At 62.0% G+C, this 115,343-nt stretch carries 90 protein-coding genes, 5 tRNA genes, 1 CRISPR repeat array and 1 riboswitch (1 of these 97 only partly in view); of the genes, 42 read left to right on the top strand and 53 right to left on the bottom strand.

Annotated features, from left to right (window positions below):
* Positions 1 to 468 carry the 3' portion of a hypothetical protein gene (locus QWU44_RS10970; RefSeq protein ID WP_370915709.1) on the top strand. Its footprint begins 54 nt before the window's first position, so only the last 468 of its 522 coding nucleotides appear in the window; its start codon lies off the left edge, out of view; it ends in the stop codon at positions 466 to 468.
* Positions 469 to 579: 111 nt separating this feature from the next.
* Here QWU44_RS10970 and QWU44_RS10965 read toward each other — a convergent pair whose 3' ends face one another.
* The 3 genes from QWU44_RS10965 to QWU44_RS10955 form a co-directional block, all read right to left on the bottom strand.
* Positions 580 to 1,911: an MFS transporter gene (locus QWU44_RS10965; RefSeq protein WP_198736959.1), complete on the bottom strand. Its 1,332-nt coding sequence runs from the start codon at positions 1,909 to 1,911 to the stop codon at positions 580 to 582.
* Positions 1,912 to 1,956: 45 nt separating this feature from the next.
* Entirely contained in the window at positions 1,957 to 3,270 is a 1,314-nt protein-coding gene (locus QWU44_RS10960; RefSeq protein ID WP_370915708.1) for an AMP-binding protein, read from the bottom strand.
* A 396-nt stretch (positions 3,271 to 3,666) separates the two neighbouring features.
* Entirely contained in the window at positions 3,667 to 4,284 is a 618-nt protein-coding gene (locus QWU44_RS10955) for a TetR/AcrR family transcriptional regulator (protein WP_370915707.1), read from the bottom strand.
* A gap of 387 nt (positions 4,285 to 4,671) precedes the next feature.
* Here QWU44_RS10955 and paaA point away from each other — a divergent pair, with 387 nt between their 5' ends.
* Genes paaA through QWU44_RS10910 form a run of 9 tightly spaced genes read left to right on the top strand, consistent with a single transcriptional unit; the run spans position 4,672 to position 12,241 of the window.
* Positions 4,672 to 5,631 (top strand): 1,2-phenylacetyl-CoA epoxidase subunit PaaA, encoded by a 960-nt coding sequence (gene paaA, locus QWU44_RS10950; protein WP_370915738.1) that lies wholly within the window; start codon positions 4,672 to 4,674, stop codon positions 5,629 to 5,631.
* Between the two features lie 60 nt (positions 5,632 to 5,691).
* Complete coding sequence (gene paaB, locus QWU44_RS10945) at positions 5,692 to 5,982, top strand: 1,2-phenylacetyl-CoA epoxidase subunit PaaB (RefSeq protein ID WP_198736955.1); 291 nt, start codon at positions 5,692 to 5,694, stop codon at positions 5,980 to 5,982.
* On the top strand, positions 5,979 to 6,806 hold the full coding sequence (paaC, locus tag QWU44_RS10940; RefSeq protein WP_370915706.1) for a 1,2-phenylacetyl-CoA epoxidase subunit PaaC: 828 nt from the start codon (positions 5,979 to 5,981) through the stop codon (positions 6,804 to 6,806). The genes paaB and paaC overlap by 4 nt, the downstream gene beginning before the upstream one ends.
* 5 nt (positions 6,807 to 6,811) lie before the next feature.
* Positions 6,812 to 7,345, top strand: a complete 534-nt coding sequence (paaD, locus tag QWU44_RS10935) for a 1,2-phenylacetyl-CoA epoxidase subunit PaaD (RefSeq protein ID WP_198736954.1) — start codon at positions 6,812 to 6,814, stop codon at positions 7,343 to 7,345.
* A gap of 1 nt (position 7,346) precedes the next feature.
* Complete coding sequence (paaE, locus tag QWU44_RS10930) at positions 7,347 to 8,525, top strand: 1,2-phenylacetyl-CoA epoxidase subunit PaaE (RefSeq protein WP_198736953.1); 1,179 nt, start codon at positions 7,347 to 7,349, stop codon at positions 8,523 to 8,525.
* Between the two features lie 19 nt (positions 8,526 to 8,544).
* Positions 8,545 to 9,327, top strand: coding sequence for an enoyl-CoA hydratase/isomerase family protein (locus QWU44_RS10925; protein ID WP_370915705.1), 783 nt, complete (start codon positions 8,545 to 8,547; stop codon positions 9,325 to 9,327).
* Between the two features lie 47 nt (positions 9,328 to 9,374).
* Complete coding sequence (locus tag QWU44_RS10920) at positions 9,375 to 10,601, top strand: acetyl-CoA C-acyltransferase (protein ID WP_370915704.1); 1,227 nt, start codon at positions 9,375 to 9,377, stop codon at positions 10,599 to 10,601.
* The gene (locus tag QWU44_RS10915; protein ID WP_370915703.1) at positions 10,598 to 11,356 is read left to right on the top strand and encodes an enoyl-CoA hydratase/isomerase family protein; all 759 of its coding nucleotides are present in this window, start codon (positions 10,598 to 10,600) and stop codon (positions 11,354 to 11,356) included. The genes QWU44_RS10920 and QWU44_RS10915 overlap by 4 nt, the downstream gene beginning before the upstream one ends.
* A gap of 24 nt (positions 11,357 to 11,380) precedes the next feature.
* Entirely contained in the window at positions 11,381 to 12,241 is an 861-nt protein-coding gene (locus QWU44_RS10910) for a 3-hydroxyacyl-CoA dehydrogenase family protein (protein WP_370915702.1), read from the top strand.
* Here the strand turns inward: QWU44_RS10910 and QWU44_RS10905 are convergent.
* Positions 12,238 to 12,591 (bottom strand): PaaI family thioesterase, encoded by a 354-nt coding sequence (locus QWU44_RS10905; RefSeq protein ID WP_370915737.1) that lies wholly within the window; start codon positions 12,589 to 12,591, stop codon positions 12,238 to 12,240. The two genes, QWU44_RS10910 and QWU44_RS10905, sit on opposite strands and share 4 nt — an antisense overlap.
* Before the next feature lie 202 nt (positions 12,592 to 12,793).
* Here QWU44_RS10905 and paaZ point away from each other — a divergent pair, with 202 nt between their 5' ends.
* The 5 genes from paaZ (at position 12,794) to QWU44_RS10880 (ending at position 20,549) form a co-directional block, all read left to right on the top strand.
* Positions 12,794 to 14,866 (top strand): phenylacetic acid degradation bifunctional protein PaaZ, encoded by a 2,073-nt coding sequence (gene paaZ / locus QWU44_RS10900; RefSeq protein ID WP_370915701.1) that lies wholly within the window; start codon positions 12,794 to 12,796, stop codon positions 14,864 to 14,866.
* A 240-nt stretch (positions 14,867 to 15,106) separates the two neighbouring features.
* Positions 15,107 to 15,222, top strand: a riboswitch (SAM riboswitch).
* Positions 15,223 to 15,239: 17 nt separating this feature from the next.
* Positions 15,240 to 15,641 carry a hypothetical protein gene (locus QWU44_RS10895; RefSeq protein ID WP_370915700.1) on the top strand — a complete coding sequence of 134 codons (402 nt, stop codon included), beginning with the start codon at positions 15,240 to 15,242 and terminating at the stop codon, positions 15,639 to 15,641.
* A 530-nt stretch (positions 15,642 to 16,171) separates the two neighbouring features.
* Positions 16,172 to 17,851 (top strand): alpha-keto acid decarboxylase family protein, encoded by a 1,680-nt coding sequence (locus QWU44_RS10890; protein WP_370915699.1) that lies wholly within the window; start codon positions 16,172 to 16,174, stop codon positions 17,849 to 17,851.
* A gap of 242 nt (positions 17,852 to 18,093) precedes the next feature.
* Positions 18,094 to 18,507, top strand: coding sequence for a hypothetical protein (locus QWU44_RS10885; RefSeq protein WP_370915698.1), 414 nt, complete (start codon positions 18,094 to 18,096; stop codon positions 18,505 to 18,507).
* Between the two features lie 143 nt (positions 18,508 to 18,650).
* Complete coding sequence (locus QWU44_RS10880; protein WP_370915697.1) at positions 18,651 to 20,549, top strand: protein-arginine deiminase family protein; 1,899 nt, start codon at positions 18,651 to 18,653, stop codon at positions 20,547 to 20,549.
* A gap of 233 nt (positions 20,550 to 20,782) precedes the next feature.
* Here QWU44_RS10880 and QWU44_RS10875 read toward each other — a convergent pair whose 3' ends face one another.
* The 5 genes from QWU44_RS10875 to lepA form a co-directional block, all read right to left on the bottom strand.
* On the bottom strand, positions 20,783 to 21,436 hold the full coding sequence (locus QWU44_RS10875; RefSeq protein WP_370915696.1) for a hypothetical protein: 654 nt from the start codon (positions 21,434 to 21,436) through the stop codon (positions 20,783 to 20,785).
* Positions 21,437 to 21,660: 224 nt separating this feature from the next.
* Positions 21,661 to 22,632, bottom strand: a complete 972-nt coding sequence (locus QWU44_RS10870; RefSeq protein ID WP_370915695.1) for a diacylglycerol kinase — start codon at positions 22,630 to 22,632, stop codon at positions 21,661 to 21,663.
* 583 nt (positions 22,633 to 23,215) lie between these two features.
* Positions 23,216 to 23,875: a hypothetical protein gene (locus QWU44_RS10865; RefSeq protein ID WP_198736940.1), complete on the bottom strand. Its 660-nt coding sequence runs from the start codon at positions 23,873 to 23,875 to the stop codon at positions 23,216 to 23,218.
* 84 nt (positions 23,876 to 23,959) lie between these two features.
* Positions 23,960 to 24,925 (bottom strand): GIY-YIG nuclease family protein, encoded by a 966-nt coding sequence (locus QWU44_RS10860; RefSeq protein WP_370915694.1) that lies wholly within the window; start codon positions 24,923 to 24,925, stop codon positions 23,960 to 23,962.
* Positions 24,926 to 24,943: 18 nt separating this feature from the next.
* Positions 24,944 to 26,791 (bottom strand): translation elongation factor 4, encoded by a 1,848-nt coding sequence (gene lepA, locus QWU44_RS10855; RefSeq protein WP_198736938.1) that lies wholly within the window; start codon positions 26,789 to 26,791, stop codon positions 24,944 to 24,946.
* 170 nt (positions 26,792 to 26,961) lie between these two features.
* Between lepA and QWU44_RS10850 the strand changes: the two genes are divergently transcribed.
* Complete coding sequence (locus QWU44_RS10850) at positions 26,962 to 27,525, top strand: type II toxin-antitoxin system PemK/MazF family toxin (RefSeq protein ID WP_370915693.1); 564 nt, start codon at positions 26,962 to 26,964, stop codon at positions 27,523 to 27,525.
* Positions 27,526 to 27,735: 210 nt separating this feature from the next.
* Positions 27,736 to 27,999, top strand: a complete 264-nt coding sequence (gene rpsT, locus QWU44_RS10845) for a 30S ribosomal protein S20 (RefSeq protein ID WP_370915692.1) — start codon at positions 27,736 to 27,738, stop codon at positions 27,997 to 27,999.
* A gap of 153 nt (positions 28,000 to 28,152) precedes the next feature.
* On the opposite strand, the gene holA is transcribed toward rpsT, so the two are convergent.
* The 8 genes from holA to QWU44_RS10805 form a co-directional block, all read right to left on the bottom strand.
* The gene (holA, locus tag QWU44_RS10840) at positions 28,153 to 29,127 is read right to left on the bottom strand and encodes a DNA polymerase III subunit delta (RefSeq protein ID WP_370915691.1); all 975 of its coding nucleotides are present in this window, start codon (positions 29,125 to 29,127) and stop codon (positions 28,153 to 28,155) included.
* Positions 29,075 to 30,631, bottom strand: coding sequence for a ComEC/Rec2 family competence protein (locus QWU44_RS10835; RefSeq protein WP_370915690.1), 1,557 nt, complete (start codon positions 30,629 to 30,631; stop codon positions 29,075 to 29,077). The genes holA and QWU44_RS10835 overlap by 53 nt, the downstream gene beginning before the upstream one ends.
* Entirely contained in the window at positions 30,628 to 31,293 is a 666-nt protein-coding gene (locus tag QWU44_RS10830; RefSeq protein WP_370915689.1) for a helix-hairpin-helix domain-containing protein, read from the bottom strand. The genes QWU44_RS10835 and QWU44_RS10830 overlap by 4 nt, the downstream gene beginning before the upstream one ends.
* Positions 31,294 to 31,370: 77 nt before the next feature.
* On the bottom strand, positions 31,371 to 32,204 hold the full coding sequence (locus QWU44_RS10825) for a DegV family protein (RefSeq protein ID WP_370915688.1): 834 nt from the start codon (positions 32,202 to 32,204) through the stop codon (positions 31,371 to 31,373).
* Positions 32,205 to 32,286: 82 nt separating this feature from the next.
* Positions 32,287 to 32,997: a histidine phosphatase family protein gene (locus tag QWU44_RS10820; protein WP_370915687.1), complete on the bottom strand. Its 711-nt coding sequence runs from the start codon at positions 32,995 to 32,997 to the stop codon at positions 32,287 to 32,289.
* The gene (rsfS, locus tag QWU44_RS10815; RefSeq protein ID WP_370915686.1) at positions 32,994 to 33,461 is read right to left on the bottom strand and encodes a ribosome silencing factor; all 468 of its coding nucleotides are present in this window, start codon (positions 33,459 to 33,461) and stop codon (positions 32,994 to 32,996) included. Before rsfS ends, QWU44_RS10820 begins: the two co-directional genes overlap by 4 nt.
* A 199-nt stretch (positions 33,462 to 33,660) precedes the next feature.
* Entirely contained in the window at positions 33,661 to 34,317 is a 657-nt protein-coding gene (nadD, locus tag QWU44_RS10810; RefSeq protein WP_370915736.1) for a nicotinate-nucleotide adenylyltransferase, read from the bottom strand.
* 74 nt (positions 34,318 to 34,391) lie between these two features.
* Positions 34,392 to 35,786 (bottom strand): glutamate-5-semialdehyde dehydrogenase, encoded by a 1,395-nt coding sequence (locus QWU44_RS10805; protein WP_370915735.1) that lies wholly within the window; start codon positions 35,784 to 35,786, stop codon positions 34,392 to 34,394.
* A 143-nt stretch (positions 35,787 to 35,929) separates the two neighbouring features.
* On the opposite strand from QWU44_RS10805, the gene QWU44_RS10800 reads away from it, so the two are divergent.
* A complete protein-coding gene (locus QWU44_RS10800) occupies positions 35,930 to 38,902 on the top strand; it encodes a PD-(D/E)XK nuclease family protein (RefSeq protein WP_370915685.1) in 2,973 nt (990 codons plus the stop codon).
* A gap of 4 nt (positions 38,903 to 38,906) precedes the next feature.
* Positions 38,907 to 42,296 (top strand): UvrD-helicase domain-containing protein, encoded by a 3,390-nt coding sequence (locus QWU44_RS10795; protein ID WP_370915684.1) that lies wholly within the window; start codon positions 38,907 to 38,909, stop codon positions 42,294 to 42,296.
* An 18-nt stretch (positions 42,297 to 42,314) separates the two neighbouring features.
* Here the strand turns inward: QWU44_RS10795 and QWU44_RS10790 are convergent, their stop codons facing one another.
* From QWU44_RS10790 to obgE, 3 genes are all read right to left on the bottom strand, one after another.
* Positions 42,315 to 43,229, bottom strand: a complete 915-nt coding sequence (locus QWU44_RS10790; RefSeq protein ID WP_370915683.1) for a D-isomer specific 2-hydroxyacid dehydrogenase family protein — start codon at positions 43,227 to 43,229, stop codon at positions 42,315 to 42,317.
* A 207-nt stretch (positions 43,230 to 43,436) separates the two neighbouring features.
* On the bottom strand, positions 43,437 to 44,588 hold the full coding sequence (gene proB / locus QWU44_RS10785; protein WP_370915682.1) for a glutamate 5-kinase: 1,152 nt from the start codon (positions 44,586 to 44,588) through the stop codon (positions 43,437 to 43,439).
* Between the two features lie 91 nt (positions 44,589 to 44,679).
* Entirely contained in the window at positions 44,680 to 46,194 is a 1,515-nt protein-coding gene (gene obgE / locus QWU44_RS10780) for a GTPase ObgE (RefSeq protein ID WP_370915681.1), read from the bottom strand.
* A 310-nt stretch (positions 46,195 to 46,504) separates the two neighbouring features.
* Between obgE and QWU44_RS10775 the strand changes: the two genes are divergently transcribed.
* Positions 46,505 to 47,380 (top strand): SDR family oxidoreductase, encoded by an 876-nt coding sequence (locus tag QWU44_RS10775; RefSeq protein ID WP_370915680.1) that lies wholly within the window; start codon positions 46,505 to 46,507, stop codon positions 47,378 to 47,380.
* A 197-nt stretch (positions 47,381 to 47,577) separates the two neighbouring features.
* Here the strand turns inward: QWU44_RS10775 and rpmA are convergent, their stop codons facing one another.
* The 9 genes from rpmA to QWU44_RS10730 form a co-directional block, all read right to left on the bottom strand.
* The gene (gene rpmA, locus QWU44_RS10770) at positions 47,578 to 47,844 is read right to left on the bottom strand and encodes a 50S ribosomal protein L27 (protein WP_370915679.1); all 267 of its coding nucleotides are present in this window, start codon (positions 47,842 to 47,844) and stop codon (positions 47,578 to 47,580) included.
* Positions 47,845 to 47,892: 48 nt separating this feature from the next.
* The gene (gene rplU / locus QWU44_RS10765; protein ID WP_370915678.1) at positions 47,893 to 48,198 is read right to left on the bottom strand and encodes a 50S ribosomal protein L21; all 306 of its coding nucleotides are present in this window, start codon (positions 48,196 to 48,198) and stop codon (positions 47,893 to 47,895) included.
* 210 nt (positions 48,199 to 48,408) lie between these two features.
* Entirely contained in the window at positions 48,409 to 52,005 is a 3,597-nt protein-coding gene (locus QWU44_RS10760) for a translation initiation factor IF-2 N-terminal domain-containing protein (RefSeq protein ID WP_370915734.1), read from the bottom strand.
* Between the two features lie 627 nt (positions 52,006 to 52,632).
* Positions 52,633 to 53,043, bottom strand: a complete 411-nt coding sequence (gene ndk / locus QWU44_RS10755; RefSeq protein WP_370915677.1) for a nucleoside-diphosphate kinase — start codon at positions 53,041 to 53,043, stop codon at positions 52,633 to 52,635.
* Positions 53,044 to 53,090: 47 nt separating this feature from the next.
* Positions 53,091 to 53,612, bottom strand: a complete 522-nt coding sequence (locus QWU44_RS10750) for a hypothetical protein (RefSeq protein ID WP_370915676.1) — start codon at positions 53,610 to 53,612, stop codon at positions 53,091 to 53,093.
* A gap of 20 nt (positions 53,613 to 53,632) precedes the next feature.
* Positions 53,633 to 54,070: a DUF4233 domain-containing protein gene (locus QWU44_RS10745; protein ID WP_370915675.1), complete on the bottom strand. Its 438-nt coding sequence runs from the start codon at positions 54,068 to 54,070 to the stop codon at positions 53,633 to 53,635.
* A complete protein-coding gene (locus tag QWU44_RS10740) occupies positions 54,067 to 55,641 on the bottom strand; it encodes a folylpolyglutamate synthase/dihydrofolate synthase family protein (protein ID WP_370915674.1) in 1,575 nt (524 codons plus the stop codon). The genes QWU44_RS10745 and QWU44_RS10740 overlap by 4 nt, the downstream gene beginning before the upstream one ends.
* Positions 55,642 to 58,365: a valine--tRNA ligase gene (locus QWU44_RS10735; RefSeq protein ID WP_370915673.1), complete on the bottom strand. Its 2,724-nt coding sequence runs from the start codon at positions 58,363 to 58,365 to the stop codon at positions 55,642 to 55,644.
* A gap of 102 nt (positions 58,366 to 58,467) precedes the next feature.
* Positions 58,468 to 59,442 (bottom strand): malate dehydrogenase, encoded by a 975-nt coding sequence (locus QWU44_RS10730; protein ID WP_370915672.1) that lies wholly within the window; start codon positions 59,440 to 59,442, stop codon positions 58,468 to 58,470.
* 536 nt (positions 59,443 to 59,978) lie between these two features.
* Between QWU44_RS10730 and QWU44_RS10725 the strand changes: the two genes are divergently transcribed.
* Positions 59,979 to 60,716 carry a TetR/AcrR family transcriptional regulator gene (locus QWU44_RS10725; protein ID WP_370915671.1) on the top strand — a complete coding sequence of 246 codons (738 nt, stop codon included), beginning with the start codon at positions 59,979 to 59,981 and terminating at the stop codon, positions 60,714 to 60,716.
* Positions 60,717 to 60,778: 62 nt separating this feature from the next.
* Here QWU44_RS10725 and clpX read toward each other — a convergent pair whose 3' ends face one another.
* The 6 genes from clpX to QWU44_RS10695 form a co-directional block, all read right to left on the bottom strand.
* Positions 60,779 to 62,053 carry an ATP-dependent Clp protease ATP-binding subunit ClpX gene (gene clpX / locus QWU44_RS10720; protein WP_370915733.1) on the bottom strand — a complete coding sequence of 425 codons (1,275 nt, stop codon included), beginning with the start codon at positions 62,051 to 62,053 and terminating at the stop codon, positions 60,779 to 60,781.
* A gap of 142 nt (positions 62,054 to 62,195) precedes the next feature.
* Entirely contained in the window at positions 62,196 to 62,828 is a 633-nt protein-coding gene (locus QWU44_RS10715; protein WP_370915670.1) for an ATP-dependent Clp protease proteolytic subunit, read from the bottom strand.
* A gap of 39 nt (positions 62,829 to 62,867) precedes the next feature.
* On the bottom strand, positions 62,868 to 63,467 hold the full coding sequence (locus tag QWU44_RS10710; RefSeq protein WP_370915669.1) for an ATP-dependent Clp protease proteolytic subunit: 600 nt from the start codon (positions 63,465 to 63,467) through the stop codon (positions 62,868 to 62,870).
* Positions 63,468 to 63,725: 258 nt separating this feature from the next.
* Complete coding sequence (gene tig / locus QWU44_RS10705; RefSeq protein WP_370915668.1) at positions 63,726 to 65,096, bottom strand: trigger factor; 1,371 nt, start codon at positions 65,094 to 65,096, stop codon at positions 63,726 to 63,728.
* Positions 65,097 to 65,239: 143 nt separating this feature from the next.
* Positions 65,240 to 65,313, bottom strand: a tRNA-Pro gene (locus QWU44_RS10700).
* A gap of 551 nt (positions 65,314 to 65,864) precedes the next feature.
* A tRNA-Gly gene (locus QWU44_RS10695) sits at positions 65,865 to 65,939 on the bottom strand.
* A gap of 715 nt (positions 65,940 to 66,654) precedes the next feature.
* Between QWU44_RS10695 and QWU44_RS10690 the strand changes: the two genes are divergently transcribed.
* Positions 66,655 to 66,897 carry a helix-turn-helix transcriptional regulator gene (locus QWU44_RS10690; RefSeq protein WP_370915667.1) on the top strand — a complete coding sequence of 81 codons (243 nt, stop codon included), beginning with the start codon at positions 66,655 to 66,657 and terminating at the stop codon, positions 66,895 to 66,897.
* Positions 66,898 to 67,194: 297 nt separating this feature from the next.
* On the top strand, positions 67,195 to 67,992 hold the full coding sequence (locus QWU44_RS10685) for a DUF1542 domain-containing protein (RefSeq protein ID WP_370915666.1): 798 nt from the start codon (positions 67,195 to 67,197) through the stop codon (positions 67,990 to 67,992).
* 94 nt (positions 67,993 to 68,086) lie between these two features.
* Here the strand turns inward: QWU44_RS10685 and QWU44_RS10680 are convergent, their stop codons facing one another.
* From QWU44_RS10680 to QWU44_RS10670, 3 genes are all read right to left on the bottom strand, one after another.
* On the bottom strand, positions 68,087 to 68,560 hold the full coding sequence (locus tag QWU44_RS10680) for a ribose-5-phosphate isomerase (RefSeq protein ID WP_370915665.1): 474 nt from the start codon (positions 68,558 to 68,560) through the stop codon (positions 68,087 to 68,089).
* A 153-nt stretch (positions 68,561 to 68,713) separates the two neighbouring features.
* Complete coding sequence (locus QWU44_RS10675) at positions 68,714 to 69,430, bottom strand: hypothetical protein (protein ID WP_370915664.1); 717 nt, start codon at positions 69,428 to 69,430, stop codon at positions 68,714 to 68,716.
* A 195-nt stretch (positions 69,431 to 69,625) separates the two neighbouring features.
* Positions 69,626 to 70,270 (bottom strand): disulfide bond formation protein DsbA, encoded by a 645-nt coding sequence (locus tag QWU44_RS10670; protein WP_370915663.1) that lies wholly within the window; start codon positions 70,268 to 70,270, stop codon positions 69,626 to 69,628.
* Positions 70,271 to 70,564: 294 nt separating this feature from the next.
* On the opposite strand from QWU44_RS10670, the gene pepN reads away from it, so the two are divergent.
* Entirely contained in the window at positions 70,565 to 73,186 is a 2,622-nt protein-coding gene (gene pepN / locus QWU44_RS10665; RefSeq protein WP_370915662.1) for an aminopeptidase N, read from the top strand.
* Positions 73,187 to 73,212: 26 nt separating this feature from the next.
* Positions 73,213 to 75,150 carry an FAD/NAD(P)-binding protein gene (locus QWU44_RS10660; protein ID WP_370915661.1) on the top strand — a complete coding sequence of 646 codons (1,938 nt, stop codon included), beginning with the start codon at positions 73,213 to 73,215 and terminating at the stop codon, positions 75,148 to 75,150.
* On the opposite strand, the gene QWU44_RS10655 is transcribed toward QWU44_RS10660, so the two are convergent.
* Positions 75,147 to 75,863 carry an SDR family oxidoreductase gene (locus QWU44_RS10655; RefSeq protein WP_370915660.1) on the bottom strand — a complete coding sequence of 239 codons (717 nt, stop codon included), beginning with the start codon at positions 75,861 to 75,863 and terminating at the stop codon, positions 75,147 to 75,149. The genes QWU44_RS10660 and QWU44_RS10655 overlap by 4 nt on opposite strands.
* 59 nt (positions 75,864 to 75,922) lie before the next feature.
* Between QWU44_RS10655 and QWU44_RS10650 the strand changes: the two genes are divergently transcribed.
* Together QWU44_RS10650 and QWU44_RS10645 are read left to right on the top strand one after the other, a co-directional pair.
* Positions 75,923 to 76,894 carry a mechanosensitive ion channel family protein gene (locus QWU44_RS10650; protein ID WP_370915659.1) on the top strand — a complete coding sequence of 324 codons (972 nt, stop codon included), beginning with the start codon at positions 75,923 to 75,925 and terminating at the stop codon, positions 76,892 to 76,894.
* Complete coding sequence (locus QWU44_RS10645; protein WP_370915658.1) at positions 76,891 to 77,289, top strand: globin; 399 nt, start codon at positions 76,891 to 76,893, stop codon at positions 77,287 to 77,289. The genes QWU44_RS10650 and QWU44_RS10645 overlap by 4 nt, the downstream gene beginning before the upstream one ends.
* A 26-nt stretch (positions 77,290 to 77,315) precedes the next feature.
* Here QWU44_RS10645 and QWU44_RS10640 read toward each other — a convergent pair whose 3' ends face one another.
* The 6 genes from QWU44_RS10640 to QWU44_RS10615 all read right to left on the bottom strand — a co-directional run bounded on the left by QWU44_RS10640 (position 77,316) and on the right by QWU44_RS10615 (position 84,440).
* Positions 77,316 to 77,954, bottom strand: coding sequence for a hypothetical protein (locus tag QWU44_RS10640; protein WP_370915657.1), 639 nt, complete (start codon positions 77,952 to 77,954; stop codon positions 77,316 to 77,318).
* A complete protein-coding gene (locus QWU44_RS10635) occupies positions 77,951 to 78,436 on the bottom strand; it encodes an acyl-CoA thioesterase (RefSeq protein ID WP_370915656.1) in 486 nt (161 codons plus the stop codon). The genes QWU44_RS10640 and QWU44_RS10635 overlap by 4 nt, the downstream gene beginning before the upstream one ends.
* Before the next feature lie 217 nt (positions 78,437 to 78,653).
* Positions 78,654 to 80,324 carry an energy-dependent translational throttle protein EttA gene (gene ettA / locus QWU44_RS10630; RefSeq protein WP_370915655.1) on the bottom strand — a complete coding sequence of 557 codons (1,671 nt, stop codon included), beginning with the start codon at positions 80,322 to 80,324 and terminating at the stop codon, positions 78,654 to 78,656.
* A gap of 125 nt (positions 80,325 to 80,449) precedes the next feature.
* The gene (locus QWU44_RS10625) at positions 80,450 to 81,016 is read right to left on the bottom strand and encodes a single-stranded DNA-binding protein (protein WP_370915654.1); all 567 of its coding nucleotides are present in this window, start codon (positions 81,014 to 81,016) and stop codon (positions 80,450 to 80,452) included.
* 150 nt (positions 81,017 to 81,166) lie between these two features.
* Positions 81,167 to 83,380: a cytochrome c oxidase assembly protein gene (locus QWU44_RS10620; protein ID WP_370915653.1), complete on the bottom strand. Its 2,214-nt coding sequence runs from the start codon at positions 83,378 to 83,380 to the stop codon at positions 81,167 to 81,169.
* A gap of 457 nt (positions 83,381 to 83,837) precedes the next feature.
* Positions 83,838 to 84,440, bottom strand: a complete 603-nt coding sequence (locus tag QWU44_RS10615; RefSeq protein ID WP_370915652.1) for a hypothetical protein — start codon at positions 84,438 to 84,440, stop codon at positions 83,838 to 83,840.
* Positions 84,441 to 84,922: 482 nt separating this feature from the next.
* Here QWU44_RS10615 and QWU44_RS10610 point away from each other — a divergent pair.
* From QWU44_RS10610 to cas2e, 12 genes are all read left to right on the top strand, one after another.
* Positions 84,923 to 84,999 (top strand) — tRNA-Arg (locus tag QWU44_RS10610).
* A 295-nt stretch (positions 85,000 to 85,294) separates the two neighbouring features.
* On the top strand, positions 85,295 to 86,095 hold the full coding sequence (cmrA, locus tag QWU44_RS10605) for a mycolate reductase (protein ID WP_370915651.1): 801 nt from the start codon (positions 85,295 to 85,297) through the stop codon (positions 86,093 to 86,095).
* A 3-nt stretch (positions 86,096 to 86,098) separates the two neighbouring features.
* Complete coding sequence (gene orn / locus QWU44_RS10600) at positions 86,099 to 86,761, top strand: oligoribonuclease (protein ID WP_370915732.1); 663 nt, start codon at positions 86,099 to 86,101, stop codon at positions 86,759 to 86,761.
* A 70-nt stretch (positions 86,762 to 86,831) separates the two neighbouring features.
* Positions 86,832 to 86,904, top strand: a tRNA-His gene (locus QWU44_RS10595).
* 782 nt (positions 86,905 to 87,686) lie between these two features.
* Positions 87,687 to 90,608, top strand: coding sequence for a CRISPR-associated helicase Cas3' (gene cas3, locus QWU44_RS10590; protein WP_370915650.1), 2,922 nt, complete (start codon positions 87,687 to 87,689; stop codon positions 90,606 to 90,608).
* 7 nt (positions 90,609 to 90,615) lie between these two features.
* Entirely contained in the window at positions 90,616 to 92,262 is a 1,647-nt protein-coding gene (casA, locus tag QWU44_RS10585) for a type I-E CRISPR-associated protein Cse1/CasA (RefSeq protein ID WP_370915649.1), read from the top strand.
* Entirely contained in the window at positions 92,255 to 92,890 is a 636-nt protein-coding gene (casB, locus tag QWU44_RS10580) for a type I-E CRISPR-associated protein Cse2/CasB (RefSeq protein WP_370915648.1), read from the top strand. The genes casA and casB overlap by 8 nt, the downstream gene beginning before the upstream one ends.
* 32 nt (positions 92,891 to 92,922) lie before the next feature.
* Positions 92,923 to 94,071, top strand: coding sequence for a type I-E CRISPR-associated protein Cas7/Cse4/CasC (gene cas7e / locus QWU44_RS10575; protein ID WP_370915647.1), 1,149 nt, complete (start codon positions 92,923 to 92,925; stop codon positions 94,069 to 94,071).
* Complete coding sequence (gene cas5e, locus QWU44_RS10570; protein WP_370915646.1) at positions 94,068 to 94,793, top strand: type I-E CRISPR-associated protein Cas5/CasD; 726 nt, start codon at positions 94,068 to 94,070, stop codon at positions 94,791 to 94,793. The genes cas7e and cas5e overlap by 4 nt, the downstream gene beginning before the upstream one ends.
* Positions 94,790 to 95,449, top strand: a complete 660-nt coding sequence (cas6e, locus tag QWU44_RS10565; RefSeq protein WP_370915645.1) for a type I-E CRISPR-associated protein Cas6/Cse3/CasE — start codon at positions 94,790 to 94,792, stop codon at positions 95,447 to 95,449. Before cas5e ends, cas6e begins: the two co-directional genes overlap by 4 nt.
* Positions 95,450 to 95,452: 3 nt before the next feature.
* Positions 95,453 to 96,424 (top strand): type I-E CRISPR-associated endonuclease Cas1e, encoded by a 972-nt coding sequence (gene cas1e, locus QWU44_RS10560; RefSeq protein ID WP_370915644.1) that lies wholly within the window; start codon positions 95,453 to 95,455, stop codon positions 96,422 to 96,424.
* 4 nt (positions 96,425 to 96,428) lie between these two features.
* The gene (cas2e, locus tag QWU44_RS10555; RefSeq protein WP_370915643.1) at positions 96,429 to 96,770 is read left to right on the top strand and encodes a type I-E CRISPR-associated endoribonuclease Cas2e; all 342 of its coding nucleotides are present in this window, start codon (positions 96,429 to 96,431) and stop codon (positions 96,768 to 96,770) included.
* 196 nt (positions 96,771 to 96,966) lie between these two features.
* Positions 96,967 to 104,746: a CRISPR direct-repeat array (repeat unit 29 nt; unit sequence GGGACCATCCCCGCACAGGCGGGGACAAC).
* 278 nt (positions 104,747 to 105,024) lie between these two features.
* On the opposite strand, the gene QWU44_RS10550 is transcribed toward cas2e, so the two are convergent.
* The 6 genes from QWU44_RS10550 to QWU44_RS10525 all read right to left on the bottom strand — a co-directional run bounded on the left by QWU44_RS10550 (position 105,025) and on the right by QWU44_RS10525 (position 109,374).
* A complete protein-coding gene (locus tag QWU44_RS10550; RefSeq protein WP_370915642.1) occupies positions 105,025 to 105,585 on the bottom strand; it encodes a nicotinamidase in 561 nt (186 codons plus the stop codon).
* A gap of 114 nt (positions 105,586 to 105,699) precedes the next feature.
* Positions 105,700 to 106,191, bottom strand: coding sequence for a 6,7-dimethyl-8-ribityllumazine synthase (ribH, locus tag QWU44_RS10545; protein WP_370915641.1), 492 nt, complete (start codon positions 106,189 to 106,191; stop codon positions 105,700 to 105,702).
* Positions 106,188 to 107,450: a bifunctional 3,4-dihydroxy-2-butanone-4-phosphate synthase/GTP cyclohydrolase II gene (locus tag QWU44_RS10540; RefSeq protein WP_370915640.1), complete on the bottom strand. Its 1,263-nt coding sequence runs from the start codon at positions 107,448 to 107,450 to the stop codon at positions 106,188 to 106,190. The genes ribH and QWU44_RS10540 overlap by 4 nt, the downstream gene beginning before the upstream one ends.
* Positions 107,447 to 108,049, bottom strand: a complete 603-nt coding sequence (locus tag QWU44_RS10535; protein WP_370915639.1) for a riboflavin synthase — start codon at positions 108,047 to 108,049, stop codon at positions 107,447 to 107,449. The genes QWU44_RS10540 and QWU44_RS10535 overlap by 4 nt, the downstream gene beginning before the upstream one ends.
* Positions 108,050 to 108,080: 31 nt before the next feature.
* Positions 108,081 to 109,133, bottom strand: coding sequence for a bifunctional diaminohydroxyphosphoribosylaminopyrimidine deaminase/5-amino-6-(5-phosphoribosylamino)uracil reductase RibD (gene ribD, locus QWU44_RS10530; RefSeq protein WP_370915638.1), 1,053 nt, complete (start codon positions 109,131 to 109,133; stop codon positions 108,081 to 108,083).
* 165 nt (positions 109,134 to 109,298) lie between these two features.
* Positions 109,299 to 109,374 (bottom strand) — tRNA-Lys (locus tag QWU44_RS10525).
* Positions 109,375 to 109,784: 410 nt separating this feature from the next.
* On the opposite strand from QWU44_RS10525, the gene QWU44_RS10520 reads away from it, so the two are divergent.
* On the top strand, positions 109,785 to 110,996 hold the full coding sequence (locus tag QWU44_RS10520) for an Ig-like domain-containing protein (protein ID WP_370915637.1): 1,212 nt from the start codon (positions 109,785 to 109,787) through the stop codon (positions 110,994 to 110,996).
* A gap of 70 nt (positions 110,997 to 111,066) precedes the next feature.
* On the opposite strand, the gene QWU44_RS10515 is transcribed toward QWU44_RS10520, so the two are convergent.
* A complete protein-coding gene (locus tag QWU44_RS10515; RefSeq protein WP_370915636.1) occupies positions 111,067 to 111,348 on the bottom strand; it encodes a DUF3618 domain-containing protein in 282 nt (93 codons plus the stop codon).
* Between the two features lie 171 nt (positions 111,349 to 111,519).
* Between QWU44_RS10515 and bcp the strand changes: the two genes are divergently transcribed.
* Positions 111,520 to 112,020 carry a thioredoxin-dependent thiol peroxidase gene (gene bcp / locus QWU44_RS10510; protein ID WP_370915635.1) on the top strand — a complete coding sequence of 167 codons (501 nt, stop codon included), beginning with the start codon at positions 111,520 to 111,522 and terminating at the stop codon, positions 112,018 to 112,020.
* 11 nt (positions 112,021 to 112,031) lie between these two features.
* Positions 112,032 to 112,697 (top strand): TetR family transcriptional regulator, encoded by a 666-nt coding sequence (locus tag QWU44_RS10505; RefSeq protein ID WP_370915634.1) that lies wholly within the window; start codon positions 112,032 to 112,034, stop codon positions 112,695 to 112,697.
* Between the two features lie 97 nt (positions 112,698 to 112,794).
* Here QWU44_RS10505 and QWU44_RS10500 read toward each other — a convergent pair whose 3' ends face one another.
* Positions 112,795 to 113,079, bottom strand: a complete 285-nt coding sequence (locus QWU44_RS10500; protein WP_370915633.1) for a hypothetical protein — start codon at positions 113,077 to 113,079, stop codon at positions 112,795 to 112,797.
* Positions 113,080 to 115,343: the final 2,264 nt, after the last annotated feature.

Here is a 115,343-nt window from a genome sequence, read left to right as displayed (position 1 = left end):
CTCGACGTCGAGAATCTGTGTGACACGACCAGACCAGATGATCTGATCGTCTCCCGGATGACTGATGTCATTCTCCACACCTATCCGTGGAAGGTCGGGGACCTGTGGTACGTCGGATCCCGAAAATACAATCAACTCGCGGCCCAGATCGGTGTCCGGGTATTTCGTGACGCTACTTTCCTCAATGGCCTCCACAGCACCGCCGACACCACCGACCAGATCTCCCGGATGATCGATGATCTCATCACCGACGGGCACCGAGACCACACAGTCATTGCGAGTGGAAACGATTACTTCGTCGATGACGTCCGGAAACTGCAGGCCCACGGCATTCCGGTAACGGTCATGAGCCGGAGCAAACGGCTCTCCTGGCAGATGGCACTCGCCGCCGACGACGTCGTTCTACTCAACCAGTTCCCGGACATACCCCTCACCAACCCTGATCAAGTGTTGAAAAACAGCGCCTGAAACATCCCCATATGAGACCGGGTACTGGGGCGGCGGATCATCCATTCCAATCCGGCTTTTATTGCGCCATCGTTTCCTGGCCTACCACGGCGACACGATCACGGCAGCGTCTCAGTGCAGGTCGCACTTCTCCACCTTGGGGTTGACCATCCGGACGCCCCACAGGGAGAACAGCGAGATGATGATGAGGTAGACGCCGATGGACAAGGACGTCCCGGTCTCGTTCAGCAAGAGCTGCGCGATCATCGGGGCGAATGCACCTCCGATGATGGATCCCGCCGCGTATCCGATGGAGATGCCCGAGAGCCGGACTTTCGCAGGGAACATCTCGGCGTAGAGCGCGGCCTGTGGTCCGTAGGTGGCGCCGAGAAGCTGCCCGAGGATCACCACCGCGAGTCCGAAAAAGAACACGTTGGCGGTGTCGATCATGATCCACATGGGGATGGCGAACAGTGCCATGATGATGTAGCCCCAGGTGAACACGTTCCGTCTACCGAGCCGGTCGGAGAGAGCACCCCAGAGGATGGTGCCGACGGTCCAGGATACGGCTCCGGCCAGGGATATAAATAGAACCGTTGACCGGGGCATTCCCAGTACTTTCGCCCCGTAGGAGCTGAAGAAGGCGATCGCCAGGTAACCGGCGGCGTTGTCTGCGGCGAAGATCATGGCGCAGAGGATCACCGGTTTCTTGTGCCCGGAGAAGAGAACCTTCAGGGGCGCCGAGGATTCCTTCTGGAGTTTCTCCAGCTCGGCGAAGACCGGGGATTCCTCGCACATTTTCCGGATCAGGTAGCCGATGATGATCATGACCACCGATGAGAGGAACGGGATGCGCCAGCCCCAGGACTCAAACTGCTGGGGTGTGGTGATCGTGGTGAGCACGAGCATGAACAGGGTCGCGAGGATCATGCCGCACGGCACACCTACTTGTGGAAAGGAACCGAAGTAGCCGCGTCGGTGGACGGGGGCGTGTTCGACAGCAAGGAGTGCGGCACCGCCCCACTCACCACCTGCGGAGAAGCCCTGGAGGAGTCGGAGGCCGATGAGGATGAGGGGGGCGGCCATGCCGATCTGTTCGTAGGTGGGCAGGAAACCGATGGCGACGGTAGCACCCCCCATTCCCAGCAGGGTGAGGGTGAGCACGAATTTCCGGCCTTTCCGGTCCCCGAGGTGTCCGGCGACAACGGCGCCGAGGGGACGGACGAGGAAGGACAGACCGAGGGATGCCCAGGAGACGATTTGTGCCAGGGCCGGTGAGTTGTTGCCTGCGGGGTTGAAGAACTGGGAGGCGAAGATCAGGCCTGCAGCTTGCGCGTAGATGAAGAAGTCGAACCATTCGACGGTCGTTCCGACCATCGAACCGGCAAGAACCTTCTTGTGTTCTTTTGTCAGTGGACCGGAGAAGGAGTTCTTGGGTTGCCCGGTCGTGATATTGGTCGTCATGGTGACCTTCCTGGCGGGTGAGAGGGATGGTGTCCCGGTGGGCGATCAGTCTTTGGGCCGGTTATCGACAAGGCGCTTGGCTTTTCCTTCACCACAGTCGACGTGGTCGTGGATCTCGACGATGACGCTGATGCCGATTCGATTCTTGATCTGACGGACGAGGTGATTTCTGGACTGTTCCCTTTCCTCGCTGGTTCGGTCCGGTGCAGATTCCACGAGCAGGCGCAGTGCATCCATTCGCCCCTTGCGCTCAAGAACACACTGGTAGCGGGGGCGCAGGTTCGTGTCCTCGGTGATGAGCTCCTCGAATTGGCTGGGGAAACAGTTGACTCCGCGGAGGATGATCATGTCGTCGTTGCGGGCGGAGATGCGTTGCAGGCGGCGCATGGAGCGTGCGGTTCCGGGCAGCAGGCGGGTGAGGTCGTGGGTGCGGTAGCGCACGACCGGGAATGCCTCCTTCGTTAGCGGGGTGATGATGAGCTCGCCAAATTGTCCGTCGGGGACCGGCTGGAGGGTTTCGGGGTCCACGATCTCCGGGTAGAAGTGGTCTTCCCAGAGGGTCAAGCCGTCCTTTGTCTCCACGCATTCCTGGGCGACGCCGGGACCCATGATCTCGGAGAGTCCGTAAATGTCGGTGGCATCGATGCCCAGTCCGTCCTGGAGCTCACGGCGCATGCCCTCACTCCAGGGTTCCGCGCCGAAGATTCCGTGGGTGAGAGAGGTGGTTGCCGGGTCGATGCCCTCTTTCCGCATCTGGTCGAGCACGTTGAGCATGTAGGACGGGGTGGCCATGATGGCATCCGGCTTGAAGTCCTGGATGATCTGGATCTGCCGTTCCGTCATGCCGCCGGAGGTGGGGATGGCGGTGGCTCCGAGCTTCTCGACGCCGTAGTGCGCGCCGAGTCCACCGGTGAAAAGGCCGTAGCCGAAGGCGACCTGGACCTTGTCGCCGGGGCGGACGCCACCTGCACGCAGTGAGCGGGCGACGAGATCAGCCCAGGTCTCGATGTCTCGGCGGGTGTAACCGACGACGGTGGGTAGCCCGGTGGTGCCGGAGGATGCATGGACGCGAACCAATTGGTTGCGGCCCACGGCAAACATACCGAAGGGATATTCGGCGCGGAGGTCGTTTTTGTCGGTGAACGGGAAGAGCGCGAAATCGGCCAGCTCGCGGAAATCGTCCGGGTGAACGCCCTTCTTGTCGAAAGCACGACGGTAGTGCGGGACGTTGTAGTAGGCGTGCCGCAGGGTGTTCTTGGCGCGGGCGGTCTGTAGCGCGGTGATCTCGTCGCGGGAGGCGAATTCAATGCCGGTTTCCGGGCCGTGGATCGTGGATGTGATGTCGTACAGGGAGGTCACAGTCGATTCTCTTCTCTGGGTGGGGGCCTGCGACACAGATTTCGGTCGTAGACCGTCAGATGAAATCCCTCGCTGCACCGACGGGGAGTGCCGTGACGGTGGGGCGCGCGGGGAGATTGGCGGGTGTCCGGGGTTCAGCGGCGAGAGCAGCGAACCCCCATTTACCGACCACTTGGTCAGTTTGTGTGATCCACGATACATAGAGAGGGTGATACGGACCACTCTTTTTCCAGAAATTCCCGAATCAACCACAAAACCACCCCCGAACAACAATCCTAAAGATCGCCAAAAATGGCCAGACAAATGCGAATACTCTGCACTTCACACGTGTCCCGACCACCCCCACACACAGCAGATGAGCGAACCCCTCAACCGCAGGACCCGACGGAAAAGGAATCAGGAGCGCGGAATGAGTCCGCCGAAAGCCATCTTCCCGATCAGTTCCGCCAACTCTTCCGGAGATAGATCACCATTGGGGCGATACCACTCCACCAGGGAGTTGACCATGCCGAAGAGTAGGCGCCCGACCGTCGGCGGATCGACATCTGCACGCAGGTCCCCGTCCGCCTGCGCACCGGAAACCAGGTCAACGACGGTTCGCGTGTAGGCGCGTCGTCGATCCATTGCACGGAGCTCCACATCGGAGTTACCCCGGAGCCGGAGAAGCAGAGTCACGGAGGGTGCCTCCGCACAAAGCGCAAGGGTGGTGCCACGAACCAGGAGGCGCAGCCGTTCCATATCAGTCCCATCGAACTCCGTAACCTCGTCGATAACCCCACCGAGCGCCCCCAACGCGTGATCGAGAGCCTCTCCGAGCAGTTCTTCCTTGGACGAGACATGGTGATAGAGCGCAGACTTCGTCACCCCGAGACGATCCGCGAGCGCCCCCATCGACGTCGCTTCATAACCTGCAGCATTGAATGCATCGACTGCCGCGCGCAGTATGTCCTCCCGCGAATACCCGGGACGCCCCCGACCACCGCCCGATTCCAGCACAGCCCGACCCCGTCGCATCTCATCCGCCTTCCGGTACCACCACCGATACATTCCACCCCAGGTCAGAGTATTGGATGCCGGTGGCAACCGCCACCAGCCAAGACCGGTGGAAACCATCCCAACACCGGACACCATCCCCTTTCGCAGGCGAGGGTGACGGGGGTGAGTCGCAGATCACAAAAGCCATTGACACACATCACACTCGTTCATATACTGACCGAACGATCAGTTTTTCAGACATACAATCGTCGGGCACCGGCCTCCAGCCGCCAGACCGCCCCGCACCAGCGGCGAACGCCGCACCGTCACCCGCAGCATCTCGAACACGCCCGAACACTCTGCGGGACTCCGAAGGAGAACACCGTGACATTCCCCGCCACCCCCCGAACCAGCACCACAAACCCCGTGACCAACAACGAGGGCCAGCAGCATTTCGACCGGATCATCACCGAGGATTCCCGCATCGAACCCACCGACTGGATGCCGGACGGTTACCGCCGCACACTCACCCGACAGATCTCCCAGCACGCCCACTCGGAAATCATCGGCATGCAACCCGAGGCGAACTGGATCACCCGCGCCCCCTCCCTCAAGCGGAAGGCCATCCTCATGGCCAAGGTCCAGGATGAAGCCGGACACGGTCTCTACCTCTATTCCGCTGCGGAAACCCTGGGCACTGGCCGTGACGAACTCGTCGAACAGCTACTCACCGGGCGTGCCAAGTACTCGTCGATCTTCAACTACCCGGCGCGGACCTGGGCCGACATCGGGGCCATCGGCTGGCTCGTCGACGGCGCAGCGATCTGCAACCAGGTTCCTCTCTGCCGCTGCTCCTACGGCCCCTATGCTCGGGCAATGATCCGGGTCTGCAAGGAGGAGTCCTTCCACCAGCGCCAGGGCTGGGAGATCCTCTACTCCCTGTCCCACGGCACCGAGGCGCAGAAACAGATGGCGCAGGAGGCGATCAACCGCTTCTACGGACCTGCACTGCAAATGTTTGGGCCTCCGGACGATGATTCCCCCAACTCGCGGCAGTCGATGGCGTGGAACATCAAGCGTTTCTCCAACGATGAGCTGCGCCAGCGGTTCGTCGACATGATCGTCCCGCAGGCCGAAGCACTCGGGCTTCACTTCGAGGATCCCGATCTCAGGTGGAACGAGGAGCGAGGTCACTACGACTTCGGTGAGCTCGACTGGTCCGAGTTCAAGGCCACCATAAAAGGCTCCGGTCCGTGCAATGTCCAGCGCCTCCAGAGGCGTCGGCAGGCGTTCGAGGAGGGCGCGTGGGTCCGCGAAGCCGCCGCCGCGTACGCCGAGAAAACCGCCGCAACAAGCCCGACGGAACGTGGCCTTCACGTCGCCTGAGTCCGACCCACCACCTCGTATCTGATTCCCCCTCACCAGCCCAGACGAAAGAGGAACACCATGCCCGATTCCACCACCTGGCCCCTCTGGGAAGTCTTCGTCCGTTCTTCCCGTGGGCTCTCCCATGTCCACGCGGGTTCCCTCCATGCACCCGATGCAACGATGGCGCTACGCAACGCCCGGGACCTTTACACCCGACGCAACGAAGGCTCAAGCGTGTGGGTGGTCCCGTCCGATGCGATCACCGCCTCCGACCCGGACGCCAAGGGCGGCTTCTTCCAGTCCGCGCAGGGCAAGAACTACCGGCACGCCACCTATTACACGCGGAGCGAAGGGGTGAAGCACCTGTGAGTACACCGAACACTGACACCGCAACGCATCACTGGATGGGTGATGCCATCACAGCCGAGGACATCCAGGCCTCGGGTGCGATCGCTTCCGATCCCGTCGCCCGTTACGCGCTGATGCTCGGGGATGACTCCTTGATCCTCGCCCAGCGTCTGGGGTGGTGGGTTTCCCGCGCTCCGGAGATGGAGGAGGATATCGCCCTCACGAACATCGCCCTTGATCTACTCGGCCACGCTCGATTCCTGCTCTCCTACGCCGGCACCGCGTGGGGCAAGACGGAAGACGATCTCGCGTACTTCCGTTCCGAGGAGGAATTCCGTTCCTGCCGACTCGTGGAACAGGAGAACGGGGACTTCGCCCACACCATCGCCAGGCAGTTGCTCTTCTCCTACTACGCCTACGGTCTCTACACCCGTTTGCAGGATTCCACGGATGAGACGCTGTCGGCCATCGCAGAGAAGGCCATCAAGGAGGTCGAGTATCACGTCGACCATTCCAGCCAGTGGCTCCTGCGGCTCGGTCACGGTACCGAGGAATCGCATCGCCGGATGCAGACCGGGTTGAACTACATGTGGCCCTACCTCGATGAACTCTTCGAAGATCTGCCCGTGCACGCGGAACTCAAAGGAATCGCCGTCCCCCCGTCAACGTTGCGGGAGGAGTTCGATGGACGGATCGCCCACATCGTCGCCGAGGCTGGCCTGGAGATCCCCGATTATCCGCAGGCCCGGTCCGGTCAGCGCACCGGGCGGTTCTCCGAACACCGTGGCTTCATCCTCGCAGAGATGCAGTGGTTGGCTCGTCAGCATCCGGGCGCGACCTGGTGATTACCGTGTCCGCAACGAACACGAACACCGTCCATCCGCTCCGACCGGAGGACCCGGCCGCTGCGCTGCTGTGGGACACGGCATCGACTGTCCCGGACCCGGAGATCCCCGTGGTCTCCATCGCTGACCTCGGGATTCTGCGTGACGCGCGTTTCGACGGCGAGATCCCCGTCATCGTGATCACCCCGACGTACTCGGGGTGCCCCGCGATGGGCACGATCACCGCGGACGTCACCGCCGCGATCACCGGGGCCGGTTATCCCCGTCCCCGTATCGAGACCGTTCTCCGGCCCGCCTGGTCCACCGACTGGATCACCGAACTGGGGAAACAACAGATGCGTGAATACGGTATCGCGCCTCCCGTAGCTCGGGAACGAAGCACCGGCCCCATCCCCATCACCCTCACCCCGGCGGTACGGTGCCCGCTCTGCGGCTCAATGAACACCACAGAATCCAGCCGTTTCGGCTCCACCTCCTGCAAGGCGCTCTACTCCTGCCGGGAGTGCCACGAGCCGTTCGATTACTTTAAGGGGCACTGACTTGTCCACCACCACAACCGGAACCCGACGGAAAACCTCCTTCAACCCCCTCGAAGTCACCCGTGTCCGGCGCTTGACCGAGGACTCCGTCGAGGTCACGTTCACTGTTCCCGAGCACCTCGCCGACGACTACAACTACATGCCTGGACAGTATGTGGCGCTACGGGCCGACATCGACGGGCGGGAGGTGCGTCGCTCCTATTCCATCTGTGACATCCCCCGTCGCGGAGTGATCCGCGTGGCGGTGAAGAAGACTCCGGGCGGCGTGTTCTCCACCTGGGCAAATGAGATCCTGGAGCCGGGGTTCACCATCGATGTGATGAATCCCCAGGGGGCGTTCACCTCCAAGGTGCACACCACCTCGATGAATGATCCGGAAGGGATCGCGGAACGCGCACGGGACACGGAGCGCACGACCGCGACCGCAACCCACCTCGTCGCCGTCGCGGCGGGCTCCGGCATCACCCCGATCATGGCGATCGCGCAGACCGTCCTCGCCGCGACCGATAACGCCACCTTCGAACTCGTCTACGCCAACAAGGGGTCTGGCGACGTGATGTTCGCCGAGGAACTCGGCGATCTCAAAGACCGCTACCCCACCCGTTTCGCCGTGCACCACGTTCTCTCCCGGGAGAGCCGCGTGAATCCACTGTTCTCCGGGCGTATCGACGCCGAAAAGCTGCAGTTGCTGCTGGGCCGGGTTTTGCAGCCGGAGCACGTCGACGAGTGGTTCCTCTGCGGACCCTTCGAACTGGTGCAGCTCTGCCGGGACACACTCACGGACACGGGTGTCGACGCCGAGAAGGTCCGTTTCGAATTATTCACCACCGGGCAGTCCACCTCCGGTCCGCAGCCGGGCCAGACCGGCCGCGCCGTCGAGGCCGATCCGGAGGGCGACAACTATGCCATCGAGTTCCGCCTGGATGGGCTGAGCGGCACCGTCGAATCGCCGAAATCCGCCCGGGAGACGATCCTCAACGCCGCGCTGCGCAAACGTCCCGATGTGCCCTTCGCCTGCGCCGGCGGAGTCTGCGGGACCTGCCGCGCGAAGGTCGTCGCGGGTGAGTACGAGATGGACGAGAATTTTGCCCTCGAACCCGATGAGGTCGAACGCGGCTACGTACTGACCTGCCAGACCCGCCCCACCACGGATTCCATCACCGTCGACTACGACGCCTGACCCCTCACGAGGACTCCCCATGATCGAACTCGATTTCCACCCCGCCGGAGACACAACCGTCGCCGTGGTCACCCTGAACAACCCGAAGGCGATGAACGCTCTCGACTCCGCGGCAGTCAGTGACCTGGCCGACGCCTACACCCGAGCCGCAGACGAGGGCGTCCGCGCACTGCTGCTCCGCGGGGAGGGACGGGGGTTCTGCGCCGGGCGCAACATCGTCGGCATCGACCCCGCCACCGATGACGCCACCGCATACCTGGACCACGAGGTCACACCGCTGCTCAAGCAGATGGCCGCGTTCCCCGCCCCCACATTCGCAGCAGTCCAAGGCGCATGTCTCGGCGTCGGGCTGGGGCTCGCACTGGCAACCGACATCGTCTATGTCGCCGACGACGCCAAGATCGGTTCCCCCTTCGCCAACCTCGGCGCGACCCTTGATTCGGGCGGGCACTGGCTGTTCGTCGAGCGGTTGGGCCCCCACCGGGCAATGGATCTCATCGTCACCGGGGATCTGATCAGCGGCCAGGAGGCGGTGTCCGCCGGTCTGTTTTCCCGGTCTGTCCCCGCCGAGGATCTGGATTCCTTCACTCGCGCCGCCGCCGAGCGTGCCGCCTCCGGTGCGACGAAGGCGTTCCTCGCGTCCCGCGAACTCGTCCGCATGATCCGTGACGAACGTGTCGGTCTCTGGGAATCCGTGCACGCCGAGAACATCGCCCAGGGCGAGCTCTGTTCCTCCGCCGACTACGCCGAGGGTTTCGCGGCGTTCAAGGCGAAGCGGCACCCCACGTTCCACGGGCACTGATCCCTGCCCGGTCACCGCACAACCCGCCCGATCACCCAGGAGAAACTATGACCGCACCACACCGTGACTCCGCGTTCATCGTCACCGGTAAACGCACACCTGTCGGCCGCTACGGCGGCGCACTGTCCACCGTCCGGCCTGATGACCTCGCCGCCCTGTGCCTCCGCGCTGTCGTCGAGGATGCCGGGATCCCGCCGGAGGCGGTCGATGAGGTGATCCTTGGCAACGCCAACGGCGCGGGTGAGGAAAACCGCAACATCGCCCGACTCGCCTGGCTGCTCGCCGGATACCCGGACAGTGTTCCCGGCATCACCGTGAACCGGCTCTGTGCCTCCGGAATGTCCGCCATCACCCTCGCCGCGACCATGATCCGCGCCGGAGAGGCCGACATCGTCATCGCCGGTGGCGTCGAGTCGATGTCCCGCGCCCCATGGGTACTGGCGAAACCCGAGGGCCCCTTCGCGAAACCTGGGGAGATTGCCGACACCTCCATCGGCTGGCGTTTCATCAACCCCGTTCTCGCCGCGCGGGACAAGGCGACGTTCTCCATGCCGGAGACCGCCGAGGAGGTCGCCCGGGTCTGCGGGATCAGCCGCGCAGACGCCGACGCCTTTGCCGCACAATCACAGCAGCGTGCAACGGCTGCCATCGGTGCGGGGCATTTCGGCGACGAGATCATTCCCGTCAAGGTCACCGGACGTAAGGGAGCGGTGACGGTGGTGGACACCGATGAGGGCCCACGCCCGGGCACCACCACTGAAGTACTCGCCCGCCTGAAACCTGTCGTCACCGGAGGTGAGGTCGTGACGGCGGGCAACAGTTCCTCACTGAACGACGGCGCCTCAGCGGTGCTGGTGTGCTCCCGACACGCCGTTGAACGCTTCGGGCTGACCCCTCGTGCCCGGGTCGTCGGTGGCGCGTCCGCCGGTGTCGCACCTGAGATCATGGGCCTCGGCCCGATCCCTGCGACCCGGAAACTCCTCGACCGCATCGGCTGGGACATTGGCGATCTGGAGTCGGTCGAACTGAACGAGGCGTTCGCCACGCAGTCGCTGGCCTGCATCCATGATCTCGGACTCGACCCGGAGATCGTCAACGCGTGGGGCGGGGCTATCGCACTGGGACACCCGCTCGGGTCCTCCGGTTCCCGGATCGCCATCACCCTGCTCAACCGCATGGAGCACGAGGGGGCACGGCGTGGGCTGGCCACGATGTGCATCGGCGTTGGGCAGGGTGCCGCACTCGCCCTCGAACTGTGCGGGGAGGACCGATGACGTACACCACCCTCGACGTCTCAAGGCGCGCTGATCGGCTGGTCGTGGCGATGAACCGGCCCGAGGTGCGCAACGCTATCGACGACCAGATGGTCGCTGAACTGCACGAACTGTGCGGTGAACTGGAACGCAAGCCGAAGATCCTGATCCTCACGGGCACCCGGGTCGACGGGCGCGGGATCTTCGCCTCCGGCGCGGACATCGAACAGTTGAAGAAGCGGTCGCGTGACGACGCCCTGCGGGGCATCAACTCGGCGATCTTCAACCGCATCGCCGCGCTCCCCATGCCGGTCGTCGCCGCGTTGGATGGTTGGGCGCTGGGCGGGGGCGCGGAGCTCGCGCTCGCCGCCGATTTCCGGATCGCGACCCGGAATCTGAAGTTCGGCCAGCCGGAAACCGGTCTGGGCATCATCGCCGCCGCCGGTGGGCTGTGGCGGCTGAAGGAGATCGTCGGCCCCACCGTGGCCAAGGAGATCCTGCTCGCCGGCCGGATTCTCGACGCCGGAGAGGCACTGGACCTGCACCTGGTCAACGAGGTCGTCGATGACCCGGAGGGGCTGATCGATGCGGCCGATGCCCTGGCCGACCGGATCGCGAAGCAGGATCCGCTGGCGGTCCGCCTGTCGAAGCAGTTGTTCGACATGCCCGCCGCCGCGCACCCGGCCATCGACAACATCACCCAGGCCATCTGTTTCGAATCCGAGCAGAAACACGTTCGTATGCAGGCGTTCCTCGACCGCCGAAACAACAAGTAGCCACGAGTAGAACAAAGGAACCCTATGAACGACACACCCCGCATCCCGAATCGTGTCGGTGTCCTCGGCGGCGGACGCATGGGCGCAGGTATCGCCCATGCCTTTCTCGCCGCAGGCAGTACCGTCACCGTCATCGACATTAACGACGACGCCGCCGCCGCTGCGCGACACCGTATAGAGAAGGCGGTTCACGGTTCCATCGAACGCGGAGCCCCTGGGCCTCCCTCGGAATGGCTCGACCGGTTGAGCTGTGGAACCGACCATGCCGACTTCACCGACTGTAACCTCGTCGTGGAGGCCGTGCCCGAAGATCCCAGGCTGAAAGCCGACGCCTTCGCCTCCATCCGGGAGCATGCACCGGACGCGGTGATCGCGACGAACACCTCGTCGTTGTCCGTGACGGAGCTGGCCGGTGCCGTCGACGGCTCCGGCAATGTCATCGGCCTGCACTTCTTCAATCCGGTCCCGGCGTCGAAACTCGTGGAGATCGTGGTCGCTGACACCACGGATGAACGCCTGGTGGACACCGCACGCGGCTGGGTCGAAGCGCTGGGAAAGACGCCCGTCGTGGTCCGGGACTCCCCCGGCTTCGCGTCCTCTCGTCTCGGTGTCGCCATCGCGTTGGAGGCAATCCGCATGGTGGAGGAAGGCGTGGCCAGCCCCCGTGACATTGATGCCGCCATGGTGCTGGGCTACAAGTTTCCAGTCGGGCCGCTGGAGCTGACCGATATCGTCGGCCTGGATGTCCGGCTCGGTATCGCCGATTATCTGCATTCGACACTCGGTGAGCGTTTCGCCCCGCCGCAACTGTTGAAGGACATGGTCGCCCGGGGTGACTGCGGGCGGAAGTCCGGCAGGGGCTTCTACGACTACACCGAGAGCTAGCCGCGGGGTTCAATGATCGCGTTGGTCACCCGGATGGTGGAGAGCCGTTTTCCCTCGTCGTTGAGCACCACGACTTCATAGGTGGCCAGGTTCCGGCCCAACCTGATCGCGGTGGCCGTCGCGGTGGCGTAACCGCTGACACCGGACCGATGGTGGGTGGCGTTGATGTCCACGCCCACGGCGGCCTTGCCGAAGGAGGAGGCGTAGATCAGGGCGCCCCATCCGGCCACCGCCTCCCCGAGGGCGATCATCGCACCGCCGTGGAGAACCCCGTGGGACTGCCTGTTCCCGTCGATCGGGATTCTGGCGACAACCTTCTCGGCGGATTGTTCCAGCACCTCAATACCCATTTTTCGGTCAAATTCGCCGGGTGTGACGGTCCAGATCTCGTAGTGTGCGCTCACGTGATGCTCCTCCTGTTGGGTGGGGCCGGGCCGGGAAACGCCCGTGTTGAATGTGATCCAGGTTATACTCTACCCCAAGTGACTGACCATTCGGTCAGTAATTCCACTATTCCGTCACCCGGTCACCAGCCCACACAGAAAGGCCTCCATGCCCACCATCACCCCACCCCTCGTCCCCAGCTACCTCAACGGCGGTTGGGTGACCCCGGAGAACCCTGACGCCGTCCTCACCGCCACGGACCCCTCGACCGGCGATGCCGTGGCACGCGTCAGCGCAGACGGACTCGACATCGCCGGAGCCGTCGAGTTCGCACGCACCACTGGACAGCGGAGCCTGCAGCAGCTCACCATCCACGAGCGCGCCCTGAGAATCAAGCAGCTCGCGCTCCATCTCGACGAGTACAAGGCCGAACTGTACGAGCTGTCAACCCGCACCGGAGCCACGAAACGGGACAACGGCATCGACATCGACGGCGGCATCGGCACAATGTTCGTCTATTCCTCGAAATCCCGGCGCGAACTGCCAAACTCGACGGTAATCGTCGACGGCCCCACCGAACAGCTCTCCCGCGATGGGTCCTTCATCGGCGGACACATCTACACCTCCATCCCCGGCGTGGCCGTGCAGATCAACGCCTTCAACTTCCCCGTCTGGGGCATGCTGGAGAAGTTCGCACCCGCGTTCATTGCCGGTGTCCCGACAATCGTGAAGCCGGCACCACAGACCGGCTACGTCACCGAACGCTGTGTCCGACTCATGGTGGACTCCGGTCTCCTACCCGAGGGGTCCCTGCAGTTGATCTCCGGCGGGAGCGTCGACCTCCTGGAACACCTGGACTACCGCGACCACCTCGCCTTCACCGGCTCCGCACGGACGGCGAACATCCTGCGTTCCCACGACGCGATCCTGAGCGGCGGGGTCCGGTTCACCGCCGAGGCGGATTCCCTCAACACCGCGGTCCTCGGGCCGGACGTCACCCCGGGCTCCCCCGAGTTCACCGCCTACATCCGCTGCCTGTTCGGGGAACTCGTCGCCAAGGCCGGCCAGAAGTGCACCGCTATCCGCCGCGCCATAGTACCCACTCCCCTCGTCGGCACCGTCGCCAACGCACTCGGCGCCATGATCGCGGAGAAGGTCACCGTCGGCGCGCCGGACGCGGAGGGCACCACCATGGGGCCACTGGTCTCCACGGAACAGTGCGACGCTGTGATCGATGCCCTGTGCGAACTGATCGCGGCAGGCGCTACCGTCCACACCGGCGGACCACAGACCGCCGAGGGCGCATTCCTCAACCCGACGATCCTCACCATTGATGCGACGACCGCAGCCGATCCCGGGGCCGCGGTCCACTCGACCGAGGCGTTCGGCCCGGTCGTTTCGATTCTGGGTTATGACACGCTGGATGACGCCATCCGGTTGACCACGTACGGTCGCGGCTCACTCGTGGCCACCCTGTGCGCTCACGAACCGGACACCGTCCGCGACTTCACCCGGGGGATTGCCGCCCACCACGGGCGTGTGCACCTGCTCGACCGTGACGACGCCCACACCTCCACCGGCCACGGGTCCCCCATGCCGCACCTCGTGCACGGCGGCCCTGGCCGCGCCGGTGGCGGCGAGGAGCTGGGCGGTGTGCGCGGCGTGAAGCACTACATGCAGCGTAGCGCGGTCCAGGGCACCCCGAACCACCTCACCGCCGTCACCGGAATCTGGCACACGGGCGCCGATGTCCAGCGGGTGACCCGCGCGGACGTGGACAACGGGACCGGTATCCATCCGTTCCGTAAGTCCCTCGCGGAAATCCGTGTCGGCGACCAATTCGCCTCCGACCTGCGTACCGTCACACTGGACGACATCACGGCCTTCGCAGAGGAGACCGGAGACAGATTCTACGCCCACACCGACGAGGAAGCCGCCGCCGCCAATCCCTTCTTCCCCCGGCGCGTCGCCCACGGCTATCTCCTGGTCAGTTGGGCCGCCGGGCTGTTCGTTGATGCCGCCCCCGGCCCAGTCCTGGCCAACTACGGACTGGAGAACCTCCGGTTCCTCACCCCGGTCACCTACGACGACTCCATCCGGGTGGAACTGACCGCCAAGCGGATCACGCCACGCGTCACCGACGACTACGGCGAGGTCTGCTGGGATGCCATCCTGTACAACCAGAACGACGAGGTCGTGGCCACCTACGACGTCCTCACACTGGTGGCGAAGGAGCGTTGATCAGTGGTAGTTCACTGACGATCCGGGGCGCCTCATTAGGCCGCGTGTTCAATGACCCCACGGAGCTGCACGAACGAATAAGACCTCATCGCGGCTCAGTGGGAAAGCACACATCCGCTCACGGGCTGGCGGTGAAGAGCCGCTCCGGCCGCTCCCAGACACGAACGATCCTGGTTGGGACAGGGGTACCCGAATCCGGACAGATGACACGGTAATCACACCGCTGCTATTCTCGTTTTTGATCAAGAAGTTCGACGTCAAGTCCCCGGCTCGTCGACTGGCAACCGCGTATCGCGCTCGGTGCCCCCGGTGGAAGATCCGCCACAGGACACATCTGTCTAGTGGAAGTATGCGACTATCTCAAGGAGTTCACATGAGTGAGCACACCAACCCCGAACATCGGAACATCACCAGCACCCCGGACTATCTGCCGGAGCTGGGAGCCACCGCGCTTCCTTCCGGATGCACGCTCTACGGCACCGGGCATTCGGTGCACTGGATCAGAATGAACCATGCCGCGAGTGGGGACTGGGAACCCGCCGTCATCCTCGGGGCCAGGGAGAACCATCTCATCTTCACCCACGGGGACACGAAGGAACGGCGGTGGAACCACGATCCGGAGCGCCTGCGGGCCATCGCAGACCTCGTCATGCTGGAGCCTGACGCGGAAGTCCTGTGGTCAGACCGGTACAGCATCCTCAAGGTGACCATCGGCACCAAAGCCTGGTTGTTGGGTCTCGATGAACACGACGGTTCCCCCTGCCAGAAGCAATAGCAGCCTTCCCCCGACATAGCAGGCGCGTACACCACTGTCCGGTGTTCGGAATCCACGAACAAGATCGGGGGTAGCGGAGATTCCCTCATCCACATTCCATCCCACATCCGGGATACCGCTCCCCCTCAGACGTGTCGACGACAGTCCTGGGCGAGAGAAACGCTGAACTGGACTATACCCGCAGGAAATACAACCAGTTTCCGGAACGGCGGGGCCGACGGTTGCCCACTACCGACAACGAACTCCACGCAGCGTAGCGCTCGCCTCCCACATCATGGGAACCACATTTAAAGATACCACCATGGCGACATTCGGCTAACGGGTGTAGTTCCGGGGGTGCCTCTGACGAGGGATGATCCCGGAGGATGCTCCCCCACCCCACTAGGCCTTGCCACAGCCCGTAACCTGAGTCGTGAGCCAGGCCACTTTCCGACCACCCGTAGGTGAATCCCGGAGTTTTCCCGTCTCGGTCGGCCCGACACCACGGCAGCCCGCCCACACCACCTCCGACAGACCCACAAAGGAGCACCATGACCCAATCCGGCAGCAGCGGCTACACCGTCTCGGACTACCTGTTCGACCGGCTCGCGGAGATCGGCATCAACCACATCTTCGGTGTCCCCGGCGACTTCAACCTCAAGTTCCTGGACACCGTCACCGCACACGATCGCCTGACCTGGGTCGGCAATTGCAACGAGCTGAACGCCGGATACTGCGCCGACGGCTATGCCCGACTCAAGGGTGCCGCGGCGATGGTCACCACCTTCGGGGTGGGCGAGCTCTCCGCGATCAACGCCACCGGCGGCTCCTACGCCGAGTATGTCCCGGTCCTCCACATCGTCGGGGCACCGGTCACGGAGATCCTCACCTCCCGGAAGAAGATCCACCACAGCCTCGGCGACGGGGTGTTCACCCACTTTTATGAGATGGCCGGTCACGTCACCTGCGCACAGGCGTGGCTCACGCCGTCGAATGCGACGAGTGAGATTGACCGCGTGATCACCGAGATGCTCGCACAGCGCCGCCCGGCGTACCTCGTACTCTCCCCCGATGTCGCCGCCGCCGAGGTGTACCCGTCCGATGAGCCCCTGGAAATCGACATCGCCCGGAAGCGGTCCTCCAGCGCCGCGCTCAAAGCCTTTGAACGGGCCGCGACAGAATTCCTCGACGGCCACTCCGCCACGGTGCTCGGTGACCTGCTCGTCCACCGCGTGGGCTGCATCGGGAACTTCGACCGGATGATCAACGCCAACGACCTCCCCTACGCCACACTGACATGGGGCAAGACTCTCGTCGATGAGCGCAGTGACCGTTTCGCCGGAATCTACATCGGTGCCGCCTCCTCACCACGCGCCAAGGACGCGGTGGAGAACGCAGAGCGGCTGATCACCATCGGCGTGGAGTTCACCGACTCCACCACCGCCGGGTTCTCCATGAACCTCGGAGTCGAGCGGGTCCTGGACATCTCACCCACCCAGTCCACCATCGGAGGCCGCACCTTCGCGCCGCTGCAGATGGGTGACGCAATCGACGCCCTGGCCCGCATCCTCGCCGACACCGAGGTCACACCGCACGAACTGAAGGAACGTCACGTTCCCGCCGCACCCCACTCGGACCCGAACGAACCGTTGACCCAGAATGTTCTGTGGTCGAAAGTCTCCGAGTGGCTGCCCGAGGATTCCCTCGTCATCGCGGACCAGGGCACCAGCTTCTTCGGCATGGCCGACAGTCCGCTGCCCTTCGGCGTCAGCTTCATCGGCCAGTCACTGTGGGCGTCGATCGGCTACTCCATCCCCGCGGCCCTGGGTGCCGGTATGGCGAACCGTGACCGGCGCATGGTCGTCCTCGTCGGCGACGGATCGGCACAATTGACGGTGCAGGAGATCGCCACCATGTTCCGCGAGGGCATCAACCCGCTGATCATCCTGGTGAACAACTCCGGCTACACCATCGAACGCGCCATCCACGGCCCCGACGAGGTCTACAACGACATCACCCCGTTCAATTGGCAGGACATCCCCCGCGCCTTCGGCGGCAACGAGGACAACTGCCTAGTCATCGATGCCCCGACCCCGGCGACCCTCGACGCGGCCCTGGAACAGGCCGACCGGAACCGCGACAAGCTCGTGATGATCGAGGTGCACACCGACCGCGACGACTACCCGCAGATGATGCGCAACTTCACCGAGACGCTCGGCAGGAAGGATTAGTCGACGGCATCCCGACGGCTCCACCACAGCGATGGTGGAGCCGTCGGCCGGCTTGCCCTCCCCACATTTTCTCCTTCCGCACTCTCCACTTCGCTGCTAAAATCAAGATGGCTCTACACTCCGTGCACCTTTTCCACCGGTCACGCCAACGAGTGCAGCCCCCGGTCCGGCAAAACGGACCCCTCCTCACACACCCGCCGCAGGACATCTCTGTCCCGGGCCCGGTTCGAGGAGGAGAACACATGAGCAAGTACACCGCCGATGGGGAAACCAACACCTACACCACCCCGGATTCACTTCCGGGATTCCCCGGCTTCGCCCCATCCTTCGACTGTGTTGAACACCGTTCCACGCACAGCCACGGGTACATTGCGTTGACTGCGCCCACCGATGAGGCCCTGGAGCCAGCCCGCATCATCGCCGTCGAGGGTCGTTTCGTGACGTTCGCCCACCAGGACGCCGTCGAACGCCGTTGGACGCACAACGCCGAGCGTCTGCGCGCGGTCGCAGACATCGCAATGCTTGAGCCTGCCGCGCTGACCCTGTGGTCACCCGGTCGCCGCATGCTGAAAGTTGAGATCGGGGACATCGGGTTCCTGGTTGACCTACACCAGGGCACACAGGTCGGCCGCTGCTGCCGCGACGACGACAGGTGACGATTCGGTGCCGCCCGACCCGGGCGGCACCCTGCGTTTTCCCAGCTTACACACAGTTTTCACCCCCACACCCACCGCCCTTGCCTAATGAAAAAACCTCGCAGTAGGCTATTCCGGTCAACACTACCGGAAGGGTTTTTCACTTGAATTTCCATCGTCTGCGCACCGGCGGCACCCTCGCTGCTCTCGCCTGTTCCTCCCTCGCACTCACCGCATGCAACCCCGTCGACTACATCAACTCCATCACCACAGACACCGGATCCACCACCATCTCTTCCGAGTGGCGAGGCCTGGCCGATCGACTGACCTCGGGATTCAGCTCCGGGAGCAGTGGAATTGGGAGCAGTGGAACCCCGACAGCCCCGCCCCTCGCCACGATCGTCGGTGACACAAACCGCGACGGCCGGATCACCGACGCCGACCATGCGGGCAGGACAACGGCCAACGTCAACGAGGGCGCGATCTTCCTCGCGAACATCGACGATGATTCCGGGCGGTGCGCCTACTCCGCAGACACCTCCCGGGCGGAACTCGCTGCGTGCAATGACGCTGCCGACGATGTCGTCAACGGTGAGGCCGATGCTCTCGACCTGGCTCGCCTCGAGGTCAAAGCAACACGGGACCTGTCCGATTCTGCGGCCGCGACCCTGGCGTATGACACGAACCGGGCCCGCGTATTCCTTCTCACCGGTGACGGCTCATGGGCACCCGTGACAACCACCACCACGCTGAACGCAGAGCAGTTGCGCTCCGGTGCAATCCTCGGCGTTGAGGGGCTCGACGTGATGCGCAATCACGCCGAGTGGGACGGTCGACTCACCGTGACACTCACCACCACCGACGACGGGGCGTCGACAACAGACAGCGTCCAGCTTCAGCAGGCCCCACTGCGCGCCCACGACCACACCCAGGATCTACGCACGGTGCTGACCCTGGACGATTCCTTCAAGGATGCCGCACCGTTCAATGCCCGTCTCGACGCCGCTCTCGGCGATGACGTCGAGCTCCGGAAGATCCCGGACATGGATGTCCAATGGCTGCAGGACGGAAGCGAGATCTTCTACACCGCACTCCCCGGTGCAGAAGGACCGCAGTACATGCGCGTCATCATGCGACTCGATCAAGGTGACGACGGACAGAACGCGATGTATCACCTACAGGGGCGGGATGTCGCCGTCGCCGAGGTCGACACAGACGGCAAGCACTCCGATTCCAGTGCGGGCGGCAACCTTGAGTTCCTACCCCCGACGCCCGCCCACCCGCAGGGCCGCGCCATCATCGGTGTCCGCCAGCACCCGGATCTGGTCGCCGATGATGATGGACACGATCACGGGGATGGCGGTGCACATGACCACCAGGACGACAACAGTCCGACGAATGAGCAGATCCTCTTCCTGGCCGCCCAGGGCTACACCGATCCGCTGATCCTGGACACCAGCTTCCTTGCGGTCGGACACGTCGACGAGTTCGTTCATGTTCTCCCAGCGGACAATGCCGCAGGTTTCAAGCTTCTGGTTGCCGATCCGCAACTAGGCAAGGTGATGCTTGAGGACCTCGTCGCAAATGGTCATGGTGACGTCCAACTGGTGGATCACCCGCAGGCCCGGACGACAGTGGCTGAAGCAACCGATGAGATGATGCAGCGCCAGCACGCGGTTGCCATCGAGGTGATGAACCGAAACATCGCCACGCTGAAGGCCGAAACTGGTCTGGGCGAGGAGGACATCATCCGGCAACCCGCCTGGTATCGGATGGATCTGCACGACGCTTACGACGCCACGAAGATCTACCCGATGGCATCCTTCACGCCGAACGCCGTCAACGGTATCGTCCGGGACCGAAAGACGTACCTCTCTCCAAAAACATACGGCCCCAACATCAACGGGACGGATGCGTTCGCTGACCACTTGACGAAGGAAATGGCTAAAGCTGGCTACGCGGTCATCTTCGTCGATGACTACGACTACCTCCACCGTGGAACCGGTGAGATCCACTGTGGAACCAACCAGATCCGCGCCATGAACCCCTGGTACAAGAAGTAGAGGGTGGCGCACCGGGCCGAATCCCCGCGCCCGGTGCGCCGACCTGCAGGCCCTGGGAGTGAGATGCAACCACACCGGAGTACCGGTCCACGGTTGCAGCCTCCACCACCCCGCGACGGCCGGACCCAGCGGCTTCGACCGGACCACGGATGGTGCCCGCGGATAGCCGGACGGGTCGTAGCCGGATCCCGGGGCACACCCCCGGCGACTGTGCCCCGGCTCGGAAGCGTCGGTCACTTCGCCTGATAGAACTCGGGGGCGCGGTCCCGGGACGGGTCCATCTGGACGTTCGTCACCACGAACTCCCCACCGTCGTAGACCATCTGCGCTTTCATGAACCGCGTCGGGCAGCACGCACCGTCATTCGGCCCCGGCGCGTACCATCTGAAGTTGACCCGGCCGTCCTGGATGGTGAGCTCATCGGCCGGGCCCCGGCCGGGATTCTCAACGACCTCGGATCGGGGTGCCGCGCCGAGATACTCCCCACCGTTGGTGTAGAAGACGAGGACCGACGGCCAGGGCACACCTCCGGCACTGCAGTAGATGTCGATCATCCCGTCATCGACACCGTCGCCAGTGACGTCGCCGATGACGATCGCCGGATCCGGGGGCGAGCCGTCCCACGGATCGACCCCGGCGATTTTCGCGAAACCGCTCATCTGGTCCGCGACCGGGAGGACACCGTCGACCAGTTGGCCCGCATCGTGCCCGCAGACCGGGGGGATCCAGGCGTTCATGAGCTGGTCCGCTGTCACGGGGAGAGCCTCCGGCGTGGAACCGCTTCCCGTGGTCCCCTGCTCCGAATCAGTTTCCCCGCCGATAGCTGAGCAACCGATGAGCATCACTATCGCACAGACCAGTGCCGCTCCCGTTTTCCACGATCCCATGGACCACGCCCCCTTTTGCAATGTTCAAGCCGGCACGCCACTAACCAGCACCATACTTTCACTCAGTGAAGAAGGATGAGAGCTGCGTGGTTTGAAATTACTATGCGCTCTATCACACTCACCCCACCCTGAAACACCGCCCATGACCGTCATTCACTTCGGTGGCGGGGAGGTGAGCTTTCGGGCGCTCACCAAGGTCACACCATGGCACACCTAGGTCTCAATCAGGGAGCAGGAACGATGAAACGCCCCGCTGCCGGAACCGCCTCAACAGTGACCGGGAGCGCCGACATCCGCTCACCATCCGCATACGCATCGACGCCGTACACCCACACGTCCGCACTACGCACCCGGTAGCTGTGCACCTCCGGGAGTTCCACATGCGTGCCCTTGATGATCTTCCCCATGCAAGAGGCGAACCGGACCCTCCCGGATGGATCCACCAGCGTCACATCGAGTAACCCGTCCCGATGATTGGCGAAGGGACACACCGGAAACCCACCACCATAGGTACGGGTATTGCCGAAGGCCGCGAGCATCGCGGCACCACGGACCGTCAACGAGCTATTTTCCTCAATTCCGACATCACCGGGAACAGGGTGCCTGCCGTGCAATTCCATGGAAAACGACAGCGGGCGAAGACTGATAAGTTCGGCGGCGATGGAGAGGTTGTAGCGGGCGGAGCCGTGCGGCCAGGTCATCCGGTTCGCCCTATCACTGACCAGGGAATCGAATCCAGCGGTCATCACTGTTCCGAACCACCGTTCGTTCCCCGTGGAATCGGTGATCCGCCCCAGATCTGTCGTCACCGTGAAACCCGCCGCAATGACCTCCGCAGCGGCCTCCGGGCTCGTCCGAGGAAGGTTGTACTCCCGGGCGTGATCATTTCCGGTACCTGCAGGTATGACCCCGACCGGGATCTTCTTCCCTGTAGTCTCCTGGAGCACGAGGTTGATCATGCCGTCGCCGCCACAAACCACGATCGCGTCAAAGCGCCCCGATTCAACGGCTTCCCGGGTCAACCGCCGGGAATCCTTCGTCGTCCGCCCTTGAAAAGCTAGAACCTCGACACCCGCATCGCGAAACGCCGCCATCGCACGCTCGGTGGAATGCCGCGCACGACCGTGCCCACTGTCGGGGTTCGTGAGCATGGCGACGGCGCCGATGTCGACGAAACCCATCGGATAGTCGGTCATGTGGTTACTTTCGTTGTCCAAGTTTCTGATGTGAAGGACGCCGGGCAACACCGCTATCCGGCTCCCGTCACTGCGGGTATCTTGATCCTTTCACAGACTAGGTTGAGAACTCACACAGGCCCTCATCTCGAGTTCTGGACTCCTTCAAAGAGACTCGCCGACGCCACCACTGTCCTGGTCGGACATCTCTGGGGCCCTGCTCAACCGGATGGAGATGTCCCCGGTTTTCGCCCTTCCGGCGAGAAACACGTCTTGCTGAGCACCGTGAACGTTCGTTCCATTCTCCCGGCACGGTCCATCTTCGGGTCACCCACATCACCACCAGCAGCATGACTTGTTAGTTACCTACGAGACGAACATTCTCCCGCTTGACGTTGACGACCTTCTATTCCAAGCGGCGTAGGTCACGACGTGCTACCCGAACCGACGTACCGGTCCTTGGACTATAAACGACGAACCCCGCATACCTCGCTGCTACCAATCCGAGGCCACTGCCGTTTCCAAAAGCTCCACCAACAACCCGGGCTGACCCACTCCACACCGAGATCTACCGGATATCGGACCGAAGGACATCAGTTCCCCGTCACACCCGAACAGAAAGCTGTGAATAGATACTCGCGGCGAGCCGGGTCATCTCGAAGGAGTACACGGCGATGATCAGGGTGAACAGTGCTTTCACACTGTCACCTAGAACGAAGATGTCTCCACCCCGTGAATACTGATAACAGAGCAGCGAAATCACCAGAGTGAGGGCGTAAACCCCGATGGCGAACACCCTGTTCCATTCATGGATCAGAGTGTCCTTGTCACTCTCCGGGACCTCCGGCCAGACGCGTTCGGTCACCAGCCAGAAGTAGAAGATGAAGGCCGATGGCACCGCCATCAGGTTGATCACCAGGAACATCAACGGCAGCACACCACTTCCGCCACCAATGAACAAGCCCGCCGGTATCAGCCCAACCACGAGCACGAGTATCAGGAACGGGAACAGCGTCGTCACCACCAGCGGGATGAGTGAGCGGCTGAAATCGGAATAGGTGATCGTGCGGATGAGCAGATGCCGGTTCTCCGTCGACCGGGCAACCGACGGAGCCGGATTCGGACTCTTCGCCCGGAACCCACGGAACTTGATCACCGCGATGATCAGTACCGCCAGCTCGATCACTGCCATGATCTCCACGGGAAAGCCCTGGAAGAAATCCAGGGTCCGCTCGATGATCACCGGAACACTGTTGACTTCCATCTCTACGGTTGCACCCCTCGCGTGTCTCATGAAACAGGTCGGGGGAACCTTAGACGATGATGCTGTGAGTCATCTGGGAGTGCCCTACGAACCAACCGCTCTCACCTCGGAGACCAACTGAGGACTGTGCCACCGGCCGATTTTCGCCGCTGACGCCTGCCTCATCAACGAAAGAACGAAACCCCGCAGCTCACTGAGCAGTCCAGGAGTATCGCGGATAAGGTTATGGAGCGATCCTGCCGGAAATGTGAGCGCATCCACCGTCGCAGATCGGTAATGCCGTCGGAACAGGACGCCCTGGTGTTTCTTCTGTGACCACCACCGTCTCCCCACGACACCGGGAGGGCAGTTAAGTACACACACCGGGGATGAGCTGGATTCGGTGCGTGGGGCGTAAAGCAGTTCAAGATTCCCGACAGTCAGGGTCGCGTATCTGCCGCCTGCTGTAGACGGCAGATCCGAGACCGTCCACCAGACCCCCTCTAGTTCTTCGCATGAGGGGATCAACAGCGAAAGTGCACAGTGAAAATCGCTGATCACCTTCCGATACGTCAGATGTTGCCCCCGGGAATCCGTGTAACGACGTAAACGTGAGGCACCGCACCCCCGAGGATCTGGCATGGGCACCATTCCGACGGACATGGTTGTGTATTCTTCTCCGCCTGTCGCCCAGTGACTCTGATCGTCAACACTGATGATGACGTCAAGTGAGGAAGGCTGGCGGTGTCCCCTGTTCCATGCCCGATTCCGCAGCGATTTACCTGTTCTGCGGAGCCGGATGATTTCGGAACGCTCCACGGCATCCAGAGAATCTGACGGGACAACGGCGAAGAGTAGCGTCTCAATATCCACCCACGCTGCATGATGCCTCGAACCGTGCCTATGGGCAGAAAAACGCCTCACCATGTCGGTCGTCTGCCCGACATAACACGAGCCATCCGTGAAACCGAGGATGTAGATTCCTCCTGCAGAACCAGGCAACAATGGGGCGATACTGGTCAGATCCGAAACTGTCCATCGCCGGTACCTCAGTTCTCTGGACGAGAACACCACGCCCCACCGAGCCTTCTATCCCTCGTCCGTCGAGAGCGCCGCGACGAAGGCCTCCTGCGGAACGGAGACGGAACCGATGTTCTTCATCCGCTTCTTGCCTTCCTTCTGCTTCTCCAGGAGCTTGCGCTTTCGGGAGATGTCGCCGCCGTAGCACTTCGCGAGGACGTCCTTGCGCAGGGCGCGGATGTTCTCGCGGGCGATGATCTTCGACCCGATGGCCGCCTGGATCGGCACCTCGAACTGCTGGCGCGGGATGAGGTCCTTGAGCTTGACGGTCATCTTGTTGCCGTACCACTGGGCGTTGTCGCGGTGCACGATGGCGCTGAACGCGTCGACGGGTTCACCCTGGAGGAGGATGTCGACCTTGACCAGATCGGATTCCTGCTCCCCGGCTTCCTCGTAGTTGAGGGAGGCGTAGCCGCGGGTGCGGGACTTGAGCATGTCGAAGAAGTCGAAGATGATTTCGCCGAGCGGCATGACGTAGCGGAGTTCGACGCGATCCTCGGAGAGGTAGTCCATGCCGCCCATCTGGCCGCGTTTGGCCTGGCAGAGTTCCATGGTGGTGCCGACGAACTCGGCGGGAACGATGACCGTCATCTTGACGATGGGCTCCCAGACCTCCTTCGGTTTGCCGCCGGGCCAGTCGGAGGGGTTGTGCACGGTCATTTCTTCGCCGGATTCGGTGACCACGCGGTAGCTGACGGATGGTGCGGTGGAGATGAGATCGAGGTCGAACTCGCGCTGCAGCCGGTCACGGGTAATCTCCATGTGGAGCAGGCCGAGGAAGCCGCAGCGGAACCCGAATCCGAGGGCGACAGAGGTCTCGGGCTCGTAGACGAGTGCGGCGTCGTTGAGCTGCAGTTTGTCGAGTGCGTCGCGAAGATCCGGGTACTGCGCCTGGGAGATGGGAAACAGTCCGGAGTAGACCATCGGGTTGGGTTCCGCGTAGCCCTTGAGGGCTTCCTCGGCACCCTTGTTGGCCCAAGTGATGGTGTCGCCGACCTTGGATTGGCGGACATCCTTCACACCGGTGATGAGGTAGCCGACCTCGCCGGGACCGAGTCCGACACATTTCTTCGGGGTGGGGCTGACGATGCCGATTTCGAGAAGTTCGTGGGTGGCCCCGGTGGACATCATCTTGATTTTCTGACGGGGTTCGAGGGTGCCGTCGACCATGCGGATGTAGGTGACCACGCCACGGTAGGTGTCGTAGACGGAGTCGAAGATCATGGCGCGCGCGGGGGCGTCGGCACCCTTGTCGGAACTTGGCGGCGGGACGAGTTCGCAGATGCGGTCGAGGAGTTCGGGGACGCCTTCACCGGTCTTGCCGGACACCCGGAGAACGTCCTCGGGTTCGCAGCCGATGATGTGTCCGATCTCCTCGGCGAACTTGTCGGGGTCAGCGGCGGGCAGGTCGATCTTGTTCAGGACGGGAATGATTTCGAGGTCGTTCTCCATGGCGAGGTACAGGTTCGCGAGCGTCTGTGCCTCGATGCCCTGCGCGGCGTCGACGAGCAGGACCGCACCCTCGCAGGCGTCGAGCGCGCGCGAGACCTCGTAGGTGAAGTCGACGTGACCGGGGGTGTCGATGAGGTGCATGACGATCTGCTCGCCCTCGTGCGCCCCGGAGCGCGGTACCCACGGCAGGCGTACGTTCTGCGCTTTGATGGTGATGCCACGTTCACGCTCGATGTCCATGTTGTCGAGGTACTGGTCACGCATGTCCCGGGCGTCGACCACACCGGTCAGACCCAGAATCCGGTCTGCGAGGGTGGACTTCCCGTGGTCGATGTGGGCGATGATGCAGAAGTTACGGATCTGCTTGGGGTCTGTGTACGTAGCTTCGGCAAAATTGGCGGCCATGTGTGTGACGGTCCCTTCCTTATTGGAGCTCTCCTGACACTACCCGACCGTGCAGTCGCATCCCATGCGTAGCGACGCCCAACCTCCCGGACGTCGGTAGAGGCAACCACAGCGACGGGGAACCCGATGTCCAGCCCGCGGAACACACGGAGTGGCTAGGCTGTTGTCCTGTGGATGACGATAGACGACACGAGGAAAGCTGGTTCCACCGCGCACTAACATCTGTGCTCGGGCGAGGTGACAGTGCCCTGAACCAGGGCCTCGAGGTGATCAATGACCGATTGGGGCTCAACCCGGATAGCGGAACCCCGGCGCATCGGAGCACCAAATCCGCGACGACTTATGCCGCGCAACCAACCGCGAGCATGGCCCGAAGCATCTACTACGCACCGGATATGGACGGCCAAGCTGATCCCGGCGAAGTCGTGTGGATCTGGGTGGACACCGACGGCCCAGGCTCCCCAGCCAAGGAGCGGGCCATCATCGTCATCGGCAGATCCAGGCAGCACATGCTCGGCCTCGTGATCTCCCCAAACCCGGGACACGCCGAAGAAGATAACTGGCTGGGTATCGGGTCAGGCCCGTGGGATGAGTCCGGCAGGCAGTGCTGGGTACGGATGGACAAGGTTCTTGAAGTTCCTGAGTTGGGGATCCGCCGCCAGGGAGCAATCATCCCCAGACACCGCTTCGAAAGGATCGCGAACCGACTACGGTCACGATACGGGTGGGGATGACCAGGTTGCGCCGTTTGTCCGGAGCATCGGACACTGATACTCTGTCAAGCTGTTATTCACTTTCCGGGCGTGGCTGCCGGAGCGGTCAGGACCTTGGGTCCGCTCAATAGAACGCATCCACCGCGATCATGATCCACAGCGATCGTGATCTGGACAGATCCGGCCGGTGGTTTCAACACAACCAACCACGAGTTCAAGAGGTATTTTTCAATGGCTAACATCAAGTCCCAGATCAAGCGTATCCGCACCAACGAGGAGCGCCGCCAGCGCAATCAGCACGTGCGTTCCGCCGTCCGCACCGAGATCCGCAAGTTCCGTGCGCTGGTCGAAGAGGGCAACAAAGACGAGGCCACCACTCAGCTCCGCATCGCTTCCCGCGCTCTGGACAAGGCCGTCACCAAGGGTGTGTTCCACCGGAACAACGCCGCCAACAAGAAGTCCAAGATGGCGTCCGCGCTGAACAAGATGGACTAATTTTCATCTGCTTGTTCTGCCCACCACCGCATCGTGTCGGTGAAGAGGTGCAAAGAACAACATGTCAAGACCCCTCTTCAGGCTTCGACCGGGAAGGGGTCTTTTTTCATGCCGCCTTCATTCCAGCCGAAGAAGCGGTGGGGGCACTCGGACTCACCCCGCCAGCTCAGCTATCCTCCGTACCGCGTGCTCGATGGCGTAACCATCATCAGCGGCCTGCCCCTTCACCGCCGCATCGAGGTCCGCCACGATGATCACGGCCTCCGAGACAGCCTCACCGTTCCACGTTCGGGCGAGACGGGCGGTCTTCTCCACCTTCCACGGCGGCATCCCCACGACCCGGGACAGACCATTGGCATCAATCCGGCCTCGGGTGGAGTACAGGCGGGCAATGGAACCGACGGTGGTGGACAGCGCAGCGGCGAGCATCACCGGTGACAATCCAAGCTGGAGAGCACGGCGAGTGGAAGCGACAGCACGCTGCATCTGCCCGGAACAGGCTAGATCCGCGATGTCGAACCCTGAGACCTCGGCCACTCCCACGTAATAGTCACGGACCTTCGCTTCGGTGACCTCTCCCCCGGTGTCGGCGACGAGTTGGCTCACGGCGCTAGCGAGTTCCCGCAGATCCGACCCCACCCCCTCCAACAGGGCACGGACGACGTCGGAGGTGACCCGCACGCCGTGGTTGCGGAACTCCTGGTTGACGAAGGTCGGGCGTTCGCTGGGCTTGATCTTGTCCGCCCGGTGGACCTCCGCCAGTTTGGACAGTTTCGACACCATCGCCTTGGTCCGACCGGCCCCGGTGTGCAGGATGATGAGGTAAATCCCAGGCGCGGGGCTGCCCGCCGCGGACAGGATGAGGTCCGCCGCATCCTTTCCCGCGTCCTGTGTGCCGGTGAGGATGAGAACCCGATCCTCGCCGAACAGGGAGGGGCTGAGAAGTTCCGCGAGTTCATTGGCGTTGACATCCCCGGCCCGCATGGTGGTCACAGGTAGCTCGGTGCCGTCCGGGAGGGATTCCCGGACGGCGGTGGTGACCGCGATGCGGGCGCGCTCGGCGAGGAATTCCTCCTCACCGAGGATCAGGTGCACGGGGGCGGGGGGTGACGGTTTCACGCGCTCCATCGTGCCACATCCCCACGGACGGTCCACTGGTCACCACCGGATGTTCCGAGCGGTGCGGAGTGAACACCACACTAATCAGGGTGAGCAGCACAGCTCCGAGAACCAGCACCCGGACCTGCCCCGCATAGATCGCCCAAACGGTCCAGCAGCAACCGAGGATCACCCACGCCACGCCGAGCCATCCAGCGGCGACCGGAACAGTGGCGTGCGGAAGTCCCGCGAATACCCTGGCGACTCCGTCGATCCACCGGAGCAATGGTGTGAGCATCCAGAGGCATGCGCCCGCAAGCTGAGGTCCGGGGCCGGGAAACGCGGCAAGAAGCGCCGCAACGAGTCCGAGGACGGTGATCGGTGGTACCGCCGCCGCAGCGAATACGTTCGCTGCCACGGAGACCAGCGAAACCCGACCCGCCATGATCGCGATGATCGGCATCGTCACAATGTCGGCGGCGATCGCCACGGACAGCGCCCGGACGATGATCGCGGGCCAACCGGTGGCGGCGAGGGGCCGGTGCAGGAGTGGGTGCAGAGCGATGATTCCTGCGGTCGCCGCCACGGACAGCGCAAACCCGTAGGACACCGCGAGGTCACTGCGCCACAGCAGCAGGACAATGGTGGAGAGGCAGAGTGCGTGCGCCGGTTCCGCCCTAGTTGCGGCGAGCACGGCCACGAGACCGACGATCCCGGTTGCTGCGGCGCGCAGCACACTCGGTTCCGTGCCGACGAGCCCCACGAAGGCCGCGAGCGCACATCCCGCTCCGGCGACCTGGACACGAGGGCCCACGCCCAACAGCCGGGTGAGGATGACGACGGTGGTGGTGACGATGGCGACGTTCGATCCGCTCACCGCGGACAGATGCGACAGGCCGGTGTCGAGGAACATCTGCCGTTGACTGTCCCCCTGTCCCGTGATGTCCCCGAGTACCATCCCGCGGACGAGTCCGGCAGATTCCGGGTCAAGATACCGGGCGGCGGTGTCTGCGAAGGAGTCGCGCACGTGCGCCGCGGCGCGAGCTGGTCCCGAAGGCCCGTGCAGTACCGTCACGGAGTGCGCATTGAGCAGAAGCGTACCGACGCCCGGCCGGTCCGCAGCCCCCGTGTCCGCGGTCACCCGGATCAGGGTCCCCGCAGATTTCGGAATCTCCTCTCCACCGCGGACGAATACGGGTATCTCCGCAGGATGACCGGGCACGTGCAGGCGGAGAAGCCAACCGTCATCACCCACCCGGACGGGTCCGGTCACGGTCCTGCCTTCCACGGTGACGTGTTCCAGCGAATTCAGGTGGTGACGATCCGCTGCCGCCACACGGCACCGGGAGGTGACCACTGCCGCGCCCCCTGCTCCGAGTATCAGGAGACACTGCCCGGGAGCCCGGAATCCCACCGCGATCAAACCGGCAACTACAACCACTGCTACCCCCGTAGACCAAGACCTACTGACGAGAACGACGGCGACCGCAATCCAGACGACAGCCGCCGCAGGCAGGAGTCGGAGCTCTGTCACAGGGTGACCAGTCCCTCGAGTCGGGTGAGCTTCGCCGGTCCAATCCCAGGTACAGCCGTGAGATCCTCGATCGTGGTGAATCCCCCGTTGTCAGTCCGGTACGAGATGATCGCCGCACTCGTCGCCGGTCCAATCCCGGGCAGTGCCTCGAGTTGTTCCGCGCTGGCGGAGTTCAGCGACACCGGCCCGGTGGCGGCTCCGGACACTTCCAGCGGAAGTGCGGTACCGGGGTCGGGCACGATCAACTGCATCCCGTCGACGAGCCGCCCAGCCAGGTTGATGTGCCTTGTATCAGCATCCGGGAGTACCCCAGCCGCCACGAGGGCATCAGCGGCGCGACTGTCCCCCGGCAACTCATGGAGCCCCGGGTGTTCCACGGCTCCGACCACAGAAACCACGATCGACGGTTCCGGTTCCGGTTCCGGCGAAAGAGTCTCACCGGTATCCACAACCACCGGGCTCACTTGCGCACCGGTGTCGGTGGGAACAGGTCCCCGGAGCATCAGCCACCCTCCGATGAGAAACATGATGCCGACGAGCGCGAGCACTCCCTGCCGGAGGGTGACGTGCAGCCTGGGTGTCGGAAAAGCGACGTCGAGAAGCTCCTCCTCTCCGGTCGGACGGGAGAGTTCCGCAAGTCTGTCGCTGATCCGTTGAGCCATGCCGACACGGTAGATCCCGGCTGATCAACGCTGCCCGGGAATGGAAATCAACCTGTGCACCAATTGAATCGGGCCAGCTAGTCGCCTGTGGAAATCCCATCGGCGAGCTCCGCGGCGTCCGCAGAATAGACCATGGACAGTGCGACCGCACCCGGCCCCGAATGCACGGCGAGCACCGGATCCATGTCGACGATCATCAGTGTGGAGCCCTCGGGCAACCGCTCGGTGAGCATCTGCGCCAGTGCCCTGGACGCTTCCCTCGCCTCGTGTTGCTGTATCGCCGCAAACACCGGTGTGTCACCGACACCGTGACACGAGAGTTCCACGAGCTTCGTCATCCCCTTAGACTGGGTTCGGGTCTTCGCGAGGATTTCCAGACGCCCGTCCTTCAGATGCAGGATCGGGCGATTAGCCAGCCCCGTCGGCATGGTCGAGATCAATTGCGTCGCGGTCGACAACCTTCCTGACCTGCGGAGTTCATCCATCCGATGCACGTACAACCACATGTCACCGCGGTCCAGGACATCGACCGCGGCAGCGTAGCAGGTCTCCAGATCCGCCCCGTCCAGGGCCAGTCGGGCGGCCGCCATGACAGCAGCCCCCACCCCCATCCCCATGGATGACGTGTCGACCACACGCACCAGATCATCATCGAAGACGGCGGCTGCAGTAACCGCATTGGACCAGGTCGAGGACAGCTCCTTTGACAGATGCAGGGCCAGAACACCCCCGTCCCCGCCACGCTCAAGTTGCCGGGCATAGACCGCCACAAGTTCAAGTGCGGACAACCCAGAGGTGGAACTATCTTTGCCGTTACGCATCATGTGCAGGTCAATCACCGTGATGTCCAGGTCATCGACGACCACATCAGGCAGACAGGCCGCCGAATCAGTGACGACACGTACGGGCATAGGGGTGAGAACTCCTCACGGTGACGGTTCCGGATTTAGTTCACCTAAACGTAGCACCGGTGAGGGCAGGACCCGAAAGCGATCAGTGCGCGCTGTAGGTGACTCCGGCATTCCAGACATCGAGATACCAACGCGCACGGGTGACGTTGTCCGGGGTGAAGATCGCCTCGGGCATGATCTGATCCGCATCACCGAGAGCATCGCGGCTCCCGGGATAGAACGGCGGCCGGGCGGTAAGCTTCGCCCAGTGGCAGTTGTTCGGCCCGTTCAACAGCGGCAACTGCTCCGGTGCAATGTTCAGCAACGACGCTGTCAACGCTTTCAGGGTGCCACCATGGGCGACGAGGAGCACAGCGCCCGAATCCCAGTCGTCGTACGTGCGCATCAGCTCATCGACGACCTCCCGCGCCCGGGCACCAACCTCAAGATGAGTTTCCCCGCCCGGCGGTGCCCAGTTCACGTCCCGACGCCAGATAGCCCGGGCACCGGGATGCGCGGCATCCACCTCGATGTTCGTCTTCTCCTGCCATTCACCCAGATCCGTCTCCCGGAGACGGCGGTCCTTCTCCACCGTGAGCCCGAGGGCCTCGGCGAACGGCGTCGCCGTGTCGTGGGCTCGGGTCAGGTCAGAAGAGAGAACCCGGGTTATGCCGAAAGAACGGAGTGGCTCGACGACCGCACGTGCCTGCGCACGCCCGATATCGGAGAGTGTGGAGTCGTAGTGCCCCTGCATCCGGCCGGTCGCGTTGTAGTCGGTCTGACCGTGGCGGAGCAGGATGAGTCTGCGGGTCACAGCTCGTTCGCGTCGGGTTCCTCGGACGCGAGCGGGATCTCATCGATGGAACCGACGGCACGGACATCGACGTCGTTCGACCAGGTTTCGGGGCGCTCCGGGGTCTCGATACCCTCGATCTCGATGAAGGGGCAATCACGCCACAGACGATCCAGACCGTAGAACTCGCGCTCCTCGGTGCGCTGAACGTGGACGACGATCTCACCATAGTCGAGAAGCGCCCACCTACCCTCGCGTACACCTTCACGACGGATCGGCTTGGCACCGACCTCGCGGAGCTTCTCCTCCACCTCGTCGACAATGGCTCCGACCTGGCGGTCAGTGGCGGCGGACGCGATGACGAAACAATCCGTGATGATGAGCTGACCAGAGACGTCGATGACGGCGATCTCTTCAGCGAGCTTCTCTGCCGCCGCGTGTGCGGCAACGGTGGCGAGTTTGATGGAGGTGGTGGTTGCAGGCACAGGTTCTCTTCCGTGAGGGTCTTCTACTTCGCGTGTGCATGCCCGGCTGGAATACGTTGCACTTTCGCAGCCGTACCACCCGAGCGCACACTCTCAGACCCAAGTGTCCCACGGTTTGCGTGTTACGGCACATTTCAACGCGGACACCCGGGCAAATTCGTCACCCTACCCCACCCTGAACACATCCATCCCGGTGGTGTCAGGGCATCGGATCATGTTCGGCATCTGCGCCACCTGGCCGGTAGAGCTGACGTTTCGCGATGTACTGCACCACACCATCCGGCACAAGGTACCAGAGAGGTCGACCTTCGGCGGCCCGCTGACGGCAATCCGTCGAAGATATCGACATGGCGGGAATCTCCAACAACGACAGCCGACGGCGGTGCACCTCAGGGAGAATGTCATCATCGAGTTCATATCCTGGCCGGGTCACCCCGATGAACTCCGCGAGGACGAACATCTCCTCCCAGTCCCGCCACGTAACGATCTTCGCCAACGCATCAGCACCGGTAATGAAGAACAGTTCCGCAGCGGGGAACTGACGCCGCAAATCTCGGAGCGTGTCCACGGTGTAGGTCGCGCCCCCTCGATCAATGTCGACACGGGAGACCGTGAACCGGGGATTGGAGGCCGTCGCGATCACCGTCATCAGATAACGATCTTCCGCTGGACTCACGTTACGACCTGATTTCTGCCACGGCTGCCCCGTGGGCACGAACACCACGAGATCCAGATCGTGCAGGTCCGCAACCTCACTGCCAGCGACGAGGTGCCCATTGTGGATAGGGTCGAACGTCCCGCCCATGATCCCGATTCGCCGGACCCCGGGGACTCGCCCACCGGCATCCTCGTGCATACCGGCCAACTCTGCGGAGGTGTTCATGGTCGGTGATTCTACCCGGGTGACTGCTCCACGGAGCCGTCACTCGGTCAGGGGCGGGTCTGCCCGTCGCCTGTGAGCACCCACTTCGTGGTGGTGAGTTCGGGCAACGCCATCGGCCCGCGGGCGTGCAACTTCTGGGTGGAGATGCCGATCTCAGCACCGAACCCGTACTGTTCCCCGTCGGTGAACGCGGTCGAGGCGTTCACCATCACCGCTGCGGAGTCGACCCCCGCGACGAACCGGTCCGCTGCCCTGATGTCGGTGGTGACGATCGCGTCCGTGTGCCCCGATGACCACCGGGAAATGTGCTCAACAGCACCGTCGACACCGTCAACCACACCGACGGCAATGTCCATCGACAGGTACTCGTCAGACCAGTCTGCGTCGGTCGCAGGCTCAACATCCGTGACACCGAACGCCGCCAGCGCGTCAACGTCACCGTGGATCCGGACACCGGCCTCCTGCAACGCCTGTACGACACGCAGCTTGTCGGCGTCGGCCAACGCCACGTCGAGAAGCACCGTCTCCGTGGCGTTGCAGACACTCGGACGGCGGGTCTTGCCGTTGATGACGATGGCGATGGCCTGATCGAGGTCCACCGTACCGTCGATGTAGACGTGGCAGTTACCGGTCCCGGTCTCGATCGCGGGCACGGTGGCACCGGTGACAACGGCCTCAATCAGCCCAGCCCCACCGCGCGGGATCACGAGATCGACCAGACCACGGGCCGTTATGAGATCCTGCACACTGTCGTGGGTCTCACACGGCAGGAGCTGGACGGCCTCACGTGGCAACCCCTCCTGCGCGAGAACGTCCTGCAGCACTGCGACAAGCGCGGTATTCGAGTTACGGGCGGAACGCGACCCGCGCAGAAGTGCGACGTTGCCGGATTTCAGGGCTAGACCGAAGGCGTCCACGGTGACGTTGGGCCGGGCCTCGTAAACCATGCCCATCACCCCGAGTGGTACCCGAACCTGACGCATGCGGATACCGTTCGGCAGGGTCTTCCCGCCTGTGACGTCCCCCACTGGGTCGGGAAGGGCGGCGACCTGACGCAGGCCACCCGCGATCCCGGCGATCCGGTCCTCGTCCAGGGCTAACCGGTCGATCAGGGAATCGTTCATACCGGCGTCACGCCCGACCGCAATGTCGTGCGCATTCGCCTCCAGAATCTCTTCGGAGCGGGAGACCAGTGAATCGGCTGCGGCCAAAAGCACGGCATTCTTGATGTCCGTCGTGGCCTGGGCGATCATCCGCGCCGCGGCTTTCGCCGCGCGGGCCTTCGCCAGCACCTCCTCGCGTTCCCTGGCCCGGGTGGAGATGAGCGTGTCGGTATTCTTCGCGGGGTTCATGCCGCCGAATCTTAGCAGCGCAGAACCAACTGTGCGGCGCTTCACCACAGGCCGGAGGCACGAACCATCTCCCCTTCCCCGCCGGATCAGGCGAACGCCCAACACTCATAGAACATATGTTCGATATGGAAAGTGGGTGGTGTCCCACCCCCAATTAAGCTGTCCGGTAACGAGCAATACCCACCACTTCACCTCCGTACAAATCCCGGTGGTGCGACGACAAGGATCCCCGAATGAGTACAGGCACCGTCGCAGCCCAACTGACCGCAGCCATCGCCGAGATCCGCCGCACTGATCGGCTCCGGCCGGTCACAATCCTCTGCGGACCGACCGCCCGTGGCGACATCCTGGAGGAACTCACGTCCACCGGTACTCTCCTCGGAGTCACCGTCACCTCGTGCGTCGGGTACATCCTCGGTAGATCGGCGGAGTTGACGGAGAGTGGTGCCGGCCGCGTCCTCCTCGACCGTTCCCGAATCACCGGCTCGGTCATGCGGTTGCTCACTGACACGGAAACGGAATTCACCAGGTACGGCACCGCGGACCAACCGGCGACGAGAAACGCATTGGTCGCTATCGTCACTGAGCTGCTCTCCCTCCCCGAACATCTCCGGGACCAAACGGACGGTCGGCTCCTACCCGGTGCATGCCTCGACATCGCACACCACGTCCGGGCGCTGAATCCCGACTGTTTTACCTGGCACGATGCGTGTCAGCACGCCCTCACACCGCCGCCCGACGGAACTGCGATCATCATCGTCAACGTCGTTCCCGCGGACCCCACCCAACGGTGGTTCCTGGATGAACTGGACGCGATCCGAATCGATACCATCGGGCAGGGCCTCACCGAGGAACGCCCGGAACCTGTGGTGTGGTCCTGCAGCGACGAGAACGATGAAGTGATGCGGGCAGTGCGCCACATCAGGAAACTCGTGGCGGAGGGAACACCGCCGCACCGGATTGCCTGCGGGTGGTGCAGCCCGGACTACGGGCACCGACTCTCCGACGCCCTGACCAGAGCCGCTGTTCCATTCACCGGGTTCTCGGACCTGCGGTGGTCGGATTCCCCCGAGGTACGCGCTCTCCTCCGCATTCTGGCGCTCGATCCGCAGGTACTGCCGCGCCGCGAACTGGCCGCGATTCTCGGCACCGGCACAATCCGACACCCGATCGACGGAGAAGCTGTCCACCGGGACACCTTCGACCGGGTCACCCGGCGCGCGGAGCGTTTCGATGTCCTCGCCCATTGGGAGGAACCGAGAACTTCGGACACCTGTTCCGGTGGGACAGTCGGGCACCCGGATACTGACCGGATGAGGCAGTGGGTGCTCGCCCTCCGCGACAATCTCACTGCACTGTGGAACGCTACGACCTGGGATCAGTTCACCAGCGCTCTCCGTGTCCTCGTGTCCACCCAGCTACGCCCCGGCAACAATCCGGACCGGGCAGCCGCGCTCGCCACGATCACCAGGGCCGTCGACGGATTGTCCGGCATGGGGGCGCAGCTTCCCCGGTTCCGGATCGATCTCGCGACCGAACTCTTCCGGACGTTCTTCGATGAACCCAAACCTGCCGATGCACCAGCCACCGCGATCTCCATCGGTGGGGTCGACGATTTACCGGGACGGATCCTCGATGCGGTCATCATCCTCGGTGCCACGGAGAAGGCACTTCCCGGTTCCGTCAACGAATCCAGCGCCATCACCTTCGCACAGCGTGGGCAGACGCCAGACGGCATCCAGGACACGCGAATCGAAGTCTTTCGCCGGGCATGCGCCACGGCACCCGGACACGCCATCGTCAGCTACCCCCGGAGCCACTGCGACGGCTCCGGTGGGGTCGGCCGCTCCCGTCTCATCACATCCACCCCGGAAATGGTCTCCGGCGGACTTATCGCGGCTCTTTCAGGAGCGGAGTCCTCAGTCCCAGCCGACCATCAGGAACTCTTGTTGGCGCAGATACTTGCCGGTGGAGAACCTGATCCGACGATCCGGCGGGCCGCAGACATCATCGGGGCCAGGGAAACCGGTGCCGCAGCGGGGGAGCCTTTCAGTGAATACAACGGTTGGATTCCGGACTTCACCACAGACCTGTTCCAGCGGGAACTGTCCGCAACGACGCTGGAGAGCTACCCAGAGTCCCCACTGACGTTCCTCATCGAACGGATCCTTGGTTGCCGAATTCTCGAGGACAATCCCCCGGAATCCGGCATCGACCCCCGCGACCGGGGAACCGTCTACCACCGGATCTTCGAGCTCTGGACCAGGGAAACCTGGCTGGATGCCACACCCCGACCGACCTGCTCGGCGGACATTGACTGGGTACAGGCCCGGTCCCGGCTGGACGCCATCGTCGATGAACAACTCACCGCACTCGCCCCTGCGTCAGGCGCGGGCGCACGCTGGAGTCTGTTTCGTGCGGAGGTGCACACCACAGTCGGCGCCTGGTTCGAGGAAGAACGGCGGGACGCCGTTGAAGGATGGGTACCAGTCGGTGCAGAGCTCGCATTTGGCGGCGTCAACCATGACGGGCAGAACGTCGTTCATCCCCTTGAAATAAGTCTGTCGGAGGGTACGGCCCTGAAATTCCGCGGTTCTATCGATCGCCTGGATTACCACCCCGGACAACGGGTTCTCCGCATCACCGATTACAAGTCGGGAAAGCAGATCTACTCCGGGAAGATCAATCAGGAGTATCCCACCGGCGAAAAGATCCTCCGACTACAGCTCGCCCTCTACGGTGCGGCCGTACGTGCAGCACTCGATGCGGCTGCCCCGCTCTTCCCCGGCCTGAAGGTACCGAGCCACCCCACCACAGGTGCACCACTCGTGGGGCTCCCCGACATCGATCCACCAAACATCGAATCCCGGTATCTGTTCTTTACCGACCACACGCCGCAAGACTCGCCGCGCACATCAGCAATCACCATAGACAACACCGTACTGAGGCATCTGGAGTCGACTCTCCTGGCACTCCACCCCCTGATCAGCACCGGAGTGTTCCCGCCCCAGAGCAGAAACGGAAACACCGGAAACATCCCCCGTCCGAACTACCTCCGGCTCGGCGCCACAAACTACGACCGGGCGGCAGCGGCACTGGCGCTGCGCGGGTTCAACCCGCTCCAAATCACCACCGACGACCACCCCCGGGATCATTCCGGCCCGCACACGAGCACGCCCACCACCGCAGCCCCGAGGAAGCAGTGACCCGATGACCACACCCACGCTTCACGACGACGCAGCACGTCGGACGATCACCACCGCAACCGGCATCAACCTCTTCGTCGAGGCCGGCGCTGGATCGGGGAAGACCCACCTCCTCGTCCAGCGCCTCATCACCCTCATCGTCGAAGAAGGCGTCCCCGTCAATAACATCGCGGCAATCACCTTCACGGAGAAAGCCGCCGGTGAACTTGCCGAGCGCCTCCGCTCCGCGCTTGAGGCCATCGCCGAAACAGGCGTACACGATTCAGGTATCGCGGTCCGCTCCTTTACCGACACCGATACCGCCCGCCGCAACGCCCAGGCCGCGCTCGAACAACTCCCGGCCGCGGCCATCGAGACACTGCACGCATTCTGCCTGCGCATCATCACCCTGCACCCACTCGAGGCAGGGGTTCCACCAATCATCAAGGTCGCATCCGACTTCACCAGTCTGCTCGCCTCCGATGATCTCGCCGCCGAATTTCTCACCATCTGCGACGACACGATCACCGGGGCCGCACCGGACCTCACGGGGTTGCCGAACTGCCGCGTACGGGAGGAACAATTCGCCGAGAGCCTCACTGCGCTCTCGACGCACGGGGACTGGTTGAACACGGTGCGGGACCGCATCCGGTGGATGGACGAGCACTGGGGAGACCTCGGTCCGACCATCGCTGCTCCCCTCGTCCGACCGGAACCGATCACCGCACATGACGTCGACGACTACATCCGGCGTCTCCGCGAACTCCTCCGGAACTGTACGAACACCGAAGACAAGTTCGCCCTCACCGTGGCTTCCTGTATCAACAACGCGGAGGAACTTCTCGCCCACGCCCACCCTGCCCCCGAGTCACTGAAACCACCGTCATTCTCCTGCGGGCGTGGCGGACGGAAGGCCGACTGGGACATCCCCATCGATGACGCCAAGGACCGATTCCAGGCCATCGGCGACGATTGGGCAGCCAGATACAATGCAGAACCCGCCTTCCACGTGAACGTTCTGCGACACGTCATGGCGTGCCACGTCCTCGCCGCGGCGCAACGTCGGATCAACAGTGGCACCCTCGATTACCACGACCTGATCTACGTCGCCGACCGTCTGCTCACCCCGCCACCGGTAAACGTCCAGGACATCGCTGCAGAAACCCGCGAATCTGTCCGGGACGAACTCCACCGGCGTTTCACCCATCTGTTGATCGACGAGTTCCAGGACACCGACCCCGCGCAACTCCGAATCATCACGGCAATCGCCGGTAACGGTGACGAGCCACACCCCGGACGTCTGTTCACAGTCGGTGACCCGAAACAGTCGATCTACCGTTTCCGGCGCGCAGACATTGACTCATACCTGGCGTCCCGACCGACGGGAGCCCCCGGGCAGCCGGAACTCGTCGAACTCACCACCAACTTCCGTTCCACCGCACCTGTCATCAACTGGGTCAACGACGTCTTCGCCACGCTGTTCGCGGACAGTGGCACCCACGATGACACCCGGCCCACCGTCCCCTTCGCGACACTGACCCCGCGCCCCGACGCCCCCACCGGGAACTGTGGCGTCGTCGTGATGAACAACAACCGCGACAACGCCGACGAACTGAACCCCGAGGAAGCGGAGAACACGGACATCGTCGCCGCCATCCGTGCCGCACTCGCCGGCCAGTGGCTTCACCACCCGAGGGGCAGCGGACAGCCCGAACCGACTCCCCTCCGACTGCGCGACATCGCGGTACTGGCTGTGACGCACAAGGCCGCCCGCGCGACAATGTCCGCGCTCCGGGATGCGGGGATCCCCCACATCAGTGAAAACTCCTCCCTCATCTACCAGGGAACCGAAATCGTCGACCTGCACACGGTGCTGCGGGCTATCTCCGACCCGGCGGATGAGTTCACCGTCGCAGCGGCACTGCGCACCAGTCTCATCGGCTGCTCCGACGATGATCTCGTCCGGTGGCGGGACGACGGGAACCGGTTCTTCCCTCACCACCGCACCGACGACGGGGACAATCCAACCACCTCATCACAGGTGTCCGCAGGCCTCGCCCTACTTGGTGCCCTCGCCACCGCAACCACCGGGGTCCCCGTCGGACGGGCCGTCGCCGCGACCATCGATGCGCTGAACATGGACGCCGTAGCCGCCGCCGTCCACCCCGACCCGACACCGGCTCTCCACAGGATTCGGACTGTCCGGGACAACGCCCACGACTACAGCCGGGAGGTTGGCGGTGATCTCCGCAGCTATCTCGAATGGGCCGATACCCAGGCCGTCACCAGTTCCCGGTTAGCGGAACCCGTCATCGACGACACCGGGGACGTCGACGCTGTCCGGGTGCTCACCGTGCACGGCGCGAAGGGCCGCGAATTCCCGATGGTGATCCTCGCCGGGCTCAGCGGACAGAAACGCAACCACACCCCCGAGATCGGATTGAACCGGGATGAATCAGGAAGAGTGGCGATGCGATTGAGTGCCACCTGCCCCGAACTCCGTACCGCTGACTGGAAGACCTGGTCGCAGAATGAGAAGACCGCATCAGAGTCCGAGTGGATCCGCCTGCTCTACGTCGCGGCAACCCGCGCCGAATCAGTGCTCGTCATCCCCATGGAGCCGAAGCTGACGAAGGCCGGGAGAGCGTACTCGAACTGTTCCGGATATCTCCTTCACAATCTCCTTGACCCCGGGAAAGTGACGTTCCCCCACCTCGCGGACATCGCTCCCGCCCCCACAACGGGAGGCACCTCCACCCAGACTCCGGACGACCTCGTACGGAGTACGCAGGAGGTGAACGCTGCCGTGTCGGCCGCAACGAGCCGCCCCGGCAGGGCAGCCGTAACCAGGCTCGCACACGGCGACCCCGCTTTCACCGATCTCCCTGATGACTATCCGGCCACCACCGGGTTCCGGCTCGCCGGGGTACCCGTGTCGAAGGACCACGGGACCGCATTCGGGACAGCGGTGCACCGGGTCATGGAACGTATCACCGACCCCGGAGAAACCCGCGAACTCGCCGCCGCTGCCGCACGCCTCACCGGACTTCCCCGACAACAAGCCGCCTCCGTTCGCGCGGCGGCGGAGAGTTTTCTCTCCTCACCGCTGATCCAGCGCGCGCTCGCCGGGGAGCACCACAGAGAGTTACCGGTTGCCGGGCGCGTGGGAGGCATCACGGTCGACGGCATCATCGACCTGCTCTACCGTGACGACGACGGCTGGGTGATCCTCGACTACAAGACCGACGCCGGGCTCAGCGCCACCACCGCCGATGAGTACTTCCGGCAACTGGCGCTCTACGCACACCTCATCGGCGACCAACTGGGATCACCCGTGACCCGCCTGGAACTGGCGGTGGCCCGAAAAGGCCACCCCGAGATCATCACCAGACACCGCGCACCAGCCGCCGGGTGAACCGGAACCCGGGGCAGATCAGTACCCCTGTTTCGGGTCCACCTCAGTCCGCATCCGTTCCCCAGTTTCCAGTGCGTCCAGATTCGCCAACACAGCGTCCGGCATCAGGCGCTGCATGCTCTCGAAGGTGTTCGCCGTGTGCGGGGTGATCACCACATTGTCCAGACCCCACAGCGGATGATCGTCGGGCAGCGGCTCCGGATCCGTGACATCCAACCCTGCCGCCCGGATCTGTCCCCGCCGCAACGCCTCCACCAGGTCATCGGTGACCACCAACGGGCCACGACCCACGTTGACCAGCACCGCCGTGTCCTTCATCAGGCCAAGTGTCCGGGTGTTGATCATCCCGCGGGTGTCCTCCGTCAACGGTGCAGCCAGAATCACGTGATCCGCCCGACGCAACACATCCTCGGTGTGCTGCGCGGTGACGGTCTCGACAGCGCCCTCAACCGGGCGACCGGAATTGTTCACCGCGATGACCTCGCAACCAAACCCAGCGAGCATGGGGATCAGGTCACGGCCGATCCCACCCGCGCCGATCACGGCGACGGTCGAGCCGAACAACCAACCAGTCCCCTCGTGCACCGCAGGCGCAGTGTCGAAAGAACGCTCACGGGCCACGTGCACATGCATGTGCAGCGCGGAAAGCAGCAACGCCACCGCAGACTCCGCCACCGGGCGACCGTACACCCCGGAGGCATTCGCCCACCGTCGGGAAGCATCGATGTACCCGGCTTCGAAAAACGCGTCAATCCCGGCCAGACACAATTGGACGAAACGGATGTTGTCCGGAAGAGACTCAGGGAACTCATCGGGGGCACCGTTGAAGACCAGGAAATCAGCGTCCTCCAGTTTCTCCACCCGCTCGTGCCCACGTCCGGACAGCGCATCCACGATGCTGTCCCACTCCCGGGTCTGCATGACGTACTTCATCTGGCCGTTCCTTTCCCGCGCTCGAACGCACCCGGCGCGGCATTGAATCATCTGTTGTCGCTCCAACCTAGCCGTCCACCCGGGCAGCAGGTGCGCGTTTCCGTTTTCCCGTCGGCAACGCCACCCGATCGGGATTGATCGCCAACTCCCCGGGTGGTGGGGAGCATGTGAGGAACCAGTCCCTGTGTGTGGTGGCCCGACACCGGTTCACGCCCTCGACGCGTAGTCCGACAGGTAGTCGGCGTGCACCACGGGGCGATGCATCCCCTCCGGAAGTTCAGAGGTCTGTTTCCCCAGCATCGGGGCGAGGGTGTGGGCATCATAGGCGACTTCACCTCGACCAATGATCTCGCCGTCAGGGCCGACGATGTCCACAATGTCACCTGAGTGGAACTCTCCGTCGATGCTCGTGATGCCGACCGCCAGGAGGGAGTTACCCCCCGCAGTCACCGCGCGCACAGCACCCGCGTCGATGCGCAGAGTACCGGCACTGTCCGCGGCGTAGAGCGCCCAAAACTTCCACGCCGAGATCCGTGTCGTCTTCGGGTGGAACACCGTCCCCACGTGCCCGGAGTCCAGGGCTGCACCGATCTGCACCGCGGAGGTCAGCAACACGGGGACACCGCACCGGGACGCGAGACGTGCGGCCGATACCTTCGACGCCATTCCCCCGGTCCCCACTCGGCCGCCGTCACCCGCGACGACATCCCGCAGATCGTTTCCGTCCCGGACCTCACCGATGAAACGGGCCTCCGGGTCGACCGGGTTGCGGTCATACAGGCCGTCCACGTCGGACAGCAGGTAGAGTGCCTCCGCACCGGCGAGGTGCGCGACGATTGCAGCCAGCCGGTCATTGTCCCCGAAGCGCATCTCGGAGTGGGCCACGGTGTCATTCTCATTCACGATGGGTGTCACCCCGAGCTGGCGCAGCTTGTCCAGTGTGCGCTGTGCATTCCGCGTCCGGTCCCGCCGCCCTGCGTCCGAAGCGGTGAGCAGTACCTGCGCGGTCGGGCGCCCGTAGCGGGCGAAGGATCTGCCCCACTCGTGGGCGAGATACACCTGCCCAACAGCCGCGACAGCCTGCTTCGCCGCGAGGTCGGTGGGACGTTCAGTGAGATTCAACGGTCCCATCCCGGATGCCACCGCACCGGAGGACACGATGATCACGTGGGTTCCCGCGCCCTGCCGTGTCTGCACCGCATCGACGATACGGTCGATGGCAGCCGGATCCACCCGATTGTCTGCACCGGTCAGAGATGATGAACCGATCTTGACCACGACGCGGCGGGCGGCGGTGATCCGCGCCCGCAGTGCGGTCTCAGCATCGGATCGGGTCGGGGAAACGGGAGTCCTCGTCATGTGGACAGTCTAGAACCAGCACCCGGATACAACGGACGCCCGCCCCGCCGAAAGTAACTTCCGGGAGAGACGGGCGTCGACAAGCAGTGGATCAGCCCTGCCAACGCTCCCTGTCGGCTTCTTCGCCGTCACCGAAATCGAACTCGTCGATGAGACCACGACGCACCTGGGACGCGCGCTTGCGTTCCGCGGCGGACACGCGGCCGGTCTGCTCGAGTCGGCCGTCCGTACCGCGGCCGGTCGGGGTCAGGTCCACACCAGCGGCGGTCATCGGCTCCCACTCGAAGGACAGTTCACCGATGGTCACGGTGCAGCCCGCTTTGGCTCCGGCCTTGAACAGCGCATCCTCGACGCCGAGCTTCGCCAGCCTGTCCCCGAGGAAGCCGACCGCCTCGTCGTTCTCGAAATCGGTCTGCCGGATCCAGCGTTCGGGCTTCTCACCGCGAACGAGGAACGCGCCCTCCTCCGCCGGATCAGACTCGATGACGAAGTCCCGAGTCTTGCCCTTCGCGTCGACGGGCTTCGGACGCACGATGGTCCGCGCATCCGATTCGGCGATCGGATTCTCCCTGCGGTGGGTCTCCACCATCTCCATCAGCTTGTACTTCAGGGGGTCGAGGCCCTTCTGCGCCACGGCGGAGATGATGAACACCGGCCAGCCGAATTGTTCCTCCAGGTCGGCGCGAACGAACTCAGCGAGTTCCTCCGCCTCCGGAATGTCAGCTTTATTGAGGATGATGATGCGGGGCCGGTCTTTCAGATCACCGAGGCCGGTATCCCTGTCCAACGCGGACTCGTAGGCCGCCAGTTCCCCTTCGAGGGCCTCGATATCGCTCGCCGGGTCTCGACCCGGTTCGAGGGTCGCTGCATCCACGACGTGCGCAAGCACCGCCGTCCGTTCGATGTGCCGGAGGAAGTCCAGGCCAAGCCCTTTGCCTGTCGACGCCCCCGGGATCAATCCCGGTACGTCGGCGATGGTGAAGGTGCCGTTCCCGACGTTCACCACACCCAGGTTCGGGCGCAACGTAGTGAAGGGATAATCCGCGATCTTCGGCTTCGCGGCACTGAGTACGCTGACCAGTGAGGATTTACCCGCGGACGGGAACCCGACGAGACCGACGTCGGCCATCGACTTCAGTTCCAGGATGACGTCATGCTCCTCGCCGGGCTCCCCCTTCAGTGCGAAGCCGGGGGCCTTGCGCGCGCGGGATGCCAATGCGGCATTACCGAGGCCGCCCTGCCCGCCCTGGGCCGCAATGTAGCGCATCCCGTTCGCGGTGAGGTCAGCCATGACCTCGCCCTTCTCGTTCAACACGACGGTGCCTGCGGGCACCTCGAGGACGAGGTCCTCACCGCGGGCGCCATTGCGATGATCACCCGCGCCGTTGCCACCACGGGACGCCTTGATGTGCGGACGGAAATGGAAATCGAGGAGGGTGTGCACCTGGGGGGTCACCTCGAGGATGATGTCACCGCCGTGCCCACCGTTGCCGCCATCGGGGCCGCCGAGGGGCTTGAACTTCTCACGGTGAACGGAGGCGCAGCCGTTCCCGCCGTCGCCGGCGGACAGATGCAGGACCACGCGGTCCACGAAACGGTTGCTCATTGCGTTGAAATGCTTTCTTGTTGAAGAAAAATGCTCCCTCCAACCTACCGAACATGCGACTCAGGGCATACTCCCGAGCGGTCACGGTACTCCGGGTCCCCCGCCCCCACGGTGTGCCGTCCACCGCGGTTGGCGAAGTGGCCCGTCCGGAGATTCCCGGGAGACCCGACCCCGGCGGTGGTCCCGTCGGCCGTCGGGCGTGGAGATCACCCGGTGGATCGTGGCGGTTCCACACCGGATTCGGTCCCGTGGCCGAGGCCCGGGCGTAGGATCAGGGTCGGTACAGCAGATTCGATTGCGGGAGTGTGCCATGTCTGATCAGCCGGTCACCGTCGTGGGTGCGACAGGGTATCTGGGCCGTCACATCGTCGCGGAGCTCGACGGACGTGGACACCCGGTCCGCGCCATCGTCCGCGATCCCGTAACGGCGCGCCGGCCGGGCCCGCACGGGGCCCCGGCACTGAACGGGCCGCGCACGGAACTGGTGCCCGCGGACGTCACCGTCCCGGGCCGGGTGGCGGGCCTCCTCGATGGTTCGGCGAGGGTGTTCTCCGCGCTCGGGGTGACCCACCAGAAGGCGAGCCCGTGGGACGTCGATTTCTTGGCTAACCTCGCGGTTCTACGTGAGGCGGAGCGCAGCGGGGTGGAGTCGATGCTCTATGTCGGCGCGATCGGCATGGAGCACGGTACGTCGCTGGTGGCGCGTTCCAAGACCGCGTTCGCCGCAGCGTTGGAGTCCTCACACGTCGACGGTCAGATCGTCAACCCTTCCGGATACTTCTCGGACATGGCGTCCTACATGATGCTCGCCCGGAAGGGCGTGGTGTTCCTTCCCCCGGACCCGGGGATCCGGCTGAATCCGATTCACGGCGCGGACCTAGCGGCATTCTGCGTGGATCTTTCCGCGGATCAGACGAGGCGGGACCGTAACCGGGTCGAGGTGGGCGGCCCGGATGTTCTGACGGCCGTGGAGATCACCCGACTCGCCGCCGCGGCGGCCGGGACCACACCGCGGACCCTGCGCATACCCCGGCGGGTACTCGACGGCGCGGTATGGACCGCGTCCCGCATCAGCGAACGTCACGGAAACCTGGCCCGGTTCTTCACCGAGGCCATGACGGGGGATGCGGTCGGACAGTGCACCGGTACCCACCATCTGTCCGACTGGTTCCGGGAGATCGCCTGACCCGGACGGGGTGTCCACCGCACGCGACGGCGACCCCGCGGTCACCGTGTCGCTGAGCGGACTCCGACGGATCGGCGTCTCACCCGGTGGGGGTTTGAGCGTGGAGGCCGTCGGGAACACGCGAAAACGGCGCCCACCTCCCCGATCAGGGAAGTCGGCGCCGTTCAGGCACTTCGTCGAGAAGCCGACCGGGGGTACTAGACCGCTGCCGGGACGTTCTCAACGATGTTGATCATGCGGCGGTTGCGCTTGGTGGAGAACTGCACGGAGCCCGCCTTCAGAGCGAACAGTGTGTCATCTCCGCCGCGGCCGACGTTCTCACCGGGGTGGAACGAGGTGCCGCGCTGACGGATCAGGATCTCGCCGGCCTTGACCTGCTGGCCACCGAAACGCTTGACGCCGAGACGCTTTGACTCAGAATCGCGACCGTTGCTGGAGCTGGAAGCACCCTTCTTATGTGCCATTGTCTGTCTCCCTCCTTCAAAGGAAAAGATCGATGAAAGCCGGCGGGCTTACTTGATGCCGGTGACCTTGATGACGGTCAGCGGCTGACGATGGCCCTGACGCTTCTTGTATCCGGTCTTGTTCTTGTACTTGAGAATGTTGATCTTCGGGCCCTTGGTGTGCTCGACGATCTCTGCATTGACGCTCACCTTGGCAAGCTGGTCAGCGGCGGTGGTGACGTCGGCGCCGTCGACGAGCAGAACCGGGGTGAGAGCCACGGACGAACCCGGCTCACCCTCGATCTTCTCGACCTTGACGAGGTCACCTTCGGCAACCTTGTACTGCTTGCCGCCGGTCTTGACGATCGCATACATAGGAGGGCTACCCCTTTTTCTGAAAACTCGGATTGAGTGCGCCACCGGTGAAGCAGCAGCACTTTCAATGGACTGTGTTGAACACTTGCGTTCCAGACATCACGACCCGTGAAGAACCGGGCCATGCGAGCGGTGGATAGTGCACGCCGATACGGTCTGGAACAGCGACTGTCAAAGACTACCGCTTACGGTAACCAAAAGACAAACCACCTACCGCTTTCCGGGGATTTTACGGACGACACGCCGCCGACCACGCTGACCTCGCTGCGGGCGCGCACCTGCATCCGCGTCACTGACGGGAACCTCCGATACCTCGGATCCGGTGTCGTCTCTTTCCCCGTGTCGCATACCCGGTTCATTCTCCACGGATGCGGGAGTGCTGATCCGCCGGACGATACGGCGTCGCCCACGACGGAGCTTCTCCACCCGAACTCCACCGCCTGCGGAACCGGTGTCGGGGGAACGCCCATCCGTTGACGGGGCCTCCTCCGATGTGGAGCGCGCGGCGTCCTCGGCGGCGTCCGCGATCTCCTGTCTAGTCAAGCGTTTGACGACCCGGCGGCGGCCACGGCGTGCGACCGAAGCACCCGCTCCGGACGCCGGGGTTCTCTCCGTGGAACGCGAGGCTGTGTTCTCCGGGGACACGGTGCCAGCTTCTGTCTCATCCGTGGCGGCGCTGGTGGTGGCATCCTCCTGCTGCCGTGCCCGGAGGCTCTTCGCCAGGCGACGACGTCCCCGACGTGCCGCCGAGGCGGACTGATCGCGTTCTTCGGCAGCGGATCGGCCCAGCTCACCCGCATCCGCGGGGTGCTGCCCCACATTCTTCGAGTGTGTTTCTTCGCGTGTGATCTCCTCGATGTCCTCGTCCGCCAGCGGGCCGGAGACGTAATCGGACCGTTTCGGCGGGAAATCGGAGACCGAGTTACCACGGGTCCGGCGCTTCCTGCGCGGCGACTTCTCGAAGGCATCGAGAGCCTCACGGTAGCCGTCGGCGGGCAGGTAATCCGCTCCCGAGGGCTCGTCGGGATCTTCGGCACCGGCAAGCGCCACGGCTGCGGCCGCGATGGATTCGACACTGTTGGTCTTCTCCCGCTCGTCGGGTTGTACTGCGGCGGGCACTCCACGCGAGTCGTCTGCGATCTGGTGTGTGTCCATCCCGTTGTCCACACCGGTACGGGGGCTGCGGGTCGTGCGACGGCGCCCACGGCGGCCACGACGACCACGGTCCTGCGGTTCCGGCTCCTCGTGTGTTTCAGTGGGCGCATCTGCCCCTGCCGACTCGGCGCGGCCAGCGGCAGCGTCTTCCGGCGTGTCAACCGTCTCTTCGACCACCACGGTGACGCCACGGTTGTTTCCCCGGCCACGGCGGGAGGCACCCGAGCGGCGACCACGGCGCGGCACCCGGTCGTCGGTGTCCTTTGCGTCTTCAACGGGAGCGACGACTGCATCGGCAAGTGCCTCGATGGAGACACTCTCCGCATCGTGGGCGGCAGCTTGTTCCGTAGCCTCGTCCGTCTTCTCAGCGGCGGGTTGCCCGGTATCGGGGTGTCTGCTGCTCTCATCAGCGCCGGTGCCCCTGCCGCCACGACGGGCACGGGGGAGCTCTTCCGTGTGCTCCACGGGGTCGGAGTGCACGACGATACCGCGACCGTCACAGGTCTCACACTCGGTGGAGAAAGTCTCCAGGAGGCCTGTTCCAAGCTTCTTGCGGGTCATCTGGACGAGTCCGAGCGAGGTGACCTCGCTGACCTGGTGCCGCGTACGATCCCGTCCGAGGGCCTCAGTGAGACGACGCAGCACAAGGTCCCGGTTCTCGGGGAGAACCATGTCGATGAAGTCGACGACGATCATTCCCCCGATGTCGCGCAGGCGCATCTGACGGACAATTTCCTCAGCCGCCTCCAGATTGTTCTTGGTGACGGTCTCTTCGAGGTTTCCTCCCGAGCCGGTGAATTTACCGGTGTTGACGTCGATGACGGTCATCGCCTCAGTACGGTCGATGACCAGGGAACCTCCGGACGGCAGCCACACCTTACGGCTCAGCGCCTTCTGTAGCTGCTCGTCGATGCGGTAGTGCTCGAACACGTCGACGCCACCGTTCGCGGAGGAATCGTAGCGTTCCATCCGCTCCTCGAGGTCCGGTGCGACGGAACGGATGTAGGCGTTGACGGTGTTCCAGGACTTGTTTCCCTCAACGACCAGTGTGTCGAAGTCCTCGTTGAACAGGTCGCGGACGACCTTGACCAACATGTCCGGCTCCTCGTAGAGCGTAACCGGCTTCGATCCCTTGGTCTTCTTCTCCTGTTTGACCTTCTCCTGAATGTCCTCCCAGAGGGAGTGCAGACGGTTGACGTCCGCCGCGATCTCCTTCTCGTGGACTCCTTCGGCAGCGGTGCGGATGATCGCGCCGCCGCTGGAGGGAACGACCTCCTTCAGGATCGCCTTGAGACGCTTACGTTCGGTTTCTGGGAGTTTCCGTGAGATACCGGCGCTACGGCCGCCTGGTACGTAGACCAGGAACCGGCCCGCGAGCGAAATCTGCGTGGTGAGTCGCGCCCCTTTGTGGCCGACGGGGTCCTTGGTGATCTGTACAAGTACCTGGTCACCGGAGTGCAGGGCGTGCTCAATGCGGCGGGAACGCCCCCCGAGGCCTGCGGACTTCCAGTCCACTTCACCGGCGTACAGCACACCGTTGCGGCCCTTACCGATGTCGATAAACGCGGCTTCCATGGAGGGCAGGACGTTCTGGACGCGACCGAGGTATATGTTTCCGACCATCGAGGATTGCGTCTCGGAGGTGACGAAATGCTCGACGAGAAGACCATCCTCGAGGACCCCGACCTGGGTGACTGATCCGGGATGATCGCTCCGCGCTTTCTCCCGGACAACCATGGTTCGTTCGACGGACTCACGGCGGGCGAGGAACTCAGCCTCGGAGACCACGTGGCGTTTCTTCCGTCCCTCCTCACGGAGCTCGGTACGACGGCGCCGCTGTGCTTCCAAGCGGGTGGAGCCCTTCAGCGCGACGGGCTCATCAGGGAGATCCGCGGGAGCGTCGAGGGTGTCCTCAGCCTCCTGCTTATCCGCGTGACGACGGTCGTTCTCAGGTGCAGCATCTTCGGCTCCGCGGCCACGGCCCTTTCCGCGGCGGCCGCGACGCTTCCGTTTGCCGGCACCGTCGGAATCATCGTCGGTGGCATCCGCTTCAACCTCGCCCTCATCCTCTGCATCCGTCGGAGTCGGCGGCAGAAACACCGGTGCAATGAACGCCGGGGTCTCCGGGGCCGGGGTGACTGCGGGGATGACATCCTCAAGAAGTTCAGCGTCCTGTTCCTCGCGAACGGCTTCCTCGATGTCGATGACTGTGCCTTCGCCGGAGGCGTCCTGGTCGGTGTCGGTCTCGTGCCCAGTATCCGCGAGCTCGCGTTCGACCTTCGCCTCGATCTGGTGGATCTCATTGGCGACGTTCTTTTCCACCCGGGCGCGGATCTTCTCCACAGGTTCCCCGTTGGGTGGTTCAGGGGCGTCATCGGCGGGGACGGCGAGGACATCGAGCAGTCGATTGGCTTCTTCCGTACTCAGAGAGGACTGGGCGACCTTGACGAGTCCCATCTTGTCCAGGGTGAGGATGAGATCCTTCGACGTGGTGGCGAGAAGTTTGGCCAGTGCATGGACGCGGGTCTTGGGCCCGAGCTTCGATCTGTCGAACTCAGCGGCGAGCCGGGCCGTGGCGTCTGCGGGAACCTCAGCGGCGGCGGCGATCTCCTCGACCGGTGCCGTCTCCGGAGTGGTCCGGCGGCGAGTCACCTTCTTCGTGCGCTTCTTCACACCGGTTTCATTCTCTGTGTCCACCTTAGCTGCCACAGAATCAGTCTTCTTCGGGGAGGTTTTCCTGGCTGCGCGCCTCTTCGCCGGAACCTCGCGGTCCGTGGCCGGTGCCTCACCGGAGGCCACGGAACTACTGTCCGACGGTTCTGGTGTGGTCTTCTTCGTCGTCCGCTTCGCGGTCCGGCGGGTCTTCTTCGGTTCTGTTCCAGTGGTGTCAGCCACAGGGTCTCCTCTTGTCGCGACTTCCCCGGGCGCTGGCAGGACAAGGATTTTCTCTCGTTCATCTCGTCTTGTGTTCCTGCCGCCGCCGCGCGGGGTGAAGAAGTCTTTAATTGTCGTTGTTCTTATTCGAAGTGTGTCTCTCACGGCGTCCGCAGCGTTCCAGCGATACCCCTCGGGGCGCGAACGAAAGAGTGCGGAGCCATCCCCATTGTCGCACACATCCGGTTGCCATCCCCTCATTGCAGGTTCCCCGGTCCGTCCCCACCACCCAACCGGTGCACCCGGTCCCGGGAAACACGTTGTCCCCCTCCCCCCGAAAACGACCACCGCCCCACCCCGTCACGAGAACAGGGGTGGGGCGGAGAGATTCGATGGATGCGAAAATCAGAGATTAGGGAACCAGATCCCGATTTCACGCTCGGCGGATTCAGGGGAATCCGACCCGTGGACGACGTTGGTCGCGACATCCAGGGCGAGGTCACCGCGAATGGTACCGGGGGTTGCCTTCGAGACCGGGTCCGTACCACCGGCGAGCTGACGCCAGGCTTCGATGGCGCGGGGTCCCTCGATGACACCGGCGACCAGCGGGGCGGAGGTGATGAAATCGACGAGTTCTCCGAAGAACGGCTTGTCCGTGTGCTCAGCGTAGTGCTTTTCCGCAGTGTCGCGGTCAGCGACCCGGAGGTCCATCGCAACGAGTTTGAGGCCCTTTCGCTCGATGCGGTTGATGATGTCTCCGACGAGTCCGCGCTCGACGCCGTCCGGTTTGATGAGGATGAGGGTGCGTTCAGTCATGCAGCGAATTCTACAGAAGCCAACCGCTGAACGACGCACCCCAGGGGTCAGAGATTCTTGACCACCCGGGCAGCATCCGTGATGGTCAACTGCGGTACCTTCTCCCGGAGTGTCTTCACCGCGAGCGGCAGATCCCCGTTATCGCGGATCTGAACGATCTTCCGGTAGTCCGCGGTGATCAGCCCCACCCGGTCGGCTTCCTCACCTGCCGCGCCCTTGCCGGGAGCGTCAGGAAGCGAATCGAGTATGACCTCGCAGGCACTGAGGTTGGGCCACGGCGGCGCATTCCGGAACACCGCGAGTGCCGGGTTGCGCGCCCCCTCCCCCTTCAGCCTGATGGCTTCCTCGCGGAGCGAGGTGTCGAGGGGGCAGCCGATCGCGGCAGCGGCGGACGCTGATTCCTGTTTCCTGCGCCACCCCTCAATCGCGCCCATGACTACACCGCACACGAGGAAGAGAGCCGCCCCCTGCACCCGATTGCCGTCCAGCATGAGGTAGCCGCCCCACAGACAGCCGATTCCGAATACGAAGTAGAGGACGCCAACCAGACGCCGAACCCACAGACTCATGTCCCCAGTGTAAGCCCGGTTCAGGTGTGCTGGGTGACCAGGAGCCCCCTACGCATCCGCTCAATCAGAACTTTACGCAGGTGCATGATGTAGAACCACACAGCCACAAAGATGAGCGCCATGATTCCCATCGAATAATGGACGAAGAAACCTGCGACTGCAGCCACCTGGAGCACCCAGTTGACGGTCATCGCCCAGGGCCGCTTCTGCAGGAAAGCGACAAGGAACATGGCGACACCCACAATAGTGACGTACCCCCAGTTCATCGTCGTCCAGTACGCTCCGCCGTCCACGCGCGCGATGACGGTGAGTACGAGAAGGAGCGAGATCGACTCCATCACCAGAGTGCCGGCCATGACGCCACGCAGCCCCTTCATCGGATCCTTGGCGGGTGCGTGCCCCGGCCCCAGGGGCCCGTATTCGATCTCATCCCCGGAACCGGATCTCTTTCCGATCATGATGGTTCCTTTCCGAACAGCGTGCGAGCCTCACCGGCGGTAACGACGGAGCCGGTGATCAGGACACCGGAACCGGAAACCGCAGCACCGGGTTCGTCGGTTTCCTCCGCGAGCGCCACGGCGGTCTCGACTGCCGTGGGCAGAACCTCCTCCACGTGTACCCGCTCGTCACCGAAGATCTCCCGCGCGTACTCCGCGAGTTCGTAGGCGTCGAGCGCACGGGGCGAGGTGGACTGTGTGCAGACAACCTCGCTCACATGTGGTTCCAGTTCGGTGAGAATACCCCGGGCGTCCTTGTCCCCGAAGCATCCGACAACCGCGATGAGCCTACGAAAGTCGAAGTCACGGTTCAGAGCCTCTCCGAGTGCCTTCGCCCCGTGCGGATTGTGGGTTGCGTCGATGAAGACCGTCGGTGTGGACCGGACACGTTCCAGACGCCCGGGGGAAGAAACGGTGCCGAAACCCTCCCGGACCGTATCCCGGTCGAGCTGTCTCCCCGCCCTGGCCCCGAAAAAGGCTTCGACTGCGGCGAGGGCACAAGCAGCGTTGCGTGCCTGGTGCGCCCCCGAGAGCGGCAGGAAGATGTCATCGTAGTCACCACCGAGTCCACGGAGAACAAGCTGTTGCCCGCCGACGGCGACAGTGGATTCGACGACTCCGAACTCGGTGCCCTCGCGCGCGACGGCCGCGTCGGTCTCAACTGCGCGTTCAAGGAGGACCCTCAGCGCCTCGGGCGCCTGCTCCGCGACGATGGCTATGTTCTCCCTCGGGGAGAGGACATCACCCTCTTCGAGGGTGCGGGGCTTGATGATGCCGGCTTTCTCTCCGGCGATCTCCGTGAGGGTCTCCCCCAGGTAATCCGTGTGGTCGAGGCCTATGGGGGTAATCACCGCAACCTCTGATTCAATGACGTTGGTGGCGTCCCAGGTGCCGCCCATGCCGGTCTCCACGACGGCTACATCGACGGGGGCGTCGGCGAATGCAGCGTAGGCCATCGCGGTGAGCACCTCGAACTTGCTCATCTGCGGACCACCGTCACGTTTCGACGCCGCGTCGACGATCTCGACGTACGGTTTGATCTCCCGCCACAGTTCGCAGTACTTCCGCGGGTGGATGGGCGCACCATCCACGGCGATCCGCTCGGTGACGAGCTGCAGATGCGGACTCGTCGTGCGCCCGGTCCGACGGTGGAAGGCACGAAGCAGGGACTCGATCATCCGGACAACGGAGGTTTTTCCGTTCGTTCCAGCGACCTGGATTGAGGTGAAGCTCCGCTCCGGGTTCCCGAGTAGGTCCATCAGTTGGGTCATCCGGTCGAGGGTCGGGTCGATCTTGGTTTCCGGCCACCGGAGATCCAGCTCCGCTTCGACTACAGCGAGATCTGCGAGGTCTTCAGGGGTGATGGTGGTATCGGCCGGTGGGTTCGTGGGGGCGTGAACGTCGATGGGCAGGACGAGACCAGCTTCGTCGACACCGAGCGCACCGGTCTGTGCGGCAGCGGCATCCGCCGGGGTGTCCCGGGGTCTGGTTCCCTCGAAACCGGAGCCGGCCGGGTCGATCGTGTCACTCATCTATCCGAGCTCCTTCAGCCGCAGGGAAATACGTTCAACTTCCTCGGCGGCGATGCGCTGCCGCTCGCGGATCTTGTCCACGACTGCTGCCGGCGCCTTCTCCAGGAAGCTCTCGTTCCCGAGTTTCTTCCCAGTCGTCTCAAGTTCCTTCCGCGCGGTGGCGAGATCCTTGTCGAGGCGTTTACGCTCGGCTGCGACATCCACGGTCCCGGAGGTATCCAGCTCCACGGTGACCGTGGCCCGTGAAAGCCGGATCTCCAGGGACGCGGAGGGGGTGAAGTCGTCTCCGGGTGCCTCGACCCGCACGAGGGAACGCACCACTGGTGCCAGGGCCTCAAGGTCAGCGGCGGTGAAGTCGATGCGTGCCGGAACCTTCTGCGAAGGTTTGAGGCCCTGGTCGGAGCGGAAGCGACGGATCTCGGTGATGAGCTTCTCGACGTCCGCGATACGGCGTGCCGCTGTCTCGTCGACGGGTACGCCGTTCGTAGTGTCGGCCGCGGTCGGCCAGTCCGCGATGACGAGGGATTCGCCGTCGGTGAGTGCCTTCCAGAGAGTCTCAGTCACGAACGGGATCGCGGGGTGCAGCAGGCGTAGGACGACGTCTAGGACGGTACCGAGGACGAGCTGGGTGTTTCGTCCCCGGGCCGCGTCCTCGTCCGTGGCGGCGTCGAAATCACGGGGAATCTGAACCTTCGCGATCTCCAGGTACCAGTCGCACAGCTCACCCCAGGCGAACTGGTAGAGGGCCTCGTTAGCTTTCGCGAACTGGTAGTTGTCCAACTGCCGGTCCACGTCGGCGCGGACCTGCTCGAGGCGGTCGAGGATCCAGCGGTCAGCGTCGGTGAGTTCCTCACGGGGGGGAAGCTGCCCGACCCGTGCCCCGTTCATCAGCGCGAAGCGGGTCGCATTGAACAGTTTGGTGGCGAAGTTGCGGGAGGACTGCGCGGAGTCCTCCCCGATCGGCAGGTCAGTTCCGGGGTTCGCACCACGGGCGAGAGTAAACCGCAGGGCGTCGGCGCCAAAGCGCTCGACCCAGTCCATCGGGTCGATACCGTTGCCGAGGGACTTGCTCATCTTCCGGCCCCTCTCGTCGCGGACAAGGCCGTGGAGGAAGAGATCGGTGAACGGTACCTGCGGGCGACCGCCATCTGTCGTCCCCAACTCACTGTCATCGAGGGTGGCGGCGAAGGTGGCGAACATCATCATCCGGGCGACCCAGAAGAAGAGGATGTCGTAGCCGGTGACCAGGACGGAAGTGGGATAGAACTTCTTCAGTTCCGGGGTGGCGTCCGGCCACCCCATCGTGGAGAACGGCCACAAGGCGGAGGAGAACCAGGTGTCGAGGACATCCGGGTCCTGGATGTAGCCCTCGGGCGCGGTCTCGTCAGGTCCGACGCAGACCACGTCACCGTCGGGGCCGTACCAGATCGGGATGCGGTGGCCCCACCAGAGTTGGCGGGAGATGCACCAGTCGTGCATGTCGTCGACCCACGCAAAGTAGCGGGGCTCCTGGCTCGCCGGGTGGATTGTGGTGTCGTGCTCACGCACCGCGTCACCGGCCATCTCAGCGAGCTTGTCGACCTTGACGAACCACTGTTCGGACAGGCGTGGTTCAACCGGCTCGCCGGAGCGCTCCGAGTGTCCGACGGAGTGGACGTAGGGACGTTTCTCAGCGACAATTCGGCCTTGCTCGGCGAGAGCCTCGCGGATCTTCACCCGCGCCTCGGCGCGGTCGAGTCCGTCGAACTCGGTGCCGGTCCCGGCGATGTGGCCGGTGTCGTCCATGACGTCGGGCATCGGCAGATCGTGGCGAAGGCCGAGCGCGTAGTCGTTCGGGTCGTGGGCCGGGGTGATCTTCACGGCGCCGGTACCGAACTCGGGGTCGACGTAGTCATCGGCGACGATGACAAGCTCCCGATCGGGGAGGAAGGGATGCGGCAGACGCTGCCCCACCAGATCCGCGTAACGCTCATCATCGGGGTGCACCGCGACCGCCACGTCACCGAGCATCGTCTCCACACGCGTGGTGGCGACGATGACGTGGGGTTCGGAATCATCGAGGGAACCGTAACGGATGGAGACAAGCTCACCCTCGACATCCTTGTAGACGACCTCGATGTCACTGACCGCGGTCTGCAGGACCGGCGACCAGTTGACGAGGCGGTGCGCCCGGTAGATCATGCCCCGGTCGTACAGGTTCTTGAAGATGGTCTGCACCGCGCGGGACAGCCCCTCGTCGAGGGTGAACCGCTCCTTGGACCAGTCGACCGAGTCACCGATGGCGCGCATTTGCGAACCGATGACCCCACCGTAGCGGGTCTTCCACTCCCAAACCTTGTCGACGAACTGCTCCCGGCCGTAGTCGTGGCGGTTCCTGCCCTCGGCTTCCTTGAGGTGGGCCTCCACCTTCGTCTGGGTCGCGATACCGGCGTGATCCATGCCGGGCAGCCAGAGGACCTCGTAGCCCTGCATCCGCTTGCGGCGCGCGAGGGCGTCCATCAACGTGTGGTCGAGGGCGTGGCCCATGTGCAACTGCCCCGTGACATTCGGCGGTGGCAGAACAATGGAGAATCCCGGTTTCGGCGAATCGGCATCAGCGGTGAAGTAGCCGGCGTTCACCCAACCCCTGTACAGCTCAGCCTCGACCGTCTTCGGGTCCCAGCTCTTCGGCAGCTTGTCGGCGCGGTTGTCCTGGTTCTCATTCTGTGAAGTCACATCGCCCATCTTAGATGGTGCCTGCGACGACGCACCGAAGTAGGCCGAACGCCCCGCCGACGGTTCTTGAACGGTCGGCGGGGCGTTCGAAGGAACACTGCTCAGCAGGTACTAGAGGAGATCGGAGACAGCGTCACGCTCGCTGATGAGCTCATCGATGTTCGCGTCGATTCGGGAACGCTGGAAGTCATCGATCTCAAGCCCCTGGACAATCTCCCAGGTACCGTTGCGACTGACCGTCGGGAAACCGAACAACAGTCCCTCGGGCACACCGTAGGAACCGTCGGACACGATCGCTGCGCTGGACCACTTCTCGGTTCCGTTGATCCAGTCGTGCATGTGGTCGACGGCTGCCGAGGCCGCTGAAGCCGCCGAGGATTTGCCCCGAACCTCAATGATCTCCGCACCGCGCTTCGCCACCCGAGGGATGAACTCATCGACATACCAGTCACGGTCAACCAGATCCGCAACTTTTTCTCCCCCCACCGTCGCATAGGTGATGTCCGGGAACTGTGTGGCAGAGTGGTTACCCCAGATAACCAGGTTCTCGAACGCAGCCGAATCCTTGCCCAGTTTCGTGGCCAACTGACTCAGTGCGCGGTTGTGGTCGAGTCGCATCATCGCGTTGAACCGGTCCGCGGGAACATCGGGCGCACTGGCCTTCGCGATCAGTGCATTCGTGTTCGCGGGGTTGCCGACCACGAGGACACGGACATCATCGGCGGCGTGATCGTTGATGGCCCTACCCTGGGGACCGAAGATCCTACCGTTCGCAGCCAGCAGATCACTGCGCTCTTCCCCTTTACCGCGGGGCTTGGCACCCACGAGGAACGCTGCCGAGGCACCGTTGAAGGCTTCTGCAGCATCATCTGTGACACGGATGTCACGGAGCAGTGGGAAGGCGGAATCCAAGAGCTCCATGGCGACGCCTTCCGTCGCACCGAGAGCCGGGGTGATCTCAAGCAGATTGAGCTCGATCGGGGTCTCGCGTCCGTACACGTCACCGTTGGCGATACGCCACAGCAGTGAATAAGCGATCTGTCCTGCCGCGCCAGTGACAGTGATCTTCTTGGCTTGAGTGGCCATAAGTTACATCATCCTCTTCTCGTCGGCACCCGAAACCAGTCTTCCGCCGGACGGGCGCAGTTAAAGTTCGTGTGACGTCAGCCCACTGCAGTTCCACTCCGGTTCACCGCCGACTTCTGACGACGCTGGTATTGACACGGCGTGAAGGGCCGTCGCACAGCATCCAGGGTAACCGCGATAACCGGGTTCTGCCGTGATAAACCGACGTCAACGATGTGAACGTGCACACCCCGTGAGTTCATGATCGACGACCACACCACTGACCACCCCCGTCCCCCCACGATGCCAACATACGACCTGCGCTTTTCAAGATTGTGCCGGATCAGGACTCCTTGGAACTGCGTTTTAAGGCACCATGAAACGGAGTAACCCCGATTCGTCCCGCACCTGTGCTCCGGCACCACGGTGTTGCGGCGACCCGCGTATACACCCCGGGACGGAACCACGTTGACGGCGTACCTGATGATCTCAGGTCATCGGGTACGCGCGACCACCGCGTCTGCGGTGATCGCCTCTTTTCTGGAAAGGACCACGGCATGAACCGTTCCCCCGCCGACACTGAGATCTCGGGCACGACCGCCGAGCAGGTCGTCGCCGTCGCGATGGAGAGTTTCGCCCGGCACGGGTTCGAGGACACCCGGTTGGAGGCGATCGCGCAGGAATCGGGAATGTCCAAGCGGATGATCCATTATCATTTCGGTGACAAGCGCAATCTCTACGTTCAGGCGCTCCTCCGAGCGGTCACTCTCATCCGACCCGACGCGAGTGAAATGGAACTCCCATCGACTGTTCCGGTGGATGGGATACGCAAGATCGTCCAGGTCATCTGCCGGAGAATGTTCGCAGAACCCGCAGCGGTCCGCCTTATCCTCCTGGAGAACCTGTTCAAGCACGCTGAAGTGACGGGGGCGTCACCTTTAGCCGACCAATCCGCAGTGCTCCTCGCACTCGACCGGCTACTGATGCTCGGCCAGGATTCCGGGGCGTTCCGTCCCGGAATCTCAGCCCTGGACATCTACACCGTGATCTCCTCACTGTGCGCGTTCCGCACCTCAAACCGGGACACCTACCTAAACCTCTACGACGTCGACCTCGCCGACGACACGAACACCGCCGGACTCGAACGTCTCGCCGTCGACGCCGTACTCTCGTTCCTCACCTCGAATATGCCGGGAACCGGAACGATGAGTTATCTCGCGGTCGGCGGGAGAGAATACTCGGACGACCATGATTCCGGCAACGTCAACATCTACGGTGAGACCGACAGCAGCTAGCCGGAGAAGAGGCAGGAGGGGCCGCCCCCTACCGGGGCGGCCCCTCCTCATCCGATCTCAGATCACGCGGTTTTCTCACTGGGGCCGGGAAGCAACTCCGGTTCCGCCATACCGCGAGCAACTTCCGCAGTGATGATGCACTCTGCAACGTCCTCTCGGTCGGGAAGCTCATACATCACGGGCACGAGGATCTCCTCCATGATCGCCCGCAGACCACGGGCACCCGTCTTCCTTTCGAGAGCGAGTTCAGCGATCGTATCCAGAGCACTTTCGGTGAAGGTCAACTGCACACCGTCCATCTCGAACAGTCTCTCGTACTGCCGGACCAGTGAGTTCTTCGGCTCCGTCAGAACCTTGACCAGAGATGCCCGGTCCAGGTTCCGGACGGTCGCCACCACCGGAAGTCGACCGATGAACTCGGGAATCAGGCCAAACTTCACCAGATCCTCGGGACGCACCTCCCGGAAAAGATCCACGGAGTCATCCTCGTGCAGTGAACGGACCTGCGCTCCGAAACCGAGACTACGTTTACCCACCCGCTCCTGAATGACCTGCTCGAGCCCCGCGAAGGCACCCGCCACGATGAACAGGATGTTGGAGGTATCAAGCTGAAGGAACTCCTGGTTTGGGTGTTTGCGTCCTCCCTGCGGGGGAATCGACGCCATCGTACCCTCCAGAATCTTCAGCAGAGCCTGCTGGACCCCTTCACCCGATACATCCCGGGTGATCGAGGGATTCTCGGACTTCCGAGAAATCTTGTCCACTTCATCAATGTAGATGATCCCCCGCTGCGCCCGCTGCACATCGAAATCAGCGGCCTGCATCAACTTCAGCAGGATGTTCTCCACATCTTCGCCGACATAACCGGCCTCGGTCAATGAGGTGGCGTCCGCGATGGCGAACGGGACATCGAGAAGCCGGGCCAGAGTCTGCGCCAGATATGTCTTACCCGATCCCGTGGGGCCGAGCATCAGGATATTGGACTTGGCGAGTTCGATATCATCGTCCCGCCCAGAGACCGCCCGAGACTCCTCCACACGAATTCTCTTGTAGTGGTTGTACACCGCGACCGCCAGGATCCGCTTCGCCTCGTCCTGACCGACCACGTAAGTGTCGAGGAACGCTGAAATCTCGGTGGGGCGGGGCAATCGGCCTGAGGTTTCTTCAGCAGCCTCCGTGGACTGCCCCATCTCCTCTTCGATGATCTCATTGCAGAGTTCGATGCACTCATCACAGATATAGACGCCACCGCCGGCGATGAGCTTCTTCACCTGTTTCTGGCTCTTCCCGCAGAAAGAGCACTTGAGCAGGTCCGAGCTTTCTTGCATATGTGCCATGGCCTTCGGGTAGTCACTCACAATCTTGATCCGGGGACGCGGAGGCGTCCACACAGGTTCGATCCGTCCGCTCCTACTCTAGCCCCCGCCCTGGGCCCCGATGATCGAGGCGCGGCCGGTGACAGTGAGGGACAACTTCCGACTACTGCTGATTCGAGAGTTTGCGGTAGTCGAAGACCTGATCGATCAGACCGTATTCGACAGCTTCAGCCGCTGTGAGAATCTTGTCACGGTCCGTGTCGATCCGGATCTGCTCCGCCGAACGACCGGTGTGCTGGGCCAGAGTGGTTTCCATCAGAGTACGCATCCGCTCGATCTCGCGGGCCTGGATCTCCAGATCCGAGACCTGGCCCTGAACACCACCCGTGGCGGGCTGGTGGATCAGGATCCGCGCATTCGGGAGTGCCGCTCGCTTACCCGGAGAGCCCGCTGCCAGCAGGACTGCCGCTGCGGATGCCGCCTGTCCGAGACAGACCGTCTGCACATCGGGGCGGACGTACTGCATCGTGTCATAGATCGCCATCAGCGACGTGAAGGAGCCACCGGGGCTGTTGATGTACATCGTGATGTCCCGGTCCGGGTCCTGGCCCTCCAGAACAAGAAGCTGTGCCATGATGTCGTTCGCCGAGGCATCATCGACCTGGGTACCGAGGAAGATGATGCGCTCCTCGAACAGCTTGTTGTAGGGGTTGGATTCCTTGGCCCCGTACGCCGAGTGCTCCACGAAGCTGGGCAGCACATAGCGGGCGGAGGGCATCTGCATTCCGTTGCTCATAACTTGTTGTTCTCTCCTGGTATCCCGGTGGGTGCCGGACTAGTTGGCGATGGAACCGCTGGCGGCGGTGATGACATGATCGACGAATCCGTAGTCCTTGGCCTGCTCTGCGGTGAACCAGCGGTCGCGGTCCGAGTCCCGCGTGATCTGCTCGACGGTCTGCCCAGTGTGCTCCGCGATGAGTTCCGCCATCTCGCGTTTCGTGTAGGCGAACTGCTCCGCCTGGATGGCGATGTCTGCCGCGGTACCACCAACACCCGCCGACGGCTGATGCATCATGATCCGGGCGTGTGGGAGGGCGTAGCGCTTACCCTTTGTACCAGCGGAGAGCAGGAACTGCCCCATCGATGCCGCGAGTCCCATGCCGTATGTGGCAACGTCGCACGGTGCGTATTTCATTGTGTCGTAGATCGCCATACCCGCCGTGACAGAGCCGCCCGGGGAGTTGATGTAAAGGGAGATGTCACGCGTCGGGTCCTCGGCGCTGAGCAGGAGGATCTGGGCGCACAGTTTATTAGCGATTTCGTCATCCACCTGGCTCCCAAGGAAGATGATGCGCTCGCGGAGCAGGCGCTCGAATACCGAGTCGCTCAGGTTGAGCCCGCTGGTGGAGGCCGCCATCCGGGTGGTGTCAGTCATGGGTTCCAAAACCTACCTTCTCGCCGCCCTGGTCCGATGCCGCAATGACTGCGGCGGCGCGGAGCCTGGGTGGGCATCTGTATTGGGCATTGTTGATTGTTCCGTAAGCGCAAGGGTACCGCCGCCAAGGACAGTGGCGCTGCTCTGTTCGCTCTCAGCTTTCCCGGAAAGGATGGCGTCCCATGCCAGGCCGCAAAGAGCCCGGCCACCAGTGGTGGTCGGGCTCTTTCCACCGGCAGGCGGAACGCCGGGATGAGATTATTCGGCGGTGTTAGCGTCGTCGCCGGAATCCGTGGACTCCTCGACTTCTTCCTCACCGAAGTACACGGCGGGATCCACGCTGTTACCGTCGGAATCAGTGACCTTAACTTCACAGATGGCAGCGGCCAGAGCCTTACCCCGGCGGACGTCACTGAACAGGTTACCGATCTGGCCGGCCTGCTGTAGCTGCTGGATGAACTGGTTCGGATCCATTCCGTAACGCTGGGCGGTGAAGATGATGTGCTCGGTCATCTCCTCCTGAGAAACCTCGGGCTGGATCTTGTCCGCGAGAACATCGAGGAACAGTTGGGTGCGAACGGCGTTCTCGGCCTGCTCGCGGGCGTCCTTGTCGAATTCCTCGCGTGAGCTACCTTCCAGCTTCAGACGCTCATTGAGCTTCTTTTCATCGCCCCCGAACTGGCTGACGAGCTGCTGCACCTGATTATTTACCTGCTCGTCGACGATCGAGCCGGGAAGCGGGAATTCGGACTTCTCCAGGGCGGCCTTCAGAACCTCATCGCGAATCTCCGCGGCCTGCTGAGCCTTACCGCTCTCCTCGACCCGCTGAACGAGGGAATCGCGCAGTTCCTCGACGGTGTCAAACTCGGAAGCGAGCTGAGCGAATTCATCATCGACCACCGGCAGTTCCCGTTCCTTGACGCTGCTCACCGTAACGGTGACGAGGGCTTCCTTGCCTTCGTGGTCTCCCGCGAGCAGGGTCGTCGTGAACTCACGGGACTCACCGACCTCCATACCGTTGAGTGTTTCATCGAGCCCCTCGATGAGTTCACCGGAGCCGACCTGGTGGCTGAGGCCTTCAGTCGTCGCCTCCTCGATGGTTTCACCGTCAACGGTCGCGGAGAGATCGATGGTGACGAAGTCATTTTCGGCGACAGCGCGATCGACGCTCTTCAGCGAACCGAAACGCTCCCGCAGTTTCTCCAGCTCAGCATCAACAGCTTCATCATCGGTGGAGAGCGAACCGACCTCCACCGAAATCTCGGAGAAGTCCGGGAGAGCGATCTCAGGTCGGACATCGACCTCGGCGGTGAACTCGACGAATTCACCATCCTCGATACGGGTCACATCGACGATGGGCTGGCCAATGACCTTGAGGTCATTCTCCTCCACCGCCGCGCCGTAACGACTCGGCAGCATGTCATTCACGACCTGCTCGAGAACCGGGCCGCGTCCGACGCGTGCCTCGATAAGCTGGCGCGGAGCCTTCCCCTTCCGGAAACCCGGAATGGACACCTGCTGCGCCAGCGCCTTGTATGCCTGGTCGAACTCCGGCTTGAGGTCCTCGAAGGGAACCTCGACGGTGATCTTGACGCGGGTGTCATTCAGATGCTCGACGGAACTCTTCACGAGTCACTCTCCTGGAATAATGTTTGTATTGATTCGTCTAACTGGACCTTCGTCGCTGTGTTTTTCCGGCGTCGGTCCCGGGCGCCACCTAATTCGGTGGTGCCCGGGACCGACGCCGGAATCCTTCAGATAAAGGGCCCTTGTCGGGGCAACAGGATTTGAACCTGCGACCCCCTGCTCCCAAAGCAGGTGCGCTACCAAACTGCGCCATACCCCGTAGTCACTGAAGCGACACGACCCATCAATGGCCGCTGACAAAGAAGTGTACCGGCTCCCCCAAGCACAGGTTCAACAGCCCCCCGTAAATCTCCGCCACCACCAGATCCAGCAGAGCGTCAGACAACCACAGAGAGCCCCTCCACAGCATCAAAACCCACACCAGGCATATGCTCCCAGCTTGTCAGTAAACCCAGATACCCCCTGATAAACCCCAGTACAGGACCTGTTCGACGACAGAGAAGAACGTTCACCTCATACCGGAAGCAGCTTTCCAGCATGGAGGCGACGACGCCTCCACCTTTTTTCAACACAGCGGGTGAACAACGACTAAGCACAACCAATTGCGCCCACTGCACGGTCACCAGGAATCCGTCGAAAGCCACCTCTCACCACAGCACGCCCACCATCGGACGAGAACCAACACCCAGATAGAGCAGATGGCCACAGCCTGCAATCGTGTCAGCGTACAACCACGTCAACTCCCGACACTGTTCGAGCATGAAAAAAGCATCCCCACCAGTGCAGGAACTGGTGGGGATGCTTTTTCCATGGAGGGAACGACGGGAATCGAACCCGCGTCTTCAGCTTGGAAGGCTGAGGTATTAGCCACTATACGACGTTCCCATAGAAGCCCCGGAAAATCTGCAAATGCAATTTTAACATGGGAGTTTAAGCATAGCCCCTAGCGGGACTCTAGCTTCTTTCCGTAGCGTGCAACAGTGTAACCCACCACGGCCAAGATGAAAAATAGCGAGGTGACACAGCATCTCAGCGGCCACCAGACACCCGCGCCGGCGGCTCGCCATGTATCCATATTCTGGCCTATTTGGTTTGACGCCCCCCACATAAAGACATCAAGCCACAATGTCACCGCCCACTCCCCAGCCAGACCCACAGCAGAGGCACCATAAGACCGCACCGAAGGTCGTGTGCGCGTATGCGAGAACAACTCGACACAAGGTCAACGATGCCCGGACGCTCGCTTCCAGTTCCGACACGGTACCAATACCCAATTTTGTAACCCCATAGAAAAAGTTACAAAGAAATAATCTTCCCAATCTTAGCTTTTTATCAGTAGATCAACTCGATAAATCGGGATAGCCTATCCTTCATGAGGTTGACTTTTGCATCCAAATACCGCTCCGGGGGTGCTACACATTCAACATACCCACTGCTGAGGCAAGGTCACCCCCCGAAAGATAGCCCCCACCAATTGAATAGTCACAAAACAGCAATTCCACTGCCCCAACTTTCACCATAAAACAAATTCCAAAAGGAGCATTGCCACACCCACATTTTTCTCAGGACGCCGTTAGCTGGCTGACGTATCGTGGCGCCCATGCAACCTAAGATCATTGACTCCGACTCCGGCAGAGAGCTCTGGACAGCCATCGAATGTGCCAGGTTCTCCGGTACCGCGCGCGGAACCTTCACGAGTTACGCGGGCCGCGGCCGCGCCCCGAAACCCGTCGCCAAGATGCACGGGCTAACCCTCTGGGATTCACAGACCATCCATGAATGGGTCGAGGAACGTAAAAACGGCCGCAAGTCCGCCAAGTCACTTGAGAACACCGAGGCTTAGACCTCCCCGACCGGAGCCTCATCCGGTTCATTCTTCCACCGTCCGGGTTCCGGCCCACTATCAACCCCCGCAGTGCCTTGGCGCGTCTGCGGGGGTTCTCGTCAACCGATGGTCCGGAACCGAACGCGGAACCCGGACATCGTTTCCCATCCATACATGCGTTTCGGGAACCCCCGACACACATCGGACGTTGTTTCTGTAGACGGGGCCACCTGCGGAACACCCACGTTCCAGGTAATTCCTACGTTCCCCGCGAGCCCCTCCATCTTGTCATCCAACGCCCGGAAAAGGCTGCCAATGTCCTCTCTCCTCGTATTACTCCTGATCGCCGTCATAATCAGTGGCGTCGTTCTCCTGCTGTCTCGATCAGGTTCTTCCGGCGGAGGCCGTTCTAAGGAATCCGAACTCGATGACGCCGTTGCCGACGCACGTCGCTGGATTGAGCGCCTCGGCTCCCAGGTGCTTTCCCTCACCGGTAGTGATACCGCATCGACCCAGGCACTCGCAGACGCTTCGGAAAGATTCAACGCGGCATCCGGCCAGATCAGTACGGCAAAGACAGTACGTCAGGCTGAACTCGCACGGGAATCTGCACTCGAGGGACTCCACTACATCAATGCGGCACGCGAGATCATGGGTATGCCTTCAGGCCCCGAGCTGCCTCAACTTGAGGGACAACGCCAGGCTGGTGCCGTCACTGAACAGCGCACCATCGATCACGAAGGAAAACAGATCACCGCATCACCGACGGCAACACCACAGACACCGAACTACTATCCGGGCGGAATGGTCGCCGGCCGTCCGGTTCCGGCCGGTTGGTATTCCGAACCCTGGTGGTCCTCAGCTCTTCGCACCGGCATGTGGACCGCAGGCTCTGTGATGATGTTTTCGATGCTCTTCGGAGGTATGTCCGGAGTTCACTACGGGCCACAGGAGTTCGAGCAGGGTTATGGAGACACCGGTGGTGACGGCCCGGACGCATCTGAAGGTGCGGGTGGAGAGGATCTTGGGGATACCGACCCCGGTTTTTCGGGTGAGGACGGCGGATTCTTCGGGGGCGACGGTGGAATGGATTTCGGCGGGTTCGATTTCTGATTCGATGCACCGATGCGGCTCCCACCGCAGAAGGACAGTGTGCCCAGGCCTCCCGGGAGGTCTGGGCACACTGTCCTTCTGCGGTACTTGGGCGTCAGGCTTCAGGAAGCACCGGAGCGATACCCGTTTTTTCATAGTCTGCGAGTATGTCAATACGGCGCTGGTGCCGTTCAGCTTCGCTCCAAGCCTGATCCAGGAATGCATCAACGATCGCGAGTACCTCTTCCTCGGAGTGCATCCGACCACCGATCCCGACCAATTGAGCATTGTTATGTTCCCGCGCGAGGCGCGCGGTTTCAACCGACCACGCGAGAGCGCATCGCGCACCCTTGACCTTGTTCGCGGCGATCTGTTCACCGTTCCCGGAGCCACCGAGAACAATGCCGAGCGACCCCGGATCGTTCACAGTTCTGGACGCAGCTTCGATGCAGAACGGGGGATAGTCATCCTCGGCATCATAGACGTGGGCCCCACAGTCGATCACCTCATGTCCGGCGTCGGTGAGATGCTGGGCGATGGCATTCTTCATTTCGAACCCGGCGTGGTCCGCTCCAAGATATACGCGCATGTGTCCGAGTCTAGCGTGCACATCGAGCATGTCGTGTGCAGTACGCGGGTAGTTGTACAGCAGAACGCCGTATCCGCCCCACCCGGAGGCGGTAATCTCGGATACGGCGTGATGTCACCTCCGGATAATTGAAACCGGAGTGCGTGTTATTCCTCAGAGGTTGGTGGCCCACACGGGGTTGTCGACAAGCGCTGCACTGGTGTTGTCAGCCTTGTCCGCGTGATAGACGACACCCACGACATCAGCATCGGTCGGGACACAGGTGGTGACGGTTGCCTCGGCACCGTCGGCGACGGTGACCACTCCATCATCGGTGTCCACAGTGGAATCAACGAAGTCGGTGCCCGCCGGAACGGAGGTTTCGTTGCCGTCTGCATCGATGATCGTCACGTGGTCGGTGGCGAAGGTCAGTTCATCATTCACACTGGCATTGACAACGTTGGTCACGACACAGACATCGCCGTCATCGCCACGGGTGATATCGGTTACCTGGATCGTGCCACGATCTCCAATGTACGTGTCACCAGGGGTATTGACATTGGCGAATCCGAGCGCTGAGGCAAGCTCGGCTGGACTCATGGAACCAGGGGCGATAGCGGTGGTGGTGGGTGTCACCGGGGAACTGCTGACGCTGCTTGCCGGAATAGTCGCACTGGTCGACGTCGTCGAGGCTGCCAACGGATCAGCATTGTCATCGTCATCATCACCGCCGAGCAGGGCCCAGGCGAGAGTTCCGAGCACGAAAAGTGCGACGATCCCGAGAATCCACGGGAGAATACTACGGCTGCGGCGTTCCACGGGAACAGAACCACTTTCGTTGGACTGCCCGGGATTGGTGTGGTCCGAAGGTGCGGTGGGGCGATCACTCATGGTGGTCTCCTGAGATTGATGGTACGGCCGTGCTCCGGCCGTGGGTGTCCCGCCGGAGCGGATTTCCCTGACGGGTTAGCCACGTCAAGGCCGCCGGGCGCCGGAAGCAGAGCACCGGGCCCCACCCCGGTGCCCCCGAAACGACCGGGCCGTGGTTTGATACCACCATAGACGAGTGGCTGTGCTACCGCTACATCAGGTGAAGTCGGGTCGCTCCGTGCGCGAACGTTTGAGTTCGAAGAAGTGCGGGTACCCGGCGAGTGCCACCGCGCCATCAAAAATCATTCCGGCGTCGTCGCCTCGGGGTATACGGGTGAGTACGGGGCCGAAGAAGGCCGTACCCGACACCTCGACCACCGGGGTACCGACCTCGTCACCGACGGCCGACATTGCCTGTCCGTGAAAATCTTTCAGCACGTCATCCCACTCCGACCCGAGACCGGTGTCCGCCACTCCTTCGTCGAGGCCCACCTCGGTCAACGCTTCTCGAATCAGGGGAATGAAGAGATCGGAGATATCTCCGTCACCGGCGTTCTCCTTGAGTGCCGCCCCCTGCCCCTCATTGTGGATCTTCGTCCCCAGTACGGTGTAGAGTTCACCGACCTTGTCCGGATACTCGGTGGCGACCCGCGCGAAGACCCTCGCCGGTGCCCAGGTCGCAGTCATCCTGCGCCGGTAGTCCTCGGGAAGTTCGTCACGGCCTTGATTGAGCACACCGAGACTCATCGGGATCCACGTAATCTCCACGTCCCGGACTTTCTCCACTTCGATGGCCCACCGAGAGGTAATCCAGGCGTACGGGCAGGTGACATCGAACCAGAATCTCATGGGCTGACTCATGTATACCTTCTCTCTGTGCAGTGTTTCCGTCATATCCGCCGGAAAACCTCGTTCCCCGGCGGTTCACACCCAGGATAGGTGCATTCCGTGCCTGTACGTTCCACCACCATGGGTGACCCGTATCCTTGGCCATGCGGTGCCGTCGTCGACGCGTGGGGGCGTTACCTTATCCCCTTTTCCCCTGACTCCCCACGTACACCCGGCTGCGGTGCCGTGCACTGGTGATTCACCACCCCTGAAGAGAGCGGGCCACCGATGGCCCGCGCACGCCTCGATGATAGGAGCTCCGGTCACGTGACCTCGACCAACCTCACCCATGCGGAAGCCCAGACGCGTTCGTCGATCCTCGACGTCGACAATTACGGCATCACCCTTGATCTGACCGGTGGAGACACGGAGTTCTCCTCCGTCACCACCGTGGACTTCACCGTATCCACCGCCGGCGACACGTTCATCGATCTACGCGCTGCCCGCGTCCGGGAGGCACTACTGGACGGTCGGGACATCACCGCTGACGCCGTCACGCTCAGTGACGATGGCTACGACGAGGACGCCGGCATCACCTTGAAAGGGTTGGAGCCCGGCGCGCACACCCTGCGAATCACCGCAGACTGCCGTTACTCACGGACGGGCCAGGGGCTGCACCGCTTCGTTGATCCTGCGGACAACGAGGTGTACATGTACACCCAGTTCGAGACGGCCGACGCGAAGAGGATGTTTGCCTGTTTCGACCAGCCGGACCTGAAGGCGACCTATGATCTCACGATCACCACACCGAACGGCTGGCGGGTGATCTCCAACGCGGATCAGACCGTGACTGACAATGGGAACGGGACCAGCACCCACGTTTCCCGTATCGGTTACCGGCTATCAACGTATCTGGTCGCGATCTGCGTCGGCCCCTACCACGAGGTCCGGGGTGAGTGGACCGGTGAACTCACCCACCACCCGGAGACCCCGGCTGGTCAACCGCACGAGTTGACCGTGCCGATGGGCCTGTACTGCCGGAAGTCTCTCGCAGACAGTCTCGACGCGGAACGCCTGTTCACCGAGACGAAGCAGGGGTTCGACTTCTACCACGCGAACTTCGGTGTGGCGTACCCCTTCCACAAGTACGACCAGGTTTTCGTGCCCGAGTTCAACATGGGTGCAATGGAGAACGCCGGCTGTGTCACGCACCGGGACGAGTACGTGTTCACCTCGAAGGTGAACCGGTACCGCTACGAGCGGCGCTGCGACACGGTGCTGCACGAGCTGGCGCACATGTGGTTCGGTGATCTGGTGACGATGCGCTGGTGGGATGACCTGTGGCTGAACGAGTCCTTCGCCACCTGGTCCGCGGCGATCAGCCAGGCTGAGGCAACCGAGTACGACTCCGCGTGGGTCACGTTCGCGAACATCGAGAAGTCCTGGGCGTACAGCCAGGATCAGCTTCCGTCGACACACCCGATCACCACGGATGCGAGCGACATCGAGACGGTGGAGCAGAACTTCGACGGCATCACGTACGCCAAGGGCGCGAGCGTGTTGAAGCAGTTGGCAGCCTACGTCGGCCGGGACGCGTTCTTCGCCGGTGTTCGCCGACACTTCGCCACCCACGCATTCGGTAACGCCACCTTCGACGATCTCCTCGGTGCTCTCGAGTCGGCATCGGGCCGGGATCTGTCCGACTGGGCGAATCAGTGGCTGAAGACGACGGGCGTGAACACACTCGCCGCAGAATTCGAGGTGTCGGGTGACATCTATGTCTCCTTCGGTATCCGACAGCATGGTGCGGAGCCGGGAGCCGGGGAACTTCGGGACCATCGTGTCGCGGTCGGCCTGTATTCTCTCCGTGACGGTGGTGTACGCCGTGTGAAACGGGTCGAACTGGACGTCACCGGCGAGTTCACCGAGGTTCCGGAGCTCGTCGGCGTGGAACGCGCCGACCTCGTCCTGGTCAATGACGACGATCTGACCTACTGCCTGACCCATCTCGACGCCGATTCCCTGGATTTCGTGATGCAGAACATCGCCCGCATCGAGGATCCGATGCCGCGCACGTTGTGCTGGTCGGCGACGTGGGAGATGGTCCGCGATGGGCGGATGCGCGCCCGTGACTTCATCACGCTCGTGGCTTCCGGAGCCTCTGCTGAAACGGAGATCGCCGTTCTCGAACGGATTCTCACGCAGGCGTCGAGCGCCCTGGCTAACTATGCGGATCCCACATGGGCGGAACAGACCGGACGGAAGCTGCTCGCGGACGCGCTTCTCGACGGCGCATGCAACACCGAGTCCGGTTCTGATGCGCAGCTGACGTTCCTGCAGGTCCTTTCCCGTGGGAAACTCGGTGCTGACACCCCGGAGCAGATCGCCGTGTTCAGGAAGATCCGGGATGGGGTTTCCCCGATCGAGGGCATCGAGGTTGATAACGACTTGCGGTGGCGGGCGGTGACCGCACTCATCGCCACCGGGGAAATCGAGGACGCGGAGGCCGCGATCGAGGCGGAGCTCGTCCGCGACGGCTCCTCCGACAGCCGGAAGTGGGCGTGGGCCGCACACGCCGCAGTGAACACCCTTGAACGGAAGAAGGAGATCTTCACTGAAATCACCGATCCGGGCTCGGGCCTGTCGAACCTGGCGATCCGGCACAAGATCGAGGGTCTTACCTGGGCCGGCGCCGCACCGAACCTGCAGCAGTTCAACGACGCCTACTTTGATCTGGCGCCCGATTTCTGGCGCGACGCTACCCCGGAGATGGCGCTTGCCGCGCTGAACGGACTCTACCCGTCGTGGGACATCACCGAGGAAGGCATCGCGCGTGCCGGTGCACTCCTCGACGGTGACCACCCTGCGGGTCTGAAGCGCGTCGTCGCCGAAGGCCGGGACCGCGTCGAGCGGGCACTGCGTAACCGGGCGGTCGACGCCGGCGAGTGAACGGCGATGTCGACTAGCCTGGCTGTGTGATTTCCCCGAACTCCGGCTCCGCACAGTCCATCGCGATCATCGGTGCCGGGCCGCGCGGCACGTCGGTGCTGGAGCGGCTCGGCGCCGCCGTCCAGGCCATTCCGGATCAGGGACCACTGACGGTGCACCTCATTGATGATGCTCAACACGGGACGGGAGAGGTCTGGCGCACCGACCAACCCGGCGAGCTGTGCATGAATACCCTCGCCGGGGCGGTGACCATGTTCACCGAACCTGGTTCCACCGTTTCCGCCCCGGTGTTCCGAGGCCCGACGCTCTATGAGTGGATTCAGTTGCTGCGCGGGGAGAAACCTGACGAAGCCGGGATCGATACCCCAGTGGCCGAGATGTTCCGCAGGTACCGCCCCGCCCCGGCGGTGGCGGTCGCCTTCTCCGATGAGCTCCGGGCAACCCGGCCGGAGTCGAACCCGAGTCGTCGTCTCTACGGTGCGTATCTCCGTTGGTTCCTCCACATCGCTCGACGCACCCTTCCACCACAGGTAACGCTGCGCCATCACCGGAGTCGTGCGGTCGCTCTCACCGCGGATGCCGACGGAAGCGACGAGATCACCCTCGCGGATGGTTCCGTCATCACGGCGGGTGCGACGGTGATCGCCCCCGGCTGGCAGCGCTCGGCACCGGAGAACATCGACAAACTCGGTGCACCGGATGATCTGACGTGGATCAAGCCCGGCAATCCCGCCGACCAGCCACTCAACCGTGTGGTACCGGGAGAAACAGTGCTGATCCGTGGCCTGGGGATGGGGTTCTTCGATGCGATGGTTCTGCTGACGGTGGGCCGCGGCGGACGCTTCGTGAAAAACGATTCCAGTCGCTCGGGCCTCCGTTACATCCCCTCCGGGCAGGAACCACGGATCGTGGCGGCGTCGGGACGTGGTTATCCGTTGTTCCCGAAGTCGGAGTACCGCACACTCCCACCCAGGATGCCGCATAACCGTCTGCGCGCCGTGGCACGGGAACTCTCCGCCACCACCGGCCCCATCGACTTCACGGAACAGGTGTGGCCCGCGGTCGCCCGGGACGCCCACGAGGCGTACTACCGGGCACTGCACCGTACGCATCCCACGCTGATCCCAGATCCGGAACGACTGGTGGCGGTGATCGACACCACCGCGGTGCAGGACATCCCCCGGGTACTGGCAGAGGAACTTCCCGAGGTCACCGTCTTCGATCCGGTGAGGGAAGCTGACCCGTTGGCGGCCCGCGGACTCTCCGGAGAATTGTCCCCGGAGGCGTTCACCGACGCCGTCGCCGCCGGCCTGGTGGTGGACATCGCCCACGCCGCTGCCGGCCGGGACAGCGCGCTGAAGGAGGGCCTCTGGTCGATAGCATCCGCGCGGAAGCCAGTCTCGGTACTCGGCGCAGGCGGTCGCTACACGCCGGAATCGCGGCGCGGGTGCTACGCGTGGATGATGGCGTTCGGACGCATGGCGGGATCGGGGCCTCCGGCGTTCCGCAGCCGTGAACTTCTGGCGCTCGTGGACGCCGGGATCGTGTCTTTCCTGGGGGCGCATCCCACCGTCGAAGTGTCTGACGGGGTCTTCCGCATGCACTCCCCCACCACCCGGCGGCCGACCGCCGCACGGGTACTTCTCGACGCCCGACTACCGGCGCCCGACATCCGTCGCACCGCTGAACCGTTGATGCGGGACCTGCTCCAGCGCGGCCGGATGCGGGTGTTCCGACTGTCTGACGGAACACCAACACCGTCACCGGAGGTTGATCCGGTGACACAGCGGATCATCGGCGCAGACGGAAAACCAGACCCGCGAGTGCATCTCATCGGTATCCCAACCCACGCCCAGATGCCGGACACCACAATCAGTCCGATGCCCGGAACGGACGCCACGATGCTGCAGACAACGGACGCAGCCGCCGTGCACGCCCTCGCTGCCCTGACGGGAGTGGACTAGCGGTCGGCCAATTCAATCCGGGGACGGACCGCAATGTCGGTGAGCTGAGTCGTCGGTCCCGCACTCACCGCCAGGTGAACCGCTGCTGCAACCTCAGCGGGATCTATGTAGTGCTCCGGTGTGTAGACCCCACCAGCAGACTCGACGATACCCCGGAGCATAGACGTGTCAGTGGGGCCCGGTGCGATACCGCTCACCCTCACACCGGCAGCCGCCTCCTCCTTGCGGAAACTGTCCGCGAGACCCCTCAGCGCATGTTTGGTGGCGGTGTACACCGTTGTCCCAGGGTGAGCCCCATTCCCAGCCCCGGAATTGATGAATACAACGGTACCCTCCGACCGCCGCAAAGCGGGCAACAGCCTACGGGTGAGTTCCGCAGGCACCACGACGTTCAGATCAAGCATCTCCCGCCACTGGGCTGGCTCCGCAAGCTCTACCGATAACCTGTGCCCGACCGCAGCGGCATGCACCAGCACATCGACACGTGGCAACGCCAGTACTTCCTGCAGACCTGCGACAGAAGCGGCGTTGAGAAGCTCGTCCACCAGATCACACCGCACCGCCCGAACACCGTTCAGCGTATCCAGTTCCCCGAGTAGAACGTGGTTCCGACCGAGAGCGAACACGTCGAACTCCGGTGCGAGTCTATCGACGATCGCACGGCCGATACCGCCGGTGGCTCCGGTGATGACTGCTACAGGTCTGTTACTCATGGATCCAACCCTAGCTCCGAAGCTGGGAACCGGGCAGGTACCCGGTAGGTTCTACAGATGTGAAAGACACGCTGCAGGACGCATTCAGGAATCAACCCGGGTTCACCACTGCGGGGCTCATCGACACCGCACTGTCGCTCGGGCTGATACTCGTGGTCGCCATCGGAATCCAATGGGCGTTGATCCTGCTGATCAAGCGACTCTCCCGCCACGCCATCGAACGCGGACCGGGACACTCGCTGCTCAGCGAGTCCATCGCCACCGAACCCGAGAATGCCCTCGACCGCGCGCGCCGGGAAGCCCGTATCCGGACGCTCTCATCCGTCGCGCGTTCCGCCGTCGCGATCTTCGTGTGGGCATGGGCGGGGTTGGCTGTACTCACCGAATTCGGGGTGCAGGTCGGCCCGCTCGTTGCTTCCGCCGGGGTTGTCGGCGTCGCCCTCGGTTTCGGTGCGCAGTCTCTGGTCAAGGACTTCCTCTCCGGAATCTTCATGCTCATCGAGGACCAGTACGGAGTCGGTGACCTGATTGATGTGGGGGACGTCGTCGGAACCGTCGAGGCCGTATCTCTCCGGTTGACCACCATCCGGGACGTTGACGGCACACTGTGGTTTATCCGCAACGGCTTGATCCAGAAGGTGGGTAATTCCACCAAGGGGCATGCCGTCGCCCGCATCGACGTCCCCGTGGGGTTGTCCAATGACGTTGAAGCCGCGAAGCGGGCTATCGGTGATGCGGCACAATCTGCGGTGGCACTCGAAGGGCTCCGGGAATCCGTGCTTGGCGTACCTGATGTCGATGGCGTCCATGCTCTCGCGGTGGACCACATGCTCATTCGAGTCCGGGTGAAGGTTGTCGCCGGAACACAGTGGAGAATCCGCCGTGAACTTCTCGGATGCATCATCACGGATCTGCAGAAGCAGGGTATCTCCACTCCGTACCCTCACGGCATCGGAATCACCGGGACTCCGTCGAACAGTGATTCAGCCAGGGGTTCTGCCGGGGCCGGTACAGCAGGGGAGCTGAAATGACGGGACAACAACCGACCAGTTTCTACGAGGCGATCGGCGGTGAAGAGACTTTCTCCACCATCGTGCACCGATTCTACCTGCAAGTACGCGAAGATAATCTCATCGGTCCAATGTATCCGGTCGATGATTGGGAGGGCGCCGAGGCACGGCTGAAGTGGTTCCTCGCCCAGTATTGGGGCGGTCCACCGACATTCAGTGAAAACCGTGGGCATCCGCGACTACGGATGCGACACCACCCATTCTCCATTGGGATGGCTGAACGGGACAGGTGGCTGGAGATGATGGCGAGGGCACTCGACACGGTAGACGAGCAGACCCTTCCCGGACCTTACCGGCAGGCCCTGTGGGAGCACATGGTGCGTGTGGCGGACATGTTGATCAACCGTTTCGACTGAAACGGCCCGCGCGTCGCGGTGCCGGATCAGAGCTGGAGTACCGACTGGCGAGTGTTGCGGTAGACACTCCCGAAGGGCGCATCCACGCGGACCCAGGTTCCCGAGGTGGAGACCCTGAGATGCCGGGGAATGGATTCGGGCGCCGCAGGACCGGGGATGAGTCCGAGAGAGGTGCAGGTGAATACCATCCGCATGGTTATCTCAGCCGAAGTACACTCCTCTTCCGGGGCCGTGACGGTGAGCACGGTCTGGTCCAAAAGGGACTGCGGTGGGCCGAGTGGCCCGGAGAACTGGCGGGCTAGTGCCTGCCCCTGGTCTGCGAGCTGCCGCACAACGGTGACCGGGAGAGTGTCGAGGAGGATATACCCCTCGGCCGGGGGCAATGCCCCCGGCCACGCGATGTCGCGGGCAGGTCCGATGTCCGTGCGCTGTTCCGTGAGGGCATCGCGGAGATCCGCAGCCCGAACAACCGCACCGTCCCGCCCCGGGACACCTCCTATCCTCCGGGTCGCGACGACATCGAACGGAGTGGTGACGAAAACATCGACGGTACCGTCAGTGCGCTTCCGGAACCGGGCGGAGGCGTCGGCGTCGATACCAATGGCGCGGGAGAGTAGCGCACTGAGGCCTTCGGCGCCTGCGGTGACGGTGATGGTCTCGGTCACTCCCGGCCAGCCTCCTCCTGTTCGGTATCGGGTTCAACTGCACTCTCGGTACCGGCGGCCCGATTCAGGATCTTCAGCTCATTCGCGGTGATGGAGCGTGGCGTGGCGGTCTTCAGGTCAACAGCGATCTGGACACATTCGATGACGCAGGCGACGGTCCCGTGCCGGTCAATGATGGACTGGCTCGTGGTGAAGGACGTCCGACCAATCCGGGTCACCCGGGTCTCCACCACGACGGTAGAGGTGTCGGGGAGGATCGGGCTGACATAGTTGGCGTCCAGGCGACGGATGAACACCGCAGGCACCTCGTGTCCACGGCCAATGAACTCCTCCAGCGCAAAAATGTTGCGGGCTTCCTGTGCGAGCTCAATGTAGGCGGCATTGTTGAGGTGTCCGAATCGGTCGAAGTCCGACCACCGAACATGGACCTCTGCGGTGTGAACGGGTGCGTTACCGACGGTGCGGTCACTGCTGTTGGCCATGTGTTCGGGGATCCTTCCGTACTGGGGGAGTCGCGGGCCCACGGGTTCCCGGTCCTGCGGTGATGCTCAACCACCAACCTATACCTGCCGAGGGATCGACACGACGATTTTCATTTCAAAATCAAAAGCATACTGAATGCTTCCGGCTCCGGACGATCAGGGTCAACCAACCGTCCGGAGCCGGTTTTTCAGTGCGCCCGCGAAGAGGCACACCAGATCAGCGCGTGAGCTTACGGTGCGTCACCCGAGACGGACGGGCAGCCTCGGCACCGAGGCGCTCGACCTTATTTTTCTCATACTCCTCGAAGTTACCCTCGAACCAGAACCACTGTCCCTCAGAGACGTTGCCCTCCCACGCGAGGATATGGGTACAGGTTCGGTCCAGGAACCAACGGTCGTGGGAAATGACCACGGCACAACCGGGGAACTGCACGAGAGCATTCTCTAGAGATGAGAGCGTCTCAACATCGAGATCGTTGGTCGGCTCGTCGAGCAGGATCAGATTTCCGCCCTGCTTCAGGGTCAGAGCCAGGTTAAGGCGGTTACGCTCACCACCGGAGAGCACCTTCGCCGGCTTCTGCTGGTCCGGCCCCTTGAAGCCGAACGCCGACAGGTAAGCACGGGAGGGCATCTCGTTCTGGCCGACGACGATGTGATCAAGACCGTCCGAGACAACCTCCCACACGGTCTTCTCACCGTCAATGTTCTCACGGTTCTGGTCGACGTAAGACAGCTTCACGGTCTGTCCTACGACAACCTCTCCGGAGTCCGGCTCCTCAAGCCCGACAATCGTCTTGAACAGTGTGGACTTACCCACACCGTTCGGGCCGATGACACCCACGATGCCGTTGCGCGGCAGAGTGAAAGAAAGACCCTTGATCAGAGTCCGTCCGTCGAAACCCTTGGTCAGGTTCTTCGCCTCAACTACCTGGTTACCCAGGCGCGGCGGGGTCGGAATCTGAATCTCCTCGAAATCAAGCTTCTTGTACTTCTCGGCTTCGGTCGCCATCTCCTCGTAACGTGCGAGACGTGCCTTGTTCTTCGCCTGCCGTGCTTTCGCTCCGGAACGGACCCAGGCCAACTCCTCTTTGAGGCGCTTCTGCAGCTTCTGGTCCTTCTTACCGGCGACCTCAAGGCGCTTCGCCTTAGTTTCCAGGTAGGTGGAGTAGTTGCCCTCGTAGGGGTACAGCTTGCCGCGGTCGACCTCACAGATCCATTGCGCGACGTGATCCAGGAAGTACCGGTCGTGGGTGACGGCGAGAACGGCGCCCGGATATTTGGCAAGATGCTGCTCCAACCAGAGCACACTCTCGGCGTCAAGGTGGTTGGTCGGCTCGTCGAGCAGCAGCAGATCAGGTTCTGAGAGCAGCAGCTTCGCAAGTGCGACACGACGTCGCTCACCCCCGGAGAGGTGCGTGACGGGTTCATCACCAGGCGGGCAGCGCAAGGCGTCAAGCGCCTGATCGATCTTGGAATCGATCTCCCACGCATCGGCCGCATCCAGATCTTCCTGGAGCTTGCCGAACTCCTCCATCAGCTCATCGGTGTAATCGGTGGCCATCTGCTCTGCGACCGCCTCATAGCGCTGTTTCTTCTCGAAGATCTCGCCGAGCCCCTCCTCAACGTTCTCCCGGACGGTCTTCTCCTCATTCAACGGCGGTTCCTGCAGCAGAATACCGACGGTGGAACCCGGATCGATGAATGCATCACCGTTAGAGGGCTGATCGAGACCAGCCATGATCTTCAGAATCGATGACTTACCGGCACCGTTCGGGCCGACGACGCCGATCTTGGCGCCGGGATAGAAGGCCATGGTGACATTATCAAGAATAACCTTGTCACCGTGTGCTTTACGCACATTCTTCATCGTGTAGATGAACTCGCCCATGTTTGTCCCTTAGTGCTTTCTACTCGGTTGCAGTCCTGCCCCACGAGGTTACCCCACCTCCCGTGCAGACCCGAGGTGCAGACGCGCCCGGTGTCCCACAGTGTCCCCGGGCCTGCGATCACCTCCTAGAACGGCGGGTCAGCTTCTCCGTCACCACCGGAGGCTGCCCCCACAAGTGCACGGCCCTCCGGTGTCCGGGAACCACCATCCGACGTTTCACCGACCGCCTCCTTCCTAGCCTGGACACCGACACGAGAGGCCGTTCCGTTGCCGGGTATCTGCCCCGATGTCACCCATCCACCGGTCAATGGCCGCGCGACCGTCTCCCCACCGGGCAATTCCGCTGTGGTGAGATAGCGGTTAAGGTCGGGCCCGATGTGGCTTGCCCGGAGAACAATGCGTGAACGGTTGCTGTCCGTGTCGGCATCAGTCCAAGTCTCGAGAATCACCGTGCCGACCACGATCACACTCATCCCCTTGCGGAGGCACCGACGGGCGTGTTCAGCCAACCTGCCCCAGCACTGAACCTCGATCCAGAGGGTGTCGTAGTCGATCCACGTGCCTTCTCTCTCCCCCGGACGGCGGCGATTCGAGCACAGCCGGAACTTGGCAACGCCGTTACTGTCACTGACCCCGTGATAGGTGGGGTCTGCCCCGAGGTTCCCGGTCAGCGTGAAACTGTGTTGAGCCATGAGATTGAGTCCTTTCGGAACGGACCCGGCCGGGTGCCGGATGCACGCCCCCACTCTCGCAGCACAGCCCACCAATCAAACCCTCAACTCTCGTCTCCTGTGGACGACGCGCCTGGCCTCAGTAGTTATCCCCAGTCATCGACAGTCGGGTTATCGTCCCTCGTCACGACCGTTCGCCCTCCGGGATGTACTGATGTCCTGCTCGTAGTACTCGTCAAAGTAGTTCTCCCCGGCATTCATCTTGGCCAGCATCTCGTTGTAGGCGGCCATGTCCTCGTCATCGGTGGCGTCAGCACGACGGTCATAGATCCGCATCTCCCGTCGATCCGCACGCCACCACTGCAACAGGACCGCTCCAAAGATGATCAGCAGCGGAAACTGGCCCGACGCCCATGCGATACCGCCACCCACCGTCTGATCCTTCAACAGATCGATGTCCCACGGCAGCCCCAGCGTGGAGTAGAAATCGTAGGCGAGAACCGTCTGCATCTGCATAAGGGTGACGCCGAAGAACATGTGGAACGGCAGGGAGAAGAACAGCCATGCCCCCTTACCCATCGGACTGCGCTGCACCGGGACCGGGTCGACACCGATGAGTTCCCAGTAGTACATGAACCCGGACCACAGAAACACGACATTCATCATCAGGTGCCCGGCATGCTCCGTCACGGCGACGTCATAAAGCGGCGTGAGATAGAGGATGTAGAAGAGCACCACGAACTGGATCGTGTTCACCGCGGGATGAGTGAGAACACGAACGGCAGGATTATTGATGGCAACAAGTAACCACTCCCGGGGCCCCGGAGTATCCGGACTCCCCGGCTCCAGCGCCGCGAGGAACAGAGTGAACGGTCCCCCCAAAACCCAAAACACCGGAACCCCCATGGTGAGGATCATGTGCCCGATCATGTGCATCGAGAACGTCGCCGGCATGTTCATCCCGATACCGGAGCACATGGTGAACAGCAGCATCACATTCCCCGCCTGGAACCAGAATGTGCGCACCATCGGCCAGACCACACCGCGCTGGCGCAGACGATGAACCGCCCAGCCGTACCCAAGCGCAAAAATGATGGCGACTGTCCCGAAGACCAGATCGAAGCGCCACATCGTCCACACATTCCACAGTGTCGGTTCCTCGAAGAGTTTGTACCCGAGCTGAATGTCCATCGTGTTCAGATCTGCCGACCGCGGTGGCGGCGGCGGGGTCCGGCCGAGCGACACCGCCACCCCGGTAATCGCGGCCATCACCAGAACCTCGACCACTGCGACCCTGCGGAACAAGGCATGATCCGCCGGATTCTGGTTGAGTGCTGAGATCGTCACCCGTCGGTGGATGAACCCGAAGAGGGCAAGCACGATCACCCCCACAGTCTTGGCGGTGATCAAAAATCCGTAGCCGGTGGTGAACCAATCAGACCATTGGATGCGGATCGCGGCGTTCACGAGACCTGAAACCGTCATGAAACCGATCGACACCAAGGCGATCAGCGAATAACGCCGAACAGCGACATCCATCTGCGTGCCCCGACGACGTCCATGCGCGATGAGCGCCATCAGACCACCAACCCACAGCGTCATGAACAGCAGGTGCCAGAGGTAAGAGTTCGTACCGAAATCATGATCACCCCCCGTGGCGGAGTGCCCCTCGAGACCGAGGGGCACGACCATACCGATCGCCCCGAGAAGCAGTATCGGCTGCATCATCCACCGACTCGACAACAACCCGAGAATCGCCGTAGAGAAAGCGATGCACGCAACAACGAACCATGCCAGTGATGTCGGCACCTGCGACAACGCAATCAGCCAGGATTCCGGACGGACAGTGAGAGTGAACGGCTGACCGGAAACATCAGACAGATACAGCGGAATCATCAGAAGCGCGATCAACCCGACGCACGCTGCCGCCAACGACCCCTCCCGCGCGGCGACCGAACCATCCACACCCAACTTCGCGGCGTACAGCCTCTCAGTCGTCACATTATCCGGACCGGATTCCTCCGAGATCTCATCACCAGCATCCTGATCGACCTCATGATCGCCAGATGGCGGATCAGACTGCTCTGTCCCCTCCCGCTGCCCCCCAACACGGGAACCACGGCCCGGAGCAACCCCGGACCGAATCGCCCGGATCTCCTCCGTCGCGAGTGGCCTCCCCACCGGCGAGGTCAAGAACCCGCTGAAAAGAAACGAACCCACCGACAACGCGACCAGCATCATCGCGATCCCCCGGAGCATGGGTAGCCCGGCGGTGGTGATCGGACCGGGATCAGGAATACCCAGGGCCGCCAAAGATTCCGCGAGAAACCCCCACGAAATAACCGACCCGACCGCACCCGCCGTCAGAAGGAACAGAAGGTACATACCAGATGAACCTCGGGCCCGGCGTGCGGACTTCACACCCGACCGGATTCTCCGGGGAGACTCATCCGACCCAACCTGCCGGTCACCCCGCACAACATCCACAGCTTCTCCATGCATGTTGCCAGCGTATCCCGACCTCCACCCGATACCCTAGCCTGTACGACAAGACCCACGTGACGGGAACAAACGTCATCGACGGTCCACCCGATGCTGTCAATCACATGGCGTCGAACGACACCAGAACCGATGCACGGAAATCAGAGGGTGCGTTTCCCCGTAACCGGCCCCCACGGACTGCGAACCACAGGGGCACCAGCGCACACTTTTGTTCCGGCATGCGAAGACCCCGCACTGTAGTGCGGGGTCTTTCGTTCATGTCGATCAATACTCGACTTTGAAAGCTCAGACGTAAATCCGATCCCTCTTGTCAGGATACCGACACCGGGTGAAGAACGAATCAGTTCTTCGGGATACCCTTGCCCTTCGGCGCGGGATGGGTGTTCTCGGGAGCCGGAGCCGGAGCCGGAGCGGCATGGGATCCACCGAAGAAGTTCGGGATCAGGCCCTGGGAAACCGCCCAGGAAATACCAGCGGTAATCAGACCGATAACACCGGCGAAGACAGCGAACGGAGCTACAAGACCCAGGAATGCGCTGCCCAGATCGACTTTGTTGCCGTCGGCGTCCTCGCTGGAACCGTTCTTGTCCTTGCTGTCGCCGTCATCCTGCGGATCAGTGGTGCTGGAACCGAAGTTGAAGTCGTCGGACTTGACGGAGCTTTCGCCGGCTTCCTCATCCGAACTCGTGAGGACAGGGTTGCCGTCCTCATCGCTGGAGCCCATCTTGTCACTGTCCTTGTCGCTGGAGCCTTCTCCGTCAACCTTGACGGAGCTCTCGATGACCTCTTCATCCTCACTCGTGACAGCAGCGTCCTTGTTCTCCTCGGAGCTGAGAACGGGCTTGTTGTCCTTGTTGTCCTCGGTCGCGTACGCGGGGGCGACAACGGTCAACGGGAGGGCGGTTGCGACCATCAGGGCCAGGGCTTTTTTGCTGAGTTTCATAGAGAATCTCCTTGAGTGGTGAGTTACAGTTCGTCAGAAGCATAACTTAAGTCGTACGTAGGAGCACACGGTTTCCTGAGCTTTTCCCCGCAGAACCGTCCCTACCTGCGAATATAATCATCGTCCCGCAGTAAAAGATTCCCCCCGAAAGAAGCCACGCTTCAATTTACAACCCCGGAACTTAACGGCAACGCATCCAGATCTCACACTTTCGCCAAGGCTTACCTGAGTTAAACCTCCACTAATCATCAGTCCACTATCATCACGACACCATTCACCAACACCCACAGAAGCCCTCATCCAGACTCCCATTGGAGCAAGACCTTGAATGTAGGCTAGAGTCTCTTATCGGAAAGATCCCGACCACGTCCCAACGTGTGACAAGCCGCTCTGAGCGGACACCTCACGGGTTCCGGTTTCCACCCGCAACGCACAATGTGCCCGTGAAACCGGATGAGACTCTCGGTAGGGGCTTTCAACACGCCTCCGTAGCTCAGTGGATTAGAGCATCCGGCTTCTATCCGGCTGGTCGCAGGTTCGAATCCTGCCGGGGGCACCATACGGCGCCGACCCCAAACTTCGGATGATGGTTCGGGGTGGGCGCCGCTTTTCCATGCAGAGCACCGCACAGTTCCAGCGGCCACCATCGGGATGAAGCGACCATCACCAGGTTCGGAAACGATGAATGCCCGGGGCCAACCACCCTCATCGAGCATCTGCGATAAAAAGCCCACAGCGTGAAAAACTCCGCACCCGATCCCGCAATCCTGACTCTGGCACTAACGTCGTGTCAGACCGGTACGATAAGCCGGTCACCCCAATTCAGGACCCGCGTTCCCCAAGAAGGAGCCCCCATGGCCTTACCCTCCCCCCGCGAAGATGCCCGAGCACTGGTGACCGGAGCGAGCCAGGGCATCGGCATGGCAATGGCCCGCGACCTGGCCCGTCTCGGACACAATCTCATTCTCGTGGCGCGGCGCGAAGATGTGCTCCGAGCATTCGCCGACGAGTTACACGCCACCCACGGTGTGACCGTCGAGGTCCGCCCCTGCGATCTCTCCGATCCCGCCGCCCGCAACGAGCTGATCGACGAAATCCGGGAGCGGGACATCACCATCATCATCAATTCCGCAGGCATCGCCAGCTTCGGCCCCTTCATGGACCAAGACTGGAACTACGAGACAGCACAGTTCCAGTTAAACGCCGCAGCGGTCTTCGAACTGACCCGGGCAGTGCTTCCGGGCATGCTGGACCGTGGTCGAGGAGCGATCTGCAACGTGGGTTCCGCGGCAGGAAACATGCCGATCCCCAACAACGCGACTTACGTCTTCACCAAAGCGGGCGTCAATGCGTTCACGGAAGCCCTGCACTATGAACTGAAGGGAACCGGTGTCTCCTGTACGCTGCTCGCCCCCGGGCCCGTCCGCGATGCAGTCATCGATGAAGCGAACAAATCAATCGTCGACAAAGTAGTCCCGGACTTCCTCTGGACCACCTACGAATCCTGCTCCAGGGAAACACTCAGCGCGATGTCGGGAAATCGACGTCGCGTCGTCCCCGGCCCCCTCGGAAAGGCGATGGACCGGATCAGTGCGGTGGCCCCCACAGCCCTCATCTCCCCGATCATGGGATCCTTCTACAAGAAAATGGGTTGAATGATGCCCCACAACAAGACCGAAATAACAGAAGACACGAAAATCCCGGCGAAAAACGACCGGCTCGTCTGGATAGACCTGGAGATGACCGGCCTCAACCCATCCGAGCACGTGATCGTCGAGGTGGCGGCCGTCATCACGGACGCCAACCTGAACATTCTCGGCGAAGGCGTGGACCTAGTGGTCCACGCCACGGAAGAGGAACTCTCCAAGATGGACGGCTTCGTGTCCGAAATGCACCGGGCCTCCGGCCTCACAGAAGAGATCCGATCCTCCACGGTATCGCTGGAAGAGGCCGAACAAGCGGTACTGAGCCTCATCACCGAGCACTGCGATCCCGCACACCCTGCACCACTCGCAGGAAACTCAATCGCCACCGACCGCAGCTTCATCAGGGCATACATGCCACTTCTCGACGCCACACTGCACTACCGAATGATCGACGTCTCATCCATCAAAGAACTCACGCGACGCTGGTACCCACGGGTCTACTTCCGCCAGCCGGACAAAGGAATGGCTCACAGGGCACTCGCGGACATCATCGAATCAATCCGGGAACTGGACTACTACCGCCGCGCAATCTTCGTCACACAACCCGGCCCCGGAACAGAGGAAACCCAGGTTGCAGCCACCGAATCAGAGAACGCCTACGCCCGGTTTTTGTAAAACCAGGGATCTGGGTTAAGCTGTTCCTCGCTGCTCACAGTCAGGGAAACCGACAGTGCAGTCAGCAATGGTGGCTGTAGTTCAGTTGGTAGAGCACCAGGTTGTGATCCTGGGTGTCGCGGGTTCGAGTCCCGTCAGCCACCCCCAAATGGAAGAAAATCCCCGGATCTTAGATCCGGGGATTTTCTTGTGCACCCAGAATGTCCCCGAGTTCCCTCACCTGGGGGCCCACACCTTCCACAGACTTACACCCACAAGCCTCACCGGAAACTCCAAAACACCACCAGACATCCCGACACGACCTTCTACCGCCCAGATATCAACCTGATCAGTACGCCCACACCGATAACTGGGATAGTCGAAAAAACCACTTCCGATGTCTGCAACAGACTCACAACCCTTCTTGGAGGGTTCGAGTAGTCACAAGCCTCTCCCGAAAGAGATATTGAACAATATTGTTGATAACAGCAGTCATTCGAGATAGCGACTATGCCTTATTCACTGAACAATATCCAGAGCAACTTAACGCCTAGCTAGGCTGCCACCATCGTGTCAAGGTTCGCAGGAAAGGGATGGCAAACGTCACTGTCCGGGACACAGAGCTTCAACCCCTACTGCAATCTAACGATTCTCCAACAGCGCCAAAAATTCCGGCCACTAGAGTGAGCAGTCACACACCCCATTCCCACCCCTCGACAAGACGCTAACCTGATCCCTCAACATCTCTCGACCGGAGATGAGAACTTACGAGACGAACCTGTTAAACATCCACGTGGGCACCTCCGGTAAACCAAAGCATCGCAGTTCACCCCTCACCAGATATCGAACTTATGTTCCCCCCCTATCGGTCCACGTGTCCCATACTTTTGGCAGAGTATTGGTTGATCCCACAAGCACCCGGACCACAACGGCAGGACAAGCGAGTATGCAGAGCGTCTTTCACCAACAGCCCCCTCCACTAAAGCCCCTCACAAGCTCTTGGGCCAAATCTCCCCGCAGTTACGGCGAAGACAGCACGGAGATGCTTCCCCTTTACATACACCTTGATGACACGGCCTCTGTAGCCGACAACATGTGGGACAACTGGTTACCACAAGCCACCCGACGTTTAATCTCTCAGTCTTTCACCACTGAGCTACTTGCCAAAAAAGCTGCGGTATTCTTGGCTGCTGGCCATGACATCGGTAAACACTCATCCGCCTTTGCAATGCAGGTCCGGCCACTTGCCGACCGGATGCGTGACGCGGGGATGCACTTCGTTCCCCTATCCCCCGGCGAACGGCGCAGTGCACCGCACTCGATAATCAGCTATCTCAGCATGCTTAAATGGTTCGAAACAAAGACTGGCACCTGGGGCGTTCCAGGGGTTAACGCTCTCGCAGGTGTTGTCGGAGGACATCACGGCGTCTATCCTGACGGAACCTGCACTCCAATGAACGTGTCCGCCTTTGCCAATGAAGAACACCTCCATTGGAGTAAAGACCGACTCATCTGGTGGGATCGCGCAGCCGCAACAGCCGGACTCTCAGATGCCGAGATTGAGACCTTGGCCTGTTGCACTCCGACTCAATCCGCGCTCCACTCTTTAACGGGCTTCGTCATAGTGTGTGACTGGATCGCGTCCAATGCCGATCTGTTTCCGCTGACGCGCAATGCCGACCGGAACAGTCGAACCCAGCAAGCTCTACACAACCTCGCACTACCGGCACCATGGTCTCCAGCGATACCTGACAGCCTTGAAACGCTTTTCTCCGCCCGTTTCGACCTTCCCGCCGGAGCTGCCCCACGAACCACTCAACTTGCAGCGATGGAATCAGCCTCAGAGATCGACAGCCCCGGCCTCATTCTCATCGAAGCCCCGACCGGAGAAGGAAAAACAGAAGCTGCACTCGCCGCAGCCGAAATCGTCGCGTCCCGATTCCAATATGGCGGAGCCGTTGTAGCATTGCCTACCTGTGCCACCAGCGACGGTATCTTCAACAGAATTCTCTCCTGGCTTGAACGTGCCATACCAGAGAATATGGAAGCATCGGCAGTGCTCTGCCACTCACGTGCTCAGTTCAACGATGAGTATCGCGGGCTTTTAGAAAGCCATAACCAACTACATCCGGTATACGACGATCTCGAAGAATTCGGACATAAGCATGATTGTGGCAAGATCTCTGCACACTGGTGGCTGCAGGGTCGAAAAAAATCATCACTCGCAAACTTCAGTGTCGGGACCATTGATCAAGTACTTTTTGCAGCTCTCTCATCAAAGCACGTCATGCTTCGACATCTGGGGCTCGCCGGAAAGGTCGTGATATTGGATGAGATTCACTCCGCTGACACTTATATGTCTGTCTACCTTGACAGAGCCTTAGAGTGGTTCGGGGCGTCCGGCACCACAGTCATCGCCCTCTCTGCAACATTATCCCCCACACGACGCGCTGAGATGTGTACGGCCTACGCGAGGGGGCAGCGTAGCTCCGTACACGTTAGACCAAAGTCGATGAGTTTCAACGAGCGTCGTGAACGGAGAAAAGACTCCCTGCCCGATCCCGAGAAAACCCTGTGGAAGAAGGCTACTGAGGTTACCGCTTACCCAGCAGTATCATGTGTCTCGAACGGCGAGATAAAAGTACGAACTCCCCTTCCCTCCGGACGCACGAGAACTTTTTCCATCCGGTCGATTGGGGAATCTGCAGAAGATATTGCACAAACAGCACTCGAGATAACAACTGAAGGCGGATGCGTAGGTATTATCGCCAACACAGTATCCAGAGCCCAAGAAATTTACAGCACACTAGCAGCATCTATTCCTAAAAAGGAGATCTTTCTACTTCATTCAAGGTTCCTAGCCGTCGACCGGAGATCACGTGAAAAGAAGCTACTCACACTGCTCGGACCGAACGGTCAACGTCCAGCTCGCCTGATCGTTGTTTCTACTCAGGTGATAGAACAATCTCTGGACATCGACTTTGATGCACTAGTGTCCGATCTAGCCCCCATGGATCTGCTCATACAACGAGCAGGCCGGATGCACCGCCATCAGACCAATAATGCCCGACGTCCAGTGAATCTACGGTCAGCGATATTACACATCTCCGGAGTCACCGGCGTGGATTTAGAGCGTTCAGAAATACCTGTTGATCCCCCCAGTTTCCCCAAAGGTTCCAGGTACGTCTACGGGGAGGCTGCGCTCCTGCGCACAACGCTAACGCTTCTTCGCCATGGCACGGTCATCACATCTCCGACAGATGTAAGTTCACTCGTCGACAGTGCCTACTCCGCAGACCTAAATTCCCCTTCTTCATGGGCGGACGCGTGGACCAACGCACACGAGAGGGAAATCGAACAGCACAACGAGAGCCGCGCTCGAGCGTCCACCTTCTTGGTACCATCTCCCTCTCGGGGTGGCATCGTCGGATGGGCCACCATCAGTGACGAAGAACCAGGTGGACGAAACATCGGAGTTCCGCAAGTCCGAGATGCGGATGCGACCTACGAGGTCATTGTGATTCAGCGTCGAGGCGACATTCTGACCACACTCCCTTGGTTAGGTGACTACGGAAACCAGGTAGTTAATCCGATCACGGGTATTGATACTGAGTTGGCGAAAAATATAGCAATGTGCACTGTGAGCCTTCCCGCTTTTCTCTCAAAAGGAAGCCTGGGAGACGAAGTTCTTGATACCCTGGAGAAGAACTACATCGACGTATGGCAGAAATCCCACTGGCTAAGGGGTCAGCTCCCACTAATTCTCGACGAGAACCTCTCAGTAGAAATTAATAAATACAGAATCTGGTACGACACAGCAACAGGCATTAAGATTGAAAAGATCGGTGCCTCAGAGGCAGGAGCCTGACCACATCATGAGCGCGGCTATTTTTAACCTCATCGACCAACCCTGGATAAAGGTTCTCAACCAATCCGGGCACGTGGAAGAGGTAGGCATACGGAAACTTCTGCATTCAGCAGACGAATATAGACAACTGAGTAATGAACTCCCGACCATGGATTTTGCGATCCTCCGGATACTCCTTGCCATCCTCTATCGTTCACTGAGAGAGGAACTAAAACACGATCCTCTTGACTACTGGAAGCAAATGTGGGATCTGAGGAGCCTCGATATCGAGATGGTAGATGAGTACCTCGATACCTGGCATGGTCGATTCAACCTCTGCGATCCTGAACACCCTTTTCTTCAGGCCGCCATGCTCCGGACACCCGCCGGGGCATGGAAGGATCTCTCAGTAATCATTCCAGACAGTCCAGGAGAGGATGCTCTTTTTACCCGTACAGACCCACGTACACCGATATCGTTGGCTCAGGGGTCTCGCTGGCTAATTAACGCAAACGCATGGGACTGCTCAGGAATCAAATCTGGGCAGTGTGATGATCCGCGGGTTAAAGGTGGAAGAGGTTATCCGATGGGAATCGGATGGTGTGGCTGGCTCGGTGGGACGACAGTCGTAGGCAGCACACTGCTCGAAACCCTGCTTCTCAATTTCATCGCAGACCGAGTTCCGGAAGCCGATGATCTCCCATTGTGGGAGGAGCCTCCATTGCCCTCAGGACCAAGACCAGATCTGCGGCCACCGGGGCAGGTGGCACTGTTTACCTGGCCACAACGCCGCATTCGACTTCGAGTGGAAGATGGCATGGTCACTGGTGCATTGGTCTGCAACGGAGATCCGGTTGACTATACCGCGCAGCTTCAGAACGAAACCATGACCTCATTCCGCTACTCTGAACCTCAATCTAAGAAAGCGAAGCGCACCATCTACATGCCTCGGACGCTCAACCGTGGGCAGACCATGTGGCGGGGGCTTGAAACACTTCTTCCGAGTCCCGATCCGAGCATGGTCGCGGGACCCAACGGGAGCAAGGTTCGCAGGTTCATTCCCCCACATAACGTCACCTGGGTCGGTCGACTGACCAGTGGTTCTCTTCCACCTGCATACCGTATCGTTCTTGATGTCGTGAGCATCGAGTACGGCACTCAGAATTCCGTAGTTGACACTATCCTCCATGATTCCCTCCGTCTATCCAGCGAACTTGCGTCGGCTGACGCGCAGAACCTCCACGGGCTGGTCCTTTCTGCGGTCGAACGTGCAACCCAAATCGGCCGGGAGTACACAAACCTTGCAGGCAACCTCGCTATCGCAGCGGGAGGAACACCGGAAGGACAGCGAACTCGCGCCACCACCCATTATTTCAGTCAAGTGGATCCGATGTTCCGTACCTGGCTCACCGGTATCACCGCCCAGTGCGATCAAGATGTGGAAAGGGTTAAATGGGCCTCATCTCTCCGCAAACTTGCGCTGGGTTTAGCGGAAAATCTCGTGGTGAATGCGGGGGAGCCTGCGTGGACAGGGAGAGAACATGATGGCCGCGTCTACACCGCTCCGTTGGTCCACGCACGGTACATGGCAGCGATCAGCAAAATTCTCCCCCCGGAAGAAAAAGATGCCACCTACAATCCCGAAGAGAGGAAAACCAAGAATTCCCATGACTGACGGCACCGACACGCAGCAGCGTCCAATGAGGGCGGCAATAAGAGCGAAGATGAACCGCCAAATTGCTGATCTTCAAACCCGCTACCTGCATGAGGAAAGCCGGGCCAAGGCCCAGCTCGCACTCATGCGATCAAGCACAACGAGAGAACTCGGTGACATGCCCGACATGTGGCCGCTCATTCTTTCGGGTTTGCCTGCGAACAGCAATCAATACAACGAGCCGAGTTACGCAGAAAACGCAGTCTACACAGCATTCGGACTCTATGGAATCCATCAGCAGTCCCAACGTCATCCCATGCACATACCCATGCGGGAGGAGGGGGCGGAGTCAGACCGTCCCACAGGATTTGGAGACGCTATTCGACGTCTCGCTGACCCTTCAAATACGGAGGCATTCGAACAATCGATATTAAGGAGATTCCGTGCCCTAGCGACAGCTCAGACCTTCGATGCATCCAGGCACCACGCGAGGGGTCTCATCCAGCAGTTCCGGGCACACGCGATCCCCCTAGACTACGCGCAATTCACTGTCGATCTCTACGAACTACAGTTCGCCGAGAGCGCCCCCGGGGTACGACTCCGCTGGGGACGACAGCTTCACCGTACCGCTCCGAAAACCAATCCCTAATCCTGTCCTAATAACCCACGAAAGGTAATCTCATGACAACCAAGAATCTCTACCTCGACATCCACATCATCCAGTCCGTACCACCGTCATGCATCAACAGGGATGACACCGGAAGCCCGAAATCAGCCGTCTACGGCGGCGTGCGCCGTTCCCGCGTGTCGAGTCAGGCATGGAAGCGTGCAGCGCGAGACAACTTCAAAAACTACCTCAACACTGACGAGCTTGGTGAACGCACCCTCGTCGCTGTTGACCAAATCACTTCAAAAATCCACGAACTTCGACCCGATATCAAAATCGACACCGCCAAAAACCTCGCAGTAAAAACTCTGACCGCATCCGGGATCAAGGTGAAAGAACCCAAGGTAAAGAAAGGCGAAGAGAAAGCAGCGAGCCCAGTCACCGGATATTTGCTTTTTCTGTCTCGCCGCCAAATCATCAACTTGGCCAAACTCGGTATCGAATCAAACGACTCCGGCAAAGCAGCTACCAAGAAAGCTGCACAGGCAGCAATCACCGATGATCGTTCTATCGATATCGCACTCTTTGGCAGAATGATCGCTGACGCTCCGGAGTTAAACTCAGACGCGACCTGCCAAGTCGCTCATGCACTATCAGTGCACCCTTCGCTCACCGAGTTCGACTACTTCACCGCGAGTGACGATAATAAGGCCAAAGATACTGCCGCAGCCGGAATGATCGGGACCGTTGAATTCACATCATCAACACTTTACCGATACGCCACAATTGATGTCCCCAAACTCGTCAAAGAGTTAGGATCGATTGATGCCGCATGCCGCGCTGTTGAGGCATTTATCATGTGTTTCACACTATCCATGCCAACCGGTAAACAAAACACCTTTGGAAACAGGACACGCCCTGAACTTGTCATGGTATCCATCCGCGAAGATCAGCCGGTAAACTTCATTGGAGCTTTCGAAAAAGCCATTAAATCCGATTCCGGATATGGAGAGAAAGCCGTAATCAAGCTCGCTCAGCACGCTGTACGCGAAGACACCGACTACGGCACCGAGCCGGTCGCCGTTCGATATTTTGTCTCCGGGTCTGCCGCAACCTCAGAGGCAAAGAGCGAATTGGATAAATATGGAACCTTCGGAACTTTCCAGGACATCAGGAATTTTGCCATCGATTCCGTCAAAAATCGTCTTGGGAGTCCGGAATGACGGTCGTTGTACTCCAACTTGCCGGATCATTACAAGCGTGGGGTAGCGAGAGTCGTTTCAACCACCGAAAGACCCTCGATCATCCAACGAAAAGTGGCGTCATCGGACTGGTGGCAGCAGCGCTCGGTCGTTCACGTGAAGAGTCCATTGATGACTTGGCCATCCTCCGCTTCGGGACACGGATTGATCAACCGGGTACACTACTCACTGATTTCCAGACAGAAATTGATTGGGAAAAGGTGTCCAGGGGTACTGCCATCAACAAAGCATCTAGGCCACTAACCCACCGGGACTATCTTTCCGATGCCGTGTTCCTCGCAGCGCTCGAGGGACAGAACGAAGAGATTTGCCAAATAGCCGAAGCACTCCAGAAACCAAGATACCCGCTCTTCCTCGGTCGTCGCTCTTGCCCTCCGAGCAAGAGAATATTCCTTAGTGTTGAAGAAGGCCCCCTTGAACAGGTACTAAACGACTACCGCTGGCTCGCGTCCGAGGTTTATACCGATTCACTTAAAGAATCAGTACGGCTCCATTATTACCGCGATGCTTTACCTGGGGAGAAATACGACGAACTCATCAGAGATACACCTCGGAGCTTCCGCGAAAATGGCCGGGCACACGATCTTCGGGGAGTCGTCCATGGTTTCACGGAACCCCGCAATGCGGGCAACACCTCTACACCCAACCACGACCCAATGCTCCTCCTGAGAGGTGAAGCATGAGCTACCTGTCCCGCATGAATTTGCATCCACGGCGACGTGGAACCACAGAACTTCTCGGCAATCCCTGGAAAATGCACGCAGCCGTAATGAGCTGTTTCCCCCCTGAGTTAACCGGGGACGATAGCCACCGCGTCCTATGGCGGATAGACCGCTCCGAGCACGCAATCAGCCTCATCATCGTCAGCAGAGATCAACCCTCGTTCATCCACCTCCAGGAACAAGCTGGCTGGGAAAATCAGTCCTCCTGGGATTCGGTACGCTACGATCCATTTCTGAATCGAATGCAGGAAGGAGATATCTACCGATTCCGACTCACTGCTAACCCGAGCAAAACGATTCGAACCGACAACGGGGAAAGGAAACAGGTCGGTTTACTGACATTAGCGGATCAAACGAAATGGCTCACTGAACGAACAGAAGAAAAGGGCTTTTCAATTACCTCTCCTGGACCGGATGAAGACCCGATGTTCCAGGTCACCAAGAAAGGTCTGCAACGATTCCGCAGAGGCCAACGCACTGTCACCCTAGCGACAGCCCAATACGACGGAATCCTGCGCGTCACAGACCCAAACCAGCTACGGAAGACCCTCACTGATGGGATTGGTCGCGCGAAAGGATTCGGTATGGGCCTACTAACACTGGCACCAGCGAGATAAACGATGGCACGAGGATTAGGAGTCGGTAAACCGACTCGCTCGTCAGAACTCACCCGCGCCAGTGATCGGATTAGCTTCATCTACCTGGAACACTGCACCATAGGGAGAGATGATGGTGCTTTAACTGCAACCACTGAGGAAGGGACCCTTCATATCCCAACTTCAACGCTGGGAGCACTTCTACTCGGGCCGGGTACCCGTATAACGCATCAAGCCATGCTGGTAGCCGCAGACAGCGGAACAAGTGTCATCTGGTGTGGGGAAAATGGTGTCCGATATTACGCGCACGGCCGACCGCTCGCCAGATCCACTCGGCTCCTCGAACAACAGGCGGCCCTGGTTTCAAACACCCGATCCAGACTCCGAGTTGCACGGCGAATGTATGAGATGCGGTTTTGCGGTGAATCAACTGAGGGCCTCACGATGCAGCAGCTTCGAGGTAGAGAAGGCGCACGGGTGAGAGATGTGTACCGGCGATGCTCTGAAACGACAGGAGTGAAGTGGTCGAAGAGGCAATATGACCCCAATGATTTTCTGTCCAGTGATGACATTAACCAAGCCCTGTCAGCAGCTCATGCTGCTTTGTACGGTGTCGTTCACTCAGTGATAGTCGCCCTCGGATGTTCTCCTGGACTCGGGTTTGTGCACACAGGGCACGACCGAAGTTTCGTATATGACATTGCAGATCTTTATAAGGCAGAGGTTTCCATCCCGGTCGCATTTGATACTGTCGCTAGGCTTCACAATGAAGAGCTAACTCCCGATAGTCTAACCTCCGAGATCAGGCGAAGATGCCGGGATCTTTTCAAGGAGAACAAAATACTCAGCCGCACCACACAAGATATAAATCGCCTCCTATCTCCCAACAAAGATCGAGGAGATATAGACACTACTCCACTCCCCGACGTAGTCGAATTATGGGATGAGAAGGTAGATTCGGTTGAATCGGGAATAAACTACGATATGGATTCCTAGACTCATGATTACGATAATCTTATCTTGCTGCCCACCTTCCCTACGTGGATATCTAACACGATGGCTCATTGAGGTATCAACCGGCGTGTATGTAGGTCGGGTAAATACTCGCTTACGTGAGAAGATTTGGGCGATCATCATCGAAGAGGTGGGCAGCGGTAGAGCGATCATGACCTACCCTGATCAAACTAAAGAACAGGGATTCTCCATCCTCATGCACAACCACGAGTGGATAACCATCGACCTAGATGGACTACAGCTCATCATGCGCCCCATATCCAAACGGAAAACCAAAACACTCAAAGGATGGTCCCGTGCTTCTCGACGTCGAAGAGCAAGAAGGTAAAGAGACCTCTTATCTTCAGCAGAAATGACATCAGAAAGACAGGAAAAAGGTCACCAATAGCGCAGTATTAGACCTTTAAAATCATCCCTCAAAAACAGGAAAATAACCGATAACTAGTCCTGAAGATCAGTGTTTAGATCATCCCCCGCCCGCTGGGAACAACCACCGGCGATAACGGTAACTTTGCGTAATTGGTGGAGCCATCCCCGCACAGGCGGGGACAACTTTGGGGCCTTTCGGTGCCTCTCGGATCGGGCCGGATCATCCCCGCACAGGCGGGGACAACTACATGATGGTGTGTCCTTTCGGGTGGTGTGGGGGACCATCCCCGCACAGGCGGGGACAACAAAAACAAGGCGTGAACTGCCCGAACGGTGTCGGGACCATCCCCGCACAGGCGGGGACAACTATAGACCGCGTCTCTGTAGGCGGCGCGGTCAGGGACCATCCCCGCACAGGCGGGGACAACTCTCGGTCCCCTTCCGTGGCGCGGTAGTAGCCGGGACCATCCCCGCACAGGCGGGGACAACAACCGCTTCTCCTCGCGCATCGTCTCGACCTTGGGACCATCCCCGCACAGGCGGGGACAACTTCTTCCGCGGCACCCGTATCTGGCACCACAACGGACCATCCCCGCACAGGCGGGGACAACGATCGCGAAGGCGACCGGCTATGACGCCGGTGGGGACCATCCCCGCACAGGCGGGGACAACTTCACCGATCACGCCTATCTCCCCGCCGAGTTCGGACCATCCCCGCACAGGCGGGGACAACAAAAGGAAAGCACATCTGATGGCACCTCCACAGGGACCATCCCCGCACAGGCGGGGACAACTTCCTGCAGAAGGGCGCCGACGCGATCGCTAGGGGACCATCCCCGCACAGGCGGGGACAACTATAGATCGCGTTTCTGTAGGCGGCGCGGTCGGGGACCATCCCCGCACAGGCGGGGACAACCCGCACGCAGATCACGAAAGATGAAGAACCGCCGGACCATCCCCGCACAGGCGGGGACAACCTGCTGAACTGTATGCGAACCTAGCCGGTCGAGGGACCATCCCCGCACAGGCGGGGACAACCCTGGAAAATGTGGCCGGACACAGGTCTCTGGGGGGACCATCCCCGCACAGGCGGGGACAACCTCGTCGAGGGTGGCGTAGAGGGCTTTGAGGTGGGACCATCCCCGCACAGGCGGGGACAACCAGACCTACTCGGCGCTCCTCATGGATCCCCGGGGACCATCCCCGCACAGGCGGGGACAACCTCGTGAATCAGTTGTCGCGTGATACGTCCCGGGGACCATCCCCGCACAGGCGGGGACAACCGTACCACTGGTTTTCACACGCGACGCATCCACGGACCATCCCCGCACAGGCGGGGACAACGGGGATTGCTGCCGGTTTTGCGCTCGGCGGTGGGGACCATCCCCGCACAGGCGGGGACAACTGAGCGCGTGAAGCGTGCGTTTGCGGCGCGGCGGGACCATCCCCGCACAGGCGGGGACAACGCCGAATCTGTGACCGTGACGCGGCGGAACGCGGGACCATCCCCGCACAGGCGGGGACAACTCGGTGACGTCGGCTCCGTCTCTGTATCAGCCGGGACCATCCCCGCACAGGCGGGGACAACGTCGTCGCTCACCTACTCGAACGCGCAGGCACGGGGACCATCCCCGCACAGGCGGGGACAACTCACTCACCGGGAGCAGGATGAAGGCCCGGGGAGGACCATCCCCGCACAGGCGGGGACAACCTGAAAGCGCACTGTCGGAAGTGCGTGAAAATGGGACCATCCCCGCACAGGCGGGGACAACGATGATGTCGTCCCGCGCGGCACCGCTATCGAGGGACCATCCCCGCACAGGCGGGGACAACACGTTTAAGCCGAATAGTGCCGACGCCGCCGCGGGACCATCCCCGCACAGGCGGGGACAACGCATAACCCGGCAGCTTCGGAAACGTACCCGCGGGACCATCCCCGCACAGGCGGGGACAACATGCCCTACTCGCGCAGATCCTCGACGCAGCAGGGACCATCCCCGCACAGGCGGGGACAACTCAAATGCGAGCACCGGGGATCGCCACCGCCGGGGACCATCCCCGCACAGGCGGGGACAACAAATCAAGGTCGACGAGGTTTCACGGAAGCCCGGGACCATCCCCGCACAGGCGGGGACAACGGACTGGTCATGGCCTACACCTCCCGGCGCTTGGGACCATCCCCGCACAGGCGGGGACAACAGGGACGTGGTTCTCCTGGTGCAAGCCCGCGCGGGACCATCCCCGCACAGGCGGGGACAACTGCGAACGGCTCGACGTCGAGATTTGCAAGTCGGGACCATCCCCGCACAGGCGGGGACAACCAGGGCACGCTGTACGAGCTTCGCTTCGTCCAGGGACCATCCCCGCACAGGCGGGGACAACGTTCAAGGTCGTACCGCACACGATCTGCCATCGGGACCATCCCCGCACAGGCGGGGACAACCATTGTTTCGCGGCGGAAAATAGGGCGGTGATGGGACCATCCCCGCACAGGCGGGGACAACAGAAGGGCACGGGCCCGCGTCGTTGGCCCACTGGGACCATCCCCGCACAGGCGGGGACAACCCACGTGGCGATGACCTCCGGGGTGACCCCAAGGGACCATCCCCGCACAGGCGGGGACAACAACATGGCCTGCGGATCCGAGTTGTACTTCTTGGGACCATCCCCGCACAGGCGGGGACAACCTTGTAGCTCGTCGGTCACATCGCGCGAGTACCGGACCATCCCCGCACAGGCGGGGACAACCATGGCGTCGATCTCCCGGTCGACTATGAGTGGGGACCATCCCCGCACAGGCGGGGACAACGTCTGCTGGCCGACGACCTGCTCAAGCGCAGCCGGACCATCCCCGCACAGGCGGGGACAACAGAGCCGTTCGCGCGCCGATAATCGAACAGAGGGGACCATCCCCGCACAGGCGGGGACAACGAGCCCCGCGAGGGACGTGATGTGGTGTGCTCGGGACCATCCCCGCACAGGCGGGGACAACGTGCACGGTGGCGTGGTTGACGCCGCGTGGGAGGGACCATCCCCGCACAGGCGGGGACAACTTCCACCCAGGTCATACTGCCTCCTTCGTGTAGGGACCATCCCCGCACAGGCGGGGACAACCGACCTGGTTTCTACGCTTGCCGTGGCCGTCGGGGACCATCCCCGCACAGGCGGGGACAACGACCCCGAATCCGGTAAGTCGATCACACGCCACGGACCATCCCCGCACAGGCGGGGACAACTCGATCCATGCGCGTCGCGGTAGCCTGCACCCGGGACCATCCCCGCACAGGCGGGAACAACTGATTGAACAGCCCTGTTTGGAACTGGTTGGGGGGACCATCCCCGCACAGGCGGGGACAACAGAACCCCGATCAACGGCTGGTGAACACGGTAGGGACCATCCCCGCACAGGCGGGGACAACCGGTTCTTCAACCGCGAGCGCTCCCCCGGCCAGGGACCATCCCCGCACAGGCGGGGACAACAATTGAGACGGTAAAACGCCAGCACGGGACGGGGGACCATCCCCGCACAGGCGGGGACAACTGCGGGGTCAATTCGTCAAGTGACATTAGGGAGGGACCATCCCCGCACAGGCGGGGACAACGTTTACTACACGAACGCCGCCCCCGTGACATGGGGACCATCCCCGCACAGGCGGGGACAACATCTGGCGAGGGAGTGACTATCGATGCCTCGAGGGACCATCCCCGCACAGGCGGGGACAACATTTCTGCATCGCCTACTACGACAGCAAGCCCCGGACCATCCCCGCACAGGCGGGGACAACTCCGACGTGAAGTGCGCTGACTGTCAGCGCAAGGGACCATCCCCGCACAGGCGGGGACAACCGCTCGTGTCCGCGTCGATCTTGACGTTGAGTGGGACCATCCCCGCACAGGCGGGGACAACGATGGCGATCCACATGGCGGGGGTGTCGCCTGGGGACCATCCCCGCACAGGCGGGGACAACCGTTCTCCGCCGGGGTTCCGGCGTCGTTTTCGGGGACCATCCCCGCACAGGCGGGGACAACGTGCCTGTAGTTCGGGGCTGTTCCCCGTTCCTGGGACCATCCCCGCACAGGCGGGGACAACCCAACCCCTCGGCAGGCCGCTGGCCTTATCCGCGGACCATCCCCGCACAGGCGGGGACAACATGACCTACTTTGACGTGGATTGGTCGCCCCGGGGACCATCCCCGCACAGGCGGGGACAACACAGCGTACGACTGTAGGAGGTGCGCGGCTTGGGGACCATCCCCGCACAGGCGGGGACAACGAGATCCACTCCACAGAGGTCCTCGACGATGGGGGACCATCCCCGCACAGGCGGGGACAACCATGAGCGCGCCCTGGTATACATTTTCGGACAGGGACCATCCCCGCACAGGCGGGGACAACCACCTGCGTCTCGGCCGTCTTCGCTGCCTCGCCGGACCATCCCCGCACAGGCGGGGACAACCCGGCGCGCTGCCCACCGGGCATCTCAAGTCTGGGACCATCCCCGCACAGGCGGGGACAACTGATCGTGCTCCAGAGCGTACTGACAGCGGTGGGGACCATCCCCGCACAGGCGGGGACAACCTCGGCGTCGACGCGGATAGGCGCGCCCTTCGGGGACCATCCCCGCACAGGCGGGGACAACACAGCGGCGGAAGTTCGCGCAGGTAAACGCGGGGGACCATCCCCGCACAGGCGGGGACAACAAGCGTCTGCGTCGGCCTACGCGACGGCGGCAGGGACCATCCCCGCACAGGCGGGGACAACACCCGCTCACGCGGTGATGAGCAGCCCGTGACGGGACCATCCCCGCACAGGCGGGGACAACATCCCAGGTAAGGAGCCGGGGCGGACCCTCGGGGGACCATCCCCGCACAGGCGGGGACAACAGGAGACCTGTGGTGATGGTCGGTGCCGGGGGGGACCATCCCCGCACAGGCGGGGACAACCACGGCCGCCCGGTTATGTGGCGCTCAATCGCGGGACCATCCCCGCACAGGCGGGGACAACCATGCCCGGGCTTCGGTCGGTTGATCCGTCGCAGGACCATCCCCGCACAGGCGGGGACAACACCACCCGCATGTCACTCACCCCCCGCACCCGGGGACCATCCCCGCACAGGCGGGGACAACTGTTGGCCAGCAGGGGAACGTCGACGGCGGCCCGGGACCATCCCCGCACAGGCGGGGACAACTGCCATGACGGTTCCTTTCTGGATTGTGCCGTGGGACCATCCCCGCACAGGCGGGGACAACTCCACAGGGGCGCTCACCAGGAGGGAGGTTTCAGGACCATCCCCGCACAGGCGGGGACAACCGCTCGGTGCCGTGCTCACCATCCCCACCGAGAGGACCATCCCCGCACAGGCGGGGACAACGCGCCCGGTGTGTGTGCCGAGGGCTTGTTCGAGGGACCATCCCCGCACAGGCGGGGACAACTCAGCCGATCCCGAACGGCGCGCGCAAAAACCGGGACCATCCCCGCACAGGCGGGGACAACTCCATATAGGTCGGGTCATTGCTGGTCGCTTTGGGACCATCCCCGCACAGGCGGGGACAACCGTTCTAAACTCTAGTGCGTAAGCAACAAACAGGGACCATCCCCGCACAGGCGGGGACAACACTTTCAGCGAGTCTTTCGGGTCCGTGCCTTTGGGACCATCCCCGCACAGGCGGGGACAACATGTCGTCGGGGGTGTCGTTCCACCCTTAATAGGGACCATCCCCGCACAGGCGGGGACAACTAGACCTAATTAGCGAACGGGCGGAACTCGCCTAGGACCATCCCCGCACAGGCGGGGACAACGTCGCCACTGACGCGATCCGTCGAAGATTCTCGAGGACCATCCCCGCACAGGCGGGGACAACCGTGCCGGTACCCCTCTGATCAACCCGCGCCCGGGACCATCCCCGCACAGGCGGGGACAACCCCCGTCACCACAGCCCACCCCGGTCAAGCCCGGGACCATCCCCGCACAGGCGGGGACAACCAGGTACTTCACGGAAACGCGGTCCTGGAGGTGGGACCATCCCCGCACAGGCGGGGACAACGCCTGCCGAGTCACGCCGCGGACAACGCCGTGGGGACCATCCCCGCACAGGCGGGGACAACTTGGAGATGTCGAAGGCCGCGAAGGAGCTCGCGGGACCATCCCCGCACAGGCGGGGACAACATGAAGATGATCTTGCCGCCTCGTTTCTCCCAGGGACCATCCCCGCACAGGCGGGGACAACCGGTTCTTCAACCGCGAGCGCTCCCCCGGCCAGGGACCATCCCCGCACAGGCGGGGACAACGAGGAACGTCGACGCGGCCGCGCGCGAGTGCCGGGACCATCCCCGCACAGGCGGGGACAACGGTGGCGGTGCCGCGGGTGCTGATCATCCGCAGGGACCATCCCCGCACAGGCGGGGACAACCCACGCGACTAGGGTGGGTGGCAAGCCAATCCGGGACCATCCCCGCACAGGCGGGGACAACGATTCGTCGTTGTCGAAGACGGCACAGGAGTAGGGACCATCCCCGCACAGGCGGGGACAACGACGGGACGGAGACGCGGATCCCCTTCCCGGGGGGACCATCCCCGCACAGGCGGGGACAACTAAACGCCTCCCACAGCTTTTGGCCCGTTTCAGGGACCATCCCCGCACAGGCGGGGACAACCGTCTGGCACTTTGTGACGATGAGGGTGAACAGGGACCATCCCCGCACAGGCGGGGACAACATAGGGGCGTTCACATTGCGGTTTTTAGACATGGGACCATCCCCGCACAGGCGGGGACAACGCCTGCGGTGTGTGAGCAGATGCCTTGGTCGCGGGACCATCCCCGCACAGGCGGGGACAACGCCTCCTTTCATGAATGGGGTCCATCTGGCTAGGGACCATCCCCGCACAGGCGGGGACAACTACACGCACGCGGCCGCGTGAGGTCGCACCGGGGGACCATCCCCGCACAGGCGGGGACAACCAGCGCAAGGAATAGCATGATGAGGCTCATTTGGGACCATCCCCGCACAGGCGGGGACAACTGACACAAAAGGACGACACCAATGAGTAATCAGGGACCATCCCCGCACAGGCGGGGACAACACGCGCCGGATCGGCGCGTTGTCCTCGACTGGGGGACCATCCCCGCACAGGCGGGGACAACAGAAGGGCACGGGCCCGCGTCGTTGGCCCACTGGGACCATCCCCGCACAGGCGGGGACAACCAGTTCGGGCCGATCATTGCCGCGGCGTCGGAGGGACCATCCCCGCACAGGCGGGGACAACGAGAAGGTCGGCCGAGGAGATGGACGACACGGGGGACCATCCCCGCACAGGCGGGGACAACCCCTTCTGACCAGTCCACGTCGAGAGTGAGCAGGGACCATCCCCGCACAGGCGGGGACAACTCACGGAGTTCTTTCTCGCCGATCTCGAGCTGGGGACCATCCCCGCACAGGCGGGGACAACGGAAAAACCGCCCGCCCCCGCGCCGTTTGTGAGGGACCATCCCCGCACAGGCGGGGACAACCACAGTTCTCCGAGCCAGCCGGGGGCGGCGATGGGACCATCCCCGCACAGGCGGGGACAACTCGCTGGGTGGTGACGCGCCCATTCTTGCGGAGGGACCATCCCCGCACAGGCGGGGACAACTTTTGTGAACCTGCACACGACAGCTCGGTTGAGGGACCATCCCCGCACAGGCGGGGACAACCAGGGCGCGGAGAAACCCGTCGACGTCGCCATGGGACCATCCCCGCACAGGCGGGGACAACTCCCGGAACCGCTCCATCGACCGCGCGAGCGCGGGACCATCCCCGCACAGGCGGGGACAACACTCGAAGCAGGGCGCTTTCGATGTGCTGACCGGGACCATCCCCGCACAGGCGGGGACAACGACGCGAACTCGCAGTACATCGGTGGTGGCCCGGGACCATCCCCGCACAGGCGGGGACAACGCTTTTTTACCAGCGGAAACAGTGGTCCGGGTGCCAGTTTACCTTCACTTGGTTTTTCTTGTCCCGCACGTCTGGTTTCTCCGCCACCCTGATTGTGGGTGTCTCGTTGACAACGATGCGTGTAATCGCGATGGAGAGCTGAAGGCTCGGCGCAGGCCTCCTTGTTCGAGGACACCATGTTCCAGGCCGCAAGGATGCGCGTGTGCCGTGGTCGTCCCGGTTTCTCGGGTTCCCCGCTGATACGGGTCCGGTGTCGTCCGTTCTCAGGTGAGGCGGCACTACACGATCTCGGCTCCGGAGTTTTTCATGTCGGTGAGTGCTTGCGCTTCGGTGTCGGGGTGTACGGGTGAACAGAGGTCGGTGAGTACCCGCACGGTGAATCCTTCTTTGAGGGCGTCGAGGACGGTGGCTTTGACGCAGTAGTCGGTGGCTATACCGGTGATATCGAGGTCTGTGATTCCTTTGTCGCGGAGCCACTCGGCCATGGTGGTGTTGTCGTCGGTGGCGGCGTGTCCTTCGAAGCCGGAGTACGCGGCGGTGTATTCGCCTTTCCGGAAGATCTGGTGCAGGGTTTCTTCGTCGATGGCGGGGTGGAAGTCGGCTCCTCCGGTTCCGACGACGCAGTGCACGGGCCAGGAGTCGATGTAGTCGGGGTTGTCGGAGAAGTGTGTTCCGGGGTCGATGTGCCAGTCCTGCGTTGCGACGATCACGTCGTATCCGTTGTCGGGGTCCCGTTGGAGGCGGGCGATCTGTTCGGCGACGATGTTTCCGCGCTCTGTTCCCAGGGCTCCTCCGGGGCAGAAGTCGTTTTGGACGTCGACGATGACGAGTGCGCGCATGCTGTTGTCTCGCTTTCGGGTGGACCTGGTTGCCGTTGATTCACAGTGTAGGTCGGTTGCATCGACCTGCATGGGCACCGTTCCCCTGTCGGTGGGCGCCGGGAGTTCAGATGATTATGTGGCTGACGTTTCGGGGTAGCTGTTGATTTTTCGTAGGAGGTCGGCGGTATGGATAGCGGCGATCATCGCATCCCGGCCTTTGTTTTCGGTTGCGCCTTCCACGCCGGAGCGGGCGACCGCTTGTTCGTGGGTGTCGCAGGTGAGGACACCGTTGCCGATGGGTGTGCCGGTGTCGAGGGTGATGCGGGTGAGTCCTGCGGTGACGGCGTCGCAAACGTAGTCGAAGTGGGGTGTCCCGCCGCGAATGACGCATCCGAGGGCGACGACGGCGTCCACTTTGGTGGCGAGGGCCTGTGCGACAACGGGTATTTCCAGGGCGCCGACGACGACGTATGCGCGGGCGGTCGCCCCGGTTTCAGCGGCGGCTGCCAGTGCTTCTTCCTGGAGTTTGCCCGTGATGTCTTCGTTCCAGCGGGAGGTGACGATGGCTACGGTGAGTCCTGTCCCGTCCGGGACGTCGATTTCGGGCAGTCCTGCTCCACTCATTGTTTCTCCTCGTCGAGTTGTGCCGTGCGGTTGATGTGCTCGTCGAGCCAGGGTAGGTCGTGACCCATCCGGTCGCGTTTGGTCTGCAGATAGCGCAGGTTGTCGTCATTGACGTCGACGGGTACGGGGACTCGGCGGGCGAGTTGGAGTCCGTAGCCACCGAGTCCGCTGCGTTTGGTGGGATTGTTGGTGAGGAGTGCCATTGACCGGACGCCGAGGTCCCGCAGGATCTGGGCCCCGGTGCCGTATTCGCGGGCGTCGGTGGGGAGGCCGAGGGCGAGGTTGGCGTCGACGGTATCCGCTCCGGAGTCCTGGAGTTGGTAGGCCTCGAGTTTGTGCAGCAGGCCGATGCCGCGTCCTTCGTGTCCCCGCATGTAGAGCAGGATGCCGCGGCCGGCTTCCTGGATCATCCGCATGGAGGCGTGGAGTTGTTGGCCGCAGTCACAGCGTCGGGAGGCGAAGACGTCTCCGGTGAGGCATTCGGAGTGGACTCGGACGAGGACGTCTTCTCCCCCATTGTCATCGATATTTCCCGCGACGAGGGCGACGTGTTCGATTCCGTCGATGAGGCTGCGGTATCCGTGGGCGGTGAATTCGCCGAAGTCGGTGGGCATCCGGGTGACGGCGACTTTCTCGACGAGGATTTCGTTGCGGCGCCGGTATTCGATCAACTGCTCGATGGAGATCAGGGGGAGGTCGTGGGTGTCGCAGAATTCCCGTAGTTCAGGGGTACGTGCCATGCCGGTCGGGTCTTTTTCGGACACGACTTCGCAGAGCACACCGGCGGGCCGTAGTCCGGCGAGTCGGGCGAGGTCCACTGCGGCTTCGGTGTGTCCGGCCCGGGTGAGCACTCCCCCGTCCCGTGCGCGGAGGGGAACGACGTGGCCGGGGCGGGTGAAATCCACTCGAGTGGTGGTGGGGTCCGCTAGCCGACGGATGGTGCGGGCGCGGTCAGTGGCGGAGATACCGGTGGTTCCGGTCGCGGCGTCCACGGTGACGGTGTAGGCGGTGCCGCGGGCGTCCTCGTTGCGGGCGACCATGGGGGGTAGCCCGAGGCGGTCGCAGTCGGTTCCGGTGAGTGCGGCGCAGACGTAGCCGGATGAGTAGCGGACCATGAAGGCGAGTAGTTCCGGGGTGGCGCGGTCTGCGGCGAAAATGATGTCGCCTTCGTTCTCCCGGTCCTCATCGTCCACGACAACTATGGCTTTGCCTGCTCGGATGTCTGAGATCGCGCGTTCAACGGTGTCGAACCCGGTCATTGTTTCGGCCCCTCACGGCGGAGCAGCTTCTCGACGTACTTCGCCAGCACGTCCACCTCCAGATTGACGATGGCACCGGGGGTGAGCCTGCCGAGGATGGTGCTGTCGAGTGTGGTGGGGATGAGGCTGACCTCGAACCAGTCCTCGTCAACGGCGGAGACGGTGAGGGAGGTGCCGTCAACGGCGATGGAGCCTTTCTCCACCACGTAGCGGGCGATCTGTGCAGGCAGGGAGATGCGGAGGATCTCCCAACGCTCGCCGGGTGTGCGGCTGATGAGTTCGCCGGTGGCGTCGACGTGCCCCTGGACGATGTGCCCGCCGAGACGGCCGGTGACGGCGAGCGCGCGTTCAAGGTTGACGGTGTCGCCGGGTTCGAGGGTTCCGAGTGAGGAACGGCGAAGGGTTTCCGGCATGACGTCGGCACTGAATCCGTTGCCGTCGAGTTGTGCGACGGTCAGGCATACTCCGTTTACGGCGATGGAGTCGCCTTCAGCGGCATCTTTGACAACGTCCGTACATCTAACTGAGAGACGGATCACATCACCGTCGGGAGTGATTCCCGCAATGTGGCCGACCTCCTCGATGATCCCTGTAAACATGGTCACCAGCGTAACCCCCGCAGTCTCTGGTTCAGTCGGATGCCCCTCGTAGCGCACGGATCAACACGTCATCCCCCAGGCGATCTACCCGGATGGTTCGGAAGCGGGTCATCTCTGCGATGGTATTTGCAGCGCCGGTGTCGACGGCCGCGGTTCCGGCACCGAGCACGGCCGGGGCGATGTAGGACTCGATTGCATCAACCAGGTCGGCCCGGAGGAACGCGCCGGCGAGTCGCGGACCGCCCTCGATGAGCACGTCCATGATTTCGCGTTCCGTGAGCGCGGCGACCACCTCCGTGAGATCCCTGGTGCGCAGGTGGAGGAAGCCTCCTGCGCCTGCCCGGATCGCGGCGTCCTGCGGTACATCGCTGCGCCCGACGACGACGCGGAGCGGCTGGTTTCCGAGCGGTGTGCCGTCGGCGCCACGAGCTGTCAGTCGGGGATCATCGGCGTGGACTGTGCCGGTGCCGACGATGATGGCATCACGTCGAGAGCGATCACCGTGCACCCGCCACCGGGACTCTGGGCCGGTGATCCACTGCGATGTCCCGTCTGTGGCGGCCGCGCGGCCGTCCACGGTCGCCGCCGTTTTCAGCGTGAAGTGGGGGCGTCCCGTGGCCTGCACATGCAGCCAGGGACGGAGCGCCGCATCCGCCGTAGCTTTGGCGAGAAGTCCACGGGTGACAGCCAGGCCCTGCGATGCCAGCCAGTCCGCACCACCCGCAGCAACGGGGTTCGGGTCGGTGACCGCGAAGGTCAGTGCTGCCACACCGGCTTGTACGAGGGCCCCTGTACATGGCGGTGTGCGTCCCTGATGGTGGCACGGTTCGAGGGTGACCACGGCATGCCCGCCTCTGATCTGTTCACCGGCGGCGGCGATCACCTGCGCCTCCGCATGGGGGCCACCAGCGGGCTCGGTGGCTGCAACTGCACGGGGCACTCCCGCGGTGTCGAGGATCACGCAGCCCACGGGCGGGTTGGGGCGGGTCGTACCACGAACCCGCTCGGCCGCGTCGCCGGCGATCTGCATCGCCAGCTCCACGGAGATGGGACGGTCCAGCAGCAGATCGGGAAAGAGTGGCATGATGAGACCGCCTTCCTGCGGTGATACCTCACCGCACAGTACGATGTCAGTGAGTATGACGCCTGATTCCCCTGGGCCACTGCGGGCCCGTCCCAACCCCGTTCGGGTAACCACAATCAGGGGAAAAGAAAACAGGCCGGAGAGCAAACTCCGGCCTGTTTAACGTGGTGCGCCATCAGGGACTCGAACCCCAAACCCGCTGATTAAGAGTCAGCTGCTCTGCCAATTGAGCTAATGGCGCTTGCTGCTGCGGTCTTTTCTTTCCCTGCAACGAATAAACACATTACAAGTGGTCCGAATGATTGTAAAATCAGCAGGTCATAAGCCATCTTGGGTTCCCTGCACCCATCGCACCGCCCTGAGACGCGGGCACGGAAGCCACCAGTTTTCAGGCGCTGCGGATCATGTCTCAAATGCCCTGAGACGCGGGCGTGGAAGCCACAACCGGACATCTGCGGAGAAGACGTTTCAAGGTCACAGCTCCAGAACAAACGTCCGAGAGATGCCTAATACGGTACGCCCCAGGAAGTAAGCTGGTTGTATCGCGATCTCGTCAACGCCAAGCTTCACCCGACGGCGTAACCCCAGCGACTTCCACGACACCTGATCGGGAAGCACGCCGTGCAGAAACGTAAACGACCATGGAGAACAATGACCTTCAGCATGCACCTACCTAACCTCGGCCGTCTGTCCAGCGTTCTGGCTGTGGTCGCGGCTGCGGGACTCCTCACTTCCTGCACGGTAGGATCCGGTTCCGATACTGCAGGGGATGGGGCGAACGGATCGGCAGGCACGTCGACACCTGCCCCTGAGCCCATGAAACCTGTGGTGAGCGTCCCAGACGATGCGACGGGCATCAATCCGAAGGAACCCGTCATCGTCAAAGCGATCGAGGGAACGCTGAAGAAGGTCGTGATGACCAACGAGGACGGCTACGAGGTCGAGTCCACGCTTTCCGGGGACGGGAAGACCTGGGAAACCGCAGAGGTTCTCGGCTACTACCGCACCTACACAATCACCGCTACCGGTTCGAACGGCGCAAAGCGGACCACCACATTCAGCACAGCCCAACCCGCACAAACATCCACCGTCGCACTGTCCCCAATCGAAGGCTCGACCGTGGGCATCGGACAGACGATCGCATTCCGCTTCGGCATGAACATTCCGGATCGACAGGCTGCCGAGGATGCCTTGGAAGTGACCACGGATCCGCCTGTCGAGGGCGCCTTCTACTGGCTCAACAACCGTGAGGTGCGCTGGCGCCCTGAAGAATTCTGGGTACCGGGCACCAACGTGACCGTCAAGGCCGACATTTACGGGAAAGAGCTCGGCGGTGGTATCTGGGGGGCGTCCGACAACGCCACAAGCTTCACAATCGGGGACTCCGTCATCGCCTACGCCGACGACAATACAAAACAGTTGCAGGTCACCAGAAACGGCGAGGTGCTCAGGAACATCCCGATCTCGATGGGATCACCCCGTTTCCCCACCCCGAACGGCACCTACATCATCGGCGACCAGTACCCGGACTTGGTCATGGACTCATCCACGTACGGAACACCGGTGGACGACCCCGACGGCTACCGAACGAACGTGAAGTACGCGACACAGATGAGTTATTCCGGCATCTACGTCCACGCCGCCCCGTGGTCCGTGTGGGCGCAGGGCAGCCAGAACGTATCCCACGGGTGCCTGAACGTCTCGACGGATAATGCGCAGTGGTTCCAGAACACCGTCAAGCGTGGCGACGTCGTCATCGTCAGAAACACGCAGGGGGGCCCGCTCTCCGGCTGGGACGGCCTGGGCGATTGGAATATCCCGTGGGAAACCTGGAAAGCAGGCAACGCAACGGAGAATCAGTGACCCGACAGAAAAAGGTGCCCACCCCTGGAAATGATCGGGGTGGACACCTTCCTGCGCCTGAAAAAGAACTCTAGGAGAGCCGCTCGGAGAGCATACGCTGCAGTTCCTTGAGGTCATTGCTCTTCCTGCGTGAACGGTAGACCCCAAAGCCGACGACGAGAACAACCGCACCGGCGACACCGGCGAGGACCTTCTGGACCTTCGGGTCATTCAGCTTGTCGGTGAAGGAACGCTTCGCATCATCCACGATATTCTCCGGACGGGTACGCTCCGCGAGCTGGTCCAGGGTGGAGGCGAACTGCCTACGGGTGCGGTCCAGTTCGCGCTGGATATCTTCGATGTCACGTGCCACGGATGAACTCCCGGTTTAAATTGTGGTGGTCAGACTTACTGATAACTCCAACGGTAGTTCATGGGAGGGGTGATGCGCACCTGCGACACCACCCGGATGCCGACACCACGACAAAAGGTGACAACAAAAGGGTTATTAACGTCTCCGGCGGGCCCAGGTAAGGTGTGGTTCATGTCTACACCCTCCCCTTCCGCCGCGAACACGCCAGCGGCTCCCCGACGGCTGGAACCCGGCGATACAGCACCGGAACTGACTCTTCCGGACCACACTGGCAAGACGGTTTCCCTGAAGGATTTCGTCGGCCAGCGGGTACTGGTCTACTTCTACCCGAAGGCGGGAACCCCTGGTTGTACCAAGGAAGCGTGTGATTTCCGGGATAATCTGTCTGATTTCTCCGACGCAGGGATCACGGTTCTTGGTGTCTCCCCCGATTCGGTCGAGGATCTCGCGGCCTTCCACGAGAAGGAGGGGCTGACGTTCACTCTCCTCTCCGATGAATCAAAGAACACCATGGCGGCATGGGGTACGTGGGGAGAAAAGAAGAACTACGGTCGCATCGTCCAGGGCGTCACCCGTTCAACGATCATCATCGACGCCGACGGCATGATCGAGTCGGCACAGTACAACGTTCGTGCCACGGGACACGTTGCCCGCGTTCTGCGGAACCTCTGACCTGCCGCCCGATGACGTCCAGAGCCTCCACTCCCCCGCAGGACCAGAACTCCACGGAGATCCTCGTTCCACGACGCCGCCCCGCACAGCAACGGTCCCGTGAACGATTCGAGCGTATTCTCTCGGCTGCGCGGAGCGTCCTCGTCGACGTCGGATTCGAGTCCTTCACCTTCGACGAAGTCGCCCGCCGCGCAGAGGTACCCATCGGTACGCTCTACCAGTTCTTCGCCAACAAGTACGTCCTCATCTGCGAACTGGACCGCCAGGACACGGCCGGAGTCGTCGCCGAGTTGGACACGTTCGCACACCAAGTCCCGGCACTCCAGTGGCCCGAGTTCCTCGACGAATTCATCGAACACGTGTCGAAACTCTGGCACGACGACCCCTCCCGCCGGGCAGTATGGCACGCCATCCAGTCAACCCCGGCAACCCGCGCCACAGCAGCCGCCACCGAATCCGAAGTCCTCGACATCATCGCCGAGGCCATGCGCCCACTGGCAAGCCACGCCAGTGAAGAACAACGCCGAGAACTCGCCGCGCTCCTCGTCCACACAGCCAGCTCCCTACTCAACTTCGCCGTCCGCGACCCCCGCATCGACGACAGCCGCTTCGACTACACAGTCAGAGAAATCAAGCGGATGCTAGTGGCCTACCTGTTCTCTGTGGCGCAGGGTTAAAAATCTCACACTTTGAGATTCTCAAAGTGTGAGAACAGATTAAAGTAAGAATCTAACCTAATTTAATAAAACTAGCTGCAGAGTTATTTCCCCACATTCACAGCATGCACAAAAACGCCGAGAGCGAAAGTATCGAAACTGAATTAGGGCCACCAATATCATAGCGCTTGCGAGCACGATTTATATCTACATGACAATCGCCCTTTTTAAGCAGATCATCACCATCAGTCCCCACCACCAAAACTCTAGTGTTTTTGTTTAAAGAAGATCCAATACTTCCACCTTTCGCTTTCACCACCTCCGTAAGATAATCAAGAGGATCATCTTCAGCAAAACCAAGAAAATAAAATTCGCCAGTTAAATTAGTTTTATCAAAAATCATAATCCACCCTCTTCCAATACCAATACTGATTGGACCATGTTTGTTAACGGTCGATATCCAAACTCGCCACACGACCCTTCCGATAATGAAGAATCACATGTCTAACAACTGCCACCATGGCTATTTTTCCACACCAACATCTATTGTACACAATTTATATCTACAAGTTTAGGTCTCACGTTACAGGAGTACCGCGGTCGCCGAAAGATCGTGTGGAACATGAAGGCAACGACGAAGTCCGCCGATGATCAGGATGACGGGTCTGCTGCGCGGGTAGGTCGCATCTGATCTGACTTGCTCGTGGGGTGGGACTGGGAAAGATGTTGCTGTGTCTAAGTCCTACCCGAGTGAGTTTCTGTGGCGATGTTGTGCACGTGGCGACGAACCACGAGCTGGGAGTGACAATCGAGCAGATCGCGAAAGACTTCGGTGTTGACCTGATGATGCTGTGGAGGTGGATGCGTCGTGCTGACATCGGCGAGGGGCGCTAAAGTTCCGACAGATTTTCCGAAGTGTCCTGGTTGCGCGAAGGGCGCAAGTGGATCCGGCTGCTCGAGTAGGGCAACGAGGTTGAGTGTCGGGCGGCGGGGTATCTATCTCTCACAGGTGAGTGAGCTGGCCGCTGCAGGGGTCCCTGTGGCGGTGGGAGTCTCGGGTGCCCAAGCTCTGCCGTCAGCCCTACCACCGGTGACTGTCCAAACCCCGTCACTCCAAGCGAGGCGGTGGAGGCGTAGTACACGAACGCGGTGTTCGACGCCCACCAGGACGACCCCCAAGTTCGGGCATCGACCCCGTGCTTGCCGACGAGTCCCGCGACAACGGTGAGACGATGTTGGATCGGACCACGTGGCCGATCACGTCCAGCAATGTCTGGTTCAGCGTGTTCGGGAAGCCTAGGCGGAGCACAAGGCCCACAGGCACTGCAGGCCAGTGCACGACGATTCTATGCTGTAGGCCGCGAGTATGATCCGGACCAGGCATGTCTTCGCCGCAGACACACCGAATGAGCTGTGGCTGACCGACATCACCGCACAACACCACCGAGGGCAAGCTCTACCTCTGCGCGATCAAGCGATGTCTACTCGGGTCGAGCCGTGGAGCACTCAAACGACCCGAGGATGAAGTCACATCTGGGCGTCCAGGTGCTCGGGAACGTTGTCATGATCTGTGATGACGTCGTCGGCCATGTCGTTTACAGCCTTAGAGATAGTCAGTTTTCTACATCTGTAAGTTCTGGTGTGTTCTCGCCCATCATCACATGGGCCAGGTCGGGCCGAGTGAGGATAATGCTGCTGTAAAATCGTTCTTCGCACTCCTGCAGAACAATGCCCCCCGACCGCCACACTTGGGCCACCTGCGGATCACGGGTGGTGACCTGGATCGAACGGGCCTAGCACCACCGACGCCGCCTGGGCCGTTTGTCGCTCATCGGGTTCGAGACAATCATAAACACGACAGTCGCACTGGCTACGTGACTACAACCTGTCACCTACCCGTACAGCAGCCCCATCTCAAATAAATAGTTTTTAACAAAACCCATATTTAACACTCCACAAATCCCACAAAAACCTGTCACACAATTTAAACACTTCACAGTATAAGTACTTCCACAATAGAAACAGGCAACTTACCGGAAAAGTTAGCCCGTCTCATAAATATTCAAAATGCTTCCCCGCTTAAGCGGGGAAAACTTCAACAAGCTCCATCCCCGCTTAAGCGGGGAAAACTTCAACAAGCTTAGGCCTCACTGGACCATCCCAAAAGAACTCAGGAGGTTACATCTCAAATTTACCATAGCCGATGTTGAACGCTAGTTGCTAGAACGTGTCTCCTATTGTGTGTAGACAGATCAGGATCGCATAGAAGGCGACGACAACGCGATAGGTGAACGCGAGTTAGTCATCGCGTGTGCCCAGGTCTCGCCGCTGCTTGGCCAGCCCGAAGGACCGTTCGATGACGTTTCGCCCTTTTGCAAAGGCCGGTGTCGAGTTTTGGGGACGGCCCCACCACGATCGGCAACGCATCATCGAACGGCGACCGGGTGCTCTTCTCCAGGGTGACGGACACGATGCCCTGACTAAGGAGCTGGCCGTAAAACCGTACCAGAAGAATACGCCTTATCCGCAACGACCACCTCAGAGCCGATGCGAGCCCGACCACACCCGTCAGTCGACCTCATTCTCATGCGTGGCCGATACCGAACCTACGGGTCACAGTCCGGAAAGCAACCGTTCGTGTGATCCGATCATAACCCTTTGTGCGCT

The sequence above is a fragment of the Corynebacterium sp. CCM 9203 genome, from assembly GCF_041357675.1.
Lineage (GTDB): Bacteria > Actinomycetota > Actinomycetes > Mycobacteriales > Mycobacteriaceae > Corynebacterium.
The sequence above is the reverse complement of the archived record's forward strand: the minus strand, read 5'-3'. Positions and strand labels throughout refer to the sequence as shown.

Excerpts from the sequence above, each read along its gene's own strand:
- QWU44_RS10965 (WP_198736959.1), bottom strand. The coding sequence starts at position 1,911 with ATGACGACCAATATCACGACCGGGCAACCCAAGAACTCCTTCTCCGGT.
- QWU44_RS10955 (WP_370915707.1), bottom strand. The coding sequence starts at position 4,284 with ATGCGACGGGGTCGGGCTGTGCTGGAATCGGGCGGTGGTCGGGGGCGT.
- paaB (WP_198736955.1), top strand. The coding sequence starts at position 5,692 with ATGCCCGATTCCACCACCTGGCCCCTCTGGGAAGTCTTCGTCCGTTCT.
- QWU44_RS10925 (WP_370915705.1), top strand. The coding sequence starts at position 8,545 with ATGATCGAACTCGATTTCCACCCCGCCGGAGACACAACCGTCGCCGTG.
- QWU44_RS10920 (WP_370915704.1), top strand. The coding sequence starts at position 9,375 with ATGACCGCACCACACCGTGACTCCGCGTTCATCGTCACCGGTAAACGC.
- QWU44_RS10915 (WP_370915703.1), top strand. The coding sequence starts at position 10,598 with ATGACGTACACCACCCTCGACGTCTCAAGGCGCGCTGATCGGCTGGTC.
- QWU44_RS10910 (WP_370915702.1), top strand. The coding sequence starts at position 11,381 with ATGAACGACACACCCCGCATCCCGAATCGTGTCGGTGTCCTCGGCGGC.
- QWU44_RS10905 (WP_370915737.1), bottom strand. The coding sequence starts at position 12,591 with ATGGGTATTGAGGTGCTGGAACAATCCGCCGAGAAGGTTGTCGCCAGA.
- paaZ (WP_370915701.1), top strand. The coding sequence starts at position 12,794 with ATGCCCACCATCACCCCACCCCTCGTCCCCAGCTACCTCAACGGCGGT.
- QWU44_RS10895 (WP_370915700.1), top strand. The coding sequence starts at position 15,240 with ATGAGTGAGCACACCAACCCCGAACATCGGAACATCACCAGCACCCCG.
- QWU44_RS10890 (WP_370915699.1), top strand. The coding sequence starts at position 16,172 with ATGACCCAATCCGGCAGCAGCGGCTACACCGTCTCGGACTACCTGTTC.
- QWU44_RS10885 (WP_370915698.1), top strand. The coding sequence starts at position 18,094 with ATGAGCAAGTACACCGCCGATGGGGAAACCAACACCTACACCACCCCG.
- QWU44_RS10875 (WP_370915696.1), bottom strand. The coding sequence starts at position 21,436 with ATGGGATCGTGGAAAACGGGAGCGGCACTGGTCTGTGCGATAGTGATG.
- QWU44_RS10870 (WP_370915695.1), bottom strand. The coding sequence starts at position 22,632 with ATGACCGACTATCCGATGGGTTTCGTCGACATCGGCGCCGTCGCCATG.
- QWU44_RS10865 (WP_198736940.1), bottom strand. The coding sequence starts at position 23,875 with ATGGAAGTCAACAGTGTTCCGGTGATCATCGAGCGGACCCTGGATTTC.
- lepA (WP_198736938.1), bottom strand. The coding sequence starts at position 26,791 with ATGGCCGCCAATTTTGCCGAAGCTACGTACACAGACCCCAAGCAGATC.
- rpsT (WP_370915692.1), top strand. The coding sequence starts at position 27,736 with ATGGCTAACATCAAGTCCCAGATCAAGCGTATCCGCACCAACGAGGAG.
- holA (WP_370915691.1), bottom strand. The coding sequence starts at position 29,127 with ATGGAGCGCGTGAAACCGTCACCCCCCGCCCCCGTGCACCTGATCCTC.
- QWU44_RS10830 (WP_370915689.1), bottom strand. The coding sequence starts at position 31,293 with ATGGCTCAACGGATCAGCGACAGACTTGCGGAACTCTCCCGTCCGACC.
- QWU44_RS10825 (WP_370915688.1), bottom strand. The coding sequence starts at position 32,204 with ATGCCCGTACGTGTCGTCACTGATTCGGCGGCCTGTCTGCCTGATGTG.
- nadD (WP_370915736.1), bottom strand. The coding sequence starts at position 34,317 with ATGCACGAGGATGCCGGTGGGCGAGTCCCCGGGGTCCGGCGAATCGGG.
- QWU44_RS10800 (WP_370915685.1), top strand. The coding sequence starts at position 35,930 with ATGAGTACAGGCACCGTCGCAGCCCAACTGACCGCAGCCATCGCCGAG.
- QWU44_RS10795 (WP_370915684.1), top strand. The coding sequence starts at position 38,907 with ATGACCACACCCACGCTTCACGACGACGCAGCACGTCGGACGATCACC.
- QWU44_RS10790 (WP_370915683.1), bottom strand. The coding sequence starts at position 43,229 with ATGAAGTACGTCATGCAGACCCGGGAGTGGGACAGCATCGTGGATGCG.
- proB (WP_370915682.1), bottom strand. The coding sequence starts at position 44,588 with ATGACGAGGACTCCCGTTTCCCCGACCCGATCCGATGCTGAGACCGCA.
- obgE (WP_370915681.1), bottom strand. The coding sequence starts at position 46,194 with ATGAGCAACCGTTTCGTGGACCGCGTGGTCCTGCATCTGTCCGCCGGC.
- QWU44_RS10775 (WP_370915680.1), top strand. The coding sequence starts at position 46,505 with ATGTCTGATCAGCCGGTCACCGTCGTGGGTGCGACAGGGTATCTGGGC.
- rpmA (WP_370915679.1), bottom strand. The coding sequence starts at position 47,844 with ATGGCACATAAGAAGGGTGCTTCCAGCTCCAGCAACGGTCGCGATTCT.
- rplU (WP_370915678.1), bottom strand. The coding sequence starts at position 48,198 with ATGTATGCGATCGTCAAGACCGGCGGCAAGCAGTACAAGGTTGCCGAA.
- ndk (WP_370915677.1), bottom strand. The coding sequence starts at position 53,043 with ATGACTGAACGCACCCTCATCCTCATCAAACCGGACGGCGTCGAGCGC.
- QWU44_RS10750 (WP_370915676.1), bottom strand. The coding sequence starts at position 53,612 with ATGAGTCTGTGGGTTCGGCGTCTGGTTGGCGTCCTCTACTTCGTATTC.
- QWU44_RS10745 (WP_370915675.1), bottom strand. The coding sequence starts at position 54,070 with ATGATCGGAAAGAGATCCGGTTCCGGGGATGAGATCGAATACGGGCCC.
- QWU44_RS10740 (WP_370915674.1), bottom strand. The coding sequence starts at position 55,641 with ATGAGTGACACGATCGACCCGGCCGGCTCCGGTTTCGAGGGAACCAGA.
- QWU44_RS10735 (WP_370915673.1), bottom strand. The coding sequence starts at position 58,365 with ATGGGCGATGTGACTTCACAGAATGAGAACCAGGACAACCGCGCCGAC.
- QWU44_RS10730 (WP_370915672.1), bottom strand. The coding sequence starts at position 59,442 with ATGGCCACTCAAGCCAAGAAGATCACTGTCACTGGCGCGGCAGGACAG.
- QWU44_RS10725 (WP_370915671.1), top strand. The coding sequence starts at position 59,979 with ATGAACCGTTCCCCCGCCGACACTGAGATCTCGGGCACGACCGCCGAG.
- clpX (WP_370915733.1), bottom strand. The coding sequence starts at position 62,053 with ATGGCACATATGCAAGAAAGCTCGGACCTGCTCAAGTGCTCTTTCTGC.
- QWU44_RS10715 (WP_370915670.1), bottom strand. The coding sequence starts at position 62,828 with ATGAGCAACGGAATGCAGATGCCCTCCGCCCGCTATGTGCTGCCCAGC.
- QWU44_RS10710 (WP_370915669.1), bottom strand. The coding sequence starts at position 63,467 with ATGACTGACACCACCCGGATGGCGGCCTCCACCAGCGGGCTCAACCTG.
- QWU44_RS10690 (WP_370915667.1), top strand. The coding sequence starts at position 66,655 with ATGCAACCTAAGATCATTGACTCCGACTCCGGCAGAGAGCTCTGGACA.
- QWU44_RS10685 (WP_370915666.1), top strand. The coding sequence starts at position 67,195 with ATGTCCTCTCTCCTCGTATTACTCCTGATCGCCGTCATAATCAGTGGC.
- QWU44_RS10680 (WP_370915665.1), bottom strand. The coding sequence starts at position 68,560 with ATGCGCGTATATCTTGGAGCGGACCACGCCGGGTTCGAAATGAAGAAT.
- QWU44_RS10675 (WP_370915664.1), bottom strand. The coding sequence starts at position 69,430 with ATGAGTGATCGCCCCACCGCACCTTCGGACCACACCAATCCCGGGCAG.
- QWU44_RS10670 (WP_370915663.1), bottom strand. The coding sequence starts at position 70,270 with ATGAGTCAGCCCATGAGATTCTGGTTCGATGTCACCTGCCCGTACGCC.
- QWU44_RS10655 (WP_370915660.1), bottom strand. The coding sequence starts at position 75,863 with ATGAGTAACAGACCTGTAGCAGTCATCACCGGAGCCACCGGCGGTATC.
- QWU44_RS10645 (WP_370915658.1), top strand. The coding sequence starts at position 76,891 with ATGACGGGACAACAACCGACCAGTTTCTACGAGGCGATCGGCGGTGAA.
- QWU44_RS10635 (WP_370915656.1), bottom strand. The coding sequence starts at position 78,436 with ATGGCCAACAGCAGTGACCGCACCGTCGGTAACGCACCCGTTCACACC.
- ettA (WP_370915655.1), bottom strand. The coding sequence starts at position 80,324 with ATGGGCGAGTTCATCTACACGATGAAGAATGTGCGTAAAGCACACGGT.
- QWU44_RS10625 (WP_370915654.1), bottom strand. The coding sequence starts at position 81,016 with ATGGCTCAACACAGTTTCACGCTGACCGGGAACCTCGGGGCAGACCCC.
- QWU44_RS10620 (WP_370915653.1), bottom strand. The coding sequence starts at position 83,380 with ATGTACCTTCTGTTCCTTCTGACGGCGGGTGCGGTCGGGTCGGTTATT.
- QWU44_RS10615 (WP_370915652.1), bottom strand. The coding sequence starts at position 84,440 with ATGAAACTCAGCAAAAAAGCCCTGGCCCTGATGGTCGCAACCGCCCTC.
- cmrA (WP_370915651.1), top strand. The coding sequence starts at position 85,295 with ATGGCCTTACCCTCCCCCCGCGAAGATGCCCGAGCACTGGTGACCGGA.
- orn (WP_370915732.1), top strand. The coding sequence starts at position 86,099 with ATGCCCCACAACAAGACCGAAATAACAGAAGACACGAAAATCCCGGCG.
- cas3 (WP_370915650.1), top strand. The coding sequence starts at position 87,687 with ATGCAGAGCGTCTTTCACCAACAGCCCCCTCCACTAAAGCCCCTCACA.
- casA (WP_370915649.1), top strand. The coding sequence starts at position 90,616 with ATGAGCGCGGCTATTTTTAACCTCATCGACCAACCCTGGATAAAGGTT.
- casB (WP_370915648.1), top strand. The coding sequence starts at position 92,255 with ATGACTGACGGCACCGACACGCAGCAGCGTCCAATGAGGGCGGCAATA.
- cas7e (WP_370915647.1), top strand. The coding sequence starts at position 92,923 with ATGACAACCAAGAATCTCTACCTCGACATCCACATCATCCAGTCCGTA.
- cas5e (WP_370915646.1), top strand. The coding sequence starts at position 94,068 with ATGACGGTCGTTGTACTCCAACTTGCCGGATCATTACAAGCGTGGGGT.
- cas6e (WP_370915645.1), top strand. The coding sequence starts at position 94,790 with ATGAGCTACCTGTCCCGCATGAATTTGCATCCACGGCGACGTGGAACC.
- cas1e (WP_370915644.1), top strand. The coding sequence starts at position 95,453 with ATGGCACGAGGATTAGGAGTCGGTAAACCGACTCGCTCGTCAGAACTC.
- cas2e (WP_370915643.1), top strand. The coding sequence starts at position 96,429 with ATGATTACGATAATCTTATCTTGCTGCCCACCTTCCCTACGTGGATAT.
- QWU44_RS10550 (WP_370915642.1), bottom strand. The coding sequence starts at position 105,585 with ATGCGCGCACTCGTCATCGTCGACGTCCAAAACGACTTCTGCCCCGGA.
- ribH (WP_370915641.1), bottom strand. The coding sequence starts at position 106,191 with ATGAGTGGAGCAGGACTGCCCGAAATCGACGTCCCGGACGGGACAGGA.
- QWU44_RS10540 (WP_370915640.1), bottom strand. The coding sequence starts at position 107,450 with ATGACCGGGTTCGACACCGTTGAACGCGCGATCTCAGACATCCGAGCA.
- QWU44_RS10535 (WP_370915639.1), bottom strand. The coding sequence starts at position 108,049 with ATGTTTACAGGGATCATCGAGGAGGTCGGCCACATTGCGGGAATCACT.
- ribD (WP_370915638.1), bottom strand. The coding sequence starts at position 109,133 with ATGCCACTCTTTCCCGATCTGCTGCTGGACCGTCCCATCTCCGTGGAG.
- QWU44_RS10520 (WP_370915637.1), top strand. The coding sequence starts at position 109,785 with ATGACCTTCAGCATGCACCTACCTAACCTCGGCCGTCTGTCCAGCGTT.
- bcp (WP_370915635.1), top strand. The coding sequence starts at position 111,520 with ATGTCTACACCCTCCCCTTCCGCCGCGAACACGCCAGCGGCTCCCCGA.
- QWU44_RS10505 (WP_370915634.1), top strand. The coding sequence starts at position 112,032 with ATGACGTCCAGAGCCTCCACTCCCCCGCAGGACCAGAACTCCACGGAG.
- QWU44_RS10500 (WP_370915633.1), bottom strand. The coding sequence starts at position 113,079 with ATGATTTTTGATAAAACTAATTTAACTGGCGAATTTTATTTTCTTGGT.